Here is a 115,343-nt window from a genome sequence, read left to right on the forward strand (position 1 = left end):
CCCGACCAGTTTGCGGCTTTCGGCCCGTGGTCTGCCGCCAGGGTTGAGTTTTGCGGGTAGTACCCTGAGTGGTACGCCCTCCACCACGGTGGGTTCGCCGTTCTCCATCACCATCACGGCCACCGANCCGGGGAGTCTGAGCGTGAGCACGTTGCTACAACTCACGGTGCAGCCTGATGGAANTACCCCGCCCCCGCCGACGAGTGCGTTCAGCATCACGGGGGTGACCACCATCAGTTGCACGCCGGTAGCCAACCGCATCAGTCTGAGTTTTAACCCGCGCTATGNGGGCGTGAATGGGCAGCCTATCGCCTTCCAGGTGGTCAACGANAGCATACCTACNACCGATCCGGGNCCCTACAGTTTGACGCTGTACCGGGATAACCCGGTCATCACCCTGCGGGCATCGCAAACGGGTTCCAATGGCCCGGTGACGTTTGCCTACAACTGGCTGGCNGCCTGTTCCAATCTGGGGCAGGAGAACACGGCTCCCCGGTTGAACGAGCCGGTGGCCTCGCAAACGGCGGTAGTGGGTCAGACTTATAATCTGAACTTAGTCAACACNTTCATCGACCAGGAGACCCCCGACCAGATCACGCTGTGGGCGAGTGGTTTACCGGCGGGCCTGNCCCTATCGGGCAAGCAGATTACGGGCAGCGTCTCGAGNACGGTGGGTTCACCCTATTCGGTCACGCTGACGGCGACGGACGGGGGCGGCTTGCGCACCAGCACGAGCTTCATGCTGACGGTGGAACCGGCTCCGGTAACCCCGCCACCGCCCACGAGTAGCTTCAGCATTACAGGGGTAACCACGGTGAGTTGTCAGGTGCTCCCGGCNGGNCAGCGCNGACTAACGTTCAGTCCNCAGTACGNGGGNCTGGANGGCAGTCCGGTNAGNTTCTCGGTGGTCAACGAGCTGCTGCCCACCACCAATCCAGGGCCGTACAGTCTGACGCTCTACACGGACAATCCGGTCATTAGGCTTCAGGCAAGGCAAAGTGGTGTATCGAGCAGTTTCAGCTACGGGTGGCTGGCGGCCTGCAATCCGGGCGCACGGCTGGGCGTCAGTCCCGAAGTACCGCTGAAGGTAGTGGTGCTGGGCAACCCGGTGGTGGGTGAAACGGTGGCCGTGGAGGTACGGGGCGCCGAGGGTCAATCGCTGCGCCTGCAACTGAGGGACGAACGGGGTCACCTGGTGAGTGAAGAGTCAGTTGGAAAGGCCGGGGAAGTGGAGCGGCAGACGCTCCACCTGGGCCAGGTTCCAGCGGGCGTGCTGCTGCTACGGGTCAGTACGTCCACCCAAAGCCAAACGGTTAAGCTTCTCAAAGCGGAGTAGTCCTTATCTTCGACAGACTGGTTCACCAAAGAAGCCGCGTTCCTGCCAGGGAGCGCGGCTTCTTTGGTGATTCGGAGGTTTTTCTGAACGGTGGTTGGGTAGGAGGGAGGGAGCCGCAAAAAGGCCCTTCTGCGTTCAGAAAACCATGTAGTTTAATGGTTCACGATTTTAGCGCGAGTTGAGACTTTTCTGAACTCTTATGACTGGATGAAACACAACATCCTGGATTTGTTACCTTTTACAAGGCATTTATCTAAAGGCGACCTTGTAGAGTGTCCGGCAAAAGGTAGTGAGTCCACTCAGCGATGACACAGTTCAGCGAGCAGTTCCAGCCATAAAGAAATAAGAAGAAGCCATCAGACAGGCGGCTTACATGTCGTATCGAATTAAGCCGCAAAAAAAACGGATTACGGCCTAAATCTCACTGTTGGGTGGTGTGTTGGGCAACCTGTCACCCGCTAATATAGCCGCTTCGTGCAATAATTCGGTGGCTACCAACTCGTCTGTTATCGTTTCTATCCGCTCATCCAGTTCCGTCAGCGCATCGTTATCAACCAGGGTTTTAGCGTTCATACCCAGCAACAGTCGCCCTACATAAAGCAGGTTGAGCGAGAAGCGCAGTTCGGGCAGTACGCGGCTGTGGCGGGTTTGGGGTTCGGGTTGCATTCGGTTTGCGGTTTACTGTTTCTGGTTCGCGGTTGCGCGGATTGATTTTATAGCAATGGGCTGGTTTGATAGACTACACTACTGTAACGACGAACCGCCGTAAACGGAAGACCGAATACCATAAACCAACCAGCTACAACGCTTTTATTTTTAGATTTCGGAAGTAAATGGGTGCTCCCGCGTGCTTGCCCTGTAAGCCGATGTAACCTTTGATGGGAAGGTCGGCAGGTGGTTTGTTAAGCCATTCGGGCACCGTTGAGCCATCGGGGTTCGTTTTTGCCGAGGTAAACTGATCCAGATTGATGGTGTTTATAAGCTGATTGTTCAGCACGACGTAAATCATCTTCCCCTGACTGGTAATGGTGTACCGATTCCACTCGTCGGGCTTCTTCACGATTCCCTGTTTGGTTGGAGCCTGATGGCCGAAAAAGGCTCCGCACTGCCAGTTCTTCGGGGATTCGGCCCACTGTTTGGCGTAGTCGTCGGCAATTTGAATCTCTACCGAGTTCGGTATCCAGTTGGCCGTATCACTCGCGTGAATAACCACCCCACTGTTTGTCCCTTCGGCCGTTTTGAAAAACAAATCCAGCACAAAATCTTCGTACGGCATGGCTGTCCAGATGGTTTTATCGGCCGTGGCGGTTATTACGCCACCATCATCCATACTCCAGACCCCAGCCGGGAAATGAGCATTGGACAGATCACTCGCGAAAAGAGGATTCCAGCCCGGACCACTGGGGTTTGGATGCCCTTTGGGTGCTGTACTACCAGAGGGTGCCGCACCGGACGGTACTGTTTGAGCCAAAAGTTGACTACTGATAAAAATAGAAAGGCAAAGAGAGAGGACGTATTTTTTCATGCAGGTTTTGTTGGAATAGTCTGTAAATAAAAGATTTTACCGCTACGGACCTAACAGATAACGTGAAAAAGTGAGCTTTTGCTACCTCACCGAAACAGGGTACGTTTTACTTTTTGCCAGAGTGAAGGCGGCTGAACAATACAAATGCCCCCTCCGGTGAGGTCTCGCCGAGCCGAAACGTGACTGAGAACAATGTCACTCAGCGAAACAGAGGTAGTGGTTGGCGTAACCTCAAATGCCGCTTCCCCACGGCGACCATCTTTTGTAATTACCAGCAGAGTTAGTCGGGTAGCCAGCGTTTGGGTTGGAACAGATAAGCTAAAGGTCCCCATGTTGTCCGTTTGGGTATAGTGTAGTTTACCCGGCAGACCCCTGATGAGTACATGAGCCATTGAAACAGACGAAACAGTACCGACCGAATCCATACTCACCACTTTGCCCGAAACAATCCATTCTGTGTCGGCAGGGCTAGCGTTGTGAAGGGGTAGTCTGTCAACCTCGAAACGGACACGTTCTGCCGGTTCCTGTACTAATACAGACGCAGTTTGTTTTTGCTGCGCCTGTACCGTCTGCCAGCTAAAGAAACTCATAAACAGCATGCCAACCCATCGATACCAGGTCGGAGCGATATCCGGCTTAGGCGTGGCCAATGGTCGATTAAGTTGATCGTTGCGAAACCATCCACAACTTGCTTCGGGAACTTTGCGGAGCCGCTTTACCAATTCCTGGTCAGAAAAAGCGGTATAGTCGATTACCGTTTTCCGGCAACTATCGCAAAACCGGCCCTTCTCTGCCGGTTGCATATCGTCCCAGCGTTCATGACAGGCCTTTGGTATATGAACGGTCAAACTCCTCATGGTTAGCGAACTACGTGTACGCCATCAGCCGATACTTGCTCCCTCTGCCACGTATCCGACTGGCGGAAACTTTTCATAATCCAGCCACCGCCAATCACATCATCGCCCTCGTAAAAAACGGCGGCCTGTCCGGGTGCAATGGCCGATACCCCTTCCTCGAACAACACCTCGATTCTGTCGTCGGCAACCTGCGAAATCGTGGCCCGGGTGCCGGGGTCTTTATACCGTACTTTGGTAACCGTTTCCAGTGGCCCGGTGATGTGCGGTCCGTCGATACGGTCGTATTTTTGCAGGTTCAGTTTGCTGACCACCATGCCATCGCGATACAAATCTTTGTCTACGCCCAGCACTACTTCGTTTGTGTCTTTACGAATCTCGGTTACGAACATGGGTTGCCCGAACGCCATCCCCAGCCCTTTGCGCTGGCCGATGGTGTAAAACGGATAGCCCTGATGCTGGCCCATTACTTTACCGGTGCCTTCCATAATGAAATTACCCCCGGCTACCTCGGCTTCCAGCGTTGGCAGTCGTCGTTTCAGGAAACCCCGATAATCATTGTCGGGCACGAAACAGATTTCGTACGACTCGGACTTAGTGACCAGTTCCATAAAGCCGCGCTCTGTAGCCATGTCGCGGATGTCGGATTTGCGTAGATGCCCCAGGGGTAATTTTGTACGGCTTAAACTCGCCTGCGACACGCCCCAGAGTACATACGACTGGTCTTTCAGCGTATCGACCCCTTTCGAGAGAACGTACCGGCTATCCTCTTTCCTGATATGGGCGTAGTGACCCGTAGCGATGGATTCGCAATCCAGCCGGTCGGCCCGACGCAGGAGGGCATCCCATTTGATGTGCGTATTGCACATAACGCAGGGGTTGGGCGTGCGCCCTTCTACGTACTCCCCCGTGAAGTAGTCGATAACAGAATCGCCAAACTCTTCGCGGATATCCAGAATATAGTGCGGGAAGCCGAGGTTAACGGCTATGTTTCGGGCATCATTGATGCTGTCGAGGGAACAGCAGCCCGTTTCTTTTTTGGTCCCGCCCGATGAGGCATAGTCCCAGGTTTTCATGGTCATGCCAATGACCTCGTACCCTTCTTCGTGCAGCATCACCGCTGCCAGCGAAGAATCGATGCCGCCACTCATGGCGACCAGAATGCGTCCGTGTTTGCTCATATCTGCCGGGGTTCAAAGCCCCGCGATTTAATTAGTGGGCAAATTTACCCAATAATCAGCCAACAACCAGGTGGGGGAATTTGGTTTCCTGTTGCCCGTATCGTACCTACCAATGGTTCAGTTCAGCCAGAAGGGCAGACGACTAGTTTAAGTAGTGACCCGGTAAACCAATCTGCCACGCTCATTTTATCATTCATTCCGCAAACTCTTCACCGGATTCATCAGGGCGGCTTTTACACTCTGAAAACTTACCGTCAGCAGGGCAATGGCAACAACGCCCAAACCCGCCACGGCAAATACCCACCACGAAATGGTAATCTTGTAAGCAAAATCCTGAAGCCACTTATTCATGGCCCACCAGGCCAGGGGAGAAGCAATCAGAATAGCCAGCAAAATCAGTTTCAGGAAGTCTTTCGAGAGTAATGTTATAATGCTGGATACCGATGCGCCCAGCACTTTTCGCACCCCAATTTCTTTCGTGCGTTGTTCCGCCGTAAAGACGGCCAGACCGAACAAGCCCAAACAGGCGATAAAAAGCGCAAAAGCCGTAAACAGGCTGAATAAAGTAGCTAACCGGGCTTCTGATTTATACAGGTTGTTGAACGTGTCATCAAGGAAAAAATAGTCAAATGGCTTTTCGGCTCCCAATGTTCCGTATTCTTTCTCAATACGGGCAACGGTTTGTCGAATGTCAGCACCGGGTTCAATACGGATGTACAGACTGCCGCCCTGGGTAGCCATGATGCTGGCCGTGTCTTTGGCTACGAACAGAGCCAGCGGGTCGTTTGAGTCGTTGATGTTGGTGAAGTAAAAGTTTTTCATCACTCCCACAACTTCCGTTTTCCAAGCGCCAAAAGATAGATTCTGGCCCAGCGGATTGCCATTAAATCCTAATTTTCGCACGGCTGTTTCATTAACGACCACCGTGTTCGGAGCCGCAAGCCGCGTTGGGGTTGGTTTAATTTTCCAGGGGATTTCGAGCGTCTCAGCAAATTGATCGTCCACGGACAAAACATGAATGCTAACGTCTTTTTTCGTTACCGGCGATTGTGTGAAGTAAATGCTGCCTCCTTCCTTGTAGAGTGCCAGCGATGCGGCTGCCACTCGTTCCACACCCGGTATTTGCCGCAAATTGTGCTTGAAGCTGTTGTATTGCTGAGTCAGCGATGCCGCCAGCGGTACTACTAACACACGGTCTTTGTAAAGGCCTAATTGACGATTCTGTAAATGTTGCACCTGTTGGTAAATCAATATACTGCATCCAATCAGGCCAACGGATACGGCGAACTGTAATACGATGAAACCCTGCCTGATTGTGATGCCGCCCTTACCCGGAATTAATACGCCTTGCAGAACCCGGACGGGAGTAAAGGATGACAGCAGCAAGGCCGGGTAACTCCCCGAAATTAAAACACAACCCACGAATAAAGCCAGAGCAACTAACCCGGACCTGAGGCTGTACACGAATGACGAGTCAATGTCGAGTTGCATCAATTGATAAAAGAAAGGTTGTAGTCCCAAAACCAATACGATAGCCAACCCAAAGGCTACACCCGTTACAAGAACCGATTCGCCGTAAAACTGCCCCGCCAGAGACCGGCGGGCTGCCCCAATTACTTTGCGGATGCCTACTTCGCGGGCACGCTGCGTAGCTCGCGAGGTGGTCAGACTCATGTAGTTGATGAGTGCCAGTAACAACGTAAATGCCGCGATAATACTAAAAATAGTCAGATAACGGGCGTTGGCCGTATCGCCGAAGTTAGTGCCCAGATGGACGCTGGTAAGTGGGTCAAACCGGTAGATGGTCCCTTCTCCTTTTGCCCCCGATGCTGTTATCAGTGCGGGCAGGGTACGAAGGATGTTGGCGGTGTCTGCTGGCGAACGCAGCCGGAAAAACGTTTGGTAAGCTCCCCCCTGAATATACTGGCTGTTTAGCGATACGTCGTCATCGTTGATAAAGCCCTCCCGAAGACGTTCTACTGCCGGGTCGCTTTTGAGAGAGGCAACAAAGTCGAACTGAATGGTGGAGTTCGACGGTGGATTTTTCAGTATCCCCGTTACTTCAAAACGGAGTTTGTTATTGAACGTAATGGTTTTCCCGATGGGGTCTTCCCGACCAAAGTACCGCTTTGCTGTGCGCTCGGTCAGCAGCACCGTCAATGGTCGGGTCAGGGCTGTTTTGGCCGAGCCTGTTAGGAGGGGAAAGGAAAAGACGGTAAGAAATGACGGGTCGGCCATAATGAACTTGTCTTCAAAAAACAGGCGTTCAGGGGTGGTTTTGATAACGACCCGACTGCGGGGGGTACCAATACGTACTACGTTGAGTACGCCTGCATTGGCTTCCTGAATTGCCGGACCAAACCGAGCCGACATCCGGTCTGACTGCATGGTCTGTTCACCAAAATGAAACAGGGAGTGGACCCGGAAAAGCTGTTCGGGGTGGGTGTGAAAACGGTCGTAGGTTCGCTCATGAACCACGAACAGCAGAATCATCAGGCTGGCGGCAATACCAATTCCCAGCCCGCCAATGTTGAGGAGGCTATACAGGCGATTGCGTAACAACTGGCGGAAAGCTATTTTGAGGTAGTTGCGTAGCATGTCAGGACTCAGAAAAAAGGGAGAAGAATAGGCTAACGGTAGTTTTGGTTTGGCCAATGGCCGCAGGAGTTTGAGGGCACTCAGGCAGTATCGCCAGTTGGCCCGCCGTTCGCCGACCGTTTCCAGCCAGTGAGCGTATAGTTCGAGCAGGTCGCCCTGTACTTCCTCCTGCGTATCGGGGTGGCCCCACCAGCGGAGGAGGGTCTGTACCCATTGGGGCGGGGTTCGTTGGTTCGTGTCCATAGTCAGCCTCCCATGAGTTGTAGTGTTTGAGGAGGTAGTGCGCTCCATAACTCTTCACGCACCTGTTTCACTTCCTGCAAGGCTCTCCGGCCAGCCGACGTGATGGTGAAAAAACGTTTTCTACGGCCGCCCCGCTCGGCTGTTGCCCCGCCCATTGCCGATATCAGATACCCTTTTTCGGCCAGTCGCTGTAACGTTGTATGCACGGTACTAAAGCCGACGGCGCGCCCCGTTTTCTGCTCGATTTCCTGTGTGACAGAGACGCCATAAGCGGCATCGCTGAGGATGGCTACCGTGAGCAAAACCACTTCCTCAAATTCTCCCAAAAACGCCCGTCTCATCGCTGGATTATTTTATACGATAATGTCGAACAAATGCAGTGCCAACTAAGGTAATGGCCCCTGGTTGGATGGGAAAGCGGTTTTATTGACGACGAGGTGCCGGAGTTGTCCGAAACTGGACAGTAAATGTCCGCTTTGGGGACACGAAAAAAATGGAAATGGATGAGCTTTATTAAAAAAAGCGGACCGATAGAATCAGTCCGCTTTTCGCAAGAAGCTTTATCCAATAAATACTACTTACTAACCCAATCAACCAGTGCACAAAGGAAGATGCACTGGCTTTATAGTCTACATTAGACTTTAAAGTAAATAAAAATTACCCAAAAATTACCATAAACCAATTTAAAAATAAATATTAACGTATCAAAAAAATATTTTCGGTATCTTATTGGGGTAGGCTCGGTTCATTACAGCTCAAACTTTTTGTTGCACACACAGTTATTTTACAAAGCAACAGACCTAACAACATGAAAGACGACGAACAGGAGGGTGTAGAAAAAGAGGACGCCCAGATAACGGGCCGGACAGATGGTCCTTATGGTTCCGATGATACGGACGTTGACCGCCCGGCCGAAGATAATAAGCACCGGTACGAGCAGGAAAACTCCGCCAATGGAACGGATAGCCTGCAGATTCGTGGTGGACAGGATGGCCGGAACATCCGCGGCATCGGCAGCACCGACATGGACAGTGAAGAAGGTCTGCTTCGTCGGGGAGATATGGCTAATAGCACGATGGAGGTTACGGAAGAAGGTATGAATAGTGCCGTTGCCGACTCCGCAAAAACGGACACGGCCATGGTATCCGTAACAACGCACGGCCCTGACGATTACGCATCGGCCGATAAAGTGCCGGTTCCTAAAGCCCAGGAAGCCGCTAAAGAACAGAATGATTCAGCAGAGGAAGGATCGGAAAAGACTGAAGAGGAACGCGATGAGGAAATCGCCGAAACCGGTACGGACCTGAACAACAAACCTTCGTATTAATAGTTAATCAATTCACTAAACACTTAAACACATAACGTTATGAGCGTAAGTAGCAATTCCCGCAAAGAAAGCACTGAGTCCAATGCGGCTCAGCAGATGCATAATACGATGGGTATTCACCCCGCCCTGGGCCAGTTAAATGACCAAACCCTGGTTAATGATTTGCCATCCAATGTAGCCGACAGTAACGATACGGATGTACCAGGCGATGTGGTTGAGGCAGAAGCAGAAGCCGCCGTTGGAGACGATGAAGGGGCTGTAGCTGACACAGACGCGAGTGTCAGCGATGAGAGCGTACCGGCAACCCGTGCCAACGAACCCGTTCGTACGCTGGGCAATGCCTGAGTTTTAGCGAAATATCTACGCTGAGAGGCTGTCCGGATTTTGTGGAGGTGCTGACACACCTGCAAAATCCGGACAGCCTCTTTTTATTGGTTTATCAGCCGGTTCAGAGCGTAGCAAATGAGGAGGTTCAGTAATTTTCTGCCCGTTATTGGCTGAAAAAAGAAAGGATCAGTACGCGTAACCGGAGCATAACGCAGAAAAAAGTAGCCCACTATTGGCGGGTCGTTGCCGGGCCGAACAACTGGTCAACGGCGGGTGCGGGCAGGAGTGTTCCGGCCAGCACCTGTTCATCAAGAGTCGCCAACTGGTTGTATATACCTGGCTGGGCGTAAAACTGGCTTTCGAGTCGCTGCTGCACCAATGCCCTGAACCAGGTCAACTGCTGCTGCTGCCGCCGGTAATTTCGGTAGCCGTTCTGGGTCGTTAGCTGCTGATGTTCCTCAATGAGTTGCCAGACCTCCATTATGCCAATGGGTTGCCCGTTGGTACCGGGCAGTGCCGAACACGTCAGCACGGGCGTAAACCAGCCCGTTCCGGCAGGTGGAAACAGGTGGAGTGCATTCTGGTACTCCATCCGGGCGCGGTTGGCAGTAGCCAGATTATCGCCATCGGCTTTGGTAATAACCAGCGCGTCGGCCAGCTCCATAATGCCCCGTTTCATCCCCTGCAATTCATCCCCGGCACCGGCCAGCATCAGTAGCAGAAAGAAATCGACCATGCCATGCACCACCGTCTCCGACTGCCCGACACCCACCGTTTCTACCAGAATAATGTCGAATCCGGCGGCTTCGCAGAGGAGAATCGACTCGCGGGTACGCTGCGCCACCCCCCCCAGCGAATCGCCCGCGGGCGAGGGACGAATGTAGGCGTCAGGATTCATGGAGAGCGTGTCCATCCTGGTTTTGTCGCCCAGCAAGCTGCCCCCCGACCGCTGGCTGGTCGGGTCAATGGTCAGCACCGCCAGCCGGTGGCCCCGTTGCGTCAGGTACGTGCCGAACGCTTCGATGAACGTACTTTTTCCCACCCCCGGCACGCCGGTAATACCGATTCGGACGGATTGCCCCGTTTTGGGTAAGACCGCGTTCAGCACCTGCCTGGCAATCGCCTGATCGTCGGCCCGGCGACTTTCCACCAGCGTAATGGCCTGACTGAGCAGCAGTCGGTCGCCGGTAAGGATACCGTTGGCGTAGGCGTGGGCAGGGAGACGTGGGCGCATTCCGTATAAAATTGGGTCAGGTAGCAGGAGACAAAGTAACATCGGCAGCCTGATGGTTTGTATTCTGGCTGCTAAACTAATTTTTTAACGATAGCCGTACAACCTCCCCGTTTATCATACTGGGTAATAGCCAGACAAAACTGGCAATCAGGCTCACTCACAGATGAAGTTCGCCTGCTTCACCTATTGGTTATTCAGGCAGGAAAACCACGGGTGGGGCGATGGGCAAAAATCAGTAAAATTACGCATATGAAAAGAGGGGAAATGCGCTGTTTCAGTTGATTAGCAGGTATTTACTTTGCATAAATAATTAGCTTCTAAGCCTTATGAAACGTATTATGTATGGGCTGATGCTATCGGGTATCAGCTTGCTACCTGCCTGCCGGTCAACAGCCTTGTTGACGGCCACCTTCGAAGCCGATGCCCTTGGCGCTTTGCCCAGTAAAGTGCTACCCGGTCCGCCCACGGGCGATTCAGTATCGTACAATGCCGCAATCCATCCCCGGCTTCGGGTACAGCCATCTACGGTTTCGCCCGGTCAAAAAGCCCTGGTGCTCTCACAGGCGACGCTGGGTAGCGATGCCACAGCGCATAACCAATGGCTTTTATTTAAGGGTATTCGATCTGATTACACCCAAACTAACTGGTATTACTGGACGGCTACCCTGGGGTCAGTAGGCGGGAATATGGTGATCGATGTCAACGGAATTCAGTCGCTCTGGGTGACCCGACTTAAAATCAATACGGCAGGCCGGATTTCTCTGGTGCAGGATCCAGGAAGTGTGAACGGGGATTTAGCGCTGGGCACGCTGAATCGACAAAGGCCCCACAGTGTCATTATTACCCTAAATGCCCTGGCCCGTACCTTCAATCTGCTGATTTTGGGTACGAATGAGGGAACAGGACGGGTTGAACGATTAAATATACCGGTTTTGGCGGGCACTGACCTGGATCGGGACTTCGATTTTCAGCGGCATTCTATTGCCTTCGAGTACGCTGTAGATGACAGCTCACCTAACCCTGCGGCAACGTACGGGATTGAAAGTGTAAATATTAACCGTCGGCAACCGGACTAACGGGCAGGGCTAATCGAATTCCGTTTTGCAGGCATAAAACCGACTATTGTCCGGAGTTTTGACCTATTTTGCCTGGCTAAACGGAATTTTTACCTACTGCTCAACACGTATGAACCCGCTCTTGACGGAAGCCTATTCGGCTGATGCCTTTCGCCAGCAGGGCCACGCCCTGATTGATCTACTGGCCGACCATCTGGCTACTGCCCAAACGGGTACCGGGTCGGTACTGAACTACCAGTTGCCGGACCAGCAACTGGCCTACTGGCAGGCTGATTTTGCCCAGCCGACCAGTGCCGATCCGATTCCTTTGCTGGCTACCATACTACAGCGGTCCATTCACCTGCATCATCCGCAGTGCATGGGCCACCAGGTTAGTCCGCCCTTGCCTCTGGCGGCACTAACCGGCCTGATGACAGGTATGCTCAACCAGGGAATGGCCGTTTACGAGATGGGCATGACCGCCAACGCACTGGAGCGTATCGTGACCCAGTGGCTAGCCCAGCAACTGGCCCTGGGCGATACCGCGGGCGGACTGCTCACCTCCGGCGGAACGCTGGCCAACCTGACGGCCCTGCTCACCGCCCGCGCCGTTCTGGCTCGGGCCGACGTCTGGGAAGAGGGCACGACCAGTCAGCTGGCTATTATGGTATCTGAAGAAGCGCATTACTGCGTGGACCGGGCGGCCCGGATCATGGGGCTGGGCACGGAGGGTATCATCAAGATTCCGACCAATGACCGTTTCCAGATGCGGACCGGTTTGTTGGAAACGCATTACGAATGGGCCAGGAAAAAAGGCCTGGTTGTTTTTGCCGTTGTGGGCAGTTGCTGCTCAACATCGACGGGTTCTTACGATGACCTGACCGCCATTGCCGACTTTTGCGAAAAACACACGCTCTGGTTCCACGCCGATGGTGCCCACGGTGCCGTAGCGGCTCTGTCTGACACCTACCGGCATCTGGTCCGGGGTATCGAGCGGGCCGATTCGGTGGTGGTCGACTTTCATAAAATGATGCTGACACCGGCACTAGTGACGGCGGTGCTCTATCGGCGCGACGTTGATTCGTACCGGACCTTCCAGCAGAAAGCGCAGTACTTATGGGCCGATGCCGAAGCAAAAGACTGGTTCAACTCCGGCAAACGGGCGTTCGAGTGTACTAAACTCATGATGAGTGCGAACGTGTATACTCTCCTGCGTACGTACGGCCTCCAGCTTTTCACGGCCAACGTCGAAACGTTGTATGGGCTAGCCGAAAATCTGGTAGCACAGCTACGTGGCCGCCCGGATTTCTGCTTAGCTGTTGAACCGGAGGCTAATATCGTTTGCTTCCGGTATGTAGGAACGGAAGTGGATGAGCAGCAACTGGATAGGTTAAACGCACAGATAAGAGCACGACTGGTGGCAGACGGATCGTTTTACATTGTGCAGACTACCATACGGGGACGGGTGTACCTGCGGGTTTCACTCATGAATCCACTCACCACCCCGGAACACCTTACCCGCCTGCTGGATGAACTGGTGCGTTGTGCCAGGGCCGAACGAACCGGACTGGTTACCGCAGATCATCCGGCGTCGTAATCTTGATGTTCTCGTAGTCACCCTCGATGAGTGTAATCGGGAAACCGGCGTACTCCATCACACTGGCACAATCGGTAAAAAATGGCTGCTCCTCTACCTGAAAAGCCTGGCGGAAGTCGTTGAGCGCAAACGTTTGGGGGGTTTGTACCAGACGGTACTGACTACGGTCCACCGCCTGACTGACACCATTAGGGCCAATAACCCGCACCGAATCCTTCACCGGTACGCAGGTTACGGCTGATCCCGTCCGGGCGGCCACGTCAAAACCAGTCCGTATAATGGCTGGCGTTACGAAAGGCCGCACACCATCGTGTACAGCTACGATACTGGCGGCAGCCTGAATAGCCTGTAAGCCATTACGCACCGACTGGAAGCGCGTAGCACCCCCATCGACAAGCTGAATGGGTGGATGGAACGCGTGCTGTTCACAAAGAACAGACCAGGTGAACTGTTCGGCAGCAGGAAGGACCAGAATAAGTTGCTGAGCGGGCAAAACAGCCAGAAACTGTTCGATGGTATGCTGAAGAATGGGTTTATCCTTAAGCAGCAGAAATTGCTTCGGTACGCTGGATTGCATCCGGCTGCCGCTTCCCCCCGCCACAATGATGGCAAATAGTTGGTCCGTCGGTCCGTCGGCTAGTGAATCAGTCATAAAAAAAGAGGAGCTGTAAAGCCCCTCAAAAGTACTAATCAACGAACAGACCGACCAACTGACTGCTTTAAATAATCAGCATGGCGTCGCCGTAGCTGAAGAACCGGTATTTTTCTTTAATGGCAACCTGATAGGCTTCCTTAATGAGTTCATGACCACCAAAAGCGGAGGTCATCATAATCAGAATCGACTCAGGCAGGTGCAAGCTCGTGAGGAGCGAATTGGCAATTTTAAATTCGTAAGGCGGGAAAATAAACCGGTCTGTCCAGCCGTCAATTGGCTTCAGGCGGCTGTTAGCAGACACCGACGACTCGATGGCTTTTAGTGAGGTGGTACCAATGGCACACACCCGCCTACCGGCGTCGAGTGCTTTATTGACGGTTTGGGCCGATTCCGGCAAAATCTGGAAGTTCTCGGAATCTGTTTTATGCTTGGTGAGGTCTTCTACATCCACCTGGCGGAACGTACCTAAGCCGACGTGCAGCGTAATAGGAGCAAAATGAACGCCTTTAATCTCCATCCGCTTCATCATGGCTTTGGTGAAGTGCAACCCGGCCGTAGGGGCGGCTACCGCTCCAACGTGCTGGGCAAAAACGGTCTGATAATCATCCCGGTCGGCTTCTTCGGCTTCGCGGTTCATGGCGCGGGGAATGGGGGTTTCGCCCAGTTCATCCACTGCTTTCATAAACTCGTCATGGTTACCGTCAAACAGGAATCGGATGGTCCGGCCCCGCGATGTGGTGTTGTCGATAACCTCGGCTACCAGATCACTATCCCCAAAATAAAGCTTGTTACCAACCCGGATTTTACGGGCGGGGTCAACCAGAACATCCCACAGTTTCATCTCGCGATTCAGCTCGCGCAGGAGAAATACTTCAATCTTGGCCCCTGTCTTTTCTTTATTACCGTACAGGCGTGCCGGAAAAACCTTGGTATTATTAATGATCATTACATCGCCATCGTCGAAGTAACTCAGGATATCCGAAAACTTCTTGTGTTCAATCGTTTTGGCTTTACGGTCAACAACCATCAGCCGTGATTCACCCCGTTCAACCGGGTATTTAGCAATTAGGCTTTCGGGCAAATCAAATTTAAACTCGGATAACTTCATGATATAGTAGCACAGAAAAAAAACGCTGCGTTTTTTGTAAAGGGCGCAAAGATAACAAAAAACCCGGAATTTGTCAAATTTTCCGGGTTTTTCTTGCAAATATCAGCGAAAAGACTATTACAGCACATTACTGGCTATTCAGTGGCTGAACGGCTCCATCGGTGTTAACATTCTTGCGGTCACTCACATCCAGTTTAGCCATCAGTTCGGGCGATACTTCATTGGCGTACGTACCCTGAGCCGCTACAAAAACCCCTTTCATACCATTGGAGGCCGTAATGGCATACAGTGTCATCTCATCGCCCGGATCAGATTCTCCCTCGAAACGGTAGAACTTATCGACCGTAAACTCATCACTTTTCAACTTGGTATCGGTACTTTGTTCTTCCAGATAGTCTTTCTTAGGGCCGAACTCGTGGGTATATCCCTTCTCGCGGAGTTCTTCCATTACTTTAGTCAGGGGGGTCATGTGTTCCATCGTCTCTATTGATAAGGTCAGAATAATGTAATAGGAACTACCGCTATCCGAAATAGTTTGTTAGTCCGAACCGATAAGGAAGCTGCCTTACCACTGTTTACGTAAAACGGGGTAGCGATTTAGCCGGTATTGCCGTGAAAAACCGGAGCGAATAAACTACTTTGTTTTCTACAACGGATTCGGCCCGTTCGTCAATTTTGACGAACGGGCCGAATCCGTTACAATCTTTCTCGGAAAATATACCCTACAAAAACGCTCGGATTTTCTCTGCCGTTTGCGCCAGTTCTTCGGGCGTTGGCTTCAGCTTATGGCTGAAATCCATGTCAGCCATTGAGTTGAGCGGTATCAGGTGGATGTGCACGTGGGGCACTTCCAAGCCTACTACCGCCACGCCGATGCGCTGACACGGAATGGCCTTCTCGATGGCGGGGGCTACCTTTTTGGCAAACGTCATTAGGCCCAGGTACAGGTCATCGTCCAGGTCGAAGAGGTAGTCGACTTCTTTTTTCGGAATCACCAGCGTATGGCCTACGGCTGTGGGCATCACGTCCAGAAACGCCAGATAGTCGTCAGTTTCGGCAATCTTATGGGCGGGTATTTCACCGGCCACAATGCGGGAGAAGATGGAAGGCATAAAGAGAATGATAAATTATGAATGATAAATGCGAATTAGATGGTCCTGCACACAGTAGTCATCATTCATAATTTATCATTCATAATTGGTTACCGGCTTATTTCTAGTACGTCGAATTCCAGCACCCCGGCGGGCACTTTAATTTCGGCGGTGTCGCCCACGTGTTTTCCCAACAGCCCTTTGCCAATGGGTGAATTCACCGAGATACGACCCGTTTTCAGGTCGGCTTCTTCTTCCGAAACCAGCATGTAGGTCATTTGAGTCCCGTTTTTCCTGTTCTTGATCGTTACTTTCGACAGCACCGATACCTGTGAGGCATCAATCGTCGACTCGTCCAGAATTCGGGCTGTAGACAGGACTTCCTCCAGCTTCGATATTTTCAGTTCATGGAGTCCCTGCGCATCTTTAGCCGCATCGTATTCGGCATTCTCGCTCAAGTCGCCTTTGTCGCGGGCTTCGGCAATCTGGTGGGCAATGGCCGTCCGGCCTTTCGTTTTCAACTCGTTCAGTTCTGCTTTGAGCCGGTTGAGTCCTTCTTCGGTGTAATAAGAAATCTTTCCCATAATCGTATGCTTACTCGTTATTCTAAATTCGTACTGTTGTTGGTGTATGGCTAAAAAACAAAAAAACGGTACACCGACCGTTCTGCAACCAAATTGGTTTTCTTTGCAGATGCGTCAGGGATACCATCGGCTTCCCGAAACGAGCGGTTTTGGTGTACAGAAAAATGATTGTTGCATCAGGACACTAATTACTGGTAAACAATTGCAGGATGTGCTGCCTGTGTCAGCAGTGCATCGTCGACACAAAAATAGACATACTTCCCGGCTATATCAATACAAAGCCGACGGGCCGGGTAAAAACTGATTAAACGATCCATGACAAATTCCCTTCGCATCATATTCATGGGTACGCCCGATTTCGCCGTTGCCAGTCTGCACCGGCTGCTGGGCGCGGGCTGCCAGGTTGTGGCCGTAGTCACCGCCCCTGACCGGCCGTCTGGCCGGGGATTACACCTCACCCCATCACCGGTAAAAAAAGCCGCTGAAGCCGCTAATCTACCCGTTTTGCAACCCGAAAAGCTTCGGGATCCGGCATTCCTGGACCAGCTGGCCAGTTTTCAGGCCGACCTTCAGGTAGTAGTAGCCTTTCGGATGCTGCCCGAAGTGGTCTGGGCCATGCCCACCATTGGTACGTTCAATCTGCACGGGTCGTTACTGCCGCAGTATCGGGGAGCCGCGCCCATCAACTGGGCCATTATCAATGGGGAAACTGAAACGGGGGTTACCACTTTCTTTATCGAAAAAGAGATTGATACGGGTCAGATGATTTTTCAGGATACCGAACCCATTTACCCCGATGACACCGCCGGAACGCTGCACGACCGCCTGATGGAACGCGGGGCTAATCTGGTGGTCAAAACGGTGCAGGCTATTGAAGCGGGCGATTACCCACGCACGCCCCAGCCCACCCCTGAGGCCATGAAGCCCGCGCCTAAACTCAATCGGGAAACCACCGAAATCAACTGGAATCAGCCTGCCCTTACCATCCGCAATTTCGTTCGGGGCCTGTCGCCTTACCCAACCGCCTGGACGCTGATGAACGGAAAAGTGTTCAAAATTTATGAGGTGTCCATCGCCAATTTCTCCCCCTTTGCCGCCGAACCCGGCTGGTTGGCCGTTGCCGATACGCATACGGACAATAAAAAGACGATTCTTGTCCGGGCTGCCGATGGCTGGCTGCAGATTGATTCCCTACAGGCCGAGGGCAAACGACGCATGAGCACTGAGGAGTTTTTGCGGGGGAATACCCTTTAGGTAGGTATGAACCGATTCCTGACCTGTCTTCTACTAACCACGATTGCCTGCACGGTTGCCAGGGCGCAAACCGGCGAAACCTACGCCGAGAAACTGGGGTTTCCGAAAGGTAAAAAAGTCATTATTCTGCACGTCGATGATGCGGGGATGAGCTACGAGTCGAACGCGGGGATGATAAACGCGCTGGACAAAGGCATTGCCAATTCCACCAGCGTCATGATGCCCTGCGGCTGGGTACCCCAGTTTTTCGACTACCTCAAAAAGAAACCCGATACCGATGCGGGCATTCACCTGGCCCTCACCTCGGAGTGGGATAATTACCGGTGGGGGCCACTGGTGGGCTGTAAGACAGCACCGGGCCTGTGCGATAGTCAGGGGGCTTTATGGCATTCCGTTGCGCAGGTGGTAGAACACGCATCTGCCGATGAGGTAGAAGCCGAAATTCGGGCGCAACTGGCGCGATACCGGGCATTTGGTATGGAACCCACTCACCTCGATTCGCACATGGGTACCCTCTTCGACCCCAAATTCATTATGCGGTACGCCAAAGTGGGCATGGACGAACACATCCCGATTCTGTTTCCGGGCGGACACGCTACGCTGATTTTCAAGGCGAATAACGTACCGGCCACGATGCAGCAACTGGCACATCAGGTAGGTCAGCAACTGTGGGCAGCCGGACTGCCCGTTTTTGACGACCTCGATGGCACCAGCTACGGCTGGAACCTCCCCGCCGGAACACCCGTGACGGATGCGAATTTGCAGCAGTATAAAACGAAGAAATACATCGAACTTCTTAATTCTGCCAAACCGGGCCTGACCTACATCATTATGCACTGCACGGCCTCCACACCCACCTTCGACCAGATTAGCACGTCTGGTCAGTCGCGCAAAGGGGATATGCTCGCTATGATGGATCCGGCCCTGAAAGCGTTTATCGAAAAAGAAGGCATCATCGTCACAAACTGGAAGGAGTTGCTGGAACGGCGTAAAAAAGCTAAGTAAATGCCTGGTTTTGGACACTCACTGGCAATGCGGCCAACTCCCGGACGAGTGGATTGGGTTGGTCGATTCGATGAATGAGGACGTGTTCGATGATTAGCTGTTTGAACGGGGTATCGTCTTCGTTGATAATCGGCATCGACAGCAGGGCAGGTTCCTGACTCAAATCCAGCGAAGCCGGAATGAAAGCAATCCCTTTGCCCATCCGAACCATACTTTTCAGCAGATCGAAGGAAGGCACAACCTGCACAATGTTGCTTTCCCGGTCGACATTGGCCTGCCGGCAAATCTCCTCGATCTGACCGAAAAAAAGCCCGGCTTCCCGCCCGTGATCAATCCATTTTTCCTGCCGCAACTGCGCCAGTTTAACCGCTGGTTGCGCAGCCAGTGGGTGATTTCGGCTCATCAGGATACTATAGTCAGTTTCGGCGTACTTGGTGGCCCGTAGCCCTTTCTGCACCAGCGGCAGCACGGTCATACCCAAATCAACCTGCTCCATCGCTACTTTCTCCTGCACCTGCGTGATATTGGCCAACTCCACAAGCTGAATTTCCACCGTTGGGAAGTGGGTCGAGAATAAATCGAGCATAGCCATAATTCGTTCCGGCAGAATCAGTTTGAACACGCCCAGCGTAACCACCTGTTTCTTTGTACCCGTCTGGCGCGCATTCCGAATCGCCTTCTCGCTCAATTGCAGAATCCGCCGTGCTTCGGTCAGGAACCCACTACCGGCTTCGGTCAGCTCTACCCGGTGCATCCGGGTCCGCTTGACACCAACAAATAGTTCGACGCCAATTTCGGCCTCCAGTAATTTAATCTGCTGGCTCAGTGCGGGTTGCGAAATAAATAGTTTCCGGGCGGCCTGACTGAAGTGTAATTCTTCTGCCGCGCCCACAAAGTATCTCAGTTGTCGTAATTCCATGTTTTGTTGCGCAGTCCTGTGTTCAGTGCGATGTGATGCTTTAATAAGTTTTACTTATGACAAGGTAAGAAATAAAGATTAGACTTTACCCGTAAATTTTTGTCTTTTTGATGGCTAATTCTCCGTACCTACCGCCATGAAGAAGACTATACCCCTTATAATTGGGTTACTGATTTGCGTACTCACTCTCTGCTCATCGGGCGGGGCATGGGCGCAACAGACTAATTCATCCGATTCACCCGTTGCTCCTCAACTGGAATTTGTTTGTTCCCTGCTCGTAAAAATTGCCCCGGCCCTCGTCGTGGGTGAAACGCCCCACGGTACCCGGCGCATCATTCCCATTACGGGCGGCACGTTCAGCGGCCCTAACATGAAGGGGGAAGTGCTGAACGGTGGGGCCGACTGGCAGGTTGTCCGGGCCGACGGGGTTGCCGAGCTGGAAGCGCATTATCAGATAAAAACCAACGACGGCATTATCATCTACGTCAAAAATACCGGGTTGCGGGTAGCCACTCCGTACGTAGCGGCCCGGATTGGCCGGGGAGAGCCGGTGGGCGAAAATGAATACTACTTTCGGGCGGCTCCCAAGTTTGAGGCCCCACCCGGTAAATACGCCTGGATGAACAACGCGCTCTTCGTCTGCAAAGGCATCCGCAATCCCGATGGCGTAGTCATTCAGGTCTGGAAAGTACTGTAATCGCTTCCTGCTGACAACTAAATGACTATCAATGACCATAAAATGACGACAAATCCCTCCCTCCGCTACGCCTGGTACGTGGTCTTTCTGCTCACGCTGGCCAACATTTCGTCGTTCATCGACCGGCAGATTCTGAGTCTTCTGGTCAAACCCATCAAGCACGACCTGCACCTGTCTGATACGCAGATGAGTCTGCTGCTGGGGCTGAGTTTCGCTCTTTTCTACACGCTCTTCGGGGTTATTATCGGGCGGGCCGCCGACCGGTATAGTCGACGGAACATCATTATCGGTGGTATTGCGGTGTGGAGTCTGATGACCACATTGTGCGGAGGTATCCGCAGTTACGGACAGTTTTTTCTGGCCCGAATGGGCGTTGGAGTGGGTGAAGCAACCCTGTCGCCCTCGGCGTTTTCTATCCTGGCCGACCTGTTTCCCAAAAACCGGCTGGCTACGGCCCTGAGCCTGTTTTCTATGGGCGTGTTTTTAGGTTCGGGGCTGGCTACGCTGATTGGGTCGGGTATTGTGGCCAGCCTGCCTACCGAGGGGCTGGTAACGGTGCCGGTTTTCGGGCAGGTGTTTCCCTGGCAACTGATTTTTCTATACATCGGCATACCCGGCCTGGTCATTGCCCTGCTGCTGTTTACCGTCAAAGAACCAGCCCGAAAAAATACGCTTCAGGTAGATGGGCAACCGGTTAAACTATCGCTGGCTGAGTCTTTCGCCATCATTTTCAGCTACCGAAAAGCCTATCTGCTTATCTGTTTCGCTACGGCCTGCCAGGCACTCATCAACTATGGCTGCAACGCCTGGGTGCCTACGTTTATCAACCGCACTTACGGGTGGGAAGTCCCCCGCGCCGGGGCCTTTTACGGGGGCGTGGTGGTCGTTTCGTCCATTCTGGGCGTGCTGTTTGGGGGCTGGTACGCCGACAAACTCACCCGCGAAGGCAAAACCGACGGCCGTTTACGGGTGGGCGTACTGGGTATTGCGCTGGCGTTCGCGGCTTTCTTTACTCCGCTGCTACCCCGCGCCGAATGGGCCTTGCTGGCCATGTCGGTACCCGTGTTTGGTCTGGCCTGTCCGTTCGGGGCCGCTACGGCGGCCATTCAGGACATCATGCCTAATCAGGTGCGGGCGCTGGCCTCGTCCATTTTCCTGTTCATCCTGAACCTGATTGGCATTGGGCTGGGGCCAACGTCGGTGGCTTTGTTTACGGATTTCGTTTTTAAAGACGAAAGCCAGATTCGGTACTCGCTGGTACTGCTCTATCTGGTTGGGGGTGGTATGGGTTTGTTGCTCAGTTACCTGGCCCTGAAACCATACCGGGAAGCGATTGCCAGTCGGGACCGTTTAACCCAGCTGACGGGTGCCTGACGACCCGAATGACCCGGTTGGAAACAGATGCCGGGCGGTTTCGTCCACGTTTATTCTACATTCCTATGCTTTCATTACCCGATACCATACAAACCACCATTCAGGACAACATTCTGCTCGTTAAACTTAACCGGCCCGAAAAGCGTAACGCCTTCAATGACGAGTTGGTATTGGCCATAGAGCAGGTTTTTGCCAATGTACCGGCGGGTATTGGCTGTGCCATTATTTACGGCGAGGGCAAGCATTTCAGTGCCGGGCTGGACCTGTCGGCCCTCACCGAGCGCGACGCTGTGCAGGGATTACACCACTCCCGTATGTGGCACCGCGCCCTCGACCGGGTGCAGTTTGGTACGGTGCCGGTCATTGCCGTGTTGAACGGTGCCTGCGTGGGTGGTGGGCTGGAACTGGCCAGTGCCTGCCACATTCGCATAGCCGAGACATCAACATTCTACGCTCTGCCCGAAGGCCAACGGGGTATTTTTGTGGGTGGTGGCGCGTCCGTACGGGTACCTAAACTCATCGGGCTGGCCCGCATGACCGACATGATGCTGACCGGTCGCGTGTACCAGGCCGATGAGGGAATGGCGATTGGCCTGTCGCAGTACGTGACCGACGAGGGAAAAGGGGTGGAGATGGCGATGGAACTGGCAAAAAAAGTAGCGTCGAACGCGGGAATGACAAATTACGCGCTCATGCACATCCTGCCCCGCATTGTCGATTCGGCACAGGAGCAGGGGCTGATGATGGAATCGCTTACGGCAGCTATCGCCCAAAACGCCCCCGAAGCCAAAGCCCGGTTGCAGGAATTTCTGGACGGAAAAGCTAAAAAAGTAGGCCAATGAACACGCTGACTGACCTGAAAAACGCCCCCTTCCGGCCCGTTGATACCACCACTGCCGAGGTGCAACAAACCGTTCGCGCCGACGGGACCATCCTGATTCGGTCGACCGAACCGCTGGCGGCTCATCCGTTTCGCCTGACGGAGCGGCTGTTGCGCTGGGCCACGCACACCTCCAACCGGATTTTTATCGCGCAGCGACTGCCAACACCCCAGGATGCTCCGTTGGGCGACTGGCGAACGCTTACTTACGCCGAAACCCTGGAGCGGGTACTGCGCCTGGCCCGCTGGCTCCTGACCACCAACGCTTCGCCCGAACGCCCCATCGCTATCCTGTCCGAAAATAGCATCGAGAATGGGTTACTGAGTCTGGCGGCTTTGCACGTTGGATTACCTTTATCGATTATTGCCCCCGCCTATTCGCTGCGTTCGGTCGATTTTGACAAACTGCGGCATACGCTGGGGTTGCTTACCCCCGGCCTGATTTTCGTTCAGGATGGGCAGACGTACGAGAAAGCCTTACGGGCCACGGCGGGGAATACGGCAATTCTGGTCGTGACCAACCCACCCGTTGGCCTATCCGTTACCCTGTTCGATGCTATACTGGATGCCGATGTTGGCGCGTCCACGGATTCTGCCGTTGCGGATGCGTTTGCCCGGATTCGCCCCGAAACGGTGGCGAAGATTCTATTTACATCCGGCTCCACGGGTCTGCCGAAAGGCGTTATCAACACCCACGAAAACATTGCCACCAACTGGCAGCAGATCACCCAGACGTTTCCCTTTATGGCCAATGGCGGGCTGACGCTCATCGACTGGCTTCCCTGGAACCACACGTTTGGCGGTAATCACAACTTCGGACTGACGGTGTACAACGGCGGCACGCTCTACATCGACGAGGGCAATCCGACACCGGCGGGCATCGAGACCACCGTTGCCAACCTGCGTCACTGCCAGCCGACTATGTACTGCAATGTGCCCAAAGGGTTTGCCGACCTCATCCCATACCTGCGCCGGGACCGGGCTTTACGAGAGAATTTCTTCAGTCAACTGAAACTGCTTTTCTACGCCGGAGCCGGGATGCCGCAGCACACCTGGGATGCTCTGGAAGAACTGGCGGTCGATACGCTGGGCGAGCGTATTGTTATAGCAACTGGATTGGGTTGTACCGAATCGAGTCCGTCAGCCCTGTTTGCCTCAAAGGCGGGGGGCTTTGCGGGCTTGCTGGGCGTTCCCGTTCCTAATTTTGACCTCAAATTAGTACCGAACGGAGGAAAGCTGGAAGCCCGGTACCGGGGCAAAAATGTGATGCCTGGCTACTGGCGTAACCCCGAAGCAACGGCCAGCGCCTTTGATGAAGACGGCTTTTACTGCACCGGTGACGCCCTCCGGTTCGTTGACCCCCAAGACCCCAACGCGGGCATGGTCTTTGACGGGCGTATTGCCGAAGATTTTAAACTCAGTTCCGGTACCTGGGTGAGCGTGGGTACGTTGCGGGCCAAGCTGATCGAAGCCGGGCAGGGGCTGTTTACGGATGCCGTCATTACGGGCCACGACCGGGAATTTATCGGTGCTATCGTCTTCCCCGATTTGGTCCACTGTCGGCAACTTTGCGGACTGGAAGCCCTGACGCTGGCCGACGTGATACAACAGGAAAAGGTGCTGGACGCTCTACAACAGGTACTCGTTGTACTCCGTAAAGCCAACACGGGCGGCAGTGCCAGCCAGGTGAAAAAGGTTGTTTTTGCGGATTTTCTGCCTTCGATGGACCGGGGCGAAATCACCGACAAAGGCTCTATCAACCAGCGGGCCGTGCTGGACAATCATCCCGAACTTGTTAACGAACTTTACTGCAACCCGATATTTTGATGAAAACGATCAACTTTATAATTCTTTCCCTCTGGCTATTGACCGGCCTTTCGGCGCTGGCCCAGTCGCCCGCCGTGCGCATCGATTCGGGACGCATTGCCGGGACGAAATACCAGCTAGCGTTCCCCAAAAACTGGGAAACGGCCAAAACTAAAAAGCTGGTCATGTTTGCGCACGGCTACGAGTTTATGGGGTCGCCCCGGCAGAGCAGTAGTCCGCGCTGGCTTTTGGTGGTGCAGCCCTTTCTGGATCGGGGATTTGCCGTGGCCGCTTCCGACTATCAGTATCAGGGGTTTGCCCTGCCACAGGGCGTGGACGATACCGAAGCCTTGCGCCAGCATGTGGTTAAAACCCTGGGCCAGCTCGACACCACCATCATGGTGGGGCAGTCGATGGGCGGTGGCGTGGCGCTGGCTACCCTCGAAAACTTCGGGCAGTACTATCAGGGGGCGCTGCCGATGTGCCCGTTTTCGAGCCGCCCTTACCTGCAATGCCGAAAAGAGTTCGACATCTACGCTACCTTCAACGGCCTGTTTCCGGGCGTAGCCACACCCCTGACTGAGATTTTCGACCTGTCGAAACCATATCAGGCGCAACCGTTTTCGGCCATGCAGGAAAAAGCTACGGCAATAAAGAAGGCTATTTTCGCCAAAGATTCTGCCCTGGCCATTGCCTTCGCCAAACGCTACGACCTGAAAATAGACGACCTCCCGCTGTCGCTTTTTTTCAATGAAAACGTGCTGCGCGACATTGCGCAAAAGGCGAAAGGCAACCCCTTCGATAATACAAACACACTTTACAGCGGCTTTCCTGATGACCTGTTGGTAAATCAGAAAGCTGAACGGCTGGCAGCAACGGTTAGCCCCGATGTTATTTTTGGGAAGTATGACCGCACGGGTAACATCAGTAAGCCGGTTGTACTGCTCCATACCGTGTACGACCAGTTGATTCCTCCTACCTATGGCGTGGTGAACTTCGAAAATATGATCCATCAGCAGGGGAAAGACGCGCTTTTTGTGGTGAAGTACACCAATGGGCAAGGTCACTGCCAGTTTAAACCCAAGCAGGTGGGTAGTGCTTTCGATGCCCTGCGGCAATGGCTGGCTACCGGTCAGAAAGCAAAACCAGGATTTATAGACTGAGTGAAAGAGCGAAAGAGTGAAAGCCATCCGGCGGTTTTTGCTTCGACAGTCGAGTTGATTTCTTTCTGCATTGGTGGCACTCATTCACTCTATCGCTCTTTCACTCATTAACTCTTTCACTCTTTATTACTTATGAAATTAAATCCCGCTTTCCGTGCCGACCACGTCGGCAGTTTATTACGTCCTGATGCTGTTCGGGAAAACCGGCTTCGCTGGAAAAAAGGAGAAATCTCCGCCGATGAACTTCGCGTTATCGAAGACGCGGCCATTGCCGACACCGTTAAAAAAGTGGAGTCGCTGGGTATGCAATCCATCACCGATGGCGAATTCCGCCGGGACTATTTTCACCTCGATTTCCTGAAGCAGCTCGACGGCGTTACCGTAACGGGCGGCATCGGGGCCAATCCGAACGCTAAAGTCGCGGAAGATGGCTTTACCCCGCCCCAGCTATCCGTGACGGGCAAACTCCGCCACACCCGCGACATTCAGGTGGCCGACTATGACTACCTCGAATCCGTTACGTCCCAGACTCCGAAGGTGAGCATTCCGTCGCCCACGATGGTGCATTTTCGGGGTGGCCGCAAATCTATCGACATTGAGGCATACCCGGACATGGACGAATTTTTCCAAGATTTGTCAGTAGCGTACCGGCAGGAAATCGACCATCTGTATAAGGCTGGACTGCGCTACCTGCAACTGGATGATACGAACCTGGCTTACCTCTGCGACCCCAAAATGCGGGCTGCGGCTGTTGAGCGGGGCGAAGACCCCAACGAGTTACCGAAAACTTACGCAGCCCTTATCAATTCAGTCATCGACGGTCGGCCAGACGACCTCACCGTGGGCATTCACCTCTGCCGGGGCAATTACCGGAGTACTTGGTTTGCCGAAGGCGGCTACGAACCCGTGGCTGAGGTATTATTCAGCGAGATCAACGTAGATGCTTATTTTCTGGAATACGACGACGAACGGTCGGGGGATTTTGCCCCGCTGCGCTTTGTGCCGGACAACAAAATGGTGATTCTGGGTATCGTATCGTCGAAAGTACCGACGCTGGAGACAAAAGCCGATTTGATTACGCGCATCGAAGAAGCCGCTCAGTATATGCCGTTGGCTAACATGGGCGTGAGTCCGCAGTGTGGTTTTTCGAGCACGCACCACGGCAACGCTATGACGATGGATGACCAGTGGCGCAAACTCGAACTCGTTGTCGACACCGCCCGGACCGTCTGGGGCGATTAGCAACCATATTATTCAACCTTTTTTTGTCATTCCGACCGTAGGAGGAACGACAAAAAAAGGTTGTTACTCAATAACTGGAAATTATGAACACCGCAACCCCGGCCAAATCCGGCCTGAACCTTGATGCGCTGGTGGCCATCGACGTACATACCCACGCCGAAGTATCGTGTCGGCAACCCCACGACGATTATCGACCGGAGTTCGATGCCGCTTTTGCGAAGTATTTTAAGTCGAGTCACCGGCCCACCATTGAGGAAACAATTGCGTATTACCGGGAGCAGCGTATGGCCTTCGTTATGTTCTGCATCGACTCCGAACACGAAACGGGTCGGCGACGGATTCCAAACGAAGAAGTGGCCGAAGCCGCCCTAGCCAACCCCGATGTGATGATTGCTTTCGCAAGCATCGACCCGCACAAGGGCCGGATGGGTGCCCGAGAAGCCAGGCGGCTCATTGATGATTTTGGCGTGAAGGGGTTCAAATTCCACCCGACCGTGCAGGGCTTTTACCCCAACGACCGCATGGCCTATCACCTCTACGAAGTGATTGCCGAAGCCGGACTGCCGATGCTGTTTCATTCGGGGCATTCGGGCTTCGGGTCGGGGGTGCGGGGTGGGGGAGGATTACGGCTGGAGTACTCCAACCCCATTCACCTCGACGATGTGGCCATCGACTTCCCGGATTCACCCATCATCATTGCCCATCCGTCGTGGCCGTGGCAGGACGAAGCGTTATCGGTGTGTATGCACAAACCCAACGTATACATCGACCTGAGCGGCTGGTCGCCGAAGTATTTTCCACCCCAGTTAGTGCAGTACGCTAACACCCAGTTGAAGCACAAAATGCTCTTCGGCACCGACTTTCCACTCATCACCCCCGAACGCTGGATGAAGGATTTCGAGGTAGCCGGTTTTAAAGACGAGGTAAAACCGCTGATTCTGAAAGAAAACGCGATTACCATGCTGGGGTTGCGATGAGTGCCCTACCCGGTTTTAGACCCGTTCGATAATGACCGCGTAGCCCATGCCAACGCCGACGCACATGGTAGCCAGCGCATAGCGTTTTTGTTGCTGTTGGAGTTCGAGCATGGCCGTCTGAATCAACCGCGTTCCCGACATACCCAGCGGGTGCCCCAGCGCAATAGCTCCCCCGTTTGGGTTGATGCGTGAATCGTCGTCGGCTAGTCCCAATGCCCGGGTGCAGGCCAGCGACTGGGCAGCAAAGGCTTCATTGAGTTCAATAACGTCCATATCGTCCAGCGTTAAGCCCGCTTTCTTCAACGCTTTCTGCGTGGCCGAAACGGGGCCAATGCCCATGATGCGCGGCTCCACACCCACCACCGCCGAGGTAACAATACGCGCTTTGGGCGTTAGCTGATACCGGTTGGCGGCATCCTGCGTGGCAATCAGTATGGCCGCGGCCCCGTCATTCAGGCCAGCCGCGTTACCCGCCGTAACGCTGCCCCCTTTTTTGAAAGCCGGTTTGAGGGTTGCCAGTACCTCCAGACTCGTATTCGGCTTCACAAACTCATCCGTGGTAAACAGCGTTGGTGGCCCTTTTCGAGCCGGAATCTCGACCGGCATGATTTCCATTGCCAGCCGGCCCGACTGCTGGGCGCGGGCGGCTTTCTGCTGGGAATTGTACGCAAATAAATCCTGGTCTTCACGGCTAACGTGGTAGATATCAACCAGGTTTTCGGCGGTCACGCCCATCGCTTCGGTCCCGTACATGTCCTGCATTTTGGGATTAACGAACCGCCAGCCGAAACTGGAATCGAAGAGTTGCGCGTCGTTGCCAAAGGGCTTCGATGATTTAGACATCACCCAGGGCCCACGGGTCATGTGCTCCATACCACCGGCAATGAATACCTCTCCATCACCCGCCCGGATAGCCCGGTTGGCATGGATTGCCGCCGACATCCCAGATGAACACAACCGGTTGACGGTTTCGCCCGGCACGGTGTACGGCAGGCCCGCCAGCAGCAGCGCCATGCGGGCCACGTTCCGGTTATCTTCCCCCGCCTGATTGTGGCATCCCAGTATCACATCCTCAATCATATCAGGCGGAAGGCTGGGATTCCGGTTGAGCAATTCCCTGATGGGCATAGCCGCCAGGTCATCGGCCCGAACGGTCGACAGGCTCCCGCCAAAACTCCCAATCGGGGTGCGGATGGCGTCAATAATATAAGCGTCGGTCATAGGATGAAAGAGCGAAAGAGTAAATGAGCGAAAGAGTGAAAGAATTGCTGACGCATTACTAATCATTCACTCATTCGTTCTTTCACTCGTTGAACATTGCTGTTGTTTTGGCGCGTACATCGTCCAGCGTAGCGCCGGGCATTAACTCCATCAAGGTTAATTTACCATCTGGATAGGCGAATACGGCTAAGTCTGTGATAATCATACTCACTACGCCCGTTGCCGTGAGGGGTAGCGTACAATAAGGAACAATCTTGGACGACCCATCGGGATTGGTGTGGGTCATAGTAATAATAAGGCGTTTCGCTCCTATGGCCAGGTCCATTGCTCCACCCACCCCCAGCAGGGGTTTACCCGGAACGGCCCAGTTAGCCAGATTGGCCGCTTCGTCTACTTCCAGCCCGCCCATAATGGCTACGTCGATATGGCCTCCCCGAATCATGGCGAAGGATTCAGCACTGTCAAAATAGCTGCTTCCTTTCAGGGCTGTCACCGGAATTTTTCCGGCGTTTACCGGATAATGCATCGCCCCTCCGCCATCGGCTGGGACGGGACCAACACCCAGCATCCCGTTTTCGGTGTGCAGCAAAATACTGTGTTCGTCGGTAATCAGGTCGGCCACCAGCGTTGGAATACCGATGCCCAGGTTGACCACATCGCCTTTTTTGAGTTCGGCCAGTGCCCGTCGGGCCATGTTCATCCGGAGTTCGTCCACTTTTTTGGATGTCGAAACCGACGCCGAACTACCCAGATCGGCCAGCGTCAGAGTTGCCTGTACCAGATAATCGACAAAGCAGCCGGGCGTGTGGACATTTTCCGGCGCAATCTGCCCAACGGGAACAATTTCCTCTACTTCAACGATAACGGTATCGGCGGCTGTCGCCATTGCCTTGTTGAAGTTATTTTCGGTCATGCGGTACTGAAGATTACCCGCTGTATCGGCCCGCCAGGCCCGGATAAAGGCGACGTTGGCCCGGATACTTTTGACAAATACCTGCTCCACCCCGTCGATAACCTTCGTCTCGCGTCCATCGGCCAGCGGGGTTCCCGCCGAGGTAGGGGTGTAAAACCCACCGATGCCCGCTCCACCCGCCCGGATGGCTTCGGCCAGGGTTCCCTGCGGCAGTAGTTCATACGCCACCTGACCACTCTGGGCGGCTTTCACGGCGTCGGGGTTAGAGGTGAAAAACGACCCAATCATCCGGCGTATCTGCCCATTCCGTAGCAAACGCCCGCCCCCCATGCCTACTTCGCCCACATTATTACCGACGAACGTGAGGTTTTTTGTGCCGATTTCGGCCAGTGCGTGCATCAAGTGAACCGGGTTGCCCGTCATGCCAAATCCGCCCTGTAGGAGTGTATCGCCGTCTTTTACCAGTGCAGCCGCCTGTTCCAGCGTTACTATGGGTACTGTTTTCATGCGTGAAATGTTGTTGATTGTCCGTGCTCACTACCCGTTACCCCTGTCGCCCAGCTGGCTGCAAGACCCACGTAGTTTTCGGCTATAACCGTTGAAGCGGCTTCACTATTGACTAATTGATTGAATCGGGATGCCTGCAAATGCGCATCGAAGGATGATTTGGTTGAATCACGGTGCAGCATATCCGTCATGAAGTTGGAGAATTCCTGCACCCGCCACACCCGACGCATGCAGCCCGCCGTGTAGGCATCCAACTCCAACGAACTTCCGGCCTGATACCAGCGCATGAGTGCATCGAACAGGTAGCCCGTGTCGGCAACGGCCATGTTCAGTCCTTTGGCACCCGTTGGGGGGACGATATGGGCCGAATCGCCCGCCAGAAAAAGCCGGCCGAACTGCATGGGTTCGCTCACGAAGCTACGCATGGGGGTAATGGTTTTTTCCAGAATCGGCCCTTCTGCTAATGTCCACCCGGCGGTTCCCAGCCGAAGCTGGAGTTCAGCCCAGATCCGCTCGTCGGGCCAGTCGTCCAGCGTATCCGTCACGTCGCACTGCACGTAGAGCCGGGATATTTCGGGCGAACGCATGCTGTGCAGGGCAAAGCCCCGGTCGTGATAGGCATAGATTAATTCATCGGTGGAGGGTGGAACTTTGGCCAGGATACCCAGCCAGCAGTACGGGTAAACTTTATCATAAGTAGTGGTCAAATGAGCCGGAATCGCCTGCCGGGCAATGCCGTGAAACCCGTCGCAGCCCGCTACAAAATCGCAGATGAGCGTGTGGTTTTCGCCCTGATGCGTGTAATGGATGGCGGGCGCGTACCCGTCCAGCCCATCGATGGCGGTGGCTTCGGCTTCAAACAAAATAGACTGCTCATCCTCATGCAGGCGTAGTTGAATCAGGTCTTTGACTACCTCCGTTTGGGCGTAAATCGTAACGCGGGAGCCGCCGGTCAGGTGGGCCAGGTCAATGCGGTGCCGGTGGCCATTGTAGCTCAGGATAACCCCATCGTGCACGAGTCCTTCGCGGTCGAGCCGGTCGGTGGCACCTGCCTGCCGGAGCCGGTCGACGGTGTTTTGTTCGAGTAACCCCGCCCGCTGTCGGCTTTCGACCCGTTGACGCGGTCTGTTTTCCAGCACCACCGAGTTGATGCCCTGTGTATGCAGCAGTTGCGCGAGCAACAGACCCGACGGCCCGGCTCCGATGATACCTACCTGCGTGTGATGGTTCATTCGTCGGTATTGTTAAGGACTTCGCTGGCCGCGTGAAAAGCCGCATTAGCGGCTGGTAAACCACAATATAGAGCCGAGTGCATAATTACCTCCTTTATTTCGTCCGGTGTAACCCCATTGTTAAGGGCGGCCCGAACGTGCATTTTGAATTCGGTTTCGCGGTTCAGCGCAATGAGCATACCCAGCGTGATCAGACTGCGTTGATGCCGGGATAAACCGGGGCGCGTCCAGATTTCCCCCCACGCGTAGCGGGTAATGAAATCCTGGAAATCAGCCGTAAAGTCGGTGATGCCCGCGTTGGCCCGGTCTACGTGCGCATCGCCCAGTACGGCCCGGCGCACGGCCATACCAGCTTCGTACGCAGGCTGATTTGGAGAGAGTTCGGAATCGGCCAAAAACGTGTTCAGGGTACGGGCAAAAGCGTCGGCCACTTCAACCGCCGACAGGTGAGCAGCGGGTAGTTCAACCAGCCGGGCATTGGGAATAGCATCCTGCATAAATTGCCCATCAGATACGGTCGTTACCGGGTCTTGCGTTCCCGTTATCACGAGAGTTGGCGCGTTGATACGCCGGATAGTCTCCCGGAAATCGGCATCCCGGATGGCCATGCAGCAGGCCACATACCCCGTCTTTGTGGTGGCCTTGAACTGATTGAGCAGGCGGGTGCGCACATCGGGATTGTTTCGGCTATATTCGGGGGTAAGCCAGCGGTCCAGGGCGGCATCGGCAATGGCCGAAACTCCGTGTTGGCTAACGGTTTCTATGCGTTCATTCCAACTATCCAGCGTACCGATTTTAGCGGCTGTATTGCTGAGAATCAGCTTGTCGATGCGTTCCGGGTGATGAATGGCCAGCCATTGGCCGATTAAACCGCCCATCGATAGTCCGCAAAAAATTACCCGTGGAATGGATAGTGCATCCAGCAAAGCAACGACATCCGTTCCCAAATCGGTTATGGTAACGGGTCCGACCGAAGCGGGCGTCTGGCCGTGCCCCCTTGTATCGTACCGCAGTACCCGGAGCGAAGGAGTTAACTGGTTCACCACGGCATCCCACATGGTTAGGTCAGCCCCCAGGGAATTGGAAAATACCAGTACTGGTCCCTGTGCCGGGCCGTCGAGCTGGTAATGCATCCGGTTTCCGTTGATTTTTCTTTCAGGCATGGGGTCAGTCAGGTACGGTACTATTTTGCTTCATTCGTTCTGTATCCACCTCAAGGGTACGGATTAATTCGTTGGCATGGGACAGGTTAGCCGCTGTTAGCCGAACCAGGTCGCGCATAACGGGCCACTCGCTATGCCAGGCACCGGCCGCCCGCTCGTGCGGTTGTACCATAGCGCCCAGCATACTCGCCACCAGGCCGGGCGTGCGGTGCGCAATGGCAACCATAAACGTACTGCTAACGGGGTTGCGCTTGTGCGGCATGGACGACGACCCGCCTTTACCGTCGGCGGCACCCTCCCGAACTTCCCCCACTTCGGTTTGCATGAGCAGGATAATGTCGTTGCCCAGTTTTCCCAGTGACCCGTTCAGGATGCCGAGCGTTGCGGCTATGTCGGCCAGCCGGTCGCGCTGGGTGTGCCAGGCATAGGGCGTATTGCCTACTCCCAGTAGTTCGGCCATCCGCGCCCGAATGGCGGAACCGCGTTCACCGAGCGAAACGCTATTGCCTACCGGACCACCCAACTGAATCTCGATACACTCGTTTTCAACACGCTTTACCCGTTCAGCCGTCCGTAGTAATCCATCCAGCCAGCCCGTTACTTTGTCGCCAAAGGTGATGGGCAGTGCCTGCTGGAGCAGCGTTCGCCCCATCATGGGTGTATGTTCATGGGCTTTAGCCAGAATCGCCAACTGGTTGGTTAGCTGGTTAAGATCAGCCTGACATTGCACCAATCCCTGCTTCAACTGCATCATCAGCACCGTATCGATAACATCCTGACTGGTAGCTCCCTGATGAACATAGTGAACAGCTTCGGGATGTTCCTGACGTACCCGCTCTTTCAGTGCCGAAACAAACGGGATAGCCGGGTTACCCGCCAGCAGCGTCTGTTGTCGTATGGATTCCGTGTCCCAGTTGGTTTGCCGACAAATGTCGGCGATAGTCGCTGCCGCTTCTGCGGGGATAACGCCCGCTATCCCCTGAGCCGTGGCCAGTGCAGATTCAAAAGCCAGCATAAGCCGTAGTTCCGTTGCGTCCGAAAAAACAGTCTCAATCGGTGGGGTAGAGAAAATCAGGTCAGCGAGCATCGTCTGGATACTAAGTGAAGGGCAAGGTACGAATCCGCTCCGGTTAGAGTTCGAAAAATACGGTTTCGTCCGACCCCTGCATATGAATATCGAAGATGTAGCGAATTTCGCCATTCACCTCTTTCCGGTGAGCCAGCAGTGTGGCCCGCCGTTCGGCCGGAACGGCGTTTAACAGGATGTCCTGGGCATTGGCTTCCGGTTCATCGGCAAAGTACAGACGGGTGTACAGATTCCGTAATGAGCCGCGCATCATCAGCATAACGTTTATGTGGGGGGCCGACCCTTCGCCTGTGGCACCGGGCTTGAGGGTTGTAAACTGGTACCGATGGCCGGGCAGCGTACCCGTTCCCACCCGACCAAAACCCAGAAAGCCCCGGTCGGTATGGGTAGCGGTATTACCTTCAATGGGTGCCGTGCGGTAATGACCCTGCGCGTCGGCCTGCCAGAGTTCAACCACGGCATCGGAAATGGTTGCTCCCGCACCGTCCCATACCTGCCCCGTCACAACAATTCGCTGTCCGGGTGTATCGAGGCTAACCAGTGTATGATTCATCAAACTATCGTAGGGATAGCCATACTGCTCGGCGGTCAGGGCATAAGCAAAAAAAGGTCCGACTGTTTGGGACGGTGTTTGTCGTAGCTGTTCCATTACTCAAAGGGGGTCTTGTGGCGGCCATTCAGAACGATATCGAACTGGTAGGCCAGGGCAAATTCGGCCTCGGTCCAGTCCATCCGGAATTTGGCAATCAACAGCTCGCGGGCGTGCTGCGGAACCGATTGGAAAATCGGGTCGTAGTCAAACAGCGGGTCGCCGGGGAAGTACATCTGGGTAACCAGTCGATGTTCGAACTGATGCCCAATTACGGAAAAATGGATGTGATTCGGCCGCCAGGCGTTGTAATGATTTCCCCAGGGATAAGCACCCGGCTTGATCGTATGAAAGGCGTAGTTGCCATCGGCATCCGTCAGCACGCGTCCTCCGCCCAGGAAATTAGGGTCCAGGGGGGCGTCGTGAATTTCGGCTTTGTGAACGTACCGACCCGCCGAATTGGCCTGCCATAGTTCGATGAGCACATTGGACAGGGGACGCCCCGTTTCATCCAGCACCCGACCGGCTACTTTGATACGCTCGCCGATTGGTTCGCCGTTGATGCGGGCGTTTTTGGTCAGGTCGTTATCAAATTCGCGCAGCACCGACTGACCAAAAACTGGCATACTCAAATCGCGAATCAACTCCCGTACCGGCATGAGCGGTTGGGTCGGGCTACGCAGAATGGTCGATTTATAAGCGGGCGACAGGTGCGGTGGATGAACGTCGGCGCTGGATACCGGTGCTGCTAACGGGGGCAGGGATGTTTTATTCAAGGCTTCCATACGGGTAATTATTCTCCGAAAGGTAGGTTTAGCAGGGCGACGTAGTTGCTTAAAAGAAAGCGCCTGCTTGTGTTTTGTAAATGTATTGGTTTGGGTGCGGCATTACTTGGCAAATCGGACAAAAGACTAGCACAAAACAAACATAACTAAAAACAGATAAAATTTACTTATTTTTAATTTGGGCGGCAGATTGAACTCGTTCATCGTAAGTGGCTGATTATTATCAGTTTTAAATGATAAATTTTGGGTGAGTAACCTGCTGCCGTAATCCGGTTGATCGCTATTTTGTCTAATACAAACATGGTAAAGAAGAGAAAGTAGTGATACGATGGATAAATTGCCCGCCCTTATGGATACTACATTAGCTGCTTACGGCCTTTACGGGGAGAAATACGAACCGCGTCTGCCAGATTTTGTGCATAGTGAACTACACGAAACCCGGTGCAAACAGTACGGCTGGGTAATCAGTCCGCACATCCATACCAACTTAGTTCAAATCGTACTGATCGAAGCCGGGGAGGCTGCGTTTACGGCAGGTTCGCAAACTATCACGCTGAAAGAACCCTGCCTGATTACCATGCCGGTGGACGTTTTGCACGGGTACGTATTTAGTCCGGATGTGAAAGGGGTTGTCATTTCGCTGGCCGATTCCTATCCGGAAGCCCTGTTTCGCAACTCGCCAGCTGTGCTGCTGGAACTGGGTCGGATGCAGTTGATTCGGGCCAGTCAGGACCCGGAGACTTTCAGGCAACTAGCCGCTCTGGCCTGGCAGGTGCACACGGAATTGTATGCCAATTTACCCGAGCGTATGGTCTCGCTACAAGCCTGTTTGAGTTTACTGCTGGTTAACGTGTATCGGGTGGTTCACCGGCAGGCGGCTGATGCACTGGCCGTTGACAACCGGAGTCTTCAGTATTTCCGGCAATTCCAGCAGCTTCTGAAAGAAAACCTACTGCATCGGCTGACCATAACTGATTACGCCCGCCTGATGGGCATTACCGCGGTTCACCTGAATCGGGTATGCCGGTCGGTAGTGGGTAAATCGACGTTGCAGACGATTCAGGAAGCCATCCTGCTGGAAGCGAAGCGGTATCTGCACCATTCTTCCTATTCTATTTCTGAGATTTCGTACCTGCTGAACTTCGATGATATTAGTTATTTCTCCCGCCTGTTCAAAAAGCAACTGGGCGTATCGCCCCGGCAGTTCAGAGAGCAGGCTACCCGGTTGAGCGTAATGGGCAAACAGGAGCCAGGGTCAGTCTGAATAAGTTTTGGGCAAAATCAGGCTTGATTATTCCCTGAAATTGCTGGTACGGGATGCATTTATACTCTTTCCCGGGCTAATTCTGTAACGCCGGTATGGCTTTGATAGGCGACTACTCTGAATAATCGTCATTTTGTTTTACTGACAGCATAGGATAAATGACCTGCTAATGAATCATTTCGCCGATTCGCTGTTTTTCTGGTACATAACCTTACGTACTCATGATTGAAAGACCCCTTACCGACTGGTTGCCGCTCACGATGAAAGAAGTTGAGAAACGTGGCTGGGACGAAGTTGATATCGTTCTCGTTTCGGGCGATGCTTACGTCGACCATCCTGCTTTTGGCACCGCTGTAATTGGTCGTATCATGGAGAGTGAGGGGTTTCGGGTGGCCATTATTGCCCAGCCCAACTGGAAAGATGACCTTCGGGATTTCAAGAAATTTGGTAAGCCAAAGTACTTTTTCGGTGTTACGGCAGGTTGTATGGACTCGATGGTCAACCATTACACGGCCAACAAACGCCTGCGCTCCAACGACTCCTACACGCCCGGTGGCGAAGCGGGTTTCCGGCCCGATTACGCGACAATAGTCTACACTAAAATCCTGAAAGAACTGTATCCCGATGTGCCGGTGCTACTGGGTGGTATCGAGGCTTCCCTACGCCGGGTTACGCACTATGATTACTGGCAGGACCGGTTAATGCCGTCCATCCTGGTCGATGCCGGGGCCGATATGCTGGTGTACGGTATGGGTGAGCAACCCCTGCGCGAAATCCTGAAACTGGCGCGCAAGGGGGTTCCATTTTCGTCCATGCAAAACATCAATCAGGTGGCTTTCATGCACGATGCCCACACCCCGTTACGTGATTATAACAACTGGGATTCGGTTGAACTGGCGAGCCACGAGGTTTGTCTGGCCGACAAAATTAAATACGCGGCTAATTTTAAAATTGTTGAAGTCGAGTCGAATAAGTGGCAGGCGAACCGGATTCTCCAGAAAGTAGGGGAGCAGGTGCTGGTGATTAACCCGCCGTTCAAGACGATGGAGGAGGCCGAAATTGATAAGTCGTTCGACCTGCCCTATACGCGTTTACCCCACCCGAAGTACAAAAAACGGGGACCCATTCCAGCCTACGACATGATTAAGTTCTCGGTCAATATGCACCGGGGGTGTTTTGGCGGCTGTAGTTTCTGCACCATATCGGCCCACCAGGGTAAATTTGTGGCCTCGCGGAGCGAAGCGTCGGTGCTGAAAGAGGTGGATGAGATTACGAAGCACCCGGAGTTTAAAGGGTACATCTCGGACCTGGGCGGCCCATCGGCCAATATGTACAAGATGAAGGGCAAAGACGAGTCCATTTGTGCCCGTTGCCAGAGCCCAAGCTGCATTCACCCGGTTATCTGTTCCAACCTCGACACCTCGCACAAGCCCATGACGGAGTTGTACAAGAAGGTCGATGCGAATCCCGCTATCAAAAAAGCGTTCGTTGGCTCCGGCGTTCGGTACGACTTGCTGGTCGATGATTTTAACAAGAACAACGCCGACGGTAACCACGACAAGTACATGGAGCAACTGGTTACGCGCCACGTATCGGGCCGCTTGAAAGTAGCCCCCGAACATACGTCGGATGATACATTGCGGGTAATGCGGAAACCGTCGTTCAAGTATTTCAAGCTGTTCAAGCAGAAGTATGACAAGATTCAGGAGAAACACAATCTGAAGCAGCCGCTGATTCCCTACTTCATTTCGTCGCACCCCGGCTGCGAGGAGCAGGACATGGCTAATCTGGCTGCCGAAACCAAAGACCTGGGTTTTGAGCTGGAGCAGGTACAGGACTTCACGCCCACACCCATGACGGTAGCCGAAGTTATTTATTACTCCGGTGTTCACCCTTATACGCTGAAACCAGTCAAAACGGCCAAGACACGGGAAGAGAAGCAGACCCAGAACAACTACTTTTTCTGGTACAAACCCGAGTACAAAAACTGGATTCGAAACCGGCTGGCCAAACTCAACCGGCCCGATCTGGCCGAGCGATTGCTGGGTGCCCCGAAACCGGAAAACCCTGATAGGGCAAATAAATCAAGGCATTATTCTGGCCGGAAGAAGCGGTAGGTTTTGCCACTATTCGAGTGCGAAGAATACTTTAGTCATTCTATCATACGCCGGTCTCCGACCGGCGTATAACATATACATTAAAGTGTTAGTAATGTAGCATTTATTCTTCCGGTTGGAGACCGGGCTGGCAACAAAGCTACCTATTCCAACAGCCCACCGTTGTCTTTCAACGCTACCCCCGTTAGCTGCAATCGGAAGGCGGACTGGATAATATACATGAGCTTATTGACTGCCATAATGTGTGTTAAGCCCTGCTCCCGAATGTTGGACAGGCAGTTCCGGCGCTCGTCGGTCAGGCCTGGTTGGGGGGCGTAGGTAATGTACGCCCCCATGCTGTCGAAGGAACTCAGGCCCGGCCGCTCGCCGACCAGCATAATAGCCAGCCGGGGCCGCAATAACTCGCCGATGGCGTCGGTAATGGCGACCCGCCCCTGCTCGACCAGCACGATAGGAGCTAGTGAATACCCGGCTTTTCGAACCTGCTCAACCAGCAACGTAACTACCGGCCCCGCGTTTTTGTGAATAGCCGTAGCCGATAAACCGTCGGCCACGATAAGACAAATATCAGCGGGTGCGCTGTTGATGTCCTGCAACCGTTTCGTCGATAATTCATCCAATAGCCGACCTAAATCGGGTCGTTGAAGGTATATATCCCGGTTTTCGGCCTGACTATGAACGGAATACATTGGCAAACCCGTTGACGCTAGGTCTGCCTCCAACCGGGCTATGTTTAACCGGGAGTAAACGGCGTCTTTGGCGTGGGCGTGGGCTAACCGGAACAGTAGCGACTCCCGAAGCGGAATGGAAACACCCGTTTTCCCCAGTGCAATCCGGGCGTCGGTATAGGCTTTCAGCGCGTCCCACTCATCGGATTCCAGCCCCGTCTTTTTTTGCTCGCTCATGGTGGGAGAAGGGCTGCGTAAAGTTGTTTCTGAAGGCCGCCGGATAGCCGATTTCCCTGATTATCGATAATTCGCTGTCGCAGCAGCCACTCCTCAAATTCGGGAGCCGGACGAAGACCCAGTACCCGACGCAGATACAACGCATCATGAAACGACGTAGACTGGTAGTGAAGCATAATATCGTCGGCACCGGGAACGCCCATAATGAAATTGACACCGGCCACGCCCAGGAGCGTCAATAGCGTATCCATATCGTCCTGGTCGGCCTGGGCGTGGTTGGTGTAGCAAACGTCCATCCCCATCGGAAGGCCCATCAGTTTGCCGCAGAAGTGGTCTTCCAGTCCCGCCCGGATAATCTGCTTTCCATCGAACAGGTACTCGGGGCCAATGAACCCAACCACCGAGTTGACCAAAAAGGGATTGTAATGCCGGGCCACGGCGTAGGCCCGCACCTCGTAGGTTTGCTGGTCGACCCCATGATGCCCGCCCGATGAAAGCGCACTGCCCTGCCCCGTTTCGAAATACATCAGGTTGTTGCCCAGCGTACCCCGATTTAGGGAAAGCCCTGCTTCGTAGGCTTCCTGCAATAAGGGCAAGGTAACGCCAAAACTGGCATTGGCCTGCTGCGTACCAGCGATGGATTGAAAAATCAGGTCGACCGGTACCTGGTGGTTGATGAGTTCCAGCGTGGTAGTGATGTGGCTGAGCACGCAGTTTTGGGTGGGGATGGCGAAACGTTCCCGAACTTCATCCAGCATGTGCAACAAACGCGCAGTTGTGGCCGGACTATCGGTGGCGGGGTTGATGCCAATCATGGCGTCGCCACTGCCGTAGAGTAATCCGTCGATAATGCTGGCGGCTATTCCTTTGGCATCGTCGGTGGGATGATTGGGCTGTAACCGAACAGACAGGTGCCCCGGTAAACCCACCGTATTGCGGAATCGGGTTACTACCTGAATCTTTTTCGCGACCAGAATCAACTCCTGATTCCGCATCAGCTTAGACACGGCAGCCACCATTTCGGGCGTCAGTCCGGGCGATAGTGCCCGTAATGTGTCGGTATCGGCATTGTCGCTCAGCAGCCAGTCGCGCAGTTCGCCCACGGTGAAGTGGCTGATGGGAGCCAGCGCAGCGGCATCGTGCGTATCGATAATCAGGCGGGTAACGTCGTCGGTTTCGTAGGGGATGATGGCCTCATTCAGAAACTGGGTGAGTGGTACATCGGCCAGGGCAGTTTGGGCCGCCACGCGCTCTTCATAACTCTCCGCCAGCAGCCCCGCCAGACCATCGCCCGACCGCAATGGACTGGCCTTTGCCAGCACCGTTTTCAGGTCGGCAAAGCGATAGGTAAAGTGGCCGATGGTACAGGAATACCCCATTGTCAGGTGGTTACAATGAATTAAGTAACTGGTTTTACCCCATCTCATACCCAATAGGGAGGAACTTACTGGCGTATAACAACGCTACGCGTTTAAAGTACGTCCGTTTGCTGCCCCTGCCGTTGCTTTCGGTAGCGAACCGAGGCATAAAACAGACCGGCAATCACGCCGAAGCCAGCAATAAATAACCCGCTTAACTCGCTATAAAAATAACCCATCGCTACCAGCGTCACAACCGCCATGCCCAGCGCAATAGCCGGAAATACGGGGTAAAAAGGAGCTTTGAACGAGCGGGGCAGGTTAGGCTGGGTTTGCCGGAGCCGAAACAACGATAACATACTGATGATATAAACCACTACGGCCCCAATGGTTGACAGGATAACCAATTTGCTGGTATCCAGACTCACAAGAGCCAGCATGCCAAAAATGGCCCCGGCCAGCAACGCCCGGTACGGTACCTGCCGCTTGGGGCTTACGGTTGATAAGCCATGCGGCAGATACCCCGCACGGGCCAGGGCGAAAATCTGCCGGGAATAGCTGATGATAATGCCGTGGAACGACGCAATCAATCCAAAGAGCCCTACACTGGTGAAGAATTTGGTGAGTGGATTTTGCCGTCCCAGTACGATAGCGACGGCCTCGGGCATGGGGTAATCGAGGTGGTCGAGGTTTTCCCAGTTGGTGACGCCACCCACGCTAATCATGACGGTAAGAGCCAGAAAAGCCAGTGTCAGCACTGCTGAGATGTAGCCTTTGGCAATGACATTTTTACCTTCTTTTACTTCCTCCGCCACCATGGCAATACCTTCCAGACAAACGAACAGCCAGATAGCAAAGGGCAGTGCCGCAAACACCCCCGACCAGCCAAAGGGCATGGGGTTATGCATAAAGGTGTCGAAACGGGTGTGCGGATACACGACGCCGACGAAAACCAGCAGTTCGGCAATGGCGATGAGGGTGATAATCAGCGAAAACCAGGCCACTTCTTTGATACCCAATAGATTGATTGCCGTAAAGACCACAAACGACCCCACCGAACACCACACCACGGGTACGGCCGGGTACAGAAAATGGACATAACTACCCAGCGCCAGCGCAATGGCGGGGGTGGCAAACAGAAACTCAATCAGGGTGGCGTACCCGGCCACCAGCGCGCCAAATGGGCCGAACGCCTGCAACGCGTACGAAAACGGCCCGCCCGCATTCGGGATGGCCGTTGTGAGTTCAGTAAAACTGAAAATAAAGGTGATGTACAGGATAATGATGAAGAGTGTGGCAATCAGCAGTCCCACCGTTCCAGCCACTTCCCATCCATAATTCCAGCCGAAATATTCGCCTGATATCACCAGACCTACACCAATGGCCCACAGGTGAACGGGTGTCAATACTTTTTTGAGTGACGGGTTTTCGCTGGGCATGAGCAGTACATTACGGCACCCAATATAAGAAGTTACGCACAGAAGTCAGGCTTTAAAGCGTCCAACTCATCCTGAAAAACCGGTTTCTGGTTGCAATAATGGCCAAACCGAATTGAAGCACGCAAATACAATCACTCCTGTATGATTGATTCCAATACAGCTACGGCCATGAAACGAATAAACAGAGTATTTCCCAACATCGGCGTTTTGCCGGGTTTCCTCCACCAACCTGGTTACTGTTCTCATGCCTGTATTCATTAACTTCGACCCCGGCAACTCATTGTTTCGTACCTCATGTCATTTTCGGTTCCCGTCTATAAAATTCAGTCGTTTCCCCGTCATGAGCCGGATGCGTTCTTCTACATGACCCGGCTGGAAAAACTAGTGCAGGAGTTTAAGGGAATCGATAAATCACATTCACACACGTTCTATCTGGTTATGTGGCTGGCCCAGGGGAGTGGTACGCATACGATTGATTTTCGGACCTACACCATAGCGTCAAATCAGCTTTATTTTCTGACGCCCGGTCAGGTGCATAGTTGGGCCTTATCGCCTGATAGCCGGGGTTATAATCTGTTCATCGATGCTAATTTTTTTCGGGGACGTTTTGGTAATCGACTCCAGCAGTACCCGTTTTTTCACTCCCATCAGCACCAACCGTTACTGGAGGTAAGCGATCAGCAGACCTTTTTCAGCGATTTGTTTACGTATGCCTACGAGGAGTACGAACAGCGACAGGCAAACCGAGCCGACGTATTTCTGTCGTTTGTGCATATCCTGCTTGAAACGGCTAATCGACTCTACAATCAGCAATTACCGGGTACCGATACGCACCTTTACGACCGAATTCGCCACTATGAGCATCTGATTGAAAATCAGTTTCTGACCGTCCAGGCAGTTCGTACGTACGCAGAACAGATGAATATGACACCTAATCACCTGAACCACATCTGCAAAAAAATTCTGGGCAAAACGGCCAGTCAACTCCTGCACGAACGTATCATCATTGAAGCCCAGCGCCTGTTAACGCACACGGCCCAGTCCGTTAAGGAAATTGGCTTTCACCTTGGTTTCGGGGATTCCTCTTATTTTGTTCGTTTTTTCAGAAAACATACCGGACAGACACCTGCCTCGTTTCGGCAGGCATTGATGACAAATCGTTGATTTGTACCATACACAACTTGATCTGTTACGTTATAAAATTCATTGGCTACCTACCTTTGTTAGGTAAAAACTGCCTGAGCAACAGTCGATAAGGGGTCAAAATTGCCTCGGTAAATGCTCAAGAGCCATGTCAGCCAATAGTCGATTATACAGCATTGTTGTCAACAAATGTCCACGTTGTCATCAGGGTGATTTCTTTATCAAAAAGAGCGCATTCAGTAAGGACTTCGATAAAATGCACGAGCATTGCCCGCATTGTGGCGAAAATTTTATGCCCGAACCTGGCTTCTACTGGGCATCCATGTTCGTGAGCTACGGTTTTTACACCCTTTATTCATTGCTTACCTTTTTTATTTTCGTGCAGTGGTTACAGGTTGATCTGGACTACTACCTGATTGGGTTGATCCCGACGCTTATACTCCTGACCCCGTATTTCTTTCGAATGGCCCGCCGTACCTGGTTGACATTGTTTATTGCGCCCCGGCCACAGATGAAAGCCTAAACCCTTTTCCTGTTCGATACAGCGCGGCTGAGGTTCGGAAGCGATACGCAGATCATACTCTCCCCTGATTACAGGCGGTTGCCGGTAGTCAGGGGAAAACTGTTAATATAACCCGTTGATACCGTGTCAAAGCAGGCTTTCCATTGTCGGTCACAACCAGAATAAAATGCATCGTTTCCGGCTTATCGACCCGCGGTGCCACAAGGGAGGCCACCAGCTGCTTCCGGTTCGATATAACGGGTAATCGGGATCCTGTATAAGTGCCGACTTCGGGGTAAAAGAGCCATTCATACGACAGCTTATCACCATCAGGGTCAGTAGTGCCTTCTCCGCTCAACAGAACTTTTTCGCCACTTTTAGCGCGCAGCTCATTCGGATGGGCTAGTTTGACTACGGGAGGATGGTTGGCTTCTTTGAACGGTTTAACAGTCCAGTCGATACGGGCGGCAAAATCATTCTGATACGCCTGACGCCACCGCCAGATGGTTGCTTTGTTACTCTCGTACCAGCCACCATCAATTCCCTGCACCTGGTCCTCCACATCGGTCCAGATGGGGCGGGTTTCGGGTTCTAAAAACCAGTTACGCGTTCTGGGGGTATATAGTTCGTAGCGCCCACCCCAGCTGCCATAATTTGGATGCTCAGGATCACTTAACCCGTTATTGATTAAGCCAAAAAAACTAGGCGTATCACCTTCCATAATATACTCAGTATGGGGGTGTTGTGCGCCAAGTGGCCCATGGTTTTTCCGAATATTGGCATCCAGCCAGGCATTGTTGACAAGGCTGGAATCGGGTCCGGCGAAGCCTGGTGCGAATGGAAACACGTCTCCGCTGATCCCCCGCCAGGTTGAATGTTCGTACCCGCCCCGGTCATGAAAACCAGGACTAACAATGTAAAACAGGTTGGGGAATGTCCGGCGAAGCCAGGGGCCGGTATCGTCCTGGTCCGATATGGTATAAACCCTGAGTTTAGCAACAAACTTGTCAACCGCTTCAGGCGTTCGGGTCTGGCGGACCTTCCAGAGCGCTTGTGCCAGGCAGTTGGCCCCTCCCCAAACGGGTAGCCAAACGGGTCGGTTATCGGACTTATCGACAACCGTGATGATGTGTTCTGACCCTTCAGAATCATTCCCGGGACCAACTGCATTCATCCCGTACCTGGGAACGGCTGATTTGATTTTACTCAGCAGGTAAGCTGTTTCAGGATAGCCCTTTTCATGCAGAAGCAGGTTGTCCCGAACGTTGCCATACGCTTCCACAATCCGCCGGATTCGTTCGGGCGCGACCCGGTTTTGCTGATGAACCGACGTTGTTGCTACTAATCCTTCTACATCCCATTGATTCACGTAGGTCAGAAAACGAACCAGAGATTGAGCATCGTCCGGTTCATTTTCAATATCGGTCAATACCAGTATCCGTATTTTTTGGTTAGTTTGTTGCGCAATCCCGTTAACTGGAAACAGCGTTAGCAGTAGCAATGAGGTAACGAATAGAAATGATTTCATTTGGCCAGTGGTCAATTGATTAAGTAAATTCAGGTATCAGCGCTGACTCCTGCGTACCAGTTCACTAATGCCCAATGGCAAGATATTGAAAAAGCAATTAATGCAGGTATCAAACGCCAAACCTGCTGACGGTAGCTAACGCAAAGGGGTAGAAATGGCGTATACTAATCAATCGCTGGCAGCTACTTATATACCCCTCTATTACAGGTTTTCGCCACTATTGTCGAGTGAGTTGTTATCGAAACGTTATGTTTGTCAACAGACCTTCTGTTGGTTTGACGCCGAACGATGAAAAAATGGATAAACCACTACCGCTTACCCCTGCTGGTCGGCATCGCCTTATTGATCCTGCCGTTTCTATACCTTGCTAGCGAATCCATTGCCTTCAGCCCCCTTGACCCCCGTCAACACCTCATTCAGAACCTGCTGACCTACTTTTTATTATTACTCTTTGCCTATACCAATCATACGGTGTTGGTGCCCCGCTGGTATTTGGAAAAGCAGTACGCACGATACGGCGTGGTAACGCTGACCTGTCTGGTGGGTATAGTGTGGCTATCGCACCGTGTTGAGCAGTGGGCGTTTCTGAAACCACCCAAAGAACCAACCCTGCTGGGGTGGGCAGGCCAGGTATTCTGGAAAGAAAATTTGTTCGCCCCCATGCCCTATCCCGGACAGTCGTCTCCTTCCCGGCCGTCGGCGCTCCCAAACCCACCGCCCGGGCTGCCATACGGACCTCTGGCCCCGCTCCCCTTGGGGGCTAAACTCGCGATTTTCTTTCTGCTGGGCAGCGTTAGTACCCTAGCCTCGGTCTCTATGCAGACCGCCAATCGGCTTAAACAGGTTGAATCCGAGAAACTGCTGGCTGAGTTAAACCAATTAAAGGCGCAGATTAGTCCCCATTTTCTATTTAACACGCTCAATAGTATCTATGCCTTAGCCCTTCGCCAGGATGACCGCACGGCTGAGACCATTGTCAAGCTGTCCGAATTTCTGCGGTATACAATCCGTGACGCCCACCAGGACAAAGTAGCCCTGGCCCTCGAAACCAATTACATCCGCAACTACATTGACCTGCAGCGGGCTCGGCTGCGAGATTCGGTTACGATCGACTATACCATCGTGGGGCCCGTTGACCATCAGTCCATCGTTCCTCTATTGTTGATATCCTTTATCGAAAATGCCTTTAAACACGGCGTCAATCCCGACCAGGAGTCAATCATTCGCATTAAGCTGACCGTGGCCGGGGATCAGCTGCATTTGCGTGTATTTAACAGGAAAGTACCCATCAGCCAGCTCGAACCGGCAACGGGTATCGGCTTGTCCAATGCCCGGGAGCGACTGCGGTTGCGGTATCCGAACGCTCACCAACTAGCCATTCAGGATACGCCGACCGATTTTACCGTTGATTTACGAGTTACCTTATGCTAATACAAGCCATTGCTTTGGACGATGAGTTACCGGCCCTGGAGATCATTGAGGCTTTCTGCAACCGGATTGAATTCGTCCATTTACAGAAGACATTTACGCGCACCCTGGAGGCTCACCGGTACCTAACGGAGCATCCGGTTGATCTGCTGTTTTTGGATATTAACATGCCAGCCCAGTCCGGTATGGACTTTTACCGGGCCGCGATAGGCCGGGCCACGCCGGTTGAAGCCACTCCAGACCAGGAGCGCGCACCGGCACCCCTGGTTATTTTCACGACCGCCTATAGCGCATATGCCGTTGAGAGTTACGAACTACAGGCGGTCGATTACTTACTAAAACCCTTCACGTTTGAACGATTTTTGCAGGCCGTACAACGGGTCGCTGACCAGCGGAAACTACTTCAGCCAACCGATCAGCCCAGACCGCTACTTTTTCTGCTGTTTCGGGTTGATTATGGATTAGTCAAGGTGATGGTGGACGATATTTTGTTCATTGAGGGCCTGGACAACTACCTGAAAATTCACCTGGAAAACCAGAAGCCCGTCGTTGTACGGCTGACGATGAAGGCTATGATGGAAAAACTGCCGCCATCGGACTTTGTGCGGGTGCATCGCTCCTATATTGTTGCCCTTCGCCGAATTGAATTTTTCCGCAACAAGCTCATTGCCATTGGGGGCGAAGAGATACCCCTGGGCAGCAGTTATGAGGAAAGTTTCTTTGCACTTTTTGGGAGTAAGGCCTAAGCCGATTGACAACTACTGGTCAATACGGTAGCCAGCGGCTCATTTTGCCGAAGGAGTCTCGCTGTACAGCAGCCTTATTCACCCGTAAGCCACCAACCCCAACCCCGGCGACAAGCCCTATCCGTTCACCTTCACCCCAGCATTTGGCGTATTCATCACTAAGTCGGTCGCCTGCGCAACGAAGCCTCCGGGTGGGACGTATTACCCATAACTAACCGGTACTGCATGGCCAAACCGGTACCCAACGTAACCCAATCTACCATGACTAGTGTTGAATCCCCCGCTGTGCGCACGCCTGAATTGACTTTATCTAAACAGGCGGTTCATAGTCCATCGATTGCCTCACTGACGGACCACTTCGAAAACGCCGACCGACTAAAAGAATACTGTATTTCCGTAAACTCGTATTTTCCGACGTCAGCTATCATGGTCAGTCTGTACAAGAAGCTGCCCTACACTTTAACGTATTACCCCAGTTTCAACGCCCGGACTGCGGGTATCGCTGACCCGGATTCGGTGACTGTCGATAACGGCTCAACGGAGCTGATTGCCTGGCTGAACAACGTGTTTGTGCAGGAGGATATTCTGGAACCTGTCTCCTCCGCGATGCGCTGCGGGACCACCTGTTGGTTAACCACCGATTCAACCCGCGTTTCACCCCAACATTAGTGGCATTCGTCACTTAAGCGGGTCCAGGAACGACTGGTGTGCAATGAGTACTGTATCTTCATATAAAAGAACCAAACGAATGAACAAGACGAAGACAATTTTTAGTAGTTTGCTGGCTATGGTGTGCCTAACCGGTCTGGCAACCATTGAATCGTGCAAAAAAGATACCGATACGGTCGTTACCCCGAGTACGGCCACCCTAACGGCGCTTACCTGCGCTTCTGCCACGTTTTCCGCTTCTGCCGTGAGCGGCACCGCCTACACCGGAACGGTCACGGTACCGTATACGGGCGGTAACGGAGTAGCCTACGCGGCCGGAACCGGCCTGGCTTCCACCGGCGTCACCGGTCTTAATGCCACCTTACAGGCGGGTACGCTGACCACCGGGACGGGTACTCTAACTTACGCCATCAGCGGGACCCCCTCCGGTAGCGGTACGGCCGGCTTCGCCCTGAGTTTCGGTGGGCAGACCTGTACACTCTCCCTACCCGTATCGGCCTCAACCACCACACCCGGCAGCAACACCAGCCTGACCGGTACGGGGAGTATAACGGCGATTGTTGCGGCCGCGAACGCCTTTCTGGCAACCTTGTCTACGGCTCAGCAAACCACCGTACAATTAGCCCTTACCAAAGCAAACGCCATTAGGTGGTCCAACTTACCCGGGGGTGTATCCATACGCAATGGTATAGAATTCAGTACCTTAAGTGCCACGCAGTTAGCGGCTGCCAAAGTCGTTATTCAGGCAGCATCGGGTACTATGGCTAATGAGGGGTATGCCGAGTTCACTCAAATCAATGCCGCCGATGATGTGCTGGCCACGACTTACTCGGGGGGCAGTGGGTACTCATCGGGCAAATACATTATTGCGTTTCTGGGTACGCCCAGCAACACGGGGACCTGGATGTTGCAGTTCGGAGGGCACCACTACGCCCAGAATATCACCTTCAGTAACGGAGTGGTGGTAAGCGGTACGCCGTCCCACCAGGGCATAGAGCCTAAAGAGTGGACGTCGGGAACAACCACCTTTGCCCCCCTCAATCAGGAACGGGATGCCATGGTGGCCATGCTGGCCTCCCTGTCCGCAGCACAACTGGCTTCGGCTAAGCTAAGTACTACGTTTAGCGATGTGCTGCTGGGTCCCAACAAAGACGGACAGTTTCCGGCTACTAAACAGGGGCTGGCCGTTGGTGGATTGACGGCCGCCCAAAAGGCGCTGGTGCTGGCGGCCATTCAACCCTGGGTATATGACCTCGACGACGTCACGGCGAAGGCCCTGCTCACCATTTATCAGCAGGAACTGGATCAGACATACATTGCCTACTCCAACAACCCCACCATGACCGTCAATGCCGATTATGCGCGGATTGATGGGCCCAGCGTGTGGATTGAGTTTGTTTGCCAGTCTGGGGCAGTCATTCGCAATCAGATTCACTATCATACGATCTTCCGCGATCACACGCGTGATTACAACGGGTTGTAAGGTGACTGAAACCGGTTGAATTAAGTAGTCAATCCAGGCGTAAAAAGCCTGGTCAATACCACAAATGCGCTTACCAGCGAGCCTGGTACTACGTTACATAAACATCTTCGCCTGGTGAAGTATCTGTTTGCCCTCATCAGCCATCCGGCCGGATGGCTGATGATTTTTCTCTTATCCCTGCAGCCAGCCGTATCCTGGTCGCACCCCATGCCTAATACGGTCGTGCTGCTCAACGTTCACGCCACCCGTATTGATGCCGAGGTGCAAATTCCGCTCAACGAGCTACAGGCTGCCTTTGGTCATGCTGTCAACGATTCATCTGCCCAGTTAGTAGCTCGTCTTGGCTCTCCACTGCGGACCTACCTGCTCCAACACCTTCGGGCTCAAACCGCCGGTGGCCAAAACTGGGCTGTGTCGGTGGATACCTTAGCCGTACAGGAAACGCAGAACCCCATTAACGGTACGTATCGTGAGCTAAGGGCGATAGTTCGACTCGTGCCTCCGGTTGGCGCGGACGTTCGGCGGTTCGTCCTCCACTACGATGCCGTTCTGCATCAGGTCGTGACGCATAAAATCCTAGTGTCTATTCGGCAGGACTGGGCAAACGGGCAATTGACTGAAGAAACTATGGTTCAGGTGGGCGTTATTGAGCTGGATATTGTCAACAACCGCATACCGCCCCTTACCGTTAACCTGGAAAAGGGCAGCGTCTGGACGGGCTTTCGGGCGATGGTCGAACTGGGGATACGCCACATTGCCGGGGGCACCGATCATCTGCTTTTTTTGCTGGTACTCCTGTTACCGGCTCCGCTATTGGTTAATGGTGGCCGTTGGAGTCGGTTTGGTGGTGCGCGCTATAGCCTGAAGCGACTGCTATTGATTATCAGCGCGTTTACCATCGGTCACTCCCTTACTTTGCTCATGGGTGCCCTGAGCCTGGTTCGACTGCCTGGACAACCCATTGAGGTACTAATTGCCGTATCCATTCTGGTATCGGCGGTGCACGCCGTGCGGCCCATATTCCCAGGCCGTGAGGGATGGGTTGCTGTCGGCTTCGGCTTAATTCATGGTTTAGCGTTTGCCGATACGCTGACCAACCTGCGCCTGGATGCTGGTCCGATGGCCGTTAGCATTCTGGGCTTTAATCTGGGTATCGAACTCATGCAGCTACTGGTCATTACCCTAACCATTCCCTGGCTTATGTTGCTGAGTCGGACACCCGCTTACCGGGGGGTGCGTTTGACGGGTGCTTTATTGGCCGCTGTGGCCGCCGTCGCCTGGGTGGTTGAACGGGTCACTGGCCAGGGCAATGGAGTGTCGAAGGGTGTGGAACAAGTGACTTATTATGCGCCGTATGGGCTAGGCGTAATGGCCGTAATAGCCCTACTACTTACCTGGCGTATGAAGCGGAAGGTTAACTTCCTCTTCTCCAGTCGCTAATAAAGTTAAAAAACACACTCGTTACATTGGCCGTAGGACTAATAACCGTTCAGGTTACGTTTGCCCATTAGGCAAATAGCGGCTATTGTCTACAATCAATCAACGCATTTTTAAATCATTTCTCTTCACTTTTTACTTTATAGGCTGTACGTACTTCTTCAGCCTTATGTGGATTGTGTTTGCTTTACTAGCCGCCATAACTGCCGGTGCCGTTGTCACTTTGTCGAAAGCAGGAATTAAAAACGTCGATTCGAGTCTGGCGTTTGCCATTCAGTCAGTGTTGATTTTGGCCGTATCGTGGGGCGTCGTCATTTTTCAGGGCAACCTGCCCGACGTTTCCCGTATCGACCGCCGGGTGTGGATTTATTTAACCAGTGCGGGTGTACTAACCTGTCTCTCTTCACTCTTTTCCTTCTACGCCTTAAAAATAGGCAATGCCTCGCAGGTATCCCCTCTAACCAATTTCTCCCTCGTGTTCGCCGTGATTATGGCGGCTGTTTTTCTGAAAGAAAAGCTCAACTGGCAGGTCATTGCCGGGGCTGTGCTCATGGCGGCTGGTGCGGTACTAATCGCTATTGCAAAAAAAGAGTAGGGTAATGCGAACCATTACTTACGCGGGCATCAGCTCTTTGCGTTCCCCGATTTGCTGCCGCCACATGGCGTAATACAGTCCTTTCCGGCTTACCAGTTCCTCATGGCGACCCTCTTCTACGACACTGCCCTGCTCCAGCACAAAAATCCGGTCGGCATGCAGGATGGTGCTTAAGCGGTGGGCAATCAGAATGGTAATGTGCTGACGCGAACCGGATAAGTCGCGCACGGTACGGCCAATTTCTTCTTCGGTCAGTGAATCCAGGGCGGAGGTAGCTTCATCGAATACCAGTAGCGCGGGTTTGCGCAGCAGGGCGCGGGCAATACTCAGCCGCTGTTTCTCACCACCCGATACTTTCACACCCCCTTCGCCAATGACGGTGTCGAGTCCCTGCGGGGCGCGGGCCAGCAGGGTGTTGGCGGCTGCCTGATGCAGTGCCATGAGGCATTCCGCATCGGTAGCGTGGGGAGCCACAAAGAGTAGATTCTCGCGGATGGTACCGGCAAAAAGTTGCGTATCCTGCGTCACAAAGCCGATCTGCTCCCGCAGTTCGTCCAGGTTAACCTCCGAACCGGGAATGTCGTTGTACCGAATCTGCCCGCTCAATGGCTTATATAAACCCACCAGTAGTTTCACCAGCGTCGTTTTGCCGGAACCACTAGGGCCGACAAACGCCACTGTTTCGCCCACCCGCGCATCGAACGAAATACCAGCCAGTGCCGGTTTGTCGGCGGTGAGGTGTTTGAAGTGAACATCGTCGAAGGCCAGCGTTTTAAGGGCTTCGACGGGCTGCGGACGGAGGGGTTGCACATCGCGGGGGGTATCCAGTATCTGCTGAAAATTGGCCAGCGACGCTTCCGTTTCGCGGTACACGTTTATGATGTTGCCCAGTTCCTGCAACGGTCCGAAGATGGCAAACGAGTAGATGAACAGCGAGAAGAACTCACCCACGGTAATTTTTTCCTGCACGACTAAAAATAGCATCAGCAGCATAATCGCGTTGCGCAGCAGGTTGACAAACGTGCCCTGCACGAACGACAGCGACCGGATATACCGTACTTTTTTGAGTTCGAGTTTCAGGATTTTCTCGGTGGTGGCGTTCAGGCGTTCGGTTTCCTGATTGGCAAGCCCGAGACTTTTTACCAGTTCAATATTCCGCAGGCTCTCCGTAGTGGACCCGGCCAGGGCGGTGGTTTCGGCCACGATGGTTTTTTGAACGGTCTTGATTTTTTTGCTCAGCAATGAACTCACAAACCCCAATAGCGGGATGGTCAGAAAGTAAGCCGGGGCAATGGGCCAGTACACCGTAGCGGCATACCACATAACAAACACAATGCCTACCACCGAGGTGAACAGCACGTTCACGAATGACTGAATCAGTTTTTCTACATCGGATCGCACCTTCTGAAGCTTGCCCAGCGTCTCACCCGACCGCTGGTCTTCAAATACCTGATAGGGGAGGTCCAGCGAATGGCGCAACCCATCGGTATAGAGTTTGGCACCCAGCCGCTGGGTAATCACGTTGACGTAGTAATCCTGAAAGTTCTTGGCAATCCGGCTCACCATTGCCACACCCAGTGCTTGCAAAATCAGCAGACCCGCTCCGTTTTGCAGGAAGCTCCAGAATCCCAGTGGTCGCAGGGCACCACCCGGTTTAACCACGTACTGGTCGATAATTTTTCGAAAAATGTAGGGGTCCAGCAGGGAGAAGACCTGATTGATAGTGGCCAGCAGCAGCGCTAGTGCCAGCAGGCCCCAGTAACGCCGTAAATAACTGTAGAGTAATTGCATAAATGAGTGATGGTAGGACAGGTCGGGGTGTTTGGTGAAGAGAACCCTGAACAAATGCCGGTTATTTCGGAGAGGTAACAAAAAAAGTAGCGATTTAGGTCAACATCCGGCGTGTTCTGCTACCGGATAAATGCGAAATTTGCCGCATGAAAAACAAACTCTTACTCTTTTCTATAGCCAGTTTACTCTTCGCCTGCGGGCCTGCCGAAAAAACATCGGATACGACCGGGGAGACGGCTGCTACCGCCACTGATTCGGCCACAACTGTCGCCCCACCAGCGCCGAAAAACTGCCAGTCGGTTGTTAAAGCCAATAAACTGGGGAAGGCCGATGTGTATCAGGAATCAGCCAAATCCATCAGCGTATCTATCACGATGGACCAGGATGCCAGCACGACGCCCACCGCCGATGGTTGTTATTTCAACAACAAGGCTACGGTGCTGGCTACCAAAAAATCGGGCAGTCAGGTTTTTAAGCGGACTCTTGAGAAAGATGATCTGGCGTTGTTCACCAAAGATGACGCAGACATTGAAAAGGCGGTGCTGCAACAGGTGACGTACAAACCCACCTTTAACGGGCAGCGATACGTTACTTTGACTATGCGCCTGCTCCAGCCCGATACCAAAAAGACGATGACGTACACCGTTTTTATGAATTACTTCGGCGAGATGGTTAAAGTCAACTAGGGTGGCCCGAATACCGATAAGCCGCTAAACTATGTTGGCTGACAGCGCGTTAGTCCAGTTCACTTACTGCCTTCCAATTGTGCCAAAAGACGTTCCTGTTTTGCGAATAGCTGGCCAGGCGTTCGATAACCTGAAAGCGAACGCTCCGATTCAGATGGCGGCTGCTACGGCTTTTTTCGCTTTTTTCGCCCTGCCGCCCATCATCATTATCCTGAGTCAGTTATTTGGGGGCTTACTAAATGTGCAGGATAAACAGGTTAGTCGGCAGCTTTTTCATGAACTGGCTCAACTGTTTGGTTATCAGGGTGCCCGCCAGTTACGGGATATTTCGGACAACCTGAGTCAGCGCCGGTCTGGTCTGGCCTTTACGGCATTAAATATCTTTCTGCTGTTGCTGGCTTCCACTACGCTGTTTGCTATCATCAAGCGTTCGCTCAATCAGCTTTGGATGGTGAAGTCGATTGCCCATCGACCCTGGGCCGATACGTTGGTGGAGCGGCTGGTTTCCCTGGGGATTATTATTTTTTCGGGCGTTTTGGTTACGCTGTCGCTGGTTATTCAACAATCGCTGCTGACTGTATTTCCTGATGCTATCTATTACGACTGGTTAATAACGGTCGGAAAGCATCTGCTTTCCATTTTGCTGCTAACGGTTTGGTTTTCGGTCGTTTTTAAATACCTGCCCGATATCCAGATACGCTGGCGGGGCGTTTGGGTAGGTGCGCTGGTAACGGCCCTGATGATTGAGGCAGGAGAGAAGATTCTGGATCGCCTGTTAATCAATAGTGAGGTGAGTTCTTTGTATGGAAAATCAGGGCCTATTATTCTGATGCTGCTGTTTGTTTTTTATTCGTCGCTAATCTTCTACTACGGCGCGAGTTTCACCCGCCATTACGCCCAGTGGAACAATCAGGAGGCCAGGCCCACGGCCCATGCCACTTCTTTTGAAATTAACGATGTAGATGATGTGGCTACCGGGGAGGAGTAGCTCTTCACAAACGAAACGCGACCTGTGCTGCACAGGTCGCGTTTCGTTCCGGCTCTTACCGGTTTCAATTCTGTAGGAAATCAATCCTCTTTCTTATGATAGACCAACACGGGCACCTCCGATTTTTCAATTAGCGCGTTGGTGTAGTTGGGATGCAGCAGGCCATCCAGGAAACCGGCCTTTGGGTGTAATTCCATCACAATCATGTCGGGGTGAGCATTATCGAACTGATCTTCTGTGAGCACCTCGAGTTTGGCTTTGAACACATCCACGAGTGATTCAGTCTGGAATGTTACCTGCGCACGCGTCGTTTCGGCCTGCATGGCATAGGCAATGGTATTCACCTGGGCGGGTTGGATCGCTTTCCCCTCGTCATCAACGGGCACGATTAGCACGGGACAAAGGGCTTCATCGGTTACATCGCTCACGGCACTACCCGCCAGCCGATCAAAAAAGGTGCTCAGGTCGCTGCGGCCCATCACAATCAGATCCGCCGAATGAACGCGGGCGGCATCCAGAATGGTGTCTTCTACCGAACCAATGCGCCAGTCGATCACGATTTGTAACCCTTCGGCCTCCAGTCTGCTGGCTAGTTCACCCAGCCGCTGACGGCTAATGTCTTCAATTTCCTGCGAGGCCATCATGCCCATGCCTGAATCGCCAATGCTGGGGAATGTACTGTCGGGCAGCATAGGTTGAAAAACGTGCAGCAACGTAACGGTTGCCCCCGTCTTTTGGGCGAAAAGTCGCACCCAATCCAGGGCGACGTCATTACTGGTCGAGAAGTCGGTAGGGAAAAGCAGATTAGTCATAAACAGGTTTACGGTTTTGGTTTATAGTCTACGGTTGCGCAGAGCAACTTTTGGATACGTAAAAGCGTGGCTTCGCGCAACTAAAAACCATAAACTGTAAACCGTAAACCACATACTATGTTTACTGCCCGTTGGTACGGTTCATTTTTTCAACCGCCAGCAACTGGTTCATCGTCTTCTGCATTCCTTCGGTCGAGCCATCCAGGAAAATAACGTTGCCCTTGCCATTTTCGGCAAAATGCTTGATGGCTTCGGTCCAGATGGAGAATAAAATCAGGGATGCATCCAGATTGGCTTCGTTCATCACCTTGGCCGATTCGGCCATACCCCTGGCCACCTCTTCGCGGAACAGGGCCACGCCCTGCCCTCTTAGCTGTGAAGCCGTTTTCTCGGCTTCGGCCGAAATCTGAATGGCATTACCGTCGGCCTGGGCCGCTTTGGTTTTAGTAATCAGCAGGGCCTGCCCTTCGTTTTCAGCAGCTGCTTTCAGGTTGGAAGAGGCCACTACCTGCGCCATCGACCGCATAATCACTTCGTCGAAGGCGATGTCATTCAGTTGCAGATCGGTAAGGTGATAGCCCCAGGTTTCAAGCAGCACATCAAGCTGTGATTTAACGTGTTCAATGATTTCGGAACGGAGCGATAGGATTTCGGCTTGCCGTTTGGTGGCGACAAAACTACGGATGGACCCTTCAATAGTTCGAATCAAAGCCTGCATGAACGAGGCCTCGTCGATGAATTTGAAGGCTACGTTTTTAATCGTTTCCTCCGCCTGGTTCAGTACCGAATATACCAGCATGGCTTTGAAGTTAACATTGGCCTGATCAGCCGTGATGGCCTGAAACGCCAGCTCGACGGAGCGATTCTGAATGGAAATACGCCGGTAGATGAACTCAATAAAGGGGATTTTGAAATTTAAACCCGGCGTCATGACCCGGGAGTATTTTCCGAAAACGGTAATGACGGCCACCGTGCCCTGCTGCACAATAACAACCGACAGGTATATGACAACGATTACTAACAGAAACAGTACAAGAAGGAAATTCATTAGCGTAAATGGTTTTAGCGAAACAAAAAACGGATTCCGCTTTTAAGGTACGGAATCCGTTGGTAGTACAGGTGAGATTTTACGTAATCGGTCGCTGTTTAGTGGCCGGTTGATAATTCGTACCTCGGCGCTTCTTTTTGCCGGAAATACATCATCATCGCCATCAGAAAACCCGTAAACGCCAGCATGGCTCCCACCAGGTTGGGAGCGGCATAGCCCAGGCCGGCAGCAATTGGTAAACCACCCAGATAGGCCCCCAATGCATTCCCCATGTTGAATCCTGCCTGGCTCACCGAAGAGGCCAGCATTTCGGACCCCTTAGCCGCCCGAATCATTAATATCTGAATCGGTGCACCCAGCGAGAAGGCAATGGCCCCCGTAACAAAGGTCATACCGAGAAGGGGTATCTGAATGGACGAGACGTAATACACGACGATCAGACAAATGCTCATCAGCAGCAGAAACAACGCGGTCGCCTTGATGGGGGAGATGCTGTCGGCCGTACGCCCGGAAATCAGGTTACCAACGGCCATCCCGAAACCCGCCAGCACGAGAATCCAGGTAAGCTGGTCGCTGCCGAAGTGCGCCACCTCAGTCAATAAGGGAGCTATATAACTGAACCAGGCAAACAACCCACCTGTACCAATGGCCGTAATACCCAGAATAAGCCAGGGTTCCACGTGCGTGAACAATTTAAGATCTTTACGCAGATTGGACTGACTCACCACCGGCATTAGCTTCTGAATGCAAAACAGAGTGACCAGGCCAACGGCGGCAATGATGACGAAGGTTATCCGCCAGCTCAAGTTATGACCGATGAACGTGCCTAAAGGGACTCCAATGATGTTGGCTACGGTAAGGCCGGCAAACATCATGGAAATGGCCTGCGCTTCTTTGCCCTTACCCGCCAACCGGCTGGCTACTACGGCCCCTACGCCGAAGAATGCACCATGTGGCAACCCCGATAGCAGGCGGGTTATCAGCATGGTTTCGTAATTGGGAGCAAAGGAGGAGAGTAAATTGCAAAAGGTGAACAGGACCATCAGACCGAGCAAAATTTTCTTGGGCGGATAGTTTCCGGCAATCCCAACCAGTAGGGGAGCACCCAGAACAACGCCAAGTGCATAGGCCGAAATCAAGTGACCGGCGGCCGGAATTGTGATGTTCAGTGTGGTTGCAATATCGGGTAGAATACCCATCATGACGAATTCTGTCATGCCAATACCGAAGCCTCCGATGGCGAGGGGAATTAGTTGCTTTTTCATGCTGCAGCTTTCTATTTTTCTGACCGCTCGTGCGTTTTCCCAACTTGGAAAACTCACAATAAACTCCACTTGACGAAGCTCATTTAGTCAGAAAAATAGAAAAAGTGCAAAATTGTTCCCCGTTCTGGGAATGTTATAACTTTATAATTGGCTGGTGCAACTACCGGTTATTGGACGCGCTTACCGGGCATATCCTGACCGTTCTGGTGCAGAATCAGTTGCGTCACATCGCCTTTGTCATTTTTAACGAACGTTACCTGCGCATCGACTACGTTGAGGTAAAACTTGGTGTTGGAGGTTGGGAAAAGCTCAAACGGGGGTTGGCCGGTAGCCTGCCCGAACAATTTGTTATCCTGCCGGGTGATAGTAATAGAAAAGGTGGGGGCCAGTTGGTACGTACCCACGTAGGATTGCAGGGTAGCTGCATCCACCACCGCATCGACAGGCGTTTCCACGGGTTCGCCCAGTTGCTTCAGCATAGTTGTCCCGTTGGTGTTGCGCGGATTGAGTTCCAGCGATTTTTTATAGTCCCTGATGGCGGCCGTTTTGTCCCCCGCTTTCATGTAGGCTTCCCCCCGGCTATCGTACACGTTGTAGGAGTTGGGAAAAGCTTCGGCATTGAGGGTGAAAACGGCCAGGGCTTCCGGTAGTTTTCCATCGCTCATCAGTTCGTAGCCCAGGGCGTTTATCTCGCCTTCATTCATGTTATAGGCCTTATCCGCTTTCCAGGCGTTGAATCGCTCGCGCGTTTTAGCAACTGGTTCTGTGCGAACCGACTGACGGACCAAATCTGTGATGGGCTTCTTGGGTGCTTCTACTGGTTGGTCGTACAGGATGCGCAGGATATTCTGCTTCATGGCATCAAGCGGGGCACTGCCGGTATTATTAAGCAACACAACCAGTTGTTTATCCATCGGAACCCGGCTGATTATTGTGTTGAAGCCATTTATGCCGCCACTATGTTCAATAAGTTGCAGACTATCTTTTTGATTTCCGACTTTTGTTTTACCCACGCCCCAGCCGTAGGCATAGTGATTTAGAAAAGGGGTAAGCATCGTTGCTTTTCCACTGGCCGACACCAGTTTGTCTGTGTACAGTGCCTGATCCCATTTGTACAAATCTTCGACGGTGGAATAAAGTGAACCGGCTGCGTAGGGTATCGACATATCCAGATAAGGCGCGTTTACGTAGCCTGCTCCCTGCTTTTCGTACCCTGCTGCCCGCCTGGATACTAGCGGACCGGATAAATCGTAGCCGGTGTCTTTGAGCTGAAGGGGTGCCAGAATGTTTTCATTCAGCACATCGGCGTACGATTTGCCCGTTACCTTCTCGATGAGTACACCCAACAGGAAATAGCCGGAGTTACTGTACGAAAATTTTGAGCCCGGCTCAAAATCGAGCGGCATATCGGCGAAGGTTTTCAGAAATGCATCCGGTTTGTAGGGGTCGCGACTTTTGGTCTGGAAAAAACCGGGAAAGCTGGTATAGTTTGGAATGCCCGATGTGTGGGTAAGCAGGTGATGAATGGTGATTTTATCGCCGGTTGCTTTGGGGTAATCGGGCAGGTAGTCCGTGACGTGTCCCGCCAGTTTCAGCGTGCCTTTTTCGACCAGTTGCATAACCAGCATGGCCGTAAACTGCTTGGTTATGGAACCAAGCCGGAACCTGGTATCCGGCGTATTGTGTATGAGCCACTCCATGTTGGCCATACCGTACCCTTTTTTGAAAATGACCTGTCCTTTCTCGGCTACCAGCACCGAGCCGTTGAACTGTTTATTAGCAACATACTGCTGTATGAGTGCATCAATTTTGGCGGCTTTGTTCTGGGCAAAACTTACCGGGAGGGTAAGCCAGATGAGGAGTGCCGTCAGGGCGAACGGGGGGTAAGTAATCGTCTTTTTCATGCTATAGGGAGTAAAACAGCAAACGTATAGCTCGCTGACGATCAAGATTAGCACTTTCTGATGGTAGCTTCCGGCATAAATTTAGCAGGCGGTCAGACAACTGGATGAAAGGTAGGAAACTACTCCCGCGAGCGCAGCAGTGGGTGCCGCATAGTGTTTTGTACGGACCTGCTTTTCTGAAGCACGTTCTGAACTCAGTACTTACTTTTTAAGTTTCTTACCCAAATTGGCATCCGTCGATTTTCTATTTTCCGATTACTAGATTTACAAGGTAGATTTTATCAATTAAAACCCCATTAATCATGTCACTGCGTTTAGGAGATATTGCCCCCGATTTTGATGCCGACACTACTCAGGGTCCCATTCATTTTCACGAATGGCTGGGGAACTCATGGGGAATGTTATTCTCGCACCCCGCCGATTTTACCCCCGTTTGTACCACCGAACTGGGAAGAACGGCTCTGTTGAAAGATGAATTCGGCAAGCGGAATGTAAAAGTGATTGCTGTGTCGGTCGACAACCTGGAGTCGCATAACCGCTGGACCCCGGATATTAAGGACGTTACGGGCTCGGAGGTGAACTTCCCAATCATTGCGGATGCGGACCGGAAGGTGGCGGAATTGTACGATATGATTCATCCCAACGCCAGCGAGAAAACAACCGTGCGTTCGGTATTTATTATTGGACCCGATAAGAAAATCAAGCTAACGCTAACGTACCCTGCTTCCACGGGACGCAACTTCAACGAATTGATCCGGGTAATCGATTCGCTACAGCTAACGGCTGACTATCAGGTAGCTACCCCCGCCGACTGGGAGCAGGGAGATGACGTAATCGTGACGCCTGCCGTGACCAATGATCAACTGGAAGCCAAGTTTCCCAAAGGCGTAACCTTTGTGAAACCCTATTTGCGCACTACACCACAGCCTAATAAATAGTAATTAATATTCTGCTATTCTGCGCGATTTTAAAACCTTATAACTTCTTAAGGGGTTACAAGCTTCATTACAAACCAAAATAATCTCAACATTATGGCGAAGCAAAATAACAATCCAGAGCATTCAGAAGGGCCAGTGGCCAAAGCCATCGAAGAGCAGACTGCCAAATTACCATCTGACATTTTTTTGTGGTCCGCGCTAGGATCAATGGCGGTTTCATTATACCTACAGACTCAGGGCGACCGGGACCGTAGTTTATTTGTTGGTCAGTGGGCCGCTCCTTTTCTGCTGTTAGGCCTGTATAACAAGATAGTTAAACTGGAAGGTCACGATTAACCGGAATTCAACAGGTTAATACAAGAAAAGCCCTTTGTATACACGAAGGGCTTTTTCGTGTTTAGTGGCTGTGCTACAAAGCTGTAATTTTGACCCATATTGCATTAGCTGGATGAAATTTCGTGTTTTAGTGAAGCTTGCTCTCCGCCGATATGGTCTACCGATTGTAGCTGTATTACTGATAATGGCAGGGATATGGGTTGTTCGGTCAAAGCGACCCGATAAAATGAACTGGCGTTTCGTGAAGGCGTTCAGTATTCGCTTACCGATGCGGTATAGTATCCACGGCATTGACGTGTCGCGACACAATGACCGCATTGACTGGTCGCGTGTTCAGCGTACAGAATCAGAGGGGGTTCGCGTACAGTTTGTGTTTATCAAAGCCACAGAAGGAGCCACAATGGCTGATAAAAATTTTGGTAAAAACTGGAAAGAATCCCAGCGGGTAGCCCTACATCGGGGTGCTTACCATTTCTACCATCCCACGCGTGATCCGCTAAAACAGGCCAGAAACTTTATTCGTCATGTAACGCTCAGGCCGGGTGACTTTGCACCAGTGGTTGACTTTGAAGTGGTAAACGGACAGTCTGACAAAACCATTGTGGAGGGTTTGCGCCTGTGGCTGGAAACGATAGAGGCTCATTACCAGATTCGTCCCATTATTTACACAAACGGGAACCTGTATCGGCGGTACATCAGGGGCAATCTGGACAACTACCCCCTGTGGATAGCTGATTACTCAACCAGTCATCCCGGGCGTTATGATGCGGACAAACTTTATTTCTGGCAACATAACCAGCGTGGTCGGATACAGGGCATCAGAGGCCAGGTTGACTTCAATGTGTTTGTTGGGGATGAATCCCGGATGCGTGAAGTCTGCCTGTAAGTGCGGTGCTTCGTCCTTATAGATTAACCTTCGTTAAGGCGGGTGGGCTGGCCAGCCACTCGCTCGCTTTTGCGCCGAAAGCCTTCATGTGTGGCATTTGACTGTGTGCCAGAAGCCCGGCTTCATCCTGCCACATTTCGTGCATGATAAACTGGCCCGGATGCTCCGTACTTTTATATAATTCGTAGAACTGGCAGGCCGCTTCTGTACGTACCTGAGTAACCAGTTCCTGTAAGCCGGCTTTCAAAGCGGTTTCGGCACCGGGCCGGGCCGTAATGGTTGCAAAAACCAGGAGTGGCATGTCAGTAATCGGTATGTTTGGCTGAAATGTAGCCTTTTTTGGTCATTTCTGCCAGATTTCCCAGGCCTTTTCGGCCTGTAACTCCAGCATTCGCAGGCCATTGTGTACCGATGCTCCACGCTCCCTGGCTAATTTCATGCCCTTCGTTTCGGCAGGATTATAAACCAAATCGTATAAAAGATGCTGGGCTGTCAACAGTGGGTAGGGCAGGGCTGGGGCTTCATCACTACGCGGGAATGTACCAACCGGCGAGGCATTGATAAGTAAGTGATAGTCCGCAATAACCGTGTCCAGCTCAGCGTACGTGAGGGTACCGTCTGTTTTTGTACGGGAAACAAATTTATAGGAAATGCCCAGGTCTGTGAGGGCAACCGTAACCGCTTTGGAAGCCCCTCCTGTGCCAAGTACCAGTGCCTGTAACGTGGCAGGTACTCGATTGAGGGTAGTCAGCCAGTCGGTCAATGACTGTCGGAAGCCGTAATAATCGGAATTATAGCCCGTTCGTGAACCATCTGATTCCAGTTTGATAACGTTTACTGCACCGATTTTTTCGGCCGATGGATCCAGCCGGTGTATATACGGTAATACTGCCTGCTTATGCGGAATGGTTACGTTCAAACCCCGTAATCCACTGAGGTCAAACAGAGTTGGTAAAGCCGAAATGTCCGGCATGTCGAACAAGTCGTACCGGGTATCGGGGATACCTTCCCGTGCGAATTTATCGGTGAAATACCGTTGTGAGAACGAATGCGTAAGGGGAAAGCCGATGAGGCCGTAACGGGTCATAATTAGTAGCTTAAAACAGGATGCCACCGCTTGTGTGCAGTGGCATAGGTGATTCAACGAAAAGAGATATGTTCCTGTTTTCTAGGTTCGCTTCTTAAAAAACTGATAGACAATTGGCAACACAGACAACCCTACGATGCCAAATACAACCAGTTCAAAGTTTTTCTGTACCATCGGGAAATTACCGAAGAAATAGCCCAGCAATGAGATGCTCGTCACCCAGAGTATGGCTCCTATAATACAGAACTTTATATATGTGCCATATTGCATGCTACCGGCTCCTGCCACAAACGGAGCAATCGTCCTGATAATGGGGATAAAACGGGCTATGATAACCGTTCGCCCACCGTATTTTTCATAGAACTTTTCGGTTTCAGCGATGTATTCCCGCTTGAAAAACAAGATTCTCTCCCGCGATTTGATTCGCGTACCCAGAAAGCGACCAACGAAATAGTTGACGTTATCACCCAGCAGGGCAGCTACAATCAGCAGCGGAATAATAACCCATACACTCAAGTCATTCGTTGGGCGGGCTGCCAGTGCACCAGCTGCAAACAAAAGAGAATCGCCGGGTAGTAGCGGCATCACAATCAAGCCCGTTTCCGTGAAAACAATCAGAAAGAGGATGGCGTATAGCAGCACCCCGTATTCATTCGCCCACAGATCGAGGTAGCGATCAAGGTGCAACAGAAAATCAAGTAACGATTTGATAAGGTCCATAGTTGGTTTGTAAAGACGTACTAATCGACGTCTCTACAGTTTATCTAAAAAGTGAGTGAATGTATCTCCCCGGAGGCCTAACCGAATGGTTTCGAGCGGGATAACTTCCTGTGGAGCAATATTCCCCAGGTTTACATTAGCACCCAGCAGTTTGACAAACCAAACCTGTTGTTCTTTTTGCGGAGCTTCCCATAGGATACTCTCGAACGGAATCTGGGTCAGAATTTCTTCAACAAGTCCCTGCCGTACCTCACCACTGGAGCGAAACAGGCCGACGGTACCGCCTTCGCGGGCTTCACCAATTACCTTCCAGGCGCCTGCCTGCAACTCCGCTTTCATCAACTGAATCCACTTGTAGGGCGGTATGATTTTAGCTTCGTCCTTTGAGCCTACTTCTGATAGTACCGTTACCTGAGTGGCTAACGTCCGAATATACTCGCATTTTTCATCCTGGTGCATGTCAATCGAGCCATCCGATACTTCTGCATAAGCCAACCCGTACTTGTCCAGTAGTTTACGGTACTCATCGAACTGCTTACGGGCAACGAATGCTTCAAACAGGGTACCACCAAAATAAACGGGCATCCCCGCTTCCTGATAAACAGCAATTTTTTCCTTCAGGTTTGGGGTCACGAATGATGTAGCCCAGCCCAGCTTAACAATATCGCTGTAATTGGCAGAGGTAGATAAAAAATCTTCCACTTCGCGTATACTCAGCCCTTTATCCATAACCATAGTTAATCCGGTTTGACGGGGTTTAGCGGTACGGTCAGGTATCTGCGTAAGCGTATAATTCATGTGTGTAAGTAAGTAAGCCTATTTAAAATCGCCCAAAAGTAGCACAAGTCTTGAAAACCTCCCAATAAAATCCACAGGGAATAGCATTATATTAGCTCTTAGCTTAGTTTAGTACTATTTTTGCTCCACACACATACACGTGTTCTGCTTCGTATGGAGAACTTGACAAATTCGCGCCTTGCGTACTTTCACGCTCGTATAGGCCAGGATATGAGTACTAGTCTGTCGCCGTTTGGACGGTGGCTCAACGGAACTATTCGGGCGGTTGAGTATGGTAGTATGGTGGTTGAATTCGTTGTTCGTGAAGAGATGACTAATCCCGCCAATGTCCTGCATGGTGGTGTTTCGGCGGCTATTCTGGATGAATTGATTGGGGCCATGGTCATCTGTCTTGGCCGCGAGTATGCCTATACATCGGTTAATTTGACTGTCGATTTCCTACACGCTGCTTGGCTTGGGGATCATATAACAGCAACGGCGAAACTCATCAGAGCCGGAAAGAACATTGTACACTGCGAAGGGTATATTGTGGCTCTTGATGGAAAAATCATTGCTAAATGTGCCACTAACCTGATTCAAACCACCCTGAGAGTACCTTCTATAGCGGAGTGAGATTCCGAAACGTTGCACCGAAGCCTCTGATTACCAACATATAGGGAGTTAGTGCAAAACAATACTCCAGTTGAACATGGTTTGTAATACCGTTTCGTTGTTGTAAAAACGACTCTTTTATACGCTGCTCTATTCGGGCTTCCGCAAAGAGGGCGCAAGGAGATAAAACTATTTTTCCAGCAAAAAGAGGTGATTGGGTACGCTTCGGTAAGCGATAATGTTGTATTTTCTATAGTAGCGCAGTAGAGTATTTTTTGGTATAATTCCAGGTGTAAGCTCATTTCTTTCGGTAACTGATATAATGCCTAAACGCTACGGAAGAGGCTAAAATAAGTGATAGTAGTGGTTGGTAGCTATAGAAATAATTTTGGAAGAAATAAGATAATGTCAGGAAAAAGGCATTTGTTACACGGTATAGAGTACAATTATTTTTTTATCACCTGATTATCCTTATTATTGACAATTGATAAAAATTGAGGCAATTTTGAACACTATTCTGCCAGATTGGTAGTGTTACATGTAAACATAAGCTGGAATTGGTTGCAATTAGATTGTGAATGATGAAGCCTGTCCATTGGCTTGTTGCGTGAAAAATTTATTGCAATTGATGAAAAAAAATTATTGACTTTTGTGATTCAGTCTTAACATTGCAGAATAAATGCCTGAAGAGTCCACTTAGACTGTAATTTGTCAGATTGACCAGGTGATGGGTGGAAAGGAATGTCTTGGGAAAAGTTCAGATAAATCTTCTGAAAAAAATTACGAGATGCTCTTGAAACATTTGTCAGGGAATAATAGTCATATAGCGTAAATGGGATGCCTGTGTTTGTTCTTCCTGTAAAAATGGTTGATAATTGAAAACGCATTCGGGTATGTTATTTCAGTTCAAGAGTAAATTCTGTACTAATTTTTTTATGTAAAATCGTAAGGCCAAATCAACGTTTAACTTTTAAAACATTGCGTCAAATTAACTCAATAAATATGCGAACATTTATCCAACAACACCCTATGAGGATGCTGGCTGGACTCGTGTTGCTAAGTTTTGCAATACCTTCTTTCAGTCTTGCTCAAGACACAGTCCGGGTTCAACCGACAACGACTACGACTACGCCCAGCGGGAACTACGAGCGCGAGAACATCTATCGTTTAGGCAAAGGTATCTACACGGATACCCTGCGTCGTAACGATTTCAAGGTGCAGGCTGCCGATGTGGCAGAACTTGATGACTGCGATACTACCTTTCAGACGTTCGTACTCGTTCGGCGGCTATCTCCCTGGCGGATCGGTCTATTTGCTGGGCCAAACTTTGCTTATTGCGGAACCTGGGAAAATACCTTTGGTCCTAACAAGCGGGACAATACGCTTTATAATGGTGCTGGTTTCAACATTACAGCCAACGTAGATTACTTCCTGACACCTGCCACCAGAAGGCTGCGGTTTGGAATTGGGGCTGCGTTCGGCTACCAGAACTATATAACCCGCAGCATCTATACTGACTACCTGTATAGTCTGGCTGCATCGCGTGGCTTTAACAACTCTCAGGTAACCATCACCCAGCGGGCTTCGGAAGATATGTTCCTGACCGTTGGACCGGTTCTTACGTTTACGCTCGCCCGGAGCCGTCGTAACCCGGATGCTACCACATTTATTGAGTTGGCAGCACGGGGCGGCTTATTTCGCACGGAGGCAGCAACGATAGCCGCCTTCACTCCATCGACACTGACTCTACCAAACGTCCCTTCATTCGTGCAGGGAGGTGGTCTCATCCGGTCTGTCAACCCAAGTGCGAACCTGTATCACCTGGGCGCGCTGGGATCAGCCGCTATATTTTTCCCATTGAAGAATAACTGGAATATCGGTATTCAGGGACAGGGCTACATTACTAAGATTAACTATCTGATCATCAACGGTATCGACGATCAGCTGTATGAGTTTAAGCGTAAGCATGGTGGATTTAGTGCTGGACTAGCAGTTCGGAAAGGATTTGTTCAGAAGAAACTTATTCCTAAAGCTCCCGTTACCTGCCCAACCTGCGAACAGATTCCAGAGTTGGACGTGCAGTTTAATAACGCATCACTCAAAGGAGCTTCTTTGTCGTACATCGATACGACTGATCCTACAAAGGCGGCTGCTGTTAACACCTCCGCTGCTGCGCCAGTTATTAGCTGGAAGAGTACGACTCCTAACCCACGGAACGAAACCTTTACTGCTCGTATGTACTACCGTCCCGATTCAGTAGTGGCTGGTAATACGGATCAGGTAATTGCGCAAGTTGAGAATAGCACTGATACATCATTGCCATTCCCTGCGGCTTACTTTTCAGGTGGTCAGATGAACCCTGGTTTCTATTACGTTACCGTCCACAACAAGCAGGTTGCCAAGTGCGGTACGTGTATGAGCGAAGTAGCAACAACGAGCTTTGCTGTCATTCGTCCAAAACCACCAATACCTGACTGCAAATACAACCACAAGTTGGAGCGTCTGGAAGTCTTCTATCGTACTCCTTACACGCGTGAAGTGGCTAACGTCTGTTACTGTAACGGAACCGTTACCTCAGTTGGTGACACAGTTACCCGCCTTCGTTATCGTGGTCTGAATCGTGGTTTGGCGATGGGTACAGTTGATTTCGATACGAACACCGTAATCCTGAACATCAACGAACTGCCAGGTGGATTAGCCCAGCAATTGCAGGCTGAAAAAGCTAAAATTGAAAGTGGCAACGCTATTCGCTACAAAGGCCGCCGGGTACGCCCACAGGTTCAGTACTTCCGCGCTGTGTTTACCGTTACGAAACTGCCTTGCAACGGTGAGCCTGAGCAAGTGGTGGGTACCTTCAACACAACGATTAGCGACAACAGCTACACAATCACTGACCTGAAGCCGCTGACAGATGCTCAGAAAGCCAAACTGCTGGCACCCCCAGCACCCGCTCGGAAAGCGACACCACGTCGCCGGGCTGGTAACAGTGGCCGCCGTTCAGATGTCACGTTCGGAGTAGAATAGAAGAATAATAACGGTAAAAAACCGGGAGCCAACGCTTCCGGTTTTTTGCTTTTTAGCCTTCGCAGTTAGTAAGTCAGGCTGGGGAAGGATAAGGAATTACTTGTTTTTTCGTGTTATCGACACTAGTATTCACCAGCCTGTAAACCGATGCGTTTTTTTTCAGTACTGATAGTAACCTACTGCTTTGTACCTATGCTACATGCCCAACCCAATTCAGCCAGTCGTAATCCGGTCATTTCCTCCAGTATGCAGACCTATTCGTACCGGCTGCTGCCAGGGCAGGATTTGAAAAAGCAAATAGAAGCCATTGTCCGTCAGGAGCGTATTGAAGCCGGTGCCGTGCTGACGTGCGTAGGGAGCCTGACGGATGTAACATTACGATTGGCCAATCAGTCGGACCCCCGCGTGTGGAAAGGACATTTCGAAATCGTTTCATTGGTGGGTACCCTTTCAATCAATGGAAGTCATTTGCATTTGTCGGTGTCCGATTCAACGGGGCAAACAACAGGGGGACACCTGTTGGATGGTTGTACGATTTATACCACCGTCGAATTAGTAATCGGTGTTATGAACGACCTTGTGTATGAGCGACAAACAGACCCTACTTTTGGCTATAAGGAGTTGACAATAAGAAAAAAGAGACGTAAATAAACAGAAAATGCCCGCTGATTCAGCGGGCATTTTCTGTGTTAAGAGTGACTATTATTGATTAATTACGATTAATTACGCTTACTCATCTCATCCCGAATTCGGGCTGCCCGCTCGTACTCTTCATTGCCAAGGGCATCTTCCAGCATTCGCTGTAACTCTTCAGAAGAGGCATTTTTGAGCTGATCCCCAAAAGAACGGGTCGATGGGCGACTTGAGGAACGAACCAATTCTTCCTGTTCTTCCTCCTCATCATTGCCGCTGGCCGTAATACCGGCTTCAGACAGGATGGACTCATTGGTATAAATGGGTACGTCGAAGCGAATGCCAATGGCAATGGCGTCGGATGGGCGGGCATCGACCGTCGATTCCCGCACGCCATCGAAGCAGACGATTTTCGCAAAGAAAATCCCCTCCCGAAGTTCCGAAATCATGATTTCCCGAACGGTAAACTTGAATAGTTCCGCAAACTGTTTAAACAGGTCATGCGTCATGGGACGGTTCGGAACGATCTTCTCTATTTCAATAGCAATAGCCTGCGCTTCGAACATACCAATAATGATAGGCAAGCGCCGATTGCCATATTCTTCACCCAGCACCAGTGCAAACGAACCCGATTGCGACTGGCTGGGTGACAATCCTAATATTTCCAGCTTAATCTTATCCACGGTGCGAAATTAACGAAAAGTAATCAGTCAGACTGCCGTTGCCCTACTTAGCACGTCAGGAAATTTCAATTTATTGACATGCCGGTGGTTTAACCAACCATCTACAAAGCCTTGACTGCTTCTGTCAGGCGGGGTAATATGTCGAATACATCGCCAACGATACCATAATCGGCTGACTTGAAAAACGGAGCATCGGCATCTTTGTTGATAACAACAATTACCTTGGATGAGTTTACACCTGCCAGGTGTTGTATGGCTCCCGATATGCCACAGGCAATGTACAGATTTGGGCTAACTTTAATGCCGGTCTGTCCAACGTGTTCGGAGTGAGGGCGCCAGTCGAGGTCTGATACCGGCTTTGAGCAGGCTGTGGCCGCCTGCAGCGCATTAGCTAAATCTTCCACAATACCCCAGTTTTCAGGGCCTTTCAAACCGCGTCCTGCTGAGACAACCAGGTCGGCTTCGGGCAGTAATATATCGCCTGATGATTTTTCGGTGTTTTTAACGGAGATAGCAAAATCGGCTTCATTGAGCGCGGGTGTGAACGTTTCCACCGGAGCTGTACCATCTTTTTCTTCAGGCGTTATCGTATTCTTCCGGATGGCAAGAATCTTTATATCGGCCTTCAGTTCATTGTGGGCAAAGGCTTTTCCTGTATAGATACTTGTTTTTACGAGAAAACCATTCGATAAGTCGGGTAGTTCGATCACGTTAGCAGCCAAACCTGCTTTCAGTTTACCAGCTAGCCGGGCAGTCATGGCATCGGCCAGCGATGATTTGGCCAGCACAATAACCTTACTGCCTTCCTGCTGAACAGCGGCAGCCACAACGGTGGCATAAGCCATACCGTTGGGCTCAGTTAGTTTAGGGTCGGTGGCGTGAAGAACTTTGGTTGCGCCAAACCGCCCGGCCGAGGCCAGTTCGGCATCATCAGCCGGACCAGCGATAATGGCAGTAGCTGACGTACCAGTCATTTCGGCTACTTTGGCACCATAGAAAATAGCTTCCAGGGATGATTTCTTGATTTTACCCTCGTCTAATTCGGCAAATATGAGAACGGACATGATTCAGTTTATAGTTTGTAGTTTGTACTTGATCGTATTCGATGCGTCCCTTAACGGCAGGCAACGAGCTATAAATCACAAACAGGATTAAATTACTTTGGCCTCGTTGTGCAGGAGTTGAATCAGCGTTTCGGCTTCCTCAGCAGGAATCATTTTTACAGCGCCACGGGGAGCAGGTAGTTCGTAACTATCAACCGTAGTGAGTTTATCGGTGCCAGTTGGTTCTACCACTTTCAGTGGTTTGGTTCGGGCGGTCATAATACCACGCATGTTGGGGATTTTCCATTCGGCAATGGGTTCCTGACAACCTAATACGAGCGGTAATTTAGCTTCCAGACTCTCTTTGCCCCCCTCAATTTCGCGGGTTATCTGAGCGGTATCTCCCTCTATATCCAACAACATGACGGGAGAGATGGACGGAATGCCCAGCATTTCACCCACAATTCCGTGGACCTGACCGCCATTGTAATCGATAGACTCACGACCCATTAGAATGAGGTCATAGCTGGTTTCTTGAGCAATAGCCGCAATTTGCTCGGCAACGAAATAAGCATCGGTCGGTTCGGCATTGACACGAATGGCATCATCGGCGCCGATAGCCAGACACTTGCGAATGACGGGTTCCGTATCAGCTTCACCCACGTTCAGTACCGTAACGGACGCCCCTGTTTTTTCCTTTAATTCAACGGCCCGTGCCAGTGCATAATCGTCGTAAGGACCCGTTATAAATGTTACACCTGCCTTGTTCAATCTGGTGTTGTTATCGGTAAAGGCAATTTTTGTGGTGGTGTCGGGTACGCTGGTCACACACACTAATATTTTCATGAGCTTCGGGGTTTTGTTGTGGTTTTAACAAGTATGCCAGGTACGTTAATTAGTAGGGACTCGCAATTTCCCTACAATAATCAAACTAATTGGCACATTTGAGGTTCAAAAGTACAAACAATCCTACGAAAATAGTATGCTTGCATACTATTTTCTTGCTGCATACTTATGAATCAGGAACGCATTGATCAGTTGAATCAATTTTTGCAGGAAGAGCCCGGCAACCCCTTTAATGTTTACGCCCTGGCGATGGAATACGTGGATAGCCGCCCGGAGCAGGCGCGTATTTATTTCGATCAGCTATTAGCTGAGCATCCTGATTATTTACCTACCTATTATCATGCAGCTGCCTTAAATGCCGACCTGGAGGATCGGGATAAGGCGGCTGCCTTGTATGAAAAAGGGATTGCGCTGGCGCAGGCGCAAATGAATCAGAAGACACTTCAGGAATTGCAGCGGGCGCAACAGGCGTTTGAAGACGACGAAGATGAATGGTAACCGGTACCGGTGGTATGCCTGTCTGGGCCGTAGTTACTGACGTTGACGTGCTTTTCGCTGTTGCACCAATTTCTGCTCAAACAACAGAGGGACAGTTGCCTGTTCGGGTAAATTGTAAGTAATGGCCAGGTAGCGGGCACCCTGCACTTTGGGTAGGTAAACAAACCCCCGCACCGACTCGCCGGGAGCCAGCGAGTTGGCTTTCAGGGCCAGTTCGCGCCATCGGTATTCCTCGTAATCGTAGCGCTGCATTCGGTTGGCAAACGTACCGTAGTCGATAGCGCGTTTGATAGCGATTCCCTGATACGCTACATTGTGCGTAATTCGGTTGTTGACGTACTCCCCGTACGAACGGCTGCGGGAGGAAGATGATACATCGCTGGCAACGGCGGCTACCATCAGAATGGTGTTGAAGACTTTTGCCCGTTTCAGCCGTTTTTCTTCCTGCTTTCGCTTAAATCCCATTCTACTGGCTTCATAGATAGGGTCGGCGGCAACCCGGTTAAGCGGTAACGCTGGATTAAGCGGGTCGGATAGCGTATCCTTTGCGGTACCGAGGCCTACTAAATGAAAATCGGCTGGGTTTACTTCAATCGGTTGAGTCGTAAAGTTTTTAATCTCTATATCCAGCGTAACGAACTCCAGATCTTCCCGTTCAAAGGACGCGACTACCCCTATGCCATTCTGTTCCGCCTTCGTCACAGACCGACCGTCAATCGTAGTCACATCGCCCGATACCGGCTTCAGTTGGTAAGTCGTCACCATTGGTGCGCAACTACTCAGCATACCGATGAGGAGACCAGTAGCAAAGAAAGATTTCAGCGTAGAAAAAGTATTCATTGTACAAACAGGTTAAAGGAGTACCTATCAGTTGGTTAACTCCAAAGTTACGTATTTGGTTGATGTAATGGTATGGCAATTGGGATGAGCGGTCTGGCGTGTCAGAAAAATGACCGCTTTATTCAATTGACAGATTCTGGAATAAAAATGGTGAGCTGATGCTGAAATCAGCTCACCATTTTATTAGATAGCTGTTTTTGCCGGACAATAAGTCAATGACTGACGGATAACTATTTTTCAGTACATTACTGCCAGACTTTTGCTTACACTCTATCCCTAACCACCTGATTATGAATACTACCCGTTTGTTACTCGTTGATGATCACCAGCTAATTCTGGATAGTCTGCAAACGCTGTTTACGTCGTTACCTGGTATGCAGGTTGTTGGAACGATAAATGACAGCCGCCGGGTGCGTGAAATGCTGCTGAATACACCCGTTGATGTGCTGCTGTGCGACTGTCAAATGCCCCATTTAACCGGTATTGACCTAACTCTGCAACTGCGTGGGTCGCACCCAATGGTAAGGGTACTGCTGCTCACGATGGTTGAGGATGCTCACACCATCCGCGAGGCTGTGCGGGCCGGAGTGGGAGGGTATGTATTAAAACGAACGGGGCGGCATGAACTCGAAAAAGCTATAACAACTATTATGCAGGGCCAGCGGTATTTCAGCCCGGATGTACTGGAACAACTAACTTGCCTGGAGGAAGCAACAACGACAGACTGCAACCCACTGACGGTGCTGACCGAACGCGAAGTGGACGTGCTGAAACTCATTGCGGATGAAAATCCAACTCATCAGATTGCCGAAAAACTGTTTATCAGCGTACCAACCGTAGAAACGCACCGCCGACACCTGATGCAGAAACTTGGGGTAAAGAGTGTAGTCGGGATGGTTAAGTTTGCGATGAAGCACGGGCTGGTGTCCTGACTGGCACCACAATCCGGTGCTGAAGGCCCCCGACCGGCGTTGAATCAACAACCCACGTTCCTCTTAACGATTCAACGCGGGCTGCAATGTTGTGCAGACCCCGCCCGTCTTTCTGCTGGTGGGTCAGACCTGCGCCGTTGTCGCCGACCGTCAACTGCAACAGGCTATTAGCCTGGGTCAGGTGTACGGATCCCTCCGTCGCGTAGGCGTGTTTGATTGTGTTGTTAAGCAATTCCAGACAGATGCTATACAACTCGAACTCCATCTGACCGTCAAGCCGGGCCAGAGTGTCAGTTCCGCTCAGGTAGAAGCGCACAGGGGTATTCCGGTTCATCTTATCAACTAAGTTAGTAAGGGCCACGGCCAGTCCCTGCTTCGCCAGTTCGTCGGGCAACAGGTTGTGTGAAATCAGCCGAACGTCGTTGTAAGCCTGGCTCACCTGCTGATTGAAAGTGGCGTATACGGCCTTCTCAACGGCAGAGAGTTTGGTTGTATCCATCGCTTCCAGGTTCCAGTGCAGGGCCGCGAGGGTGGTGCCAAGGTTATCGTGCAGGTCGGCGGCTACTCGCTTGCGCTCTATGGTTTGACCCTTAAGCTGTGCCATACTGATTGCGTGGTTTTTCTGGCGCAGTTGGCGATTATTCCAGAAACCATAACTCGAAAAAATTACTAATATGAGCAAACTCAATAGGAGGAGATTTTGAGTTTGCTCTTGCCGCGCAATAGTAAGCTCGTTTATCTGCTCCTGTTGTGCTTTTGTATTGTATCTAAGCTGAAGCTCTTCAATTTTAACCGATGTTTTATCAGAAGCGATTTCATTTTCTAGGCGACGAAGTTCTACAAGGTGCTTAAGAGCCAAGACTGGTTGATTCAGACCTTTGTAGATTTTATAGAACAGCGTATTTATATATACATTGTGGGCCCGTGAAGGTATAAACTGGGCGTAGTAAGCTGCTTTAACTGCGTAAATTTTTGCCTCTTTGTACTCTTCTAGTTGGATATAAGCGCTTGAGATAGTCCAATTTGAAAAGTATTTCTCAAAAATGTTATTTCCTTTCTCAATAGTAGGCATAGTATAAGTCAACATCGTTTCGGCTTCCTGAGTACGATTTGTGAGTAGATAGATCTGCGCAACGTTATAGGACCAGATTTGCCGCTGATTATGTCTGTAAGCGCCAGTTAAAGACCTCTCAATAAGTAGATTAAACTGATTGAAATAAAGTAACGCCCTTTTGTAGTCTTTTTTTAACCCGTATACCAACCCCATTTGGTAATACACTCGCATCAGAGTAACGCTATCTTTCTGAGCAGCGGCCATAGGTAGGCATGTATTGAATAAAGCCAGGCTTTTCTCATAATTTCCGGCAACATCCCAATAGAATACTCCAAGCTCCAATAAGCCAGCTAACTCTCCTTGTTTATCACCTAATTGCTTACTTATCTGAATCGACTGCTGAATTAGTGTGTTTGCCTTATCCCAATAGCCAGTTGTCCCATAAAAGGCGGCCAAAGACATATAGGTGCTGGCAATGCCTTTCTGCCAGTTGATGTGCTCAGTTATAGCTAAAGCAGAGTCAGCATATGACTTACCTCGCTTTAAATCGTTAGCCATGTATTTTCCTGCTAATACATTATAGGCTATCACCAGGGCTGTATCCCGCCCGAATGAAGGCGGGATTTGCTTTAAAATTTTTACCGTCATTACCTCAGAAGGGGAAGGGCCTGGTTGTGCAGCCGCTGACAATAAGTCGAGCATTACCAGCATACTTGAGCAGGATATAATCAGCCAATTCGGTTTCATAAGCCGGTTGAATTGTATCTGTTAATATACCTACCGCTAGCATCTCTATCCTAGCCAGTTAGGCAAAATCATGGTTTACCATGATGTCGAATCAGGGAAAACCATTAGGGCGATATCTGACCTATTCAACCACTTTTGGTTCGAGAAAGCCACTGGAGAACTTTGGTTTTCCAGGACTACCATGACTCTAACCCTTCGCCAGCAACAGATTCTGACCCTGATCGCCACGGAACTGACCACCGCCCAGATTGCCAATACGCTCGGCCTGTCGGTGCCGACAATCGAAACGCACCGGCGCAATCTGTTTCGCAAGGCAGGAGTACGTAGCGTAGCGGGGCTGGTGAAAGAAGCTATGCGGCAGGGACTGATTGAATGAATACCGTTTCTGCCCATACCATTATCACCAAAAACGAAACCCAAATCCAATGAAAACCAACGCTTTAATCCTTGTCTTACTGCTGATGAGCGCGGGCGTATTTGCCCAAACCAAACTAGCCGAAGAGTTTCCGGCAATGATGAAAGCCCGTAACGCCGACCCGGAAGGATGGCTCCGAAGTCACACTACACCCGACCTAACGTTTATTGGCGGGCATGACGGTTCCTTACAAAATAAAGACTGGATGATGAGTCTGTTCAAGTCGCAGAAAAGCCAGAACGCCGACCTAACTAATGTGAACGTGCAACAGGCGGGTGATTTGGCCGTAGCAACGGGTATCAGCACCATCAAAGCCGTGTCGCTCGACGGCAGCAAAACCGGCACATATAAAGATGCATTTACGTACACGTTTCGCTGGATAGACAGCAAATGGATGATTACCAATATCCACCACACCAAAATTGAGTACAAGTAAGTAACTACAAATGCCGAAATTACAGTACCCTCCTGCTGGATCGCCTTCTCTATGGTGAGAGGCAGCCTTTTCAATCAGGTGGTTATGCACTATTTATAGCCGTTTTTGCTATTTGGTGGTATGGGCAATAGCGGTACAGGACGAGGTAACAGTGGCCATGGGTTTCTTGATTTTCCCAATCATCGACTCGTCTTTCAACTGTAAGTGCAGAGTATAGTTTCACACTATGTTCTGAAATAAGTCATTCATAAAACTCCAGTCATACGTCAATGAAAACGCACTTATTTACGCTCACCTTACTATTGATGACCAGCGCGGCCACGTTTGCGCAATCTGCCGAGGAGGAGGCAATTAAAAACGTGATTGCTGGAGAATCATCTGCCTTCCATCAACGAGAAGCAGACAAAGCCCTGTCGTACTGGGCAAACGTACCCTACGCATCCCACTACTACACCGAAAAAGGAATGGGCTACATTCGTGGCTACGATGCCATCAGCAAAGGCATGAAGAACGTGCTCAGCCGATTCCCTGATGCAGACAAGAGCCTCTATAAAAACCACGACTACCTTATTCGGGTCAATGGAACCTCGGCCTGGGCCACGTTTATCGTCGATATTATGGAGGGGGATAAAAAACACCAGAACCACGATGCACGCTATTTGGAAAAGGTAAACGGTGCATGGAAGTTAGTGAGTGTGGTTTCAACGCCTGCGCCCTAACGGATAAAAACCTGATTGCTGCTAAACAACCATTTCGCTCTCTATCTCACGAAATCCCTTACCTCAATGATACAGGAAACTACCTCCCCAGCTGATTCGCTTACTGCAGAAGCCATTGCCGGCCTTAAGTCAACTTTCAATGGTACACTGCTCCGCCCCGGTCAGGACGGCTACGACCAGGCCCGCGCCGTCTGGAACGGCATGATCGACAAATGCCCCGCCCTGATTGCCCGTTGTACTAGTAGCGCCGACGTGCTTAGTGCAGTTAAGTTCGCCCGGCGGCACAACCTGCTGGTGGCAGTGCGCGGGGGTGGCCACAACGTAGCGGGGAATGCCGTATGCGCCGGCGGTCTCATGATTGACCTGTCGCCCATGAAAGCTATTGCCGTCGATGTGAGGGGTCGGACCGTCCGGGCCGAAGCCGGTGTTCTGTGGCGTGAATTGGACCAGGCCACCCAGCAGCATGGGCTGGCTACGACGGGTGGTACGGTTTCACACACGGGCATCGCGGGCCTCACGCTGGGCGGAGGGCTAGGATGGCTCATGGGTAAACACGGCCTCACCTGCGACAACCTGCTTTCGGTAGACATGGTAATGGCTGATGGTCAGTTATTGAGTGCCAGCGAAACCGAGAACGAAGACCTGTTCTGGGCCGTTCGGGGTGGGGGCGGCAACTTTGGTGTAGTTACTTCCTTTACGTATCAACTCCATCCCGTTGGCCCAACCATATTGGGTGGGATGGTGCTCTACCCGCAGAATCAGGCAAAAGAGGTGCTACGTTTTTATCGTGATTTTGCCCGGAACACCTCCGATGAGTTAATGATCTTTGCCGCCCTGCTGAACACACCCGATGGTCTGCCGGTGGTTGCTCTCCTCGTGGGTTGGTTTGGCCCTGTTTCTGAAGGGGAGCAACACTTGAAACCTTTACGCGATTTTGGCACTCCGCTGGCCGACTTAATTGCCGAGGTGCCCTATGTACAACACCAGTCCCTGTTTGATGCCGCCACGCCACACGGAATGCACCGATACTGGAAGTCAGGCAACCTGCTGGAAATAAAAGATGACTTTATCGACGTGGTCATTGAGCAGGCCACCCGCCAGCCATCGCCTTTCTCGTTCATCCTGTTTTTCCACATCAAGGGTGTTGCCGCCCGCATCGATCCAGCGAAAACGGCCTTCGGTCTGAGGGAGGATCAGTGGGATTTTGACATCGTATCGCAATGGACGGACCCGGCCGATGCGCAGACCAATATCGACTGGACCCGTAACTTCTGGAGTCAGGTGGAGCCGTACACGAAAGGCGTTTATGTTAATCATTTGGGGGGCGAAGACGAAGCTACGCGGGTAAGGGCGGCCTACGGACCTAACTACGACCGGCTTGTGGCGCTCAAGACCAAGTACGATCCTACAAACTTCTTCCGCCTGAATAACAACATCGCGCCAAACTAAGCCTAACAGCCGCTCACACAAATCAGCCAATCTGTGTAAACCAATATACTAAATCTATACCTTCATGTCAACTATTCTCATCACCGGCTGTAGCACCGGCATCGGTTTCGCTACGGCCGAACTGATGGCCCGAAATGGCCATACTGTTTACGCCACCATGCGTAATCCCCAGCGCTCACCCGAACTTGGGCAACTCGCCGAACGCGACCATCTGCCCATTACCATTATCACCATGGATGTGGATTCGGATGGGTCGGTACAATCGGCGGTGGCTAACGTACTGGCTCAGGCTGGTCATATCGATGTGCTGGTCAACAATGCGGGTGTGGGCCCGCTTGGGCCGGTTGAAGAGCAACCATTCGCTGAATTTCAGGCTATCATGGAGACTAATTACTTCGGTACGCTGCGCTGCATTCGAGCAGTACTGCCTGGTATGCGCGAACGTCGTGAGGGGTGTATTATCACGATCTCGTCGGTAGGGGGTAAACTTTACAGCCCGTTTCATAGTGCCTATTGTGCCTCCAAAGCGGCCGTTGAAGCGCTGAGTGAATCGTTAGCTGGTGAGTTAGGACCTTTGGGAATTCGGGTAGCGGTGGTGCAGCCGGGGGTAATTGATACGCCCATCCACGACAAATTTGACGAAGCGCCTGCCGATACAAACTACCCAAATCAAATCCGGCTGTTGGCTTTTCTGCGAGCCTCAAGGGATAACCACGTGCCCGCATCCATCGTAGCTGAAACTATTCAGGCCATTGCAACGGGCCAACAGTCTACGTTCCGCAATCCGGTAGGCGCGGATGCGGCTCCGTTGCTAGGCTGGCGGGCTTCGCTCTCGGATGAAGACTGGATTGCCTCGGCGGGTATGGACGAAGAGACCTGGATAGGGGGCATGGCGCAACTAGGCGTAGATGTTTGGCCTTATTTACAAGCGGTTAGTTAATTTTTGTTGAGCTAACGTTCTATTCCTGCCAATTCACCTGCAAGCATGGAGACGACAAACAAAACGACCAATCGGGCAAAACGGAGCAGCTTTCGACGCTTACATTCGTAAACATAGGAAAAGCAATTATCACGTTTGCGGGTGTTCCGATAGCTCCCGAAGTGCATCGCTAACTGGGCGCGGTAGGGGAGTCAAGCAAGCTTTGAAAAGATAATCGTGACCAGCTGTACTTCGGAACGAATTTTGTCCGATATTTCCAGTGTATACGTACCATCAAACAGGTCTCCTTATGAAACTTTCTACTATCGCCTTAGCCGCATCTATCTTATCCCTATCGGTGGATGGATTTGGGCAGAGTCAGGTTATCACGCCAGACAATCAGGTCGTTAGCTTTCAGTCACTGAATGGTACAAGCAACCTGTTTATTGGTCAGAGTACCAGCGCAGTGATTGGCGGCACTTACAACACCTTTATGGGTAGCATGGCCGGGCAAGGCAACACGTCTGGTTCGTACAATACGTACTTTGGCTACAGAGCCGGGTTCCCCAATACGGTTGGTAGTCATAACACATTCGTGGGATACGAGGCCGGTAAGCTTAACACTGATGGGAGTGATAACGTTTTCATTGGTTACAACGCCGGGCAGGGCAGCCAGCGGGGACAGCGAAATCTGCTGATTGGTCCCAATGCCGGATTTGAGGGAACCGACGGGCATGATAACACCCTACTAGGTGCCAATGCCATTGGGGTAGGTGTGGGGCTTTCCAATGCAACAGCCATTGGTGCCAATGCCCGGGTACTGACCAGCAACGCCATGGTGCTGGGTAACAACGTAAATGTTGGTATTGGAACATCGACTCCCCAGAACAGACTTGAACTAACGGCGGGAACGGACGGACGTAGTGGCCTTCGCCTGACGAACATGACGGCTAATTCCCCGGCAAGTGAAGGATCATCGACTAAATTCCTGACGGTCAACGAAAATGGTGATGTGACGTTGGGAGCGCGTCTGTCGGCACTGGCTATGCACGTACAGCCCACTTCCGAAGGCCAATGGGCCGATTATGTATTTGCGCCAGCGTACCAGCTCCCCTCCCTGCCTGAAGTAGAGAAATTCATTCAGCAGAACAGGCATTTACCTGATTTGCCAAGCGCGCAGGATATGGTGAAGCAGGGCGTGGATCTGACGACCCTTCTAGCTACGCTGGTGAAGAAGAATGAAGAATTAACGCTTCACCTAATCGAGCAGCAGAAAAGAATAGAGCGATTGGAGCAGCAAAATCGTCAGTTGAGCAAAAAGAAATAACGAACTCCAGGCAAACCAAAAAAGGTTCGGGGAATGAATAGACCTTATTCATTCCCCGAACCTTTTTTGGTTTCTATTGAAAAGCCAGCCAGATGTTCCGTAAGCCCAGGAAAGCCGTGATGCCAACGATAGCTACCAGCGCAATATTTTGCCAGATAGTATTGCGATAAGTAGCAGGCAGTAACGTTTTGTTGTTGACCGCTATCAGCAAAAAGATGGCTACTACCGGTAATAGTAACCCATTGGCTACCTGCGCCAGTACAATGATGGGCACGGGCTTGGCACCCAGTAATCCAAACGTCATCCCGACGGCCATTACCCCGAGCCACGTTGCCCGGTAAGCCATTGACTGTACCGGCCACCCCAGCAGGCTTTGGCCGGTAATAGCAGCCGCCAGGGGAGCGGTAAGGGCCGACGAAAACCCAGCGGCAAATAACCCGAGGGCAAAAAAAGAACCCGCCCAGCTTCCAAGTCGGGTGGCTAAAGTTTGTGCTACGTTGAGAAAGCTGAATTCACCCGTAATCAATGTGCCGGAAATCAGAATCATCATCGAAATCAACCCACCAATCAAAACCGCGATGCCAATTCCCCAGCGCATCTGGGCCAGCGACTGTTCTGCACTGGCTTGCCCCATTCCAGACCCTAAAAACAGGTTGTAGGGTACAATGGTTGTACCGATCAGCCCGATAACCAGTATCATTGAGCCGGGTGGAATAGACGGGACAATCAGCGATTTCGATAAATGACCCAGGTCCGGTGCCGCACTCCAGGCCACATAGGCGAAGGCAATACCCATCCCAAAGACGACAAGGCCCAGAAAACTGGCAATGAATCGGGGAGAGCCCTTCCACAGCAATCCCGTGCATACCAGGCCCACCATGGCGGTTAGCAGTTGGGTTGGCAAACCACCGGTTGGGACACCAATAAATAAGGAAAGCCCCGCCACAGCTCCCAGAATGTTACCGGCCTGGTAGGCGGCACAGCCCAGGGTCACTGCTCCGAACAGGGCCACTATAACCCAGCGGATTCGTTGTCCATATACTTTCGTTAGTAATTCGCCCATGGTGAGTCCCGATGCCAGCGTAATTCGGGCAGCCGCTTCCTGTAGGAAAATAGTAGCGAGCGTAGAGAAGGTTAAGGCCCAGAGTAGGTCGAGGCCGAAACGGGAACCAGTCACCGCACAGGTTGTAACGGTACCAGGGCCAATGAAGGCGGCCGAAATTACCGACCAGATTAATACGCTGCTCAGACCAGAGCGCAGAGATAGATACTTTGGCACTTTAAAGAATGATAAATCAGGAATGATGAATGATAAGGAATTTTTCCCACAATCATCATTCATCATTCCTGATTTATCATTAGGAGAGGTATTTCCGCAGCATCCAGGCCATTTTTTCGTGTTCTTCCATCAGGCCCGTCAGGAAATCGGCTGTGCCAGCGTCATCCAGATCATCGTCGCAAGTGGCTACGTCTTCCCGCAGTTCACGGGCCAGTTGCTCGTGGTCAGCCAAAAGGCGTTCGAACATGTCGTGCGTTTTTACTTCGCCACTGTGGTCTTCCTCCAGGCTTGTTTCCTTAATGAAATCGCCCATGGTAGCCAGCGGGCGGCCTCCCAGCGTGCGGATACGTTCGGCCACAAGGTCAATGAATTCCTCGAGTTGCTTATACTGCTCCTCAAAAAACTCGTGGTATTCTTTAAAACTCGGCCCCGCTACATTCCAGTGATACTTACGCGTCTTGATGTACAATACGTGTAAATCAGCGAGATAGGCATTCAGCAATTCGTTGGCTTTTTTCATGGAGTCTTTCTCCAGGCCAATATTAGGCTGAATATTTTTGATCGGTTTTTCCTGCGTTTCCGGTTTGTTTAAATCAGTAGCCATAAAAGCGTATGTGTAAGTTTTAATTTACAAACCACGCTACCCAAAAATTGTTGCTACTTTTCAGGCGCTAATCAAATTAAACCGGCAAAAACGTCTTTGGCATAAGTCAGGTCCTGCTTATGCGCTTCCACTGCTTCCAGCGTATGGGGTGAGCCTTTTTCCAGGCATTGTTCCAGTACTAAGTTAGGCCGGACGCCCAGCGTTTTCAGGTCGGTTGCCAGCCGTCGGTATTCGATATCACCCTCCTGGAATGTTTCCTGCCAGACACCTGCTTTCGATTGTCGGATATGCACTTCAACGATTCGCTTGCCGTAAAGCTTTACCACATCAAACAAGGCCACCTGCGAGTTGCCCGACCCCCGATATACCCAGTGGGCATCCAGGCAGAGCGAAACGTTTTTCGGTTCAGTTGCCAACAGCATGTGGTGAAATTCCCGCGCAGCCTGACGGTGTTCCGGGGCGTGGGTATGGTAGGCCAGCGTGATGCCCCGTTTGCGTAGTTCGTCGCCCAGCCGGTTCAGGTTTTTGGCCTGCTCAATCAGTTCTTGGTCGGTTTTATCGTCTTCACTGCCCCACTTGACGGGACTGGGGTTCGTTACAAAAATGGACGTACCGGCAGGGCGGGAGGCTTCGGCAATGGCCAGAACCGAATCAATGGATTTCTGGGCTTCGTCGGCCCGGTGGAGGGTGCTGTTTACGTACAGGGATGGCATTGCCAGCCCGTGTTTTTTTAATAAGGGCACCAGTTTCGTCACTTCTTCGGCGGAGGTGACTCCCGGTTCGTAAGCGGTTAGTCCCGATTGTGCCAGTTCGCTTAATGAGGCATCAGGGTCAGCCATCCACGTTTTACCCTGCCGCTCGTAAAAGGTTAGCCAGCTGTAGGAATTGCAGGAAATGGGAAAGGACTTAACAGGAACGGGCGCCTGAGCAAAGCCCATCTCAGCAAGAAATGTTGTGCCGGTAAGAGCGGCCAGGGAACCTAGAAAATGACGACGGTGAGACAGCATAGGTTTTGGGGTTAAAAACCGCCTAGCCCAGCAACTCCACCACCTGTCCATCCTGACAGCGTAGTACGCGGGCGGGGTATTTGTTCAGCAGGTCATAATTGTGGGTTGCCATCAGGACAGCCGTGCCCGCACTGTTGATTGCCTGAAACACTTTCATAATCTGATCGGCCACTGCCGGGTCGAGGTTGCCGGTTGGCTCATCGGCAATGAGGATTAGCGGCTCGTTGAGCATGGAACGCGCAATGACCACCCGCTGCTGCTCGCCACCCGAAAGCTGATGGGGCATTTTTTTCTGAGCCGTCCCCAAACCCACCTGCATAAGCACATCGGCAATGCGATTGTTCATATCCGCCTTGTTCTTCCAACCGGTAGCCTTGAGCACAAACTTCAGGTTGTCTTCAACGGTGCGGTCGAAAAACAACTGGAAATCCTGAAAAACAATGCCAATATGTCGGCGTAGATGCGGAACATCACGAGGTTTCATCGCTTCCAGTTTGTAGCCTGCTACAAACCCTGAACCGTTCTGAAGCCACAAATCGGCGTATAACGTTTTCAGCAGGGATGTTTTTCCGCTACCCGTCCGGCCAATCAGGTACGCAAAGTCTCCCTTCTGTATCTGAAAGGATACGTTACCCAGAATTAACTTTTTATCCTGATAAATATCGGCATGATCGAGCGTAAGAACGGATTCGGTCGAGAACATGAGCTGCGGTATAAAGTTTTCGGTTTATCGTTTACGGTTGGCTGACGCACTATTTTTACGCGTCAGCCAACCGTAAACGATAAACCGAAAACGATTTATTTCTTTTCTACTTTAGCGTGATCGGACAGGAATTTAGCCAGGCCACTATCCGTCAGCGGATGATTGATCAGCATTTTCATGACGCTTAATGGAGCCGTCATCACATCGGCACCAATTTCGGCGCACTGAATCACGTGCATTGGGTGACGAACTGACGCGGCCAGTACTTCGGTCGTGTACCCGTAATTGGTGTAGATATTAACGATCTGCTCGATCAGGGCCATACCATCGGTTGAAATATCATCTAACCGACCCACGAATGGAGAAACGTAGGTAGCACCGGCTTTGGCGGCCAATAATGCCTGACCCGCCGAGAACACCAGCGTGCAGTTGGTGCGAATGCCTTTTTCGGAGAAATACTTGATGGCTTTGATACTATCGCCACTCATGGGGACTTTCACCACGATATTTTCGTCTATTTCGGCTAATTCTTCGCCTTCTTTAATCATCTCGTCGTACGTAACTGAGATGACCTCTGCGCTGACATCGCTCTGAACGATGTCGCAGATTTCTTTATAATGGCGCATCACATTGTCTTTTCCTGTGATACCTTCTTTGGCCATTAAGGAAGGGTTGGTGGTAACGCCGTCAAGAATTCCCATTTCCTGGGCTTCCCGAATGTCAGCCAGATTGGCCGTGTCAATGAAAAATTTCATGGTAAATAGTGTTAATTAATTGGTTTGTAGTCGTTCGTATAGAAGGGTTTTTTAATCCTAACTTACTGCTACAGTTACTATACGGGTTCCGTCCTGGATTTTACAGGTGTGAAGGTACGTATCTTTCCCTGTTCGGGCTTTGTATTCCCCGGTAATCACCTGGCTGAAGTGGTCGAGCTCTGCTTCCTGAACCAGGTTAATGGTACACCCGCCAAAGCCTCCGCCCATCATGCGTGCGCCCAGAACACCCGGTTGCCGACGGGCAATATCGACCAGGATATCCAGCTCCGGGCAACTAACTTCGTATTGCTGACTGAGGCCCTCATGAGAGCCGTACATCAGTTGTCCAAAAGCGGCTATATTGTTTTCTTCCAGTGCCGCTACCCCATCAATCAGGCGCTGGTTTTCCTGAACAACATAAGCGCACCGGCGGTAGATTAATGGTTCCGTATCCCGCAGATGCTTATCCAGCATGGACATGGTCACATCGCGCAGGCTTTTGATGGTTGGGTAAAATACCTGGAGAAAACGGACACCCGCTTCGCATTCGGCCCGGCGCGTATTGTACTCCGAGTTTACCAGCGCGTGTTTCACCCGTGAATCGCAGAGTACAATGCTGATGCCGTCCATGTTGAGGGGAGCGTAAGCATAATCGAGCGAGCGGCAGTCGAGTTTAATCACGTGCTCGGCCTTGCCCATCATACTGGCAAACATGTCCATGATACCTACTTTGGCACCAACAAACTCATTTTCGGCACGTTGCGATAATCGAACCAGTGCTATTCGGTCAAGTCCAAGACTCAGTAATTCATTGACGGCAAAGCCAACGCCGTTTTCCAGCGCGGCTGATGACGACAGGCCGGCACCTATCGGGATAGTGCCACCAAAAACGCAGTTAATTCCTTTCAGGGCATGCCCCTCCAGGCGGAACTGCGCTAACACGCCGAGGAGATAATCAGCCCAGGTAGTAGTAGGAGACAGGCTATTGAGCGAACCGGCAAACGTTTCATCCAGGTCATGCGCGACAAAATGAAGTTCATCATCGTCACGCAGACCGATGGCCAGATAAATGGCTTTATCAATGGCGGCCGGCAGCACAAACCCTTCGTTGTAATCGGTATGTTCACCAATGAGATTGACCCGGCCGGGTGAACAAATCAGCAAAGGGTCGGAATGAAATAAATTGCGGAAGGAAGTAGAGAGCTGACTAAGCAGATTCATAGAGTTCAGAAGATTTAGCGATTTGATACAGCTAAATGCATATAACCCGCTAAATAACGTAACTGCATCGGGCAGAAACAAAAAATGGCAAACCAATGTCTCACCGCTACGACCACCTACCCTTGCTTCGGTCAAGACCTGGGGGATTCAGCAGGAGCTGGTAGCACCGATTTGCCGGTACAAAGTTAAGCAACTATTACGCAAACGACCAAATTTCACCTGTACCTTTGCCTTTATTAATTCTGAATGACATGTTCAAAAAGCGAGAGAGTGAAAGGGCGAAAGGGCGAAAAACTAAATTGGAACGGTATTTTGGTGCAAGAGGACGAACGATAGCTGGCCGACAGTTTTGTTTAAATTCAGTCTTTTGCTCTGTCGCTCTTTCACTCTTTATGCTTTCCTGTAACTCGTCCGATAAATACGTTGAGCAGGGGCGGGGTTATTTAAAAGAGGGTAAATTTCGGGAGGCTGTACAGGTGCTGAACCAGGCTATCCAGGCCGATGATGAGAATGCCGATGCCTTTATATCGCGGGGGGTGGCGTATTTTGAGTTGAAGGAATACGCGAATGCAGCTCTTGATTATGAGCAGGCCATAAAACTAAATCCTGGTTTCTACCGGCCTTACTATAATCGGGGTTTGCTGAAAATAGCCCAAAACGATTTGACGGGTGCTCTTGCAGATTATTCGGAGGCAATCAAGCTGGCTCCCGATACCAGCCGACAGATCAGTGCCGAACTGTTTCTGAACCGGGGCCAGCTGTTTGCCTCCCAGGGGCAGATTCAACCGGCTCTAACTGACTTTTCGCAGGCTATAACGTTAGATTCACTGAACGCACTGGCTTTGTACAACCGGGGGTCGATTCGGTTTGATCAAAAAGACCTTGCCGGTTCCATTGCCGATTTTCAGCGGGCTGTTAAAGCGGACTCCAAATTCGGGAAAGCTTTTTACGGGTTAGGAATTGCCCAACTCGTACAAAGTAACCGGGAAACGGGATGCCTGAATCTGAAACAGGCTCAATTACTGGGCTATGCCGATGCCGTCAATGCGGTGGCGGAGTACTGTAAATGAGTCAATCAGTTACTGACCAACTCTCTAGCTAGTTAACTATTTATGCGTAAAGTCATTTCCATCGTTTTTGGTCTGCTCTTCGTTTTGTTTGCGGCCTTTCAGTACAATGACCCTGACCCTCTGGTTTGGGTTCCTATCTATCTGGTGGCTGCTATTGCCTGTTTTATGGCATTCGCCGGTGTTGGAAGTCCAGCAGTATATGTCGCTATCGCTGCTGGGTACGTCGTAGCCGCTATCTACCAATGGCCTCCCCGGTTTGAGGGTTTCCTGTTTAGCGAGATTGGGATGCGGAGCACAAACATCGAACTGGCCCGCGAAGCCGGTGGACTGGCTATTTGCGCGGTCGTGATGGTTTTGCTGGCTCTACTTATGCGTCAACTCCAGTCCATTCGCCGATGAAACTTATCGAATGTCCGCGGGATGCCATGCAGGGCCTCGACCATTTTGTACCAACAGAATTGAAAATCCGGTACCTGAATGCGTTACTGGCCGTTGGGTTCGACACCCTTGATTTCGGGAGTTTTGTTTCACCGAAGGCCATACCTCAGATGCGTGATACGGCCGAGGTACTGGCTGGCCTTAAATTATCGAAAACCCAGACGAAGTTGCTGGCCATCGTAGCCAATCTGCGCGGGGCCGAAAATGCCCTGAGCCACGATTCGATTCAGTACATTGGCTTCCCGTTATCCGTTTCAGAAACGTTTCAGCAGCGAAATACCAACAAAACCATTGCACAGGCACTAACTGAGGTTGCCGACATTCAGCAACGTTGCGTTGAAGCCGGTAGAGAACTGGTGGTGTATCTTTCGATGGGCTTTGGGAATCCGTATGGTGATGCATACAGCCCGGAGCTGGTAAGTGAGTTCACGGAGAAATTAGTAGTGATGGGCGTGAGAATCATTGCCCCGTCAGACACGGTTGGTTCATCGTCACCCGAGGCCATTGAAGCCTTATTCGGACAGCTGATTCCGGCTTTTCCAACCGTTGAATTTGGGGCACATCTGCACGCCCGCCCCGGCGAAGCAGACGCCAAAGTGCGGGCGGCAGTCCGCGCTGGTGTCCAGCGTATAGACGGGGCATTACGGGGTTTTGGCGGTTGTCCCATGGCCGCCGATAACCTGACGGGTAACCTGCCAACTGAAGAAATTATTCAGACACTAGCTGCTTCGGGCGTGGCTGTTGGCATTAATAAAGAAGCGTTGCAGAAAGCACTGATGCTATCGGCAGGGGNATTTTAAAAGGGTTTGTAAATCATAAAAGTCATGGGACTGGCAACTACAACTGCCAGTCCCATGACTTTTATGATTTACCCCAATTGGGTAAGGTGCGGCTTCAGGCCACTAGTTCCAGTAACCCATCGCGCTGTAAAACAGCCCGTTGGCGTTCGACCAGATCATCGGAGGCTCGCATGAGGGGGAGCCTTACTTCGGATGAAATAAGCCCCATGATGTCCAGAATACTTTTAACGCCAACCGGATTACCTTCTTCATACAACAAAGGGTCTATTCGTAGAAAATGCCCAAGTTCTTTCTGCGCGAAAGCGAAATCGCCCCGCAATGCGGCTTCAATCATGCCGCAGAACTTAGCCGGAAATACATTGGCAATGACCGACATAACGCCGACGCCACCGATACTGACGATGGGGACGCCTTGCACATCGTCGCCGGAAATGAGCAGAAAATCGTCGGGCTTATCGCGGGCAATTTCCATACACTGCTCAATGATACAGGACGCTTCTTTCACACCGATAATATTCGGGTGCTGCGCCAGTTCGCAGATGGTTTCGGCACTCATATTAATACCCGTCCGAAATGGAATATTGTACAGAATAACCGGCACCGGGCTGGCATCGGCTACACGGGTAAAGTGCTCGATAACGCCCCGTTTGCCGGGTTTATTATAGTACGGGCAAACGGATAAAATGGCATCGACACCATCGAAATCAATGTCCTTCATACCCGCAACAACGTCGGATGTTACATTACCCCCCACACCAAATACGATGGGCAGGTTTTTTGGATTATTTTCCCTGAGGTATTGAAGCAGCTTCGCTTTTTCCTGTTTCGTTACTGTGGGCGATTCGCCGGTAGTGCCTTGCAAAACGATGTACCGAACACCCCCATCGGAGATGTGCCGAACGATGCGGCCGAAGCCATCGAAATCAATCGATTGATCAGCGTTGAAAGGAGTTACGATAGCAACCCCTACGCCATGGAACTTAGTATCCATTAGAATAAACAGGAAAGTACAACACGGCAAAGTTACGGGAATTTAGTTGCGAAAAATCTTGCCGGGCTACGTTCTCTTTTTGAATCTATACCCCGTAAGTTAGTCAACCGTACTAACCCTACACGACCAGCATCGCCATAAACTCATCTTCTCCAATCAGGGGCACGTTTAGTTTCCGGGCTTTTTCGACCTTCGATGGTCCGGCGTTTTCGCCCACAATCAGGTAATTGAGTTTTTTGGAAATGCCACTGAGCACCCGCCCGCCGTTGGCTTCAATGCGGTTTTCTAGTTCCTCCCGGGTGAAATTGGCAAATGTGCCGGTGTACAGGAATGTCTTCCCCTCCAGCGTGTCGCCTTCCCGCTCCACTACTTTTTTCTCCCCGAAGAATTGTAGCCCGGCATCCCGTAACTGCTCCACTATGGCCCGGTTGTAATCGTCCGCGAACCATTCCACCACACTTTCGGCGATGCGGGGCCCCGTGTCCGGCACGGCCAGTAGTGCCTCCTGACTGGCAGCCATAACGGCATCCATCGACCCAAAATAGTCGGCCAGTTTTTCGGCGGTGGTGTTACCCACGTACCGAATGCCCAGAGCAAACAACACGTTGGCGAATGATTGCGCTTTTGACTTTTCGATGGCCGTCAGGATATTCTCGACGGTTTTTTCCCGGAAGCTGACAATTCGTTTTTTGCCCGTCTCTTCCGGTCCGGCGTTCCGGTCCAGAAACACCTTTTCGATACCCAGCAAATCATCGTAGGTCAGTTTGTAAAGGTCAGCGGGGGTTTCGACTAATCCCCGGTCGATGAGGAGTTCTATTTTTCCTTCGCCCAGGCTCTCGATGTTCATGGCCCGACGCTGAATAAAGTGTTCAAACCGGGCCTGACGCTGGGGTGGACAGCCCCGCTCGTTCGGGCAGTAAAAATTGGCCTGGGCGACACCTCGCTCCCCCTCCCGGCGAATCAATGGGGTATCACAAACCGGACAGGTGGTGGGATAAACGATGGGCTCACTCTTATCAGTACGTTTGGTCAAATCTACCCCCGTTATTTTCGGAATAATCTCGCCCCCTTTTTCTACGAAGACCGTGTCGTGCAACATGACACCCAGCCGCTCTATCTCGTTGGCATTGTGCAATGAGGCCCGTTTGACGGTGGTTCCGGCCAGAAGAACGGGTTTGAGCAGGGCAACGGGCGTAACCGCCCCCGTACGACCTACTTGGTAGCGAATCCCCTTCAGGACGGTACTGGCGGCCATCGCCTTATATTTGTAAGCAATGGCCCAACGGGGGCTTTTGGCGGTATAACCCAACTCGCGCTGCTGATCGTAGCGATTTACTTTGATAACGATACCATCCGTACCCAGAGGCAGGTCGAAGCGTTTTTGCTCCCACTGGTCGATGTATTGCATTACGGCTTGAATATCAACGCATTTCTGCCAGCTCTGCGATACATTGAAGCCCCACTGGTGCATGGCAATCAGGCTTTCTTCGTGTGTTTGGAACGCACCCGGCGCTGTTTCGTCGGCCAAGAACGAATAGACGTAGCAGTCCAACCGCCGTTTGGCTACAGCACTGGAGTCCTGCTGTTTAAACGTACCCGAAGCCGCATTGCGCGGGTTGGCCAGCAACGGTTCTCCAATGTCCTCGCGTTCCTTATTGATACGTTCAAACTCTGCCAGCGGTAAAAAACCTTCCCCCCGCACCTCGAATAGGGCTGGGGGCATGGGGGTTGGGGACTGGAGGTCCGGGCCTGGGGTCACGTTTTGCGTTCTCCCACGCCCTACACCCTTCACCCGCAGCGGTACCGTGCGGATGGTGCGGATGTTGTTCGTAATATCATCGCCCCGAACACCATCACCCCGGGTGGCACCCTGCACAAAAACGCCGTTCTCATACGTCAGGCTCAGGGCTACACCGTCAAATTTCAGTTCGCATATGTACTCATATGCCTGGCCGTTCAGCCCTTTCTGCACGCGTTTGTCGAATTCGATCAAGTCCTCTTCCGAATAGGTATTCCCCAGCGAGAGCATCGGGAAGCGATGATACACCGTGGCAAACTCTTTGCTGATGGTACCGCCAACGCGGGCCGTTGGCGAGTCGGGTTGGCGGTATTCAGGGTACTGAATTTCCAGTTCAGTCAGCTCAGTCAGCAGTTTGTCGAATGTAAAATCGTCGACTTCCGACGTACTGTTCTGGTAATACTGATGATTATAGTAGTGTAATAAATCAGTCAATTCGGCAATGCGCTCCTGGGGTATCATACGTCAATCAGTCAATCGGTTAGTGAGTCAACGAGTTAGTCAGTCATTTAATCAGCTTACGGTTCCTATATGAACATTACAACGGTCAGTCACTGACTGGATCAACCCACCAATTACTGCCTAACTAACCGACTCAACCACTGCTCAGCTTTAGGCGGCAATATTGAGTTTGTTTCCTCGTTCATGCAAAAAACGTTAGTTTTACAGGACAAAAAAATACGTAGCCCATAATTGCACAAGGCACCGACCACGCTTTTTTTCGGACGTTCCTTTTTTCAGTACATCTGACTAACTATGAATCAGCCCCTCATTGCCCCTTCTTTGCTGGCCGCCGATTTTGCCAATCTGCAAAAAGAACTGGAACTGATTAACCAGAGTGAAGCTGATTATCTGCATTTTGATGTGATGGATGGCGTATTTGTTCCCAATATTTCGTTTGGCTTTCCGCTACTGGAGGCAGCCCGCAACTACTGCCGCAAACCACTGGACGTACATTTGATGATTACCCAGCCAGAGCGGTATCTGGAGGCTTTTGCCGAAGGAGGGGCCTCGGTTATTCATGTTCACTACGAAGCCTGTACGCACCTGCACCGAACGCTTACCCGCATTCGTGAATTGGGCTGCCGGGCGGGCGTTGCCCTTAATCCACATACGCCCGTTTCGAGTCTTGAAGATGTGCTGGAGCAAATCGATGTTGTTCTGATAATGTCTGTCAATCCTGGCTTTGGCGGTCAGTCATTCATTCCACATACCATCCAGAAAGTAACGAAGTTGAAGCAGCTTCTGACGGCAAATCGCTCCCCGGCGCTGATTGAAATTGATGGGGGAGTCAGTCAGCAAAATGCGGAGGCCTTAGTTAGGGCCGGGGCCAATGTGCTGGTAGCGGGTAATTCAATTTTTAAGGCGGAAGACCCGCTGCAAGCTATCCAGCAATTAAGAAACAGCAGTCTGCCTCTGGTAGCCTGATGTATACGATGTCCTATTGGTCCATTTGAATCTGTAGCCCTCCGTTCATGAATAAAGTATATCTGGTCGTTTTCCTTAGTGCCCTGATACTGGCAACGGCCTGTCGCGATACCCAGCAAACCCGATCAGAGTCCTCCTCGGATACCGTTGCGCTGGCCGCTCCCCCTGCTCCCGAATGGGCCAAAAATGCGACTATTTACGAGGTCAATACGCGGCAATTTTCCCCACAGGGTAGTTTCAAAGCAATTGAAGAAGAGTTGCCACGCCTGAAAGAAATGGGGATCGATATTATCTGGCTGATGCCTATATTTCCCCTTAGTCAGGAAAATAAACAGGGTACCTTGGGCAGTTTGTACGCCATTGCTGACTACGATAAAGTGAATGCGGCTTATGGTACACTCGCCGATTTTAAGGCGCTCGTTAACCGGGCACACGCGCTGGGTCTGCACGTTCTACTTGATTGGGTGGCCAGCCACACGGGCCGCGATCACGTATGGGTGGATGCCCATCCCGACTGGTACCTTCAGGAGAACGGACGTATGATTGCCCCTATTGATCCGCAAACCAATAAGTCGACCAACTGGAAGGACGTTGTGGCCCTTGATTACAATAACCCCGACATGCGACGGGCTATGATCAGCACCATGCAGTACTGGGTGAAGGAAACGGACGTGGATGGGTATCGGTGCAATATGGGCGGTTTTGTGTCAAATGACTTCTGGGCAGAATTACGCCCTGAGTTAGACAAAATCAAGACGGTTTTTATGCTCTCCGAATGGGAAAATGAAGCGGATCAGTTCAAAAGCTGTTTCAATATGAATTATAGCTGGACGATGCATACGATCATGAAGGCCGTTGCGAAAGGGCTTCAAACCGCCGACAAGATCGACTCTGTGCGGGAAGTGAACCAGCAGCGCTTTCCTATTTGGTACTACCAGATGCTGTTTACGCAGAATCATGACGAAAATACCAACAATGGTACGGTAACGGAAACGTTCGGACCCGGTGCCGACGCGTTTATGGTGCTGAGCTGTACGCTGGAAGGGATGCCACTGGTATATAATGGTATGGAGTCCAACCTGACTAAGCGGATGTCCTTTTTTGAACCGGATACCATTGCCTGGGGAAACTATGCCAAAAGTGATTTCTTCAAGACCCTGCTTACCTTAAAGCACCGAAACCGGGCGTTATGGAACGGACTGGCCGGGGGTAAGGCAATAAAAATCAGTACCGATCATGACGATACAGTGTACGCTTTTTACCGGCAGCGCGATAGTGACCGGGTCGTTGTGTTACTTAATCTAAGCGACCACGCGCAAACGGTACATCTGATAGGTGATGGCTTTACGGGTATGTACACTGAGATATTCAGTCATCAGCCCATCGAATTGAAATCCGAAATGACTGCTACGCTCAAACCCTGGGAATATCGGGTACTGACGAATTAAGTTTTCTCACCAGCTGGCACGATAGGCCCGTAACTTATCGTTAAAATTGACAACTAATTCTCTACACATTCCGTATATAATTTATACTCACGCTTCACTGTTTATGCGATTTTGGATCATTTTGACGGGGATCATCAGTGTAATGACCACTTCAAGAAGTCAGGCGCAAACAACGACTCCGCAATCGGAAACGGGCATTCGCACTAAACTGGAGCTACCCCGCATACAGTGGGCAGGCCGCGTAATGGGCGTTTCGTCAGAGAAAAAGGGAGAGCCTACCGGCGAACAATTCGGTGCATCACAGGCTTTGGGCCGACCCAGTAAAGTGCCCGAAATGGGCGAAAGCCCCTGCGCCTGGGCACCCTTTTATGCCGATGGAACGGCTGATGAATGGATTCAGGTAGGGTTTGATCAACCCATGTATGCCCGGCAAATTATTATAGCCGAAAATGTAAATCCGGGAGCCGTTGTTAAGGTTATTGTAACCGATGATAAAAGCACCGAGCATGTCGTTTACGAAGCACCGGGCACTCAGCCCCGCACCGATCCGCTACTCCGTATATTTCCCAAAGAAAGTGATTACCGCTGTTCCCGAATCAAGGTTGTTATGAACGGGGCCGCCCTGAAGGGAATGAACCAGATCGATGCCATTGGTATTTCGGAAGAAAAAACCCCCGTAGCCGTAGGAATCAATCTGTCGAAGGAGACACCTAAAGAAATTCAGAAAGAAAACCTGGGCAAAACCGTCAATTCCGCCGGGCAGGAGGTAGCCCCCGTTATTTCACCCGATGGCCGGACACTGTACTTCACCCGGAATTTTAACAAGGCTAACATCGGAGCCTCCGACCGGCAGGACGTCTGGTACTCCACGCGGCAGTCGGTGGCTAACGGGAGTGAGTCTGACTGGAGTGAAGCCGTCAATATTGGCCCACCTATCAACAATGCGGGCGACAATGCCATCAGCGGCATGGCACCCGATGGGCGCACTGCCTACCTTATCAACGTGTACCGACCCGACGGGGGCATGTCGTTCGGGATTTCAAAATCCATCCGGACCAAAGCGGGCTGGTCGCAACCGGTGGAGTGCCGCATAGCTAATAACTACAACCTGCACGAAAAAAACCAACTGGAATTTTGTGTTTCGCCCGACGGGCGGGCTATTATCCTGGCCGTTCAGCGGAAAGATACCCGGGGTAACCGCGATTTGTACGTGTCGCTGCAAAAACCGGACAATAGCTGGACGGAACCCGTATCCCTGGGTAATGTGATCAACACGGCCGAATTTGAAAGCTCGCCCTTTCTGGCGGCCGACAGTCGAACGCTTTATTTCACCTCGGCCGGCCATGCGGGTTATGGCAACGGGGATATTTTCGTTAGTCGGCGGCTGGATGACTCCTGGGGTAACTGGAGTGAGCCCGAAAACCTTGGGCCTTCCATCAATACCGACGAGTGGGATGGTTATTTTACCATTCCGGCCTCGGGCGATTATGCCTATCTGAGTTCTCGCGCCGGTTCGCTGGGAGAAGATGACATTTTTCGATTGAAACTGTATCCTGCCATCAAACCCGATCCGGTAGCCATCATATCGGGGCAGGTGCTGGATTCAAAGAGTAAAAAACCAATAGCTTCGGAAGTGATATCCGAAATTCTTGGCGACAGTACGGATGTCTCCACTGTTGACTATAACCCCGAAACCGGCGGGTTTACGATGATTTTGCCCACGCAAAAAGCCTATACGCTGAAAGCAAAAAAAGAAGGTTACTTCACTACCAGCGAAGTGCTCGACCTGAGTAAAGACAAACGGTTTCGGGATATTCGGCGTACCCTGCTTTTAGTGAAAATTGAACCTGGTCAGAAAATTACCATGCGCGAGGTACTGTTTCAGCAAAGTCAGTATGAACTGGAGCCGGGAGCCAACGCCGAACTGGACCAGGTAGTGGCGATGCTGGACAAATACCCAACCATGGAGTTGCTGGTGGAGGGGCACACCGATAACCAAGGCGAATGGGACCTTAACATGAAACTCTCGGAAGATCGGGTTCGGGTAGTGAAAGAGTACATGATGGCAAAAGGGGTAACCGAAAGCCGCATTCAGACCAAAGCCTGGGGACCCAGCAAACCCGTTGCCAGCAACACCAACGAGGAGAAACGCAAACTAAACCGGCGGGTAGAATTCACAATCCTGAAACTATGAGAACCCGGATTTTGCACGTAGTTTTGCCCTGATGTCTGCTCCTTTGTCGCGTAATACATTGTTTTTGCTGGCTTCTTTACTGGTACTCGCTCTGGGTCTTCGTCTGTACCGGGTTGGTACCTACGGTATTTTTTTCGACGGAAAGTCGACGCAGCTCATCAGCCAGAGTGTAGTGCTGGAAGGCTCCAATCAGAAAGATGTGTTCAGCAAGCCCTACTTTACCCCCGCTGAGTACTGGAAGCCCAAGACGATCAACGATTTTATTGACGCCAACATCCGGGGCGACATTGGCAACAGCCCGGCCTATTATGCGGTAGAACCCAACCATATTATACTGGTAAAAGGGAATTCAGGCGAAAAAACCACTATTTTTGATTTCAGAGGGGCAACTTATCCCTACATTGATTAGCCCGTTAGCATCAGCCAACTATGAATTTAATTACAGATATAACGGATATAAAAACGCTTCAGGGGCAACTCAGACTTAAATTACTGAGTATGTACAACCAGGCTCATGCCGGGCATATCGGCTGTTCGCTCAGTTGCATCGACCTGATGATTGCAACGCTCGTGTTACGTAAACGGGAACAGGATACGTTTCTGCTTTCCAAGGGTCACGCGGCCGCTTCGCTGTATACCTGCCTGAACTACCTCGGCGAGATTTCGGACGAGACCCTGGCCACATACTACCTGAATGGTACCTCGTTACCGGCTCACCCGGCACCCAAGCAGCATCTGGGAATTCCTTTTGCTACCGGGTCGCTGGGGCATGGGCTGCCCATTGGTACCGGCATTGCCCAGGCGGGGAAACTAATGGGTGATGATTCCCGCGTGTTTGTGCTGATGTCGGATGGCGAAACCAACGAAGGTACTACCTGGGAGGCCGCCCACTTTGCTATCCAGCATGGGCTGGATAACCTCATTGTGTTGATTGATAAAAACGGGTTGCAGGGCTTTGGTCAGACAGTCGATGTGATGGGTGATACGGCCGATGTGAAAACCTGGAATGCTATTGGTTTCGATACAGAAGTGGTGGATGGTCATGATATTAGCGAACTGGTAGCGACCGTTGACCGGTTGACGGCCAATGCCAATGGGAAACCTAAACTGCTGATTGCCAAAACAATCAAAGGCAAAGGCGTTTCGTACATGGAAAACCGGCTCGAATGGCATTACCTGCCCATGACGGAAGCCCAGTACGAGCAGGCGCATACGGAGGTTAGTGAGCGGTATTTTCAGCCACATCCTGCCTGATTGGTGATTGACCTGTTGTACCAATCCCTATAAAACTCCCCGTTGTGGCGGGCATATCCGTCTTTTGCCGTAATTTGCGGCCTGAATGAATTCGTCTACTCCCCCTGTGGCACCCGCTGATCCTTTGCAGCTTGCTGGCCCAATCGTCGTATTTGGAGCCAGTGGCTTTATCGGCGCTAATCTTTTTGAGCAGCTTTTTCGCGTCCGCCAGATTACCGGAACGGCTGATGTATATGCGCTCACCCATGATGCTACGAAGGCCTGGCGGCTTAAGTTACTGGATGTACCTGCCGAAAATATTATTCACTGCGATATTCTATCGGATGCGTCAGTGCAGGATGTGTTCGAGAAAATAAAGCCCCGAACTATATTTAATCTGGCTGCCTATGGTGCGTATAGCAAGCAGAAGAATGTTGTTCTGACGTATGAGACCAACGTGTTGGGTACCGTGAACATCCTCGAAAACTGCACGCCCGATATGGTATATATCCATGCCGGGAGTAGTTCGGAGTACGGATTCAACTGTACTGCTCCGAAGGAAACAGACCGGGTCGAGCCGAACAGCCATTATGCCGTGTCGAAAGTATCGGCGGCTTATACGCTGGAGTATTACGCTAAAATGCACCAGCTGAATACACTTAATCTGCGGCTTTATTCGATCTATGGTGGCTGGGAGGAACCCGACCGGCTGATTCCCCGACTCGTTGAAGAAACCCGTAAAGGGCAGTGGCCTCCGCTTGTGTCGCCCGATATCAGCCGTGATTTTGTGTATGTGGATGACTGTATCGATGCCTTTGTGCAGGCCGCGTTGCGGGTCAACCCCACCATTCGGGGGCGTTCATACAACATTGCAACGGGTAAACGGACGACCATGCGCGAGCTGGCCGGGGTAGCCCGACAAACGTTTGGGGTAACGCAGGAACCGGTCTGGGGCAGCATGACCAACCGGAACTGGGACCTGTCCGACTGGTATGGCGACCCCACAGCCGCTGAAGCCGACCTGGGCTGGAAAGCCCGGACATCCCTCAGCGATGGGCTGCGCCGAACGGCCGACTGGCAGATAACCAACCAGTACGAGAGCCGGGTTATCCCCGCTTTTCAGACCCCCTCGCTTAACCCGGTCATATCGCCCATCATTGCCTGTTATCGGGATGCGCAGGCTATCCCATACATGTATGAGCGGCTGGTGAAAACGTTCAATGAGCTGAAAGTGCGGTACGAAATCATTTTCGTTAACGATAACTCCCCCGATAATACCGACGAAGTACTGAACGAGATTTGCGCCAGAGATCCGAACGTTATTGCCATCAAGCACTCCCGGAATTTCGGTTCGCAGTCCGCATTCCTGAGCGGCATGGAAATTTCTACGGGTGATGCCGTAGTGCTTATGGATGGCGATTTGCAGGACCCTCCCGAGGTAATTCCGCAGTTTTACGAAAAATGGCAACAGGGTTTTGATGTGGTATACGGCGTTCGGGTACAGCGCGAAATGCCGCCCCACGTTCACTTTTTCTACAAACAGTTTTACCGCCTGTTCAAACGAACTGCCTACATCGACATCCCGGTCGATGCGGGTGATTTCTCTATTATTGACCGCAAGGTGGTACGCGAACTCGTTAATCTGCCCGAAACGGAGCAGTTTCTGCGGGGATTGCGGGCCTGGGTGGGATTCAAACAAACGGGTGTGGACTACGTCAGGCCGGAGCGCATGTTCGGCGTTTCCACGAACAACTGGACCAAGAATATATGGTGGGCCAAAAAAGCCATTTTCTCGTTTAGCTTCGCCCCGCTGGAATTGATGACCTACGCCGGTTTTGTACTGACAGGCCTCTCAATGCTGGGCATTGCTTGGCAGATTTTTGCCCGGTTCTTCAATTTTGACCCTAATACGCCCTACGGTACATCGACCGTTATTATTCTGGTCATGTTTTTTGGCGGTATTAACTTGCTGGGTATCTCGTTTCTTGGCGAGTATATCAGCAAGATTTTTGAAGAAACTAAAAAACGTCCGAAATTTATACGGACCATGGTTCGCAAAGGGGATCGGGTATACAAGACTTCTGCTGAGATCAGTACCATGATTGAACAGCGAAAAAGTAAGTAAATAGAGAAACGGACTCCGGTCTGCCACTACTATGCGAAAAGAATTTTCAGCCGCCATCGAGAAAATCGGGCGGGAAGACGATAAAGTAGTATTCATCACCGGTGACCTAGGCTATAATGCCCTGGAAAACGTGGTTGATGCGCTGGGGCCGCGTTTCATCAATGCGGGTGTGGCCGAGCAGAATATGGTGGGTGTGGCTGCTGGCATGGCCTACAAAGGGTACAAAGTATTTTGCTACAGCATTGCCCCGTTTGTAGTGTATCGGTGTCTGGAGCAATTTCGAAACGACGTGTGCCTGCACAACATGCCGGTTTTTCTGGTCGGTAACGGGGGTGGTTACGGCTATGGCATCATGGGAAGTACCCACCACGCTATCGAAGATCTGGCCTGTCTGAGCAGTTTACAGAACGTGAATACCTACATCCCGGCTTTTGCGGATGAGGTGGGTCCAATGCTCGATCAGATTGTGGCGGAGGGGCGGCCAACGTACCTGCGTTTGGGCGCGGGCCCCAATACCCCCGACGGTGCCGAGATGTATGGCTCGTTCAAACACATTGTACGTAGTGACGCTTCCATTGGTACCGTTATAGCGTTGGGGCCGGTGGCCGCCAATGTGCTGACTGCCCTGAACGATGAGTTGCTGACGGGGCAGTTCGACGTGTTTACGGCTACCAACCTCCCGCTTGACCTGCCCTCCGGGCTGGCCCATCGCTGGGCGGGTAAGCCAATGCTGGTAGTGGAAGAACACGTGTCAATCGGTGGATTGGCTCAGCAATTGTCCGTTAAGCTACTGACCGATGGCGCATCGCCCAGTCATTTTGTGAGCCTGACGGCGCAGGGCTACCCGAACGGCCTGTACGGCGATCAGAAATATCACCAGCAACTATCAGGGCTGGACCCCGTCAATATTGCCCGTCAGTTGGCCTCGTTTACGAACTAGTACTGAATCCATTGGTAACGCTATCCAATACGCGACAATCACGACAGACCCGTTCCGGTTCATACCGACTATGGATTGCCACTTTCCTGTTGCTGATTCCAATTGGCCTGTTTTGGTACGTGTGGGGTCTATATGCCACTAACGTACCCAAATGGGACGATCACGTGCTGCGTTTTTTTCTGTTCGCTCTCGACGAAGAAACCTCTTTTTCAGGCAAAATTTATCAGTTCGTTAAGCAGCACAACGAACATCGGATTGTGTATGACCGGCTGATTGCCTGGCTCGATTACCAACTGACGGGAAAGCTGAATTTTGTCCATCTTATGTTTATCGGCAACCTGAGTCTGCTGGGACTAGTAGCCGTTTTCGGACGGGTGTTGAGTCAGCAGGCACCGGGTAGTGCCTTTATCCGTGGGGCAGGAGTAAACTGGCGGATGGGGTTGGTTTATCTTCCCCCGGTGGCATTTCTATTGCTGAATCTCTCACAGTGGGAAAACATGTTCTGGGGCATGGCCGCTTTGCAGAATTTTACGGTCATGCTCTGGGTGTTCCTGGCAATTTATGTGCTTGCCTATACCAACAAAACAGGGTTGGCTCTGGTGCTAGCATTGGCCGCGACGCTCACCAGTGGTAATGGACTGCTGGTATGGCCCGTTGGGTTCGGCATGTTGCTGTTACGCACCGGATTTGCCGGTAAAAAAGAACGTAGTGCCTTATTGATATGGATTTCTGGAGCTATTCTGGCATTTGTGCTCTATTTCTGGGGTTACCAGAAACCACCCGGTAACCCACCGTTACGCAGTTCATTTCTTGAACTAATAAAGGGCTGGCTGGCGTTCAATGGCTCGGCCGCGGAGGCAATTCCGGTTGGGCCGGTAGTTGGTTTGTGCGTAGTGCTGGGGGGAGTTTGCCTACTACTGGTATTGGCTATATGCCTTACTATAGGCCGGAAATACCTGAACCGCAGACCACTGTCTTCGCTCGATTTCTTCTTTCTGGGCGCGGTTGCTTTCCTCATTGGTACCAGTGCCGTAGTAGCCTGGACCCGCACCGGATTTGGTTTTAATACCCTCATTACCAGTCGGTACAAATTGTACTCGCTGCTGTTGATGACCGTTTTGTACACCTATCTGGTCAGTGAGTCCGGGACTTTTGTAAAAAAATGGGTGCTGATGGGTGGTTTACTGGTTGGTGGTGTGCTAACGGCCGGTTCATACCTCACCTACCTGGGGGATGCTATTTGGTGGCGGCAATGGTCGCTAACCAATCAGTTCAACTGGACGCACAGCAGCAATGGTCCGGCCGTTAGCCGGGACTCGATTTCTGACCGTTATACATCATTGGCTCTCTCTTTTGTTAACTCAGCTACACCCACTATTTATGGCCCGACCCGCCAGTCTCCAATAGCGGTGCAGGTGCGTAAAACGCCGGAGGGGTACGAGGTGTTAAGTACAACTATCCCGGCTCAGGGACTGGTAAATGCCGGGAACTTCATAGTAGCCCGCTCCGCGAAGCGGACGTATCTGTTTCCGGTACGCCAGAATAAAGGCTCCATTCGGACGGCCATTTTCAACCCCTCTACGCTTTTTACCGCCGGTTTTAGGGCTATGATCTTACCGGTTGAATTAGATGCGGGCGTCTACCAGCTTTTAGTGCTGAGCGTTTCGGATAACGGGGTAAGCCTGCATCCAACCAACCAAACTATTCAGTCGGCGGGGGAACCCGGCACAACCACCAAAACGAACTGGTAACTTTGCCCTTCGTTTGATTATCAACGCTATGCAGCCAATAACCCAATTCGTGAAGCCTACCCGCCCGGCCCTGAACCACCTGATTCAGCTGGACGGAGTTCGATTCATTGCCGTTGCCCTGGTACTGTTCGATCACTGGACTATGGAGCGAATTGCGCTGCCGGTGGGCGCATTGGGTGCCTTGGGCGTAACCATCTTCTTTGTACTCAGTGGTTTTTTGATTACCCGCATCCTGCTATCCAGCAAGGATAAACTCAGTAATCAGCCGGGGCGATACGGCGTTCCGGGCGGCCTGGGCAAGTACCTTAAGACGTTTTACATCCGCCGTACTATTCGGATTTTCCCCGTCTATTACCTCACCCTGATTATACTGGCACTGGTCAATGAGCCGCCTGTACGGGAAAAATTTGCTTGGCTGGCTCTCTACGGTACTAATATTTACATTGCCCTCAAACATACCTGGATGGGTACCGTGGATCATCTCTGGTCGCTGGCGGTGGAGGAGCAGGTGTACATGTTTTTACCCCTGTTATTATTCTTTGTGCCGCGCCGGTTTGTTCCCCTCACGGCCTTTCTGATGATTATTGGTAGCGTGGCGATGCGTTACGTGCTGTATCGGGCACAGATGCCCTGGTTCATCGGATACGTCTCAACCCCAACCTGTCTGGACGCTTTCGGGCTGGGTGCGCTCATGGCGTATGGCTGGCTTTACCAGCGCGACCGGTTTGACCGGTTCTTTCGCTCGTCCATATGGGTTTGGCTCAGCCTATTACTCTTTATTGGCGTTGGCATTCTGAATCACTGGATTTCCATCGACTCGCCACGCGGGTATCATAATGTAATGTCTGATGTATGGGAGCGGCTGGCGGCTTCGCTGTTTGGTTTTTTCCTGATTGGACGGGCAGTGCTGGGTTTTGGCGGAGTCATGAAATGGATACTCGAAAATCCCGTCAGTCAGTACATGGGGCGTATCAGCTACGGGTTGTACCTATACCATAACTTTGTCTTCAACGTCTACCATACGAAACCCACCCATTTTACGGTGCGCTCCTGGAACTGGCTGACAAACCACTTGCCGGTGCTGAACAGTACGTATTTTTTTCAGTTTTCATTTTTTGTTTTACTGACTATTCTGTTGGCTACAATTTCCTGGTTTTTGATCGAAAAACCAATCAATTCACTTAAAGATCGGTTCTCTTACTGACCAGCGAATGTAGCCTGTATCGGCCCCGGCTGTTAATACTGTATTGACCACACGATAAGGTCATGATACGTTAAGGCGTGTACCGGCTAACAATTTCCTTATATTTGCAGTAGTAATACGTACGATCAATTTGTTGATTAATTAGCCTAATCTATTTCAAACCTGTTGACAAACGAAGGGCATTGTCAATCTCCTAAAGTACACTGAATGAGCCTTATGCTGTCCATTGTAATGCCAGCTTACAATGAAGAAGAAGTAATCGAAACTGTTGTTAAGCAGTGGACTGATTTATTGACCCGTCAATTTCCTGGCGAGAATACCCGACTGATTGTCGTTAATGATGGCTCTAAAGATAAAACCGGGCAAATTCTGGATGAGATCAAAAGTCGGTATCCAAAACTGATGGTTGTTCATCAGCCGAATGGTGGTCATGGAAATGCCGTCGTAAACGGGTATCGGCAGGCCGTTGCGCTGGACTCGGAATATGTGTTCCAGACTGATAGTGATGACCAGTTTGTTACCGACGATTTTGCCCGGTTGTGGGCCAGACGCAATGATTCTCCGTTTATTCTGGGCTATCGGGAAGAGCGGTACGATGCCTTTGCCCGATTGATAATTACCCGAATTCTGCGGTGGAGCATTACGCTAATCTACGGAACGCACATCATGGATAGTAATATCCCGTTCCGTCTTATCCGGGGTTCGTTCCTCCGGAAACTACTGGCGCAACTACCGAGCCCGAATCCCTTTGCGCCCAATATTTTCCTGGCTGTTATGGCAAAAAAAGCGGGCTTCAATACGTTCGATATCCCAATTACCCACAAGGAGCGGCTAACGGGAACGGTATCTATCCTGAAGTGGAAGCTGCTGGAAGTTTGCTTCCAGAGTTTTAAAGAACTGGCTCAGTTCCGTTTTGAACTGGCTGGCAAAGTCAAAGCACTTAGAAAACCAGAGCCCGTAACGGCATAAATACTAGTTCGAGGTTTGTTGTTTGTCGCTAGCCAACGATAAACAACAAACCTCGAACTAATCACTCAGCAATGAAGTATAAATATGTTATTATTGGCTCCGGTCCAACAGGTCTGGGAGCTGCTTACCGGCTGAAAGAGTTAGGTATTACCGACTTCATCGTTTTAGAAAAAGAAAACCGTATTGGGGGCCTGTCCCGTAGTTTTGTGGACGAAAAAGGGTTTACCTGGGATGTGGGTGGCCACGTCCAGTTTTCTCACTACAACTACTTCGACGACCTGATGCTTAAGGCATTGGGAGAAGATGGCTGGCTCAGTCACCAGCGCGAATCGTGGGTCTGGATCGAAAACCGCTTCGTCCCTTACCCGTTTCAGAACAACATCAAATATTTGTCTCCCGAAACGATGTGGAAATGCCTGGAAGGGATTATCCATAACTACAAGTTTCCCACTAATGTAAAACCAGCCAATTTCCGCGAGTGGATTTTAGCCACGTTCGGCCAGGGTCTGGCCGATACGTTCATGTTTCCGTACAACTTTAAAGTGTGGGCTTATCCACCCGAGGATATGAACGCCGTGTGGGTGGGCGAACGGGTAGCGGTTACCGACTTACAGCGGGTCACTAAAAACATCATTTTTGATCAGGATGATTTTTCTTGGGGGCCCAATAGCACGTTTAAATTTCCTAAGCAGGGCGGTACCGGTGGCATTTGGGAAGCCGTAGGCGACCTCATTGGCCGGGAGTACGTAAAGCTAAACGCCACTGTCGAAAGCGTGATTGGCCCCGAGAAAAAAATCAGGCTGGCCGATGGTACCGACATTCAGTACGAATACCTGATGAGTACTGTACCCCTCGATCTGTTTACGCAAAAGGTGGAAGGCCTGGATTCTGAAACGGTACAAACGGCACAGGGACTAAAACACTCGTCCACCAATGTAGTTGGCATTGGGTTAAAAGGAAAACCCAAGCCAAGCCTGGAAACTATGTGCTGGATGTATTTTCCAGAATATAACAGCCCCTATTATCGGGTAACGGTATTCTCGAACTACAGCCCGAACAACGTGCCGGACATCAACCAGAACTGGTCATTGATGACTGAAACGAGTGAGTCATCGGCCAAGCCGGTCAACCGCGAAACATTGATTCAGGATACAATAAAGGCTTTGATAGAAGATCAGCTTATCGAATCAGCCGATGATGTTGTTTCAACCTTTCACATGGCTTTCGATTATGGGTATCCAACCCCTTCGGTAGAGCGGGATGGTATTCTGAAGGCCGTTCTGCCTAAACTGGAGCCATTTGGCATTTATTCGCGGGGGCGGTTTGGAGCCTGGAAATACGAAGTCAGTAATCAGGATCATTCCCTGATGCAGGGCGTGGAGTGGGCAAACCGGGTGGCGGCCAACGTCCCTGAGGTTACGATGCCTTTCCCGGAAACCGCCAACGCGATGTGGGGGAAATAAATAAGTTGTAAGTTATAAAGTAGTAAGTGGCTGACGCGACACCGATATTTGTGCGTCAGCCACTTACTACTTTATAACTTATTCACTTACTACTTTTATATGAATAAACGTCTCTGGATTGGTATTGGCGCAGTGGCTTTGCTGGTAGCAGGCTGGTTTTTTTACCGGCAATTGTTTCCGGTCGGCCGCACTGTCGATTCGCTGATGCCGCCGGGGGCTTTGCTGGTACTGACCAGTGACCGTTTGCAGGATACCGTTTCGGCCCGGACACTGCGCAGGGAAATTTCCCTGCGGCAGATACCAATCTTCGATGAAGCCCGTCAGCGGCTCGACCGATTCCTGTACGCAACGGCCGACACGGCCACGGTACTTGAATTTATCTCTGGTCGGGATGTTCGGTACTCGTTACACTCCATTTCCAAAACTACCCTCGACTTTATCTTTTATATTCCCATTTCTGATAAAGATCAATCATTTATCAATCGGGTAACCAACCCCGACCCTCGCCAGTACCGCGTTCTGAACCATACATTTTCGGGAGAGAAGATTCTTGATCTGGTGAACCGGGCCAATGATCCGGTGGGGTCTTTTATCCTGACAGACCATTTCCTGGTTGGCAGCGTATCGGGTATTCTGATTGAGAACGTAGCGAAACGGATGCATCAGTCCCTGAAACTGACGCAAAAAGTGCACAACTTTCGCATGGATGCCGACCATATAGCTGGGTTATCCGTACGGCCCGATGTATTGCAATCCCTGTTTAGCGATGTTGGGTCACTGGTAAGATTGTTCTTACCCGAAGAACTGAACCTGCAATTCCGGTATTCGGCATCCCGTTCTCACCTCATTGGTTATTCGGTGGATCAGATTGGTGCCCGGCGCGATGTAGCGGCCTTGTTTGCCAATCAAACTCCCCAGCGGATTCAGCATCCGGAGCTGATTCCGCAGACGACGGCCACGCTGTACCACATCAGCATTAGCGATGCTCCGCGTTTCGGGCAGTCACTCAGCACGTTGCTGGGGTCGGCTTCCAGCGACTTCCTGCGTGACCGGTTTAGTCAGATTAAACCGGAAACCAAAGCGCTTTATGAGACGCTGGCCAGTGATATTTTATTGTGCCGTCTGGAATCGGCTACGGGTGGTCCCCGTCAGGTGTTGATCCTGACCACCAGGAACGGCCGGTTACTGGCTAATGCGTATCAGCAGGTAGCTTTCCGGGCGGGGGCTAAAGCACCCGACGCACCAAAAAACTATCTGGGCCACAAAATACTGCGACTCAATGTACCGGAGTTACCGGCATCCCTCCTCAGCAGCCTGTTTTCGGGCTTCCCCCAAAGCTGGATTACCCAACATGGCCCTGCACTGATTGTTACGAACAGTGAAGAAACAATGCAGGATTATTTGCAGCAAATGGCACGGGGAGCCGTCTGGAATGCCGACGAACGGCAGGCCGAGTTACTGAATGCGACGCTGCGTCCGGCCAATTTCACCGCCTTCGCCCGGTTACAACGGGGTCAGACGACTATACCCGTCAGTTGGCCGTTAGCCTGGCAGAATCTGCTCGATCAGATTGATCTGGCTACCGGCAGCCCTTCCCTGTCAAATCTGGAAAATATGGCTTATCAGGCCAGCTACGGTAACAAAAATATTCAGTCGACGGTCATACTGGGACGTACCACAACGCGGGCCAGCCGGGCAGTGCTGAACAAAGTACTGCTGCGGAAGAAGACGGAATTTAACGCCCCGCTGATTTCGGCTCCCATCGTAACGGGAAACCTGAGTGATAGTTCGGCCCAGTTTTACGTTCAGAACAACGCCAGTGAGTTTGTGCTGGTCACACCCGCTGGCGATAAACTGGTGCAGAACAGTACGGATGGGCCCATACGCAGCAACGCCCTTGGGGTCGATTTTCTGAACAATGGCCGATTGCAATACCTGTTCATGACCGACCGGACGCTGTACATTGCCGACCCCGTACGCATCAAAAAGGAGGTGGCCTTACAAGCCATTCCGCTACCCAAAGGCATTGATCCATCCTATCTGGCACGACCACGGGGTAGTCAGCAACGAAATCTGGTTGCACTGGTAGCTCACAAAGAGGGACACATATACGCCCTCGACAGGCAGCGCCGAACGTTCGTTCGCCTGATGACTGCTCCGCACAAAGGGCCGCTGCAGTTACCTTTTCAGGTTATTACAACGCCGAATGGAATGGATGTGCTGGCCATCCAGACGGACGGCACCCTGAATCACTGGCGGGAGAATGGAACACAGTATCCGCATTTCCCAACCCGAATTGAGCGGCAAAATGAAGAACAACCCGAAATTAGGTTTGCCGGGCCGGCATTATTACCGGCGGGTCAGTCAATGATTCAGACCATTGCCGATGAGGGGCAGCTTTTTTCCATTAACAGCAACGGCCTGATTGCCAAACGAACCCAACTGTACCGGCCCGTACGGCGTGGCTTATTCAGACTCATTCCGGACGAAGATCAAACGAACTGGCTGTTGCTTCGAACGTCGGATACGGAAGTAACGGTGCTGGATCAGCGGGGTCAACGCCTGTTCGACGTTCGGGCATTGCAGTCGGGCCGTAATACGGTTCGGTATCATCGGCTGGGGGCGGGGGTCGAGTTAATCAGTGTTCAATCCGGTAACTTTACCATGCTGTATGGTCTGGACGGGCGCATCCTGAATGACCGACCCATTCCGAGTGATTTTCCGGTAGCACTGCAATTTGATGAGCGCACTAATGAATTATACGTGCTGAGTGGAGCTCAGCAGGCCGTTGAGTTATTTAGTGTTCGGTTGCGGTAGTGGAATTTGATTTTATGCTAATGCACTTTCTTCGCTATATCATTTTGGCCCTGGCCCTCACTTTGTGGGCAGGCGGTTTATCCACCACCGTATCGCGCTGGCTTTATCGTACCGGCGTTATTGCGGACGATTATCGGTATGGCGATTTATACCGGCTCTCGGCTCTAAACCAGTTCAAAGTGGCACAGCCTGTTTGTTCGCCTTCCAACCGGGCGAGCGATTCAGCGTCTACGCACCTGTACCTGATTGGCGATAGCTTCTCGGAGCCACAGCGCCTGAGTAAAGACGACTTTCGGGTCAGTTATTATCGGCGCGTGGGCTGGGATAATCAGCAACGGATTCAGCTGGACTCAACAAAGCGGAATATACTGCTGATCGAATCCGTCGAGCGTCATTTTCGGGAGCATCTTAGCCGACCCAGCCAGGAATTTATTGTCGAGCAGGATACAACCCGGCATCCTGCCGCCAACCCAACGCTATTCCAGCGGCTTAGCCTTGAGATTCACTGGACTGATGTAGAAGAGCGGCTTGAATCAGCCCTGTTTAGTCAGGATTGGGCGTTTTGGTTCAAGGAACTGAAAGCCAGCCTAACACTAGACTGGTTTGACCGGACATACGCGAGTGTCAGTTTATCGAAAAACCGTCAACATCTGTTCCTGAACAGCGATACAAATCCGAAAAAGCCTCTGAACTCATCATTTGTACCGATACCGGATGCGGAAATAAACGCTCTGGTCGACAGTGTCAATTCGGTGGCAGGCCGTTATCGGAAACTGGGTTTCGATGCCGTCTATTTATCCATCATTCCGAACAAAGCTACCTTGCTGGAAAAGGAACGGGATGACTACAACCACCTGATCGAACGGGTTCAGGACAACCCGCGTCTAACGGTGCCAACTATTGATACCTATCGGGCGTTTGAGCAGAGTCCGGTATCGCCTTATCTCAAAAGTGACACCCACTGGAACTGTGAAGGCCGGGCCATCTGGCTCGATCTGGTGCGGCAGACGTGCGGAATTTGAACGGGCTACTACACCCTGTCCGTTAAGGTTGGGTCGGATTCGGTACCATCGTTGTTGCCCAGAGAATCCCCGTTGCCGTAGTTATTGGTATCCTGCTCCATTGTTGGGCTGCCCGATGCTATACCAACACCATCCGGCCCACTATCCACCTCGCCCGCCAAATCAGTTGGGTTATAGTCTTCACTGAGCATCACACTGTCGTCGGGTACCTGGGCTGTGTCGCCCGTATCGGGTCGGACTGGTTGCGGGCTTTTATTGAGCATCGCATCCTGATTTACGTTTTCCATGTGTGTATCGTCAAAGTAGATATACTACAGGGATAACTCAAAAAAACTAAATCGGTTTGGGTTGCCGACTATCATTTTGTTTTTGCTGATTGCATCGAGGGCTGATAAAGGCAGCGTGTTAAGGGTTCAGCTTACTTTTCATAAAGCGAACTGCCATGTACGTATATAGAAACAGGGCCGCTGTTTCCAAAACAGCTTCCAATCTGTTGTTGGCATAAACTCCACTACTCAAGTCCTGTATCCAATCAATCAATATTGCGCAATATCCTGCGAAAGAAGCAAAGGAGCCTATAATGAGAATAACGATGAGCAGTAACTGACGCATGATTAATCCTGCAAGGTATAGTAAGTCGATAGTGTTGTTGAGCTTAAAATTGGACAATTACCTTGCCAGATGGTTTAATGGCGGTAAATAATTTATGAAATGTATAACAGTTTACTAGACAGCGGTTTATTTAGCTTTAAACGGATGCACCTTAGGCACGGGTAGCGATAAGTATAAAAGATGTGTGGCTAGTCAGTAGCTATTATGTCCGGCCGGGGTGGTGAACAAGACCATCAATTACCACGCGTACCAAACCTGTAAACGGGGCTTATCTACTATCACCGCAGTGTATTACACCGTATCTGGTAAACAGCCAATGAACTTACCTGCTATTTTTACGTCATGAACCAAAAACGTCTGATTCTGTCCAGCCCGCTGCTCGAGATTGTCATTAGCCGACTGGCACAACAATTGATCGAAACATATCAGGACTTCTCCGATACTGTCATTCTGGGCATGCAGCCACGGGGTATTTACTTTGCCGAACGTGTGGCGCGGGAACTGAATCGGGCTTTGGGCCAAACGGTGCCGCTTGGCTATCTGGATGCCACGTTTTACCGGGACGATTTCCGTCGGCGCGATAGCCCGCTGCGGGCCAATACAACCAACGTTCCCTTTATTATTGAAAATAAACGGGTAATCCTGATCGACGATGTGTTGGCAACGGGCCGTATGGTTCGGGCCGCCCTAGACGCCATGACCGCCTTCGGACGCCCCCGGAAAGTAGAACTCGTTGTGCTGATCGACCGGCGTTATAACCGCGATTTACCCATCAAACCGGATTATACCGGCAAGCGGGTCAACACGCTCGAATCACAGCAGGTGCTGGTTGAATGGACGGAGCAGGGGGCCGAAACGGACCGAATCTGGCTGGTTGGCTAAAGATTTTGGAGTGAGTAAAAACACTCATTAGTAAATTTCTGCTGATTAGTACTTTACTTATATTACTTTACACAATTAAGGTACACTAATGGGCAAATATTTACTTAATTTAGCAGACCGTAATTAGTACTATGAACCGTCTGCTGCGCTTGTTCGCTTTCTTCTTCATTTTTATCATCCTGGGTAGCAGTACATATGCCCAAACTACCTATACCGTTACCGGTCTGGTTACCGATGCGAATACAGGTGATCCAATCCCGTTTGCCAGTGTTTCCCTCGTTGGTAAAAAGAATGGTACCATGGCCGACGAATTGGGGCGTTATTCGCTGACCGTGAAGCTGTTATCTGACTCTCTGGCTGTTAGCTCAATGGGCTATAAAACACTTCGGCTGGCTATCGATCCAGAACGAATTACCCAGGCGGTCGATTTTAAACTTAAATCAGGCGGGATGGCCCTGCAGGAGGTAACGGTTCGGGCTGGTGAAAACCCTGCCTGGCGTGTACTCCGGCAACTTCGTAAAAACAGGAATCTGAATGACCGTAAACGACTGGCTGCCTACGAGTACGACAGTTATGTGAAAACTGATATTGCCCTCAGTCACGTTTCAGACCGGATGCGTAAGAATCCGCTCATCAAAAGTATCAACAGGGCGATGAGTAAATATGACTCTATTGTGGACGATGAGGGTCATAAGTTATTGCCGTTGCTGGCTTCCGAATCGGTGTCGCGGTATTATTTCAGAGACAGTCCCGACCGCAAACGGGAGGATATTCGGAAAACGCGGATTAGAGGGGTGGCAGTTGATGATGCCGGGCTGAGTTCGCAGTTGCTGGGCGGTACTAACCTGGTAAGCCAGAATTTCTATGACAATTACATTCCCATTCTGGGTAAAGATTTTGCCTCGCCCGTTGGTGATAACTGGAAAAGCTGGTACGAATTTTTTCTGGCCGATACGACCCAGATTGGTGACCATGTCTGCTATGAAATCCAGTTCGAACCCAAGCGTAAGGAGGACCTTGCGTTCATTGGCAAAGCGTGGATCGACACTACCTCCTTTGCGCTCTGCCAGATCGAAACCCGTATTGGCAGTGGAGCCAATCTGAATTACGTCCGGTCTCTGACCATTGAACAGGAACTGGAATCGACCATCGACTCTTCCTCGGGCAAGGGGGTTACTGCCGGCTGGTTACCCATCAGTATCCGGCTATCGGCCAACCTGACGGGCGTGGGTAAGCAATCGCTGGGAATGCGGGCGCAGGTAACACTCCGCAACGACAACATTATTGTGAACCGACCGCACCCGCCAGGTTTTTATGAGCAGGCCGTTGAACTGAGTGATACAGTGGCTACCGAGAATGAGGCTTTCTGGCATTCCATTCAGCGCAACCTGGCCGGTTCCGATTCATTGAGCAAAGAGGATTTAAAAACCCGTGAGGTGATCGCTAAACTACGGTCAGTACCAGCGGTAAAAAAAGCAGAAGCAGTCGGGCAGATATTGGTAACGGGTTTTTACAAAGCGGGCGGATTTGATCTAGGGCCGTATCCGTACCTGTTTGCCGTGAACAGTGTGGAAGGACTACGAACCCGCATTGGTTTTCGGACCAACGATGACTTTAGCCGTAACTGGATACTACAGGGTTATCTGGCGTATGGTACATTGGATGGGCAGTTCAAATACGGTGGTGAACTGAGTTACCTGTTCTCCCGGCAGCACTGGACGGTAGCGGGTGTGCGGATAGCCAATGATCTGGAACGACTGGGGCTAACCCCCGAATTAATTGGGGGTAACCGGATTTTTTATGCTCTGAGCCGTTTTGGCCGGTATCGGGGAGCGTATCAGAGCTACCAGAAAGAAGCTTATGTTAAAGCAGAACCGATAAAAGGGGTGTTGCTGACGGCCACACTCGGGAGTCGTACGTTCGACCCGCTATTTCCCTTCCGCTACCGGCTAGAGCCCGAATTGGGTGACCAGTCTACCCTCGCTTCCTATATCAATGATGCTTACTGGTCGTTTGAAGCGCGACTCGCCCGGAAGGAAAAGTACGTTATGGAGGGGAATAACCGCATTACACTTGGTACTAAACGCGCGCCTGTTTTAACCATACGGTACACCCAGGGTATGAAATCCCTGGGTAGTGATTTCAATTACCGCCGGATTACCCTGCGGGCACAGCAGTCGCTGCGAATTGGCACCCTTGGTCGGATGACCTACCTGCTGTCGGCAGGATACACGCCCGATATAATGCCTGCTCCCATGCTGTTTCCGCACATTGGTAACCCCACCCCGCTGCTCACGGTCAATACCTTTAACCGGATGCAGTTTTATGAGTTCGTGAGCGACCGTTTTGTGGCTGTTCACGTACAGCATAAGTTCGAAGGGTTATTATTTAACCGCCTGCCCCTTATTCGAAAGCTCAACTGGCGATTGATTGCCAACGTAGATGCCTTATGGGGGAGTTTATCCGACGAGAATCAGGAAGTAGCTTCCCGGAGGATGTTGCCAAGTGGTACCAGGCCCATTTACTTTGGTGCCCTCGACAAAAATAAGCCGTATGTCGAAGTAGGTTATGGTATTGATAATATCTTCAAACTCATTCGTATTCAGGCCATTCACCGGCTCAATTACCTGGATGGTGGCCCAAACAACATACCCCTCAATTCGTTTGCGCTGAAAGCATCGGCCTCTATTAACTTCTGATTCTTCCGTAAGGTCACATCCGGGCTGATAACTTTCTGCTTCTGTTACCTGTTCTTTGTGAAACGTTTTTCTGTATGTCTCTTGTTGCCCCCGTCACCATTCAGAAAGTTTCCGGTAACAGCCAGCGTGAAGCACCGGACCTGCTGGCCGTTGAAGAACCCCTCGAAATTCGTCTGGGCTTTGGCTCGCTGAACGACCGCCAGCAACGGGCCGTATCGGTCACGATGCGAACACCCGGCCACGATGAAGAACTGGCGCTGGGCTTCCTGTTCACTGAAGGGATCATTCGCCTGCCCGCCGATGTGTTGTCGTGCCGGCATTGTGTACAGGAC

Annotated in this window: 105 protein-coding genes and 1 pseudogene (1 of these 106 running past the window's edge); 59 read left to right on the top strand and 47 right to left on the bottom strand. The window is 51.5% G+C overall.

The window, feature by feature from the left end; translation table 11 throughout:
* The first annotated feature begins 43 nt into the window (after positions 1-43).
* Positions 44-1,336 (top strand): putative Ig domain-containing protein, encoded by a 1,293-nt coding sequence (locus tag B156_RS32300; protein WP_425423318.1) that lies wholly within the window; start codon positions 44-46, stop codon positions 1,334-1,336.
* Positions 1,337-1,750: 414 nt separating this feature from the next.
* On the opposite strand, the gene B156_RS0124675 is transcribed toward B156_RS32300, so the two are convergent.
* From B156_RS0124675 to B156_RS0124700, 6 genes are all read right to left on the bottom strand, one after another.
* A complete protein-coding gene (locus tag B156_RS0124675) occupies positions 1,751-2,002 on the bottom strand; it encodes a hypothetical protein (RefSeq protein WP_018622471.1) in 252 nt (83 codons plus the stop codon).
* 133 nt (positions 2,003-2,135) lie between these two features.
* Complete coding sequence (locus B156_RS0124680; protein WP_026261036.1) at positions 2,136-2,861, bottom strand: 3-keto-disaccharide hydrolase; 726 nt, start codon at positions 2,859-2,861, stop codon at positions 2,136-2,138.
* An 86-nt stretch (positions 2,862-2,947) separates the two neighbouring features.
* Entirely contained in the window at positions 2,948-3,718 is a 771-nt protein-coding gene (locus B156_RS0124685) for a hypothetical protein (protein ID WP_157627174.1), read from the bottom strand.
* Between the two features lie 2 nt (positions 3,719-3,720).
* The gene (mnmA, locus tag B156_RS0124690) at positions 3,721-4,896 is read right to left on the bottom strand and encodes a tRNA 2-thiouridine(34) synthase MnmA (protein WP_018622474.1); all 1,176 of its coding nucleotides are present in this window, start codon (positions 4,894-4,896) and stop codon (positions 3,721-3,723) included.
* Between the two features lie 189 nt (positions 4,897-5,085).
* On the bottom strand, positions 5,086-7,737 hold the full coding sequence (locus B156_RS0124695) for an ABC transporter permease (protein WP_018622475.1): 2,652 nt from the start codon (positions 7,735-7,737) through the stop codon (positions 5,086-5,088).
* A gap of 2 nt (positions 7,738-7,739) precedes the next feature.
* Complete coding sequence (locus B156_RS0124700) at positions 7,740-8,078, bottom strand: PadR family transcriptional regulator (RefSeq protein WP_018622476.1); 339 nt, start codon at positions 8,076-8,078, stop codon at positions 7,740-7,742.
* A 467-nt stretch (positions 8,079-8,545) separates the two neighbouring features.
* Between B156_RS0124700 and B156_RS0124705 the strand changes: the two genes are divergently transcribed.
* Positions 8,546-9,064 (top strand): hypothetical protein, encoded by a 519-nt coding sequence (locus B156_RS0124705; RefSeq protein ID WP_018622477.1) that lies wholly within the window; start codon positions 8,546-8,548, stop codon positions 9,062-9,064.
* A 39-nt stretch (positions 9,065-9,103) separates the two neighbouring features.
* Positions 9,104-9,409: a hypothetical protein gene (locus B156_RS0124710; RefSeq protein WP_018622478.1), complete on the top strand. Its 306-nt coding sequence runs from the start codon at positions 9,104-9,106 to the stop codon at positions 9,407-9,409.
* Positions 9,410-9,620: 211 nt separating this feature from the next.
* Here B156_RS0124710 and meaB read toward each other — a convergent pair whose 3' ends face one another.
* Positions 9,621-10,625 carry a methylmalonyl Co-A mutase-associated GTPase MeaB gene (gene meaB / locus B156_RS0124715; protein ID WP_018622479.1) on the bottom strand — a complete coding sequence of 335 codons (1,005 nt, stop codon included), beginning with the start codon at positions 10,623-10,625 and terminating at the stop codon, positions 9,621-9,623.
* 326 nt (positions 10,626-10,951) lie between these two features.
* Here meaB and B156_RS0124720 point away from each other — a divergent pair, with 326 nt between their 5' ends.
* Together B156_RS0124720 and B156_RS0124725 are read left to right on the top strand one after the other, a co-directional pair.
* Entirely contained in the window at positions 10,952-11,701 is a 750-nt protein-coding gene (locus tag B156_RS0124720; RefSeq protein ID WP_018622480.1) for a hypothetical protein, read from the top strand.
* A gap of 109 nt (positions 11,702-11,810) precedes the next feature.
* Positions 11,811-13,277 carry a pyridoxal phosphate-dependent decarboxylase family protein gene (locus B156_RS0124725; RefSeq protein ID WP_040586341.1) on the top strand — a complete coding sequence of 489 codons (1,467 nt, stop codon included), beginning with the start codon at positions 11,811-11,813 and terminating at the stop codon, positions 13,275-13,277.
* Here B156_RS0124725 and B156_RS0124730 read toward each other — a convergent pair.
* The 5 genes from B156_RS0124730 to greA form a co-directional block, all read right to left on the bottom strand.
* Positions 13,252-13,929: a 2-C-methyl-D-erythritol 4-phosphate cytidylyltransferase gene (locus B156_RS0124730; RefSeq protein WP_018622482.1), complete on the bottom strand. Its 678-nt coding sequence runs from the start codon at positions 13,927-13,929 to the stop codon at positions 13,252-13,254. The two genes, B156_RS0124725 and B156_RS0124730, sit on opposite strands and share 26 nt — an antisense overlap.
* Before the next feature lie 67 nt (positions 13,930-13,996).
* The gene (gene queA / locus B156_RS0124735; RefSeq protein ID WP_026261038.1) at positions 13,997-15,040 is read right to left on the bottom strand and encodes a tRNA preQ1(34) S-adenosylmethionine ribosyltransferase-isomerase QueA; all 1,044 of its coding nucleotides are present in this window, start codon (positions 15,038-15,040) and stop codon (positions 13,997-13,999) included.
* 127 nt (positions 15,041-15,167) lie between these two features.
* A complete protein-coding gene (locus tag B156_RS0124740; RefSeq protein ID WP_018622484.1) occupies positions 15,168-15,518 on the bottom strand; it encodes a hypothetical protein in 351 nt (116 codons plus the stop codon).
* A 244-nt stretch (positions 15,519-15,762) separates the two neighbouring features.
* Entirely contained in the window at positions 15,763-16,152 is a 390-nt protein-coding gene (locus B156_RS0124745; RefSeq protein ID WP_018622485.1) for an HIT family protein, read from the bottom strand.
* A gap of 89 nt (positions 16,153-16,241) precedes the next feature.
* Positions 16,242-16,715 carry a transcription elongation factor GreA gene (gene greA / locus B156_RS0124750; protein ID WP_018622486.1) on the bottom strand — a complete coding sequence of 158 codons (474 nt, stop codon included), beginning with the start codon at positions 16,713-16,715 and terminating at the stop codon, positions 16,242-16,244.
* 315 nt (positions 16,716-17,030) lie between these two features.
* Between greA and fmt the strand changes: the two genes are divergently transcribed.
* Both fmt and B156_RS0124765 read left to right on the top strand, forming a co-directional pair.
* Positions 17,031-17,969 (top strand): methionyl-tRNA formyltransferase, encoded by a 939-nt coding sequence (gene fmt / locus B156_RS0124760; protein ID WP_211211253.1) that lies wholly within the window; start codon positions 17,031-17,033, stop codon positions 17,967-17,969.
* A 6-nt stretch (positions 17,970-17,975) separates the two neighbouring features.
* On the top strand, positions 17,976-18,974 hold the full coding sequence (locus B156_RS0124765; protein WP_018622489.1) for a polysaccharide deacetylase family protein: 999 nt from the start codon (positions 17,976-17,978) through the stop codon (positions 18,972-18,974).
* On the opposite strand, the gene B156_RS0124770 is transcribed toward B156_RS0124765, so the two are convergent.
* The gene (locus tag B156_RS0124770; RefSeq protein ID WP_018622490.1) at positions 18,967-19,893 is read right to left on the bottom strand and encodes a LysR family transcriptional regulator; all 927 of its coding nucleotides are present in this window, start codon (positions 19,891-19,893) and stop codon (positions 18,967-18,969) included. The two genes, B156_RS0124765 and B156_RS0124770, sit on opposite strands and share 8 nt — an antisense overlap.
* A 136-nt stretch (positions 19,894-20,029) precedes the next feature.
* Here B156_RS0124770 and B156_RS0124775 point away from each other — a divergent pair, with 136 nt between their 5' ends.
* The 7 genes from B156_RS0124775 to B156_RS0124805 all read left to right on the top strand — a co-directional run bounded on the left by B156_RS0124775 (position 20,030) and on the right by B156_RS0124805 (position 28,032).
* The gene (locus tag B156_RS0124775) at positions 20,030-20,590 is read left to right on the top strand and encodes a DUF3237 domain-containing protein (protein WP_018622491.1); all 561 of its coding nucleotides are present in this window, start codon (positions 20,030-20,032) and stop codon (positions 20,588-20,590) included.
* Positions 20,591-20,632: 42 nt separating this feature from the next.
* The gene (locus tag B156_RS29865; protein WP_157627175.1) at positions 20,633-21,964 is read left to right on the top strand and encodes a spinster family MFS transporter; all 1,332 of its coding nucleotides are present in this window, start codon (positions 20,633-20,635) and stop codon (positions 21,962-21,964) included.
* 65 nt (positions 21,965-22,029) lie between these two features.
* Complete coding sequence (locus B156_RS0124785) at positions 22,030-22,806, top strand: crotonase/enoyl-CoA hydratase family protein (RefSeq protein WP_040586343.1); 777 nt, start codon at positions 22,030-22,032, stop codon at positions 22,804-22,806.
* Entirely contained in the window at positions 22,803-24,671 is a 1,869-nt protein-coding gene (locus B156_RS0124790; RefSeq protein WP_018622494.1) for a feruloyl-CoA synthase, read from the top strand. The genes B156_RS0124785 and B156_RS0124790 overlap by 4 nt, the downstream gene beginning before the upstream one ends.
* Positions 24,671-25,813 (top strand): alpha/beta hydrolase family protein, encoded by a 1,143-nt coding sequence (locus B156_RS0124795; protein WP_018622495.1) that lies wholly within the window; start codon positions 24,671-24,673, stop codon positions 25,811-25,813. The genes B156_RS0124790 and B156_RS0124795 overlap by 1 nt, the downstream gene beginning before the upstream one ends.
* 132 nt (positions 25,814-25,945) lie before the next feature.
* A complete protein-coding gene (locus B156_RS0124800; RefSeq protein ID WP_018622496.1) occupies positions 25,946-27,055 on the top strand; it encodes a 5-methyltetrahydropteroyltriglutamate--homocysteine S-methyltransferase in 1,110 nt (369 codons plus the stop codon).
* An 83-nt stretch (positions 27,056-27,138) separates the two neighbouring features.
* Positions 27,139-28,032, top strand: a complete 894-nt coding sequence (locus B156_RS0124805; protein WP_018622497.1) for a 4-hydroxyphenyl-beta-ketoacyl-CoA hydrolase — start codon at positions 27,139-27,141, stop codon at positions 28,030-28,032.
* A gap of 15 nt (positions 28,033-28,047) precedes the next feature.
* Here the strand turns inward: B156_RS0124805 and pcaF are convergent, their stop codons facing one another.
* The 7 genes from pcaF to pcaH form a co-directional block, all read right to left on the bottom strand.
* A complete protein-coding gene (pcaF, locus tag B156_RS0124810; protein WP_018622498.1) occupies positions 28,048-29,253 on the bottom strand; it encodes a 3-oxoadipyl-CoA thiolase in 1,206 nt (401 codons plus the stop codon).
* 82 nt (positions 29,254-29,335) lie between these two features.
* Positions 29,336-30,673 (bottom strand): 3-oxoacid CoA-transferase, encoded by a 1,338-nt coding sequence (locus tag B156_RS31110; RefSeq protein WP_018622499.1) that lies wholly within the window; start codon positions 30,671-30,673, stop codon positions 29,336-29,338.
* Complete coding sequence (locus B156_RS0124820; protein ID WP_018622500.1) at positions 30,670-31,905, bottom strand: 4-hydroxybenzoate 3-monooxygenase; 1,236 nt, start codon at positions 31,903-31,905, stop codon at positions 30,670-30,672. Before B156_RS0124820 ends, B156_RS31110 begins: the two co-directional genes overlap by 4 nt.
* Entirely contained in the window at positions 31,902-33,068 is a 1,167-nt protein-coding gene (gene pcaDC, locus B156_RS0124825; RefSeq protein ID WP_026261042.1) for a bifunctional 3-oxoadipate enol-lactonase/4-carboxymuconolactone decarboxylase PcaDC, read from the bottom strand. Before pcaDC ends, B156_RS0124820 begins: the two co-directional genes overlap by 4 nt.
* A 4-nt stretch (positions 33,069-33,072) precedes the next feature.
* Positions 33,073-34,155 (bottom strand): 3-carboxy-cis,cis-muconate cycloisomerase, encoded by a 1,083-nt coding sequence (pcaB, locus tag B156_RS0124830; RefSeq protein ID WP_018622502.1) that lies wholly within the window; start codon positions 34,153-34,155, stop codon positions 33,073-33,075.
* A 43-nt stretch (positions 34,156-34,198) separates the two neighbouring features.
* Positions 34,199-34,804: a protocatechuate 3,4-dioxygenase subunit alpha gene (pcaG, locus tag B156_RS0124835; protein ID WP_018622503.1), complete on the bottom strand. Its 606-nt coding sequence runs from the start codon at positions 34,802-34,804 to the stop codon at positions 34,199-34,201.
* Positions 34,804-35,529, bottom strand: a complete 726-nt coding sequence (gene pcaH, locus B156_RS0124840; RefSeq protein WP_018622504.1) for a protocatechuate 3,4-dioxygenase subunit beta — start codon at positions 35,527-35,529, stop codon at positions 34,804-34,806. Before pcaH ends, pcaG begins: the two co-directional genes overlap by 1 nt.
* 349 nt (positions 35,530-35,878) lie before the next feature.
* Between pcaH and B156_RS0124845 the strand changes: the two genes are divergently transcribed.
* On the top strand, positions 35,879-36,793 hold the full coding sequence (locus B156_RS0124845; protein ID WP_245563821.1) for a helix-turn-helix domain-containing protein: 915 nt from the start codon (positions 35,879-35,881) through the stop codon (positions 36,791-36,793).
* A 221-nt stretch (positions 36,794-37,014) separates the two neighbouring features.
* A complete protein-coding gene (locus B156_RS0124850; RefSeq protein WP_018622506.1) occupies positions 37,015-38,910 on the top strand; it encodes a YgiQ family radical SAM protein in 1,896 nt (631 codons plus the stop codon).
* Between the two features lie 143 nt (positions 38,911-39,053).
* On the opposite strand, the gene eutC is transcribed toward B156_RS0124850, so the two are convergent.
* The 3 genes from eutC to eat all read right to left on the bottom strand — a co-directional run bounded on the left by eutC (position 39,054) and on the right by eat (position 42,612).
* A complete protein-coding gene (gene eutC / locus B156_RS0124855; RefSeq protein WP_018622507.1) occupies positions 39,054-39,815 on the bottom strand; it encodes an ethanolamine ammonia-lyase subunit EutC in 762 nt (253 codons plus the stop codon).
* Positions 39,812-41,194 (bottom strand): ethanolamine ammonia-lyase subunit EutB, encoded by a 1,383-nt coding sequence (locus tag B156_RS0124860; RefSeq protein WP_018622508.1) that lies wholly within the window; start codon positions 41,192-41,194, stop codon positions 39,812-39,814. Before B156_RS0124860 ends, eutC begins: the two co-directional genes overlap by 4 nt.
* A 92-nt stretch (positions 41,195-41,286) precedes the next feature.
* Positions 41,287-42,612: an ethanolamine permease gene (eat, locus tag B156_RS0124865; protein WP_018622509.1), complete on the bottom strand. Its 1,326-nt coding sequence runs from the start codon at positions 42,610-42,612 to the stop codon at positions 41,287-41,289.
* Positions 42,613-42,906: 294 nt separating this feature from the next.
* Between eat and B156_RS0124870 the strand changes: the two genes are divergently transcribed.
* Positions 42,907-43,776 (top strand): helix-turn-helix domain-containing protein, encoded by an 870-nt coding sequence (locus tag B156_RS0124870; RefSeq protein ID WP_018622510.1) that lies wholly within the window; start codon positions 42,907-42,909, stop codon positions 43,774-43,776.
* Positions 43,777-43,903: 127 nt separating this feature from the next.
* Positions 43,904-44,278 (top strand): DUF983 domain-containing protein, encoded by a 375-nt coding sequence (locus B156_RS0124875; RefSeq protein WP_026261044.1) that lies wholly within the window; start codon positions 43,904-43,906, stop codon positions 44,276-44,278.
* An 88-nt stretch (positions 44,279-44,366) separates the two neighbouring features.
* On the opposite strand, the gene B156_RS0124880 is transcribed toward B156_RS0124875, so the two are convergent.
* Positions 44,367-45,785, bottom strand: coding sequence for a DUF1593 domain-containing protein (locus B156_RS0124880; protein ID WP_018622512.1), 1,419 nt, complete (start codon positions 45,783-45,785; stop codon positions 44,367-44,369).
* A gap of 288 nt (positions 45,786-46,073) precedes the next feature.
* Here B156_RS0124880 and B156_RS0124885 point away from each other — a divergent pair, with 288 nt between their 5' ends.
* The 6 genes from B156_RS0124885 to B156_RS0124910 all read left to right on the top strand — a co-directional run bounded on the left by B156_RS0124885 (position 46,074) and on the right by B156_RS0124910 (position 52,143).
* Positions 46,074-47,216 carry a sensor histidine kinase gene (locus B156_RS0124885; RefSeq protein WP_018622513.1) on the top strand — a complete coding sequence of 381 codons (1,143 nt, stop codon included), beginning with the start codon at positions 46,074-46,076 and terminating at the stop codon, positions 47,214-47,216.
* On the top strand, positions 47,210-47,959 hold the full coding sequence (locus B156_RS0124890) for a LytR/AlgR family response regulator transcription factor (protein ID WP_018622514.1): 750 nt from the start codon (positions 47,210-47,212) through the stop codon (positions 47,957-47,959). Before B156_RS0124885 ends, B156_RS0124890 begins: the two co-directional genes overlap by 7 nt.
* Before the next feature lie 261 nt (positions 47,960-48,220).
* Positions 48,221-48,628, top strand: a complete 408-nt coding sequence (locus tag B156_RS0124895) for a hypothetical protein (protein WP_157627176.1) — start codon at positions 48,221-48,223, stop codon at positions 48,626-48,628.
* Between the two features lie 79 nt (positions 48,629-48,707).
* A complete protein-coding gene (locus tag B156_RS29870; RefSeq protein ID WP_018622516.1) occupies positions 48,708-50,111 on the top strand; it encodes a DUF3500 domain-containing protein in 1,404 nt (467 codons plus the stop codon).
* Positions 50,112-50,225: 114 nt separating this feature from the next.
* Positions 50,226-51,551 (top strand): HupE/UreJ family protein, encoded by a 1,326-nt coding sequence (locus B156_RS0124905; protein ID WP_018622517.1) that lies wholly within the window; start codon positions 50,226-50,228, stop codon positions 51,549-51,551.
* A gap of 166 nt (positions 51,552-51,717) precedes the next feature.
* Positions 51,718-52,143, top strand: coding sequence for an EamA family transporter (locus B156_RS0124910; RefSeq protein ID WP_018622518.1), 426 nt, complete (start codon positions 51,718-51,720; stop codon positions 52,141-52,143).
* A gap of 18 nt (positions 52,144-52,161) precedes the next feature.
* On the opposite strand, the gene B156_RS0124915 is transcribed toward B156_RS0124910, so the two are convergent.
* Complete coding sequence (locus B156_RS0124915) at positions 52,162-53,934, bottom strand: ABC transporter ATP-binding protein (RefSeq protein WP_018622519.1); 1,773 nt, start codon at positions 53,932-53,934, stop codon at positions 52,162-52,164.
* 146 nt (positions 53,935-54,080) lie between these two features.
* Here B156_RS0124915 and B156_RS0124920 point away from each other — a divergent pair, with 146 nt between their 5' ends.
* The gene (locus B156_RS0124920) at positions 54,081-54,620 is read left to right on the top strand and encodes a hypothetical protein (protein ID WP_018622520.1); all 540 of its coding nucleotides are present in this window, start codon (positions 54,081-54,083) and stop codon (positions 54,618-54,620) included.
* 79 nt (positions 54,621-54,699) lie between these two features.
* Entirely contained in the window at positions 54,700-55,608 is a 909-nt protein-coding gene (locus B156_RS0124925) for a YihY/virulence factor BrkB family protein (RefSeq protein WP_245563827.1), read from the top strand.
* Between the two features lie 80 nt (positions 55,609-55,688).
* Here B156_RS0124925 and B156_RS0124930 read toward each other — a convergent pair whose 3' ends face one another.
* From B156_RS0124930 to B156_RS0124945, 4 genes are all read right to left on the bottom strand, one after another.
* Positions 55,689-56,420 carry a universal stress protein gene (locus B156_RS0124930; protein WP_018622522.1) on the bottom strand — a complete coding sequence of 244 codons (732 nt, stop codon included), beginning with the start codon at positions 56,418-56,420 and terminating at the stop codon, positions 55,689-55,691.
* Between the two features lie 121 nt (positions 56,421-56,541).
* Positions 56,542-57,468 carry an SPFH domain-containing protein gene (locus tag B156_RS0124935; RefSeq protein WP_018622523.1) on the bottom strand — a complete coding sequence of 309 codons (927 nt, stop codon included), beginning with the start codon at positions 57,466-57,468 and terminating at the stop codon, positions 56,542-56,544.
* A 98-nt stretch (positions 57,469-57,566) separates the two neighbouring features.
* Entirely contained in the window at positions 57,567-58,733 is a 1,167-nt protein-coding gene (locus B156_RS0124940) for an MFS transporter (RefSeq protein ID WP_018622524.1), read from the bottom strand.
* Between the two features lie 167 nt (positions 58,734-58,900).
* On the bottom strand, positions 58,901-60,637 hold the full coding sequence (locus tag B156_RS0124945; protein WP_018622525.1) for a serine hydrolase: 1,737 nt from the start codon (positions 60,635-60,637) through the stop codon (positions 58,901-58,903).
* Between the two features lie 302 nt (positions 60,638-60,939).
* On the opposite strand from B156_RS0124945, the gene B156_RS0124950 reads away from it, so the two are divergent.
* The 3 genes from B156_RS0124950 to B156_RS0124960 all read left to right on the top strand — a co-directional run bounded on the left by B156_RS0124950 (position 60,940) and on the right by B156_RS0124960 (position 62,797).
* The gene (locus B156_RS0124950) at positions 60,940-61,575 is read left to right on the top strand and encodes a peroxiredoxin (RefSeq protein WP_018622526.1); all 636 of its coding nucleotides are present in this window, start codon (positions 60,940-60,942) and stop codon (positions 61,573-61,575) included.
* Positions 61,576-61,668: 93 nt separating this feature from the next.
* A complete protein-coding gene (locus B156_RS0124955) occupies positions 61,669-61,911 on the top strand; it encodes a hypothetical protein (RefSeq protein WP_018622527.1) in 243 nt (80 codons plus the stop codon).
* A 226-nt stretch (positions 61,912-62,137) separates the two neighbouring features.
* Positions 62,138-62,797: a glycoside hydrolase family 25 protein gene (locus B156_RS0124960; protein ID WP_018622528.1), complete on the top strand. Its 660-nt coding sequence runs from the start codon at positions 62,138-62,140 to the stop codon at positions 62,795-62,797.
* A 16-nt stretch (positions 62,798-62,813) separates the two neighbouring features.
* Here the strand turns inward: B156_RS0124960 and B156_RS0124965 are convergent, their stop codons facing one another.
* From B156_RS0124965 to B156_RS0124980, 4 genes are all read right to left on the bottom strand, one after another.
* The gene (locus tag B156_RS0124965) at positions 62,814-63,098 is read right to left on the bottom strand and encodes a putative quinol monooxygenase (protein ID WP_018622529.1); all 285 of its coding nucleotides are present in this window, start codon (positions 63,096-63,098) and stop codon (positions 62,814-62,816) included.
* Between the two features lie 42 nt (positions 63,099-63,140).
* Positions 63,141-63,884 (bottom strand): shikimate dehydrogenase family protein, encoded by a 744-nt coding sequence (locus B156_RS0124970; protein ID WP_018622530.1) that lies wholly within the window; start codon positions 63,882-63,884, stop codon positions 63,141-63,143.
* Between the two features lie 81 nt (positions 63,885-63,965).
* On the bottom strand, positions 63,966-64,604 hold the full coding sequence (locus tag B156_RS0124975; RefSeq protein ID WP_018622531.1) for a DedA family protein: 639 nt from the start codon (positions 64,602-64,604) through the stop codon (positions 63,966-63,968).
* Between the two features lie 33 nt (positions 64,605-64,637).
* The gene (locus tag B156_RS0124980) at positions 64,638-65,402 is read right to left on the bottom strand and encodes a phosphosulfolactate synthase (RefSeq protein ID WP_018622532.1); all 765 of its coding nucleotides are present in this window, start codon (positions 65,400-65,402) and stop codon (positions 64,638-64,640) included.
* Positions 65,403-65,555: 153 nt separating this feature from the next.
* On the opposite strand from B156_RS0124980, the gene B156_RS0124985 reads away from it, so the two are divergent.
* The 3 genes from B156_RS0124985 (at position 65,556) to B156_RS0124995 (ending at position 69,668) form a co-directional block, all read left to right on the top strand.
* Positions 65,556-66,014, top strand: a complete 459-nt coding sequence (locus B156_RS0124985; protein WP_018622533.1) for a PaaI family thioesterase — start codon at positions 65,556-65,558, stop codon at positions 66,012-66,014.
* Positions 66,015-67,028: 1,014 nt separating this feature from the next.
* Positions 67,029-69,017, top strand: a complete 1,989-nt coding sequence (locus tag B156_RS0124990) for a hypothetical protein (RefSeq protein ID WP_018622534.1) — start codon at positions 67,029-67,031, stop codon at positions 69,015-69,017.
* 192 nt (positions 69,018-69,209) lie between these two features.
* The gene (locus tag B156_RS0124995; protein WP_245563832.1) at positions 69,210-69,668 is read left to right on the top strand and encodes a PPC domain-containing DNA-binding protein; all 459 of its coding nucleotides are present in this window, start codon (positions 69,210-69,212) and stop codon (positions 69,666-69,668) included.
* A 68-nt stretch (positions 69,669-69,736) separates the two neighbouring features.
* Here the strand turns inward: B156_RS0124995 and B156_RS0125000 are convergent, their stop codons facing one another.
* From B156_RS0125000 to B156_RS0125010, 3 genes are all read right to left on the bottom strand, one after another.
* Positions 69,737-70,333: a bifunctional nuclease family protein gene (locus B156_RS0125000; protein ID WP_026261047.1), complete on the bottom strand. Its 597-nt coding sequence runs from the start codon at positions 70,331-70,333 to the stop codon at positions 69,737-69,739.
* 101 nt (positions 70,334-70,434) lie between these two features.
* A complete protein-coding gene (locus B156_RS0125005) occupies positions 70,435-71,397 on the bottom strand; it encodes an electron transfer flavoprotein subunit alpha/FixB family protein (RefSeq protein WP_018622537.1) in 963 nt (320 codons plus the stop codon).
* Between the two features lie 87 nt (positions 71,398-71,484).
* A complete protein-coding gene (locus B156_RS0125010; RefSeq protein WP_018622538.1) occupies positions 71,485-72,222 on the bottom strand; it encodes an electron transfer flavoprotein subunit beta/FixA family protein in 738 nt (245 codons plus the stop codon).
* A gap of 168 nt (positions 72,223-72,390) precedes the next feature.
* Here B156_RS0125010 and B156_RS0125015 point away from each other — a divergent pair, with 168 nt between their 5' ends.
* Positions 72,391-72,720 (top strand): hypothetical protein, encoded by a 330-nt coding sequence (locus B156_RS0125015; RefSeq protein ID WP_018622539.1) that lies wholly within the window; start codon positions 72,391-72,393, stop codon positions 72,718-72,720.
* Between the two features lie 33 nt (positions 72,721-72,753).
* Here the strand turns inward: B156_RS0125015 and B156_RS0125020 are convergent, their stop codons facing one another.
* On the bottom strand, positions 72,754-73,560 hold the full coding sequence (locus B156_RS0125020) for a hypothetical protein (RefSeq protein WP_018622540.1): 807 nt from the start codon (positions 73,558-73,560) through the stop codon (positions 72,754-72,756).
* A gap of 290 nt (positions 73,561-73,850) precedes the next feature.
* On the opposite strand from B156_RS0125020, the gene B156_RS0125025 reads away from it, so the two are divergent.
* Complete coding sequence (locus B156_RS0125025; protein WP_018622541.1) at positions 73,851-74,492, top strand: response regulator; 642 nt, start codon at positions 73,851-73,853, stop codon at positions 74,490-74,492.
* Here B156_RS0125025 and B156_RS0125030 read toward each other — a convergent pair.
* Positions 74,458-76,257, bottom strand: a complete 1,800-nt coding sequence (locus tag B156_RS0125030; RefSeq protein WP_018622542.1) for a tetratricopeptide repeat-containing sensor histidine kinase — start codon at positions 76,255-76,257, stop codon at positions 74,458-74,460. The two genes, B156_RS0125025 and B156_RS0125030, sit on opposite strands and share 35 nt — an antisense overlap.
* A 217-nt stretch (positions 76,258-76,474) precedes the next feature.
* Here B156_RS0125030 and B156_RS0125040 point away from each other — a divergent pair, with 217 nt between their 5' ends.
* The 6 genes from B156_RS0125040 to B156_RS0125065 all read left to right on the top strand — a co-directional run bounded on the left by B156_RS0125040 (position 76,475) and on the right by B156_RS0125065 (position 81,558).
* Positions 76,475-76,669: a response regulator transcription factor gene (locus B156_RS0125040; RefSeq protein ID WP_018622543.1), complete on the top strand. Its 195-nt coding sequence runs from the start codon at positions 76,475-76,477 to the stop codon at positions 76,667-76,669.
* 49 nt (positions 76,670-76,718) lie between these two features.
* Entirely contained in the window at positions 76,719-77,144 is a 426-nt protein-coding gene (locus B156_RS0125045) for a nuclear transport factor 2 family protein (protein WP_018622544.1), read from the top strand.
* Between the two features lie 269 nt (positions 77,145-77,413).
* Complete coding sequence (locus B156_RS0125050; protein WP_018622545.1) at positions 77,414-77,863, top strand: nuclear transport factor 2 family protein; 450 nt, start codon at positions 77,414-77,416, stop codon at positions 77,861-77,863.
* Between the two features lie 66 nt (positions 77,864-77,929).
* Entirely contained in the window at positions 77,930-79,312 is a 1,383-nt protein-coding gene (locus tag B156_RS0125055; RefSeq protein WP_018622546.1) for an FAD-binding oxidoreductase, read from the top strand.
* Positions 79,313-79,376: 64 nt separating this feature from the next.
* Complete coding sequence (locus B156_RS0125060) at positions 79,377-80,252, top strand: SDR family oxidoreductase (RefSeq protein ID WP_018622547.1); 876 nt, start codon at positions 79,377-79,379, stop codon at positions 80,250-80,252.
* A 289-nt stretch (positions 80,253-80,541) separates the two neighbouring features.
* Positions 80,542-81,558 carry a hypothetical protein gene (locus B156_RS0125065; RefSeq protein WP_018622548.1) on the top strand — a complete coding sequence of 339 codons (1,017 nt, stop codon included), beginning with the start codon at positions 80,542-80,544 and terminating at the stop codon, positions 81,556-81,558.
* Between the two features lie 73 nt (positions 81,559-81,631).
* Here the strand turns inward: B156_RS0125065 and B156_RS0125070 are convergent, their stop codons facing one another.
* The 6 genes from B156_RS0125070 to galK form a co-directional block, all read right to left on the bottom strand.
* Positions 81,632-82,837, bottom strand: a complete 1,206-nt coding sequence (locus B156_RS0125070) for an NRAMP family divalent metal transporter (protein WP_026261049.1) — start codon at positions 82,835-82,837, stop codon at positions 81,632-81,634.
* A 79-nt stretch (positions 82,838-82,916) separates the two neighbouring features.
* Positions 82,917-83,441, bottom strand: a complete 525-nt coding sequence (locus B156_RS0125075) for a Dps family protein (RefSeq protein WP_018622550.1) — start codon at positions 83,439-83,441, stop codon at positions 82,917-82,919.
* Between the two features lie 71 nt (positions 83,442-83,512).
* On the bottom strand, positions 83,513-84,448 hold the full coding sequence (locus B156_RS0125080; protein WP_026261051.1) for a sugar phosphate isomerase/epimerase family protein: 936 nt from the start codon (positions 84,446-84,448) through the stop codon (positions 83,513-83,515).
* A 22-nt stretch (positions 84,449-84,470) separates the two neighbouring features.
* Positions 84,471-85,151 (bottom strand): cell division ATP-binding protein FtsE, encoded by a 681-nt coding sequence (locus tag B156_RS0125085; protein WP_018622552.1) that lies wholly within the window; start codon positions 85,149-85,151, stop codon positions 84,471-84,473.
* A 95-nt stretch (positions 85,152-85,246) separates the two neighbouring features.
* Entirely contained in the window at positions 85,247-85,906 is a 660-nt protein-coding gene (gene fsa / locus B156_RS0125090) for a fructose-6-phosphate aldolase (RefSeq protein WP_018622553.1), read from the bottom strand.
* Positions 85,907-85,963: 57 nt separating this feature from the next.
* A complete protein-coding gene (gene galK / locus B156_RS0125095) occupies positions 85,964-87,127 on the bottom strand; it encodes a galactokinase (RefSeq protein WP_018622554.1) in 1,164 nt (387 codons plus the stop codon).
* Between the two features lie 392 nt (positions 87,128-87,519).
* Between galK and B156_RS0125100 the strand changes: the two genes are divergently transcribed.
* Genes B156_RS0125100 through B156_RS0125110 form a run of 3 tightly spaced genes read left to right on the top strand, consistent with a single transcriptional unit; the run spans position 87,520 to position 89,435 of the window.
* Positions 87,520-88,197 (top strand): tetratricopeptide repeat protein, encoded by a 678-nt coding sequence (locus B156_RS0125100; RefSeq protein ID WP_018622555.1) that lies wholly within the window; start codon positions 87,520-87,522, stop codon positions 88,195-88,197.
* Between the two features lie 42 nt (positions 88,198-88,239).
* On the top strand, positions 88,240-88,596 hold the full coding sequence (locus B156_RS0125105; RefSeq protein WP_018622556.1) for a transmembrane 220 family protein: 357 nt from the start codon (positions 88,240-88,242) through the stop codon (positions 88,594-88,596).
* The gene (locus B156_RS0125110) at positions 88,593-89,435 is read left to right on the top strand and encodes a hydroxymethylglutaryl-CoA lyase (RefSeq protein ID WP_018622557.1); all 843 of its coding nucleotides are present in this window, start codon (positions 88,593-88,595) and stop codon (positions 89,433-89,435) included. Before B156_RS0125105 ends, B156_RS0125110 begins: the two co-directional genes overlap by 4 nt.
* A 94-nt stretch (positions 89,436-89,529) precedes the next feature.
* Here B156_RS0125110 and dapA read toward each other — a convergent pair whose 3' ends face one another.
* Together dapA and ligA are read right to left on the bottom strand one after the other, a co-directional pair.
* The gene (gene dapA, locus B156_RS0125115; protein WP_018622558.1) at positions 89,530-90,426 is read right to left on the bottom strand and encodes a 4-hydroxy-tetrahydrodipicolinate synthase; all 897 of its coding nucleotides are present in this window, start codon (positions 90,424-90,426) and stop codon (positions 89,530-89,532) included.
* A 118-nt stretch (positions 90,427-90,544) separates the two neighbouring features.
* Positions 90,545-92,686: an NAD-dependent DNA ligase LigA gene (ligA, locus tag B156_RS0125120; RefSeq protein ID WP_018622559.1), complete on the bottom strand. Its 2,142-nt coding sequence runs from the start codon at positions 92,684-92,686 to the stop codon at positions 90,545-90,547.
* Positions 92,687-92,980: 294 nt separating this feature from the next.
* On the opposite strand from ligA, the gene rpe reads away from it, so the two are divergent.
* From rpe to B156_RS0125185, 13 genes and pseudogenes are all read left to right on the top strand, one after another.
* Positions 92,981-93,652 (top strand): ribulose-phosphate 3-epimerase, encoded by a 672-nt coding sequence (rpe, locus tag B156_RS0125125; RefSeq protein WP_018622560.1) that lies wholly within the window; start codon positions 92,981-92,983, stop codon positions 93,650-93,652.
* A 47-nt stretch (positions 93,653-93,699) separates the two neighbouring features.
* Positions 93,700-95,100, top strand: a complete 1,401-nt coding sequence (locus B156_RS0125130) for an alpha-amylase family glycosyl hydrolase (protein WP_018622561.1) — start codon at positions 93,700-93,702, stop codon at positions 95,098-95,100.
* A 103-nt stretch (positions 95,101-95,203) separates the two neighbouring features.
* Positions 95,204-97,294 (top strand): OmpA family protein, encoded by a 2,091-nt coding sequence (locus B156_RS0125135; RefSeq protein WP_018622563.1) that lies wholly within the window; start codon positions 95,204-95,206, stop codon positions 97,292-97,294.
* 31 nt (positions 97,295-97,325) lie between these two features.
* Positions 97,326-97,610: pseudogene (locus B156_RS0125140) on the top strand (glycosyltransferase family 39 protein); the annotation flags it as partial.
* A 113-nt stretch (positions 97,611-97,723) separates the two neighbouring features.
* Complete coding sequence (locus tag B156_RS0125145; RefSeq protein ID WP_018622566.1) at positions 97,724-98,548, top strand: transketolase; 825 nt, start codon at positions 97,724-97,726, stop codon at positions 98,546-98,548.
* Positions 98,549-98,633: 85 nt separating this feature from the next.
* On the top strand, positions 98,634-100,652 hold the full coding sequence (locus tag B156_RS0125150; RefSeq protein WP_018622567.1) for an NAD-dependent epimerase/dehydratase family protein: 2,019 nt from the start codon (positions 98,634-98,636) through the stop codon (positions 100,650-100,652).
* A gap of 31 nt (positions 100,653-100,683) precedes the next feature.
* The gene (locus tag B156_RS0125155) at positions 100,684-101,592 is read left to right on the top strand and encodes a transketolase family protein (protein ID WP_018622568.1); all 909 of its coding nucleotides are present in this window, start codon (positions 100,684-100,686) and stop codon (positions 101,590-101,592) included.
* A gap of 11 nt (positions 101,593-101,603) precedes the next feature.
* Positions 101,604-103,343 carry a hypothetical protein gene (locus B156_RS0125160; RefSeq protein WP_084757873.1) on the top strand — a complete coding sequence of 580 codons (1,740 nt, stop codon included), beginning with the start codon at positions 101,604-101,606 and terminating at the stop codon, positions 103,341-103,343.
* A 28-nt stretch (positions 103,344-103,371) separates the two neighbouring features.
* On the top strand, positions 103,372-104,547 hold the full coding sequence (locus B156_RS0125165; RefSeq protein WP_026261053.1) for an acyltransferase family protein: 1,176 nt from the start codon (positions 103,372-103,374) through the stop codon (positions 104,545-104,547).
* A gap of 207 nt (positions 104,548-104,754) precedes the next feature.
* Positions 104,755-105,516, top strand: a complete 762-nt coding sequence (locus B156_RS0125170) for a glycosyltransferase family 2 protein (protein WP_018622571.1) — start codon at positions 104,755-104,757, stop codon at positions 105,514-105,516.
* Positions 105,517-105,587: 71 nt separating this feature from the next.
* Complete coding sequence (locus B156_RS0125175) at positions 105,588-106,979, top strand: protoporphyrinogen/coproporphyrinogen oxidase (protein WP_018622572.1); 1,392 nt, start codon at positions 105,588-105,590, stop codon at positions 106,977-106,979.
* A gap of 99 nt (positions 106,980-107,078) precedes the next feature.
* A complete protein-coding gene (locus B156_RS0125180) occupies positions 107,079-109,796 on the top strand; it encodes a hypothetical protein (RefSeq protein ID WP_018622573.1) in 2,718 nt (905 codons plus the stop codon).
* A 20-nt stretch (positions 109,797-109,816) separates the two neighbouring features.
* Positions 109,817-110,818 carry a hypothetical protein gene (locus tag B156_RS0125185; RefSeq protein WP_040586351.1) on the top strand — a complete coding sequence of 334 codons (1,002 nt, stop codon included), beginning with the start codon at positions 109,817-109,819 and terminating at the stop codon, positions 110,816-110,818.
* Between the two features lie 8 nt (positions 110,819-110,826).
* On the opposite strand, the gene B156_RS0125190 is transcribed toward B156_RS0125185, so the two are convergent.
* A complete protein-coding gene (locus B156_RS0125190; protein ID WP_018622575.1) occupies positions 110,827-111,105 on the bottom strand; it encodes a hypothetical protein in 279 nt (92 codons plus the stop codon).
* Between the two features lie 667 nt (positions 111,106-111,772).
* Between B156_RS0125190 and pyrR the strand changes: the two genes are divergently transcribed.
* The 3 genes from pyrR to fdhD form a co-directional block, all read left to right on the top strand.
* Positions 111,773-112,312, top strand: a complete 540-nt coding sequence (pyrR, locus tag B156_RS0125200) for a bifunctional pyr operon transcriptional regulator/uracil phosphoribosyltransferase PyrR (RefSeq protein ID WP_018622577.1) — start codon at positions 111,773-111,775, stop codon at positions 112,310-112,312.
* Positions 112,313-112,443: 131 nt separating this feature from the next.
* Complete coding sequence (locus B156_RS0125205; protein ID WP_018622578.1) at positions 112,444-115,011, top strand: DUF5686 and carboxypeptidase-like regulatory domain-containing protein; 2,568 nt, start codon at positions 112,444-112,446, stop codon at positions 115,009-115,011.
* Between the two features lie 74 nt (positions 115,012-115,085).
* Positions 115,086-115,343, top strand: the beginning of a protein-coding gene (gene fdhD / locus B156_RS0125210) for a formate dehydrogenase accessory sulfurtransferase FdhD (RefSeq protein WP_018622579.1). It continues 588 nt past the right edge of the window; 258 of the gene's 846 nt are visible here — the first part of the coding sequence; the start codon lies at positions 115,086-115,088; its stop codon lies off the right edge, out of view.

The organism is Spirosoma luteum DSM 19990, from assembly GCF_000374065.1.
GTDB lineage: Bacteria > Bacteroidota > Bacteroidia > Cytophagales > Spirosomataceae > Spirosoma > Spirosoma luteum.

Coding starts and splice junctions, on each gene's coding strand:
- B156_RS0124950 (WP_018622526.1), top strand. CDS start 60,940: ATGTCACTGCGTTTAGGAGATATTGCCCCCGATTTTGATGCCGACACT.
- B156_RS0124910 (WP_018622518.1), top strand. CDS start 51,718: ATGTGGATTGTGTTTGCTTTACTAGCCGCCATAACTGCCGGTGCCGTT.
- fmt (WP_211211253.1), top strand. CDS start 17,031: ATGACAAATTCCCTTCGCATCATATTCATGGGTACGCCCGATTTCGCC.
- B156_RS0124945 (WP_018622525.1), bottom strand. CDS start 60,637: ATGAAAAAGACGATTACTTACCCCCCGTTCGCCCTGACGGCACTCCTC.
- greA (WP_018622486.1), bottom strand. CDS start 16,715: ATGGGAAAGATTTCTTATTACACCGAAGAAGGACTCAACCGGCTCAAA.
- B156_RS0125005 (WP_018622537.1), bottom strand. CDS start 71,397: ATGTCCGTTCTCATATTTGCCGAATTAGACGAGGGTAAAATCAAGAAA.
- B156_RS0125040 (WP_018622543.1), top strand. CDS start 76,475: ATGACTCTAACCCTTCGCCAGCAACAGATTCTGACCCTGATCGCCACG.
- B156_RS0124890 (WP_018622514.1), top strand. CDS start 47,210: ATGCTAATACAAGCCATTGCTTTGGACGATGAGTTACCGGCCCTGGAG.
- mnmA (WP_018622474.1), bottom strand. CDS start 4,896: ATGAGCAAACACGGACGCATTCTGGTCGCCATGAGTGGCGGCATCGAT.
- B156_RS29865 (WP_157627175.1), top strand. CDS start 20,633: ATGACGACAAATCCCTCCCTCCGCTACGCCTGGTACGTGGTCTTTCTG.
- B156_RS0124710 (WP_018622478.1), top strand. CDS start 9,104: ATGAGCGTAAGTAGCAATTCCCGCAAAGAAAGCACTGAGTCCAATGCG.
- B156_RS0124770 (WP_018622490.1), bottom strand. CDS start 19,893: ATGGAATTACGACAACTGAGATACTTTGTGGGCGCGGCAGAAGAATTA.
- pcaH (WP_018622504.1), bottom strand. CDS start 35,529: ATGGAAGCCTTGAATAAAACATCCCTGCCCCCGTTAGCAGCACCGGTA.
- B156_RS0124955 (WP_018622527.1), top strand. CDS start 61,669: ATGGCGAAGCAAAATAACAATCCAGAGCATTCAGAAGGGCCAGTGGCC.
- B156_RS0124720 (WP_018622480.1), top strand. CDS start 10,952: ATGAAACGTATTATGTATGGGCTGATGCTATCGGGTATCAGCTTGCTA.
- galK (WP_018622554.1), bottom strand. CDS start 87,127: ATGAATCTGCTTAGTCAGCTCTCTACTTCCTTCCGCAATTTATTTCAT.
- B156_RS0125180 (WP_018622573.1), top strand. CDS start 107,079: ATGAATAAACGTCTCTGGATTGGTATTGGCGCAGTGGCTTTGCTGGTA.
- B156_RS0124685 (WP_157627174.1), bottom strand. CDS start 3,718: ATGAGGAGTTTGACCGTTCATATACCAAAGGCCTGTCATGAACGCTGG.
- B156_RS0124745 (WP_018622485.1), bottom strand. CDS start 16,152: ATGCCTTCCATCTTCTCCCGCATTGTGGCCGGTGAAATACCCGCCCAT.
- B156_RS0124935 (WP_018622523.1), bottom strand. CDS start 57,468: ATGAATTTCCTTCTTGTACTGTTTCTGTTAGTAATCGTTGTCATATAC.
- B156_RS0125175 (WP_018622572.1), top strand. CDS start 105,588: ATGAAGTATAAATATGTTATTATTGGCTCCGGTCCAACAGGTCTGGGA.
- fsa (WP_018622553.1), bottom strand. CDS start 85,906: ATGAAATTTTTCATTGACACGGCCAATCTGGCTGACATTCGGGAAGCC.
- B156_RS31110 (WP_018622499.1), bottom strand. CDS start 30,673: ATGAAAACAGTACCCATAGTAACGCTGGAACAGGCGGCTGCACTGGTA.
- B156_RS29870 (WP_018622516.1), top strand. CDS start 48,708: ATGAACAAGACGAAGACAATTTTTAGTAGTTTGCTGGCTATGGTGTGC.
- B156_RS0125105 (WP_018622556.1), top strand. CDS start 88,240: ATGCGTAAAGTCATTTCCATCGTTTTTGGTCTGCTCTTCGTTTTGTTT.
- B156_RS0125080 (WP_026261051.1), bottom strand. CDS start 84,448: ATGCTGTCTCACCGTCGTCATTTTCTAGGTTCCCTGGCCGCTCTTACC.
- B156_RS0124680 (WP_026261036.1), bottom strand. CDS start 2,861: ATGAAAAAATACGTCCTCTCTCTTTGCCTTTCTATTTTTATCAGTAGT.
- B156_RS0124960 (WP_018622528.1), top strand. CDS start 62,138: ATGAACTGGCGTTTCGTGAAGGCGTTCAGTATTCGCTTACCGATGCGG.
- dapA (WP_018622558.1), bottom strand. CDS start 90,426: ATGGATACTAAGTTCCATGGCGTAGGGGTTGCTATCGTAACTCCTTTC.
- B156_RS0125065 (WP_018622548.1), top strand. CDS start 80,542: ATGAAACTTTCTACTATCGCCTTAGCCGCATCTATCTTATCCCTATCG.
- B156_RS0125075 (WP_018622550.1), bottom strand. CDS start 83,441: ATGGCTACTGATTTAAACAAACCGGAAACGCAGGAAAAACCGATCAAA.
- B156_RS0124995 (WP_245563832.1), top strand. CDS start 69,210: ATGCTACATGCCCAACCCAATTCAGCCAGTCGTAATCCGGTCATTTCC.
- pcaG (WP_018622503.1), bottom strand. CDS start 34,804: ATGGAACAGCTACGACAAACACCGTCCCAAACAGTCGGACCTTTTTTT.
- B156_RS0124845 (WP_245563821.1), top strand. CDS start 35,879: ATGGATACTACATTAGCTGCTTACGGCCTTTACGGGGAGAAATACGAA.
- B156_RS0124765 (WP_018622489.1), top strand. CDS start 17,976: ATGAACCGATTCCTGACCTGTCTTCTACTAACCACGATTGCCTGCACG.
- B156_RS0125085 (WP_018622552.1), bottom strand. CDS start 85,151: ATGTTCTCGACCGAATCCGTTCTTACGCTCGATCATGCCGATATTTAT.
- B156_RS0125045 (WP_018622544.1), top strand. CDS start 76,719: ATGAAAACCAACGCTTTAATCCTTGTCTTACTGCTGATGAGCGCGGGC.
- pyrR (WP_018622577.1), top strand. CDS start 111,773: ATGAACCAAAAACGTCTGATTCTGTCCAGCCCGCTGCTCGAGATTGTC.
- B156_RS0124705 (WP_018622477.1), top strand. CDS start 8,546: ATGAAAGACGACGAACAGGAGGGTGTAGAAAAAGAGGACGCCCAGATA.
- B156_RS0124965 (WP_018622529.1), bottom strand. CDS start 63,098: ATGCCACTCCTGGTTTTTGCAACCATTACGGCCCGGCCCGGTGCCGAA.
- B156_RS0124730 (WP_018622482.1), bottom strand. CDS start 13,929: ATGACTGATTCACTAGCCGACGGACCGACGGACCAACTATTTGCCATC.
- B156_RS0124725 (WP_040586341.1), top strand. CDS start 11,811: ATGAACCCGCTCTTGACGGAAGCCTATTCGGCTGATGCCTTTCGCCAG.
- B156_RS0124990 (WP_018622534.1), top strand. CDS start 67,029: ATGCTGGCTGGACTCGTGTTGCTAAGTTTTGCAATACCTTCTTTCAGT.
- eat (WP_018622509.1), bottom strand. CDS start 42,612: ATGCCCAGCGAAAACCCGTCACTCAAAAAAGTATTGACACCCGTTCAC.
- B156_RS0125025 (WP_018622541.1), top strand. CDS start 73,851: ATGAATACTACCCGTTTGTTACTCGTTGATGATCACCAGCTAATTCTG.
- B156_RS0124985 (WP_018622533.1), top strand. CDS start 65,556: ATGGAGAACTTGACAAATTCGCGCCTTGCGTACTTTCACGCTCGTATA.
- B156_RS0125135 (WP_018622563.1), top strand. CDS start 95,204: ATGCGATTTTGGATCATTTTGACGGGGATCATCAGTGTAATGACCACT.
- B156_RS0124695 (WP_018622475.1), bottom strand. CDS start 7,737: ATGGACACGAACCAACGAACCCCGCCCCAATGGGTACAGACCCTCCTC.
- B156_RS0125030 (WP_018622542.1), bottom strand. CDS start 76,257: ATGCTGGTAATGCTCGACTTATTGTCAGCGGCTGCACAACCAGGCCCT.
- B156_RS0125190 (WP_018622575.1), bottom strand. CDS start 111,105: ATGGAAAACGTAAATCAGGATGCGATGCTCAATAAAAGCCCGCAACCA.
- B156_RS0125205 (WP_018622578.1), top strand. CDS start 112,444: ATGAACCGTCTGCTGCGCTTGTTCGCTTTCTTCTTCATTTTTATCATC.
- ligA (WP_018622559.1), bottom strand. CDS start 92,686: ATGATACCCCAGGAGCGCATTGCCGAATTGACTGATTTATTACACTAC.
- B156_RS0124970 (WP_018622530.1), bottom strand. CDS start 63,884: ATGACCCGTTACGGCCTCATCGGCTTTCCCCTTACGCATTCGTTCTCA.
- pcaF (WP_018622498.1), bottom strand. CDS start 29,253: ATGACCGACGCTTATATTATTGACGCCATCCGCACCCCGATTGGGAGT.
- B156_RS0124930 (WP_018622522.1), bottom strand. CDS start 56,420: ATGACTAATCTGCTTTTCCCTACCGACTTCTCGACCAGTAATGACGTC.
- B156_RS0124675 (WP_018622471.1), bottom strand. CDS start 2,002: ATGCAACCCGAACCCCAAACCCGCCACAGCCGCGTACTGCCCGAACTG.
- pcaDC (WP_026261042.1), bottom strand. CDS start 33,068: ATGCCTGAAAGAAAAATCAACGGAAACCGGATGCATTACCAGCTCGAC.
- rpe (WP_018622560.1), top strand. CDS start 92,981: ATGAATCAGCCCCTCATTGCCCCTTCTTTGCTGGCCGCCGATTTTGCC.
- B156_RS0124785 (WP_040586343.1), top strand. CDS start 22,030: ATGCTTTCATTACCCGATACCATACAAACCACCATTCAGGACAACATT.
- B156_RS0124795 (WP_018622495.1), top strand. CDS start 24,671: ATGAAAACGATCAACTTTATAATTCTTTCCCTCTGGCTATTGACCGGC.
- B156_RS0125145 (WP_018622566.1), top strand. CDS start 97,724: ATGAATTTAATTACAGATATAACGGATATAAAAACGCTTCAGGGGCAA.
- B156_RS0125165 (WP_026261053.1), top strand. CDS start 103,372: ATGCAGCCAATAACCCAATTCGTGAAGCCTACCCGCCCGGCCCTGAAC.
- B156_RS0124915 (WP_018622519.1), bottom strand. CDS start 53,934: ATGCAATTACTCTACAGTTATTTACGGCGTTACTGGGGCCTGCTGGCA.
- B156_RS0125015 (WP_018622539.1), top strand. CDS start 72,391: ATGAATCAGGAACGCATTGATCAGTTGAATCAATTTTTGCAGGAAGAG.
- B156_RS0124700 (WP_018622476.1), bottom strand. CDS start 8,078: ATGAGACGGGCGTTTTTGGGAGAATTTGAGGAAGTGGTTTTGCTCACG.
- B156_RS0124850 (WP_018622506.1), top strand. CDS start 37,015: ATGATTGAAAGACCCCTTACCGACTGGTTGCCGCTCACGATGAAAGAA.
- B156_RS0125010 (WP_018622538.1), bottom strand. CDS start 72,222: ATGAAAATATTAGTGTGTGTGACCAGCGTACCCGACACCACCACAAAA.
- B156_RS0125050 (WP_018622545.1), top strand. CDS start 77,414: ATGAAAACGCACTTATTTACGCTCACCTTACTATTGATGACCAGCGCG.
- B156_RS0124875 (WP_026261044.1), top strand. CDS start 43,904: ATGTCAGCCAATAGTCGATTATACAGCATTGTTGTCAACAAATGTCCA.
- B156_RS0124870 (WP_018622510.1), top strand. CDS start 42,907: ATGTCATTTTCGGTTCCCGTCTATAAAATTCAGTCGTTTCCCCGTCAT.
- B156_RS0125020 (WP_018622540.1), bottom strand. CDS start 73,560: ATGAATACTTTTTCTACGCTGAAATCTTTCTTTGCTACTGGTCTCCTC.
- B156_RS0124820 (WP_018622500.1), bottom strand. CDS start 31,905: ATGAACCATCACACGCAGGTAGGTATCATCGGAGCCGGGCCGTCGGGT.
- B156_RS0125150 (WP_018622567.1), top strand. CDS start 98,634: ATGAATTCGTCTACTCCCCCTGTGGCACCCGCTGATCCTTTGCAGCTT.
- B156_RS0124885 (WP_018622513.1), top strand. CDS start 46,074: ATGAAAAAATGGATAAACCACTACCGCTTACCCCTGCTGGTCGGCATC.
- B156_RS0124880 (WP_018622512.1), bottom strand. CDS start 45,785: ATGAAATCATTTCTATTCGTTACCTCATTGCTACTGCTAACGCTGTTT.
- B156_RS0124800 (WP_018622496.1), top strand. CDS start 25,946: ATGAAATTAAATCCCGCTTTCCGTGCCGACCACGTCGGCAGTTTATTA.
- B156_RS0124860 (WP_018622508.1), bottom strand. CDS start 41,194: ATGGGGTATTCCTGTACCATCGGCCACTTTACCTATCGCTTTGCCGAC.
- B156_RS0124920 (WP_018622520.1), top strand. CDS start 54,081: ATGAAAAACAAACTCTTACTCTTTTCTATAGCCAGTTTACTCTTCGCC.
- B156_RS0125155 (WP_018622568.1), top strand. CDS start 100,684: ATGCGAAAAGAATTTTCAGCCGCCATCGAGAAAATCGGGCGGGAAGAC.
- B156_RS0124775 (WP_018622491.1), top strand. CDS start 20,030: ATGAAGAAGACTATACCCCTTATAATTGGGTTACTGATTTGCGTACTC.
- B156_RS0125170 (WP_018622571.1), top strand. CDS start 104,755: ATGAGCCTTATGCTGTCCATTGTAATGCCAGCTTACAATGAAGAAGAA.
- B156_RS0124975 (WP_018622531.1), bottom strand. CDS start 64,604: ATGGACCTTATCAAATCGTTACTTGATTTTCTGTTGCACCTTGATCGC.
- B156_RS0125100 (WP_018622555.1), top strand. CDS start 87,520: ATGCTTTCCTGTAACTCGTCCGATAAATACGTTGAGCAGGGGCGGGGT.
- B156_RS0124790 (WP_018622494.1), top strand. CDS start 22,803: ATGAACACGCTGACTGACCTGAAAAACGCCCCCTTCCGGCCCGTTGAT.
- queA (WP_026261038.1), bottom strand. CDS start 15,040: ATGAAGTTATCCGAGTTTAAATTTGATTTGCCCGAAAGCCTAATTGCT.
- B156_RS0124895 (WP_157627176.1), top strand. CDS start 48,221: ATGACTAGTGTTGAATCCCCCGCTGTGCGCACGCCTGAATTGACTTTA.
- B156_RS0125055 (WP_018622546.1), top strand. CDS start 77,930: ATGATACAGGAAACTACCTCCCCAGCTGATTCGCTTACTGCAGAAGCC.
- B156_RS0124805 (WP_018622497.1), top strand. CDS start 27,139: ATGAACACCGCAACCCCGGCCAAATCCGGCCTGAACCTTGATGCGCTG.
- B156_RS0125060 (WP_018622547.1), top strand. CDS start 79,377: ATGTCAACTATTCTCATCACCGGCTGTAGCACCGGCATCGGTTTCGCT.
- B156_RS0124980 (WP_018622532.1), bottom strand. CDS start 65,402: ATGAATTATACGCTTACGCAGATACCTGACCGTACCGCTAAACCCCGT.
- meaB (WP_018622479.1), bottom strand. CDS start 10,625: ATGCGCCCACGTCTCCCTGCCCACGCCTACGCCAACGGTATCCTTACC.
- B156_RS0124740 (WP_018622484.1), bottom strand. CDS start 15,518: ATGGAACACATGACCCCCCTGACTAAAGTAATGGAAGAACTCCGCGAG.
- B156_RS0125185 (WP_040586351.1), top strand. CDS start 109,817: ATGCACTTTCTTCGCTATATCATTTTGGCCCTGGCCCTCACTTTGTGG.
- eutC (WP_018622507.1), bottom strand. CDS start 39,815: ATGAGCGAGCAAAAAAAGACGGGGCTGGAATCCGATGAGTGGGACGCG.
- pcaB (WP_018622502.1), bottom strand. CDS start 34,155: ATGCTCGCTGACCTGATTTTCTCTACCCCACCGATTGAGACTGTTTTT.
- B156_RS0124940 (WP_018622524.1), bottom strand. CDS start 58,733: ATGAAAAAGCAACTAATTCCCCTCGCCATCGGAGGCTTCGGTATTGGC.
- B156_RS0125130 (WP_018622561.1), top strand. CDS start 93,700: ATGAATAAAGTATATCTGGTCGTTTTCCTTAGTGCCCTGATACTGGCA.